Genomic DNA, 111869 nt, shown 5'->3' on the forward strand with positions numbered 1-111869 from the left:
GGCTTTTCTTCGCGCTGCCCTTTTCGCATTCCGAGGATCTGGCCGATCAGGAGGTCGCGCTGCGGCTCAACCGCCGGCTTGGCCAGCCCTGGCTGTCCCATGCCGAGGGCCATCACGAAATCATCCGCCGATTCGGACGCTTTCCGCACAGGAACCGGATCCTGCAACGTGAAACCCATCCCGATGAAGCGCGTTTTCTGAAGAATGGCGGCTTTCGCGGCTGAGGCACGGCTGTTGCAGCCCGCGCTGAAGTCATACCCCGTCCCCGGGGCCGGATCGGGACGAACCTCGCCATAAGCCAGGAAAGCACGCCGGAATTGACCTGGTCCGGGAAAGCGTAAAACTCTGGCCTGGTGCCAGGACGAAGCGATGCCGAAGCAACCAATGGAATCCTCGGCACCGCATCCAGAATGTCGACCGGGCTATCGAGCATGTTGAACACGAGGATGAAGCTCACGACGACTGCGCCAGCCCGGCTCTGATAAAACTCCGATATGGTTTTGCAGCGTCTGGTCCAGGATCAGCTGACAGCTTTCTCTGCATCTGACGCTGGCAACCAGGTCCAAAATCAGCGGAATCCCGATAAACAGCGTCAGGAACTGACGAGGCGCTGGCTTTCAATCGGCCTCAGCCAGCGCCAGAAAAGGCGCAAGCCCCTGCCACGACCGAAGCGGCAAAAGCGTCGATCTGCGCCTTGCCAGTGCGTTCCACAGCTATCATACACCCGACAGTCCGCCCCGATCACTGCGCCGCTTGCCCTTTCAGGCATCTGGGCCGGGGTACTCGCGCGATCGCTGCTGATCGCCCATTGCCTCGTTACCTCTCGCCGAGGACGCGGCAATGGAAGATCGGTCGTTGAATACCATCCCCCTCCTGTCCATCTCCGGCCAGCCGCCGACCCTGTCCTGAGGTGCAAATACCGCCAGGGCCAGCAGCGCGGCCAGGGGCACTCTCGAGGTACATTTGCACCATCTGAGAGAGAATTGCTGAACCAGGGGCCTGCGGCGAAAAGGCCATGCCGGATCGGGTCGATTTTTAAACGACCTGTTTTATAGACATTAACGCCGCCGAAAGAGAGGATCTTCCCCGATCCCGGGAGGCTGTCCGATGAGCCGGCGCTTGCGCTTCAATGCCTTTGAGATGAATTGCGTGGCGCATCAGTCGCCCGGTCTCTGGACATTTCCGGGCGACCGGGCGCGGCAGTATAAGGATATCGGCTACTGGACCGATCTGGCGGTGATCCTCGAAAAAGGGCGTTTCGACGGCATTTTCATCGCGGATGTGATCGGGAGTTACGATGTCTATGGCGGCTCGAATGCGGGTGCGTTGCGCGAGGCCGCGCAGATCCCGGTCAATGACCCCTTGCAGCTTGCAGTGCCGATCTCGATGGTATCGGAGCATCTGGGGATCGGGATCACCGCCTCGACCAGTTACGAACATCCTTACCTTTTTGCCCGCCGCCTCTCGACCGCCGACCATCTGACAAAGGGTCGGATCGGCTGGAACATCGTGACCTCTTACCTTGAAAGCGGGACGCGCAACACCGGTGCGGCGCTCAAGGCGCATGATGACCGCTATGAAGTTGCGGCGGAATATCTCGAGGTGATCTACAAACTTCTGGAAGGCAGCTGGGAGGAGGATGCAGTCCAGGCCGACCCCGCGCGTCGCCTTTATGCAGACCCTGCGAAAGTGCATCCGATCCGCCACCGGGGCCGGTATTTCGACGTGCCCGGGCCGCATCTGTGCGAGCCTTCACCGCAGCGCAGCCCGGTGCTTTACCAGGCGGGCGCCAGCCGCGCCGGGATCGGGTTTGCCGCGCGAAATGCCGAATGCGTCTTCGTCTCGACCCCGACCCAAGCCGCACTCGCGCGCTATATCGCTGCCCTGACCGAGGCTGCCACCGCCGCCGGGCGCCGCCGTGAGGATTTCATCGTCTATACCCTTGCCACCGTCATCGTCGAAGAGAGTGATGCCAAAGCGCAGGCGCTCTATCGCCGCTATCTTGACCATGTCTCGGCCGAAGGCGCGCTGGTGTTGCTCTCTGGCTGGACCGGAACCGACCTGTCGCGCTACGCGCCCGACGATCTGCTGAGTAAGGTCACGACCTCTTCCGGCCTGTCGATGCTGGATCGGTTCTCGGATCAGCGCGACTGGAGCCTTGCCGATCTGGCGAAATGGGCGGGGATCGGCGGCGCGGGGCCGGTGATCGTCGGGGGCCCTGAAACCGTGGCCGATCAGCTGGAGGCCTGGCAGGAGGCGACAGGGGTGGATGGTTTCAACCTCGCCTATGTCACGGCGCATCAGACCTTTGAAAATGTCACCGGCTACCTTGTTCCCGAGCTGCAAAAGCGCGGCATCTATCCGCGTGACTATGCGCCGGGAACGCTGCGCCAAAAGCTCTTCGGGCGCGGTGACCGGCTTCGCGCCCCGCATCCGGGTGCCGGGTTTCGCACCCTTGCCTCCACCTTTCCCGACCCGCCGCTGGTTCCCCCCTTCCTCTGACCCCACATACCGGAGCAACTGATGACCCTGACCTCTCTTCGCGGCGCATTTCTGGCGCTGGCCGCCAGTACGGCGCTGACCGGTGTAGCTCTCGCCGAGGACGCAAAGCCGCTGGCCGGCAAGACAATCGGCATCACCACGATCCGGGCCGACAATCAGGCCGACCGGCTGTTCTACCAAAGCGCTGTGGCCGAGGTCGAAGCGCTGGGCGGCACCGTGATCGGGCTGGATGCGCAGTCCAATGACCAGACCCAGATCGCCCATATCCAGACGCTGATCGCGCAAAAGCCAGATGCGGTGATAGAGATCCTCGGAAATCTCGAGGTGCTGGAGCCCTGGCTTGCGAAAGTGACCGAGGCCGGCATCCCGCTTTTCACCATCGACACCACATCGAAAGCGGCGGTGAATGTGGTGGCCTCGGACAATTACGGGCTGGGCTCGGCGCTGGCGCTGCAACTGGTGAATGACATCGGGGCCAAGGGGAATGTGTTGGTGTTCAACGGCTTCAACTCTGTGCCGCCCTGCCGCATCCGTTATGATCAGTTCCGCTATGTTCTCAAGGACTTCCCCGAGATCAATGTGATCTAGCCTGAGCTGCGCGACGTGATCCCGAATACCGCGCAGCGTGCGTTTTCGGATGTGTCCGATATGCTGACCAAATACCCCAATGACGGTGATATCAGCGCGATCTGGTCGTGCTGGGATGTGCCGCTGATCGGTGCCACCCAGGCGATCGACGCCGCGGGCCGCGCGGGCATCTATACTTACGGCGTCGATGGCAGCCCGGATTTCCTTGACCAGGTCGCCGACCCTGAAAGCGCCGGCGGCGCCGTGGTGGTGCAGCAGCTGGTCGAGATGGGAAAGGTCTCGGCCCGCAATGTCTCGGCCTATCTGAACGGGGAAACCGTGTCGCCGGTGACCTTCGTGCCCGGCATCATCGTCACCAAGAAAAACGCCGCCGAAGTCATCCCGACCCTGCCTTCGACCGACTGAAGGGGCGTATCATGACCACAGCACCAGACCCGCGCCTGCCGACTGTCGAGCTTCGCGGCATCGTGAAAACCTACGGTGCCTCGCAGGCCCTGCGCGGCGCGGATCTGGTGCTGCACCCGGCGCAGATCCACGGCCTTGTCGGCCAGAACGGCGCCGGGAAATCGACGATCATCCGCATTCTTGCAGGTATCGAACAGGCTGATGCGGGCGAGGTGCGGGTGTTTGGACAGCCCGTCCGGCATCCCAGTCCGGAGGAGATGGAGCGGCGCGGCATCCATTTCATCCACCAGGACAGGCTTTTGGTGCCAACCGCCACCGTGGCCGAGGCCATCGCTCTGGGACAGGAGCCGAAATTCGGACCCTTCTACAATGCGCGCCGGGCCAGGCGGCAGGCCGAGGATCTGATCCGGCGTCATTTCGGCCTTGCAATCCCCGGCAACCGGCTGATCCGCGACCTTTCGGCGGCGGAACAGAAGATCGTCCAGATCAGCCGCGCTCTGGCCTCGGATGCGCGGGTGCTGGTGCTGGACGAGCCGACCGCCGCCCTGGTGCGCCGCGAAGCTGAGAGCCTTTTCAGCACCTTGCGCAGCCTTCGCGCGCGGGGGCTGAGCATCCTTTTCATCTCGCATTACATGGATGAGATCGCTGAGATCTGCGACCATGTCACTGTTTTCCGCGATGGCCGCCATGTCGCCTCGCATCCCGTGGCCACAACCTCGATCCCCGAAATCGTCTCTGAAATGGTCAATCGCGAGGTAGGCGAGCTTTACCCGCGCCGCCACCATGCGCCCGGCAAGGTCGTGCTGAAAGTCGATGGTCTGGGCCGGGATGGCGTTTTCTCGGATGTCAGTTTCGATCTGCGCGCGGGCGAGGTGCTTGGGATTTCCGGCCTGCTCGGATCGGGTGCGAAAGAGATCCTTGCCACGCTTTTCGGCCTGACCCCCGCCGATCATGGCCGTGTTGACCTCGACGGCCAGGCCTATGCGCCGGGCTCGGCGCGCGCCGCTGTCCGGCAGGGCGTGGTGCTGGTTCCCGAAGATCGTCGTCGCCAGGGGGTCTCGGTCTCGCATTCGATCCGCGAGAATATCACGCTTGGCAATCTCGGGCTTCTGAGCCGTCTGGGCCTTGTCAACCGCCGCGCTGAACAGGGCCTTGCCGCGAAGGGCATTCAGGATCTGTCGATCCGCACCACCGGGCCTGCGCAAAAGGTCGCGGCGCTGTCGGGGGGCAATCAGCAAAAGGTCGTGCTGTCGAAATGGCTGTCTGCCAAAGCGCGGGTCTATCTGCTGGATGAGCCGACCGTGGCCGTCGATGTCGGCGCCAAGGTCGAGATCTACAATGTGCTGAACCGGCTCGCGGCTGAAGGGGCTGCTGTGATCGTGCTGTCTTCCGACCTTCTCGAACTCGCGGGGCTCTGTGATCGCGCGCTGATCATCCATCGTGGTCGGGTCGCGGGCCGTTTCCAGGGCGAGACCCTGACGCCCGAGCGCCTGCTGGCCGCGGCCAATGGCACCAGCGCGCGCAACCCCATTTCCGAAGGAGCCGCAGGATGACCCTGGCGCAGACCGAAATTCTTCCTGGCGCGGCGGGGAGGCGCTGGCTGAAATCCAGGGCCGGATCGCTTGCCGCCGGAGACCTCACGCGGCTGGTGGCGCTGGCCACGGTGGTGCTGGTCTTTGTGGCTTTCGCCCTGACGACACGCGGCTTTTTCACCGGCTGGAACATCCTGAACGTGGTCGAGCAAGCCGCGATCCCGGGGGTTCTGGCGCTGGCGATGGCGCTGGTGATCCTGACCGGCGGCTCCGATGTGCAGACCGGCGGCATCGACCTGTCTCTGGCGGCGAATATGGGCCTTTCGGCTGCGGTTTTCGCGGTCGCACTTCGTGCCGGGTGGAGCGAGCCTGCCGCGCTTGCCGTCACGCTGGGCACTGGTACCCTGGTCGGCGTGGTGAACGGGCTGGCGGTGGTGCGGCTTGGGATTCTACCGCTGCTGGCCACGCTTGCCATGAGCAATATCGTCGGCGGGCTGGAACTGGTGCTGACGGAAAACACCGTGATCCCGGCTGCGTCTGCGATCCTGAGCCTGCTTTCGGGCGGAAGTTTTCTTGGTCTTTCCAGCCTGACCTGGGTGCTGATCGTCGTGAGCCTTGTGGCGGCACTGATCCTCCATGGCAGCCCGCTTGGCCTGCGGCTTTACGCGACCGGCGGCCACCCGGAAGCCGCGCGCGCCGCCGGGGTTCCTGTCGCGCGCCTGCGGCTGGGCAGTTACGCGGTTGCGGGCTTTACCGCCGCTTTCGCCGCGATCCTCAGCGTTTCGCGGCTTTCGGCCTCTTCGACCGGCACCGGCGAGATGCTGCTGTCGATCCTTGCCGCGGCACTTTTGGGCACGGTGTTTTCACGACGCGGAGTGCCCACAGTTGCGGGCACCCTGATCGCGGTTCTGTTCATCGGATTCCTGTCGAACGGATTCCAGCTGAAAGGCCTGTCGAGCAACTGGGTCTCGGGCGTCCAGGGCGCGCTTATCCTCGCGGTGGTGGCGGCCACGGCCCTGAACCGCCGAAAGGGAGCCTGAACCATGAGTATCGCGCTGCCCCGCGCCGGGCTGATCGGCGAAAGACTGGCCGGCTCGGCGCTGCTGATCGCCTTTGCCTTCCTGTTTATGTTCTTCGCGCTCTCCGCCCCTGCCTTCCTGACTGCCGGTAACCTGCGAAATATCCTCGTCAATAACGTGGCCATCCTCGGCATCGTCGCCATCGGCATGACATTCGTCGTGAAATCCGGTGGCATCGATCTTTCGACCGGGGTGGCTGTGGACGCGGCAAGCTTTGGCTTTGCCTTTGCGCTTTCAGCCGCAGTCGCGGCCCCTTTTGCGATCAGTCTCGGCCTGGCGGCTGCTGTGCTGGTCGGCATTGCGAATGTGCTCCTGATCGCGAAGCTGCGGCTGAACCCGTTTCTTGCAACCCTTGCGCTGTTGTTCATCGGCCAGTCGGCGCAGCGGCTGCTGACCGGCGGCGGCAGCCCGATCTATCTGGGCAACAGGTCTTACGCCGAAACTCTGGGGGCGATTGGCCGCTCGGATGTGCTGGGCATTCCGACCCCTGTGATCGTTCTGGTGCTGGTGGCGGCCGGGGCCTGGGTCATCCTGCATCGCGGGCGGCTGGGGCGTGAGATCTCTGCCATCGGGGCCGCACCCGATGCCGCGCATTATTCCGGGATCAGCACGGCTTTCGTACTGGCCCGGGTCTGGCTGATCGCCGCGCTGCTGAGCGGAATAGCCGGTATCCTCCTGACCGCGACGGTGCGATCCTACATCCCGATATCGGGAAATGGCTATCTGCTCGACGCCATCGGCGCGGCCTTTATCGGCACCACCTTGCGAAGGGACGGCCGGCCTTCGGTTCATGGCACGCTGATCGGGGTCTTGCTTCTGGGCATGGTCCGTAATGGCCTTTTGCTGATCGGGTGGAATTTTTACTGGCAACAGGTCGGCATCGGCGCGCTTGTCTTCGCGGTGCTGGCGCTGAGCTATGGCTTGCGGCGAGAGGGGCTGCACAGATGAAGGCCGAGGTGAAAACCACCCGCGCGCTCGGGGAGGAGGCGCATTATGCCGCGCTGCGGCGCCGCTTTCAGCTGGTTTCTGACTGTATCTCTGAGGGGGCTGTCGCGCGCGAGAGACCGCGGCCGCATCCTGCCGCATGAGTCTGCCTCCCGGCCCGGCATCAGCCAAATGCGCGACTCTGTAAAGACGCCCAGCCCATGGCATCAATGTCATAGCTCGCGCCCAGGGCCGAATGCTTTGAGATTACATCTTTGATCCGGGCGGCGGTGCCATATCTGAACCCGACCTTGGCCCTGATATCGCGGCCGATCACGAGGTGGCGTCGGAACTGCCCTGTCGGCGCCGTCGCCAGAAATGACAGGCGCAGCGTGGTGCCGCTTTCGGGGCGCGGGGGGGCCACCGGCCAGGGGGCAAGGTCGGGCAGCAGATCGCGGATCCCGCCGAAAATCAGATGATCACTGCCGCATATGTGGGCGGTTGGGACGTGGGAAACCGGCAGAACCGCGCTCCACACCGCCTGTTCGCCGCCGATATTGCGAGATTGCGGCTGATTTTTGAACAGGGCGGTCGGGGCACGCCGAAAGGTCGCCTTCGGATCTCAGCTCTGAAACCAGAATGCGGCGAGCCCGCTCCCCCGACCGCAGGTTCTTGTAACTGGCCCGGACGCCGTTGTGGAGCAGGCGCGGCGGGTAACTCCCGGTCGCGAAACGCAGCTTCCGCCGATCAGGACCAGGTGACCGACGCCATCAATGATCCGGTGGCGCGCGCATTCCGTCCGCGTGCAGGTGCCGTTGTCACTGGTGGTGTTTTGCCAACAGACCCCGGCAAGGCGCGTAAGGCGCGGCGACAGCGCAATCTGGCTATGCGGCAGGACAGTCTCGCGAAATGGTGGTGGGAAAGGCGGCGGACATGAGCCGAACCTTGGCCTGAAGTGCCGGTCCCGCCAGCCGCATCCCGGCGAGCGCGCCTTGACTGACATTTGTGCGGGTAGAGGCACGGACCCGGGCCTGAATGCTGGGAGTGTGAAGCCTTATCCTCCGGTCCGCGAGCATGAGGCTGCCGGCGGCGAAACAGGTCCCCACGATATAGATGTAGGGGCGGGCACAGGTCTTACGGTCGGAACAAAGTGCCGTCCCCGCGGATTCCGACGAGAGGTGCGCCCGGACGGTTTGCACGCGGTGCTCAGGCGCCAAGACGCGGTCCATCATGATGGTTTTAGATCCCGATCAGCGCATGTCTTTGGTGGCCTCCATACGGCGCTTCAGATGGCCTCCGTCTGCCTCCGCCCGCGTAAATCTCCACGAAAAATGCAATCGCGGGCGGCGCCTTCAGGCTGTGTGATGCAGCGCCCGGGCGCGATAATCTGATCGCTGCGACCAGCGCAGCGATCAACCCGATCCCGCGCGGCGATGTCCCGGACAGGTAACGCGCAGAAATCGCCAGTCATCCGCTGCCCGCAATCATGCATGAGATCATCGTGATCGCTGATATGCCGGCGCCTGGCAAGATCGGCCGCGACTGCGCCCGGTCAACCGGTGATCAGCGCGAAGAGATGCGCCGGCGCATGGGCTGCCTGCATCCGCGCCAGCGCCTCTTCGCCCTCGGCCAGCCGGTTCAGCGCCCTGAGGCACATCAGATATTCGAAATCCATCCAGAAGGCGTAGATGTCGAACCAGAGAAACAGCCGCGTCCGTGCCGGCAGCGGGATCTTCAGCCCTTCGCGCGCGAGGATCAGCGCCATCTCCGGGCGCGCTTCGGCCCGCAGCAGCTGCACCAGATGGAACAGGCATTCGGCGCGGTCGGAACAGACTTCATGCCCCTTCATAAAGGCCTGGATCGCGCCTTCTGTATCGCCCGTCTTGCGCAGTTCGATTCCGAGCCCCATCCAGGACAGGTAAAGTTCATCCTTCCAGCCGCCGAGGTCGATGCGGCGGCGATACCAGTGGATCGCCTCATGCGAGGCGCCGGCATCGCGCCAGGAATTGGCACAATAAAACGCGTAGCGTGGCAGCAGGTCGCGGTCGGCGTCAGGCAGCGTCGCCACCGCTTTCGCCAGCATCGCGGCATCGCGCAGGAAGGTGACCGGATCGCGCGAGCGCGCCCCCGCTGACCGGCTGATCACCGCGTAATCGCCTGGCAGATGCACGACCTTTTCCGGCCCGCTGATGGGCGCACGGTCAGGCGCGCCCTGGAAATACAGCCCCTCATGCACCACGCCGCGCCAGCGGTAACGGCCATCATTGCGCAAGATCAGCTTGGTCGGATAGGTGATCGCCCCGCGCTTCATGTTCAGCGTCAGCGAGTCACAATCCTGCGGCATCCCGGGCAGGGTTCCTTCAAACCCGTCATCGGCGTCGAAAATCAACGCGAATTCGGCGCGGCCCTCGGCATCCTTCAGCGCATATTGCCGGTTGGCGCCGAAATTCTCCCAGTCGCGGAAGGCCAGCAGCCCGGGAATGCCGCGCGTCTCGAAGAAATCGCGGATGATCTGCGGCGTTGCATCGCGTGAGCCGGTATCATGGATCACCCAGGTCGAGATTTCGATATGGTCGAGGATATTTGCCAGCGTTTCCGCAATGATCGACGCCTCGTCGCGCACGATCATATTGAGACAGAGATCCATCCTCACCCCCATAACACCTGCGCTTTCTATAGCGCGGAACGGCTGCGGGGCGAAGGGGGCTCAGGTGGTGCGAGCCTTATGGGCGGTGATCTCGGTGCGGATGCGGGCGCGCTTGTACGCGTCGAAAATCGCCATGGCCCAGACGAAGAACCCGCCGGCATAGCGGCCAACAAAGGAAATTTCCGGCCCGGCGGTGATCAGGGTGAAACCGCCCAGCAGGAAGATGAAGAACAGGAATATCAGCCCGCGCAGCGGCTCGCCGTTCCAGACCTGGCCGGAGCCCGGGAGCACAATGGCAGACCCCAGCACGAGATAGGGGTTCGGGGGCGTTTTCATGCGGATTTCCTTGCGTCTTTGTCAGCGGCCCCGGCGAAGATATCGGCGCGCAGATCGGCCAGCGCCCCGAGAAGGGGCGCGAGGGTTTCTGGCTCCAGCGCATCGCGGCCCATCTCGGCCTCGCGGAAAATCAGATAGCGGCCGCGTTCGGCCTCATCAGCGAAAAAGGTCAGGCGCAGCCCCTCGGGGGCGATGATCAGCTCTTTGATGCGGGGGTTTTGCAGCAGATGCTGATGGCGTTGAAGCAGGGCGGCCTCGGCGGGAGAAAGCGGGCTCTCGCTGCGCAGGCAGGCGTCAAAGGGAAAATCCTGCGGCAGGATGGTCTGATGCGGCAGGGTGTCAAAGGTCGAGAAAGGCTCGATCCCGCGCGGGCGCACCATGAGGTCGATGCGCTGCGAGACCGGCAGCGCGCCGGGCTGCGTGACCAGAAGCCAGAGCACCGGCAGTTTCCGCCAGGTCAGCGTGTCGGGGATCAGTTGCAGATCGGTCAGCTGGCCGCCGATCTGGCCCGAGATGCGGGCGAAACCCGTGGGCATCACCGCGCGTCTGAGGCCGGTCATATGCGGAGCGATCAGGTCGAAATATCCTTCGCGCGCGGTGCGGCGGGCGCGGGTCGCGCGCGAAAGACGGAGGGCCAGAATGACCAGCCCCCGCCGAGAATAAGGGCGAGAATGCCCGCTTCCATTTCAGTAACCACGCGGTTTCGGCCAGGGCATGGTGAACTGCGCGCCCCGGTTGACGAAGCGGTAGCGCCAGAAGTGGAACCACAGCGAGACGACGATATAGAAGGCAATCATCGCCACAAGCTGGGTGCCATAACCGAGGAACACCGCGAAGAAGGTGGTGCCACACAGCGCAAGCAGCACGAAAGCCGGCACCGGATGGAACGGATGCTCATAGCCGCGCTTGATCGAATCGAGCGGCCATTTGCGGCGGAACAGGATGATGTTCAGCGGCATGAAAGTATAGCCGAGCAATCCTGAAAGGATCGAGAAGGTGATCACCTGATCGATCGGTGCACCAAGGGCGAAGATCAGCGCGATCGGCACCAGGAAGATGATCGCGCGATACGGGGTGCGATAGCGCGGATGCACCGCCCCGAACCAGCCGGGCAGATAGCGGTCGCGCCCCATCGCGAACCAGGCGCGGCTCGCGTCATTGATACAGCCATTGGCCGAGGCCAGCGTCGCGAACAGCGTGCCGATGCCCAACAGCACCATCAGGAAGGTCGATCCCGACAGCCGCGCGGCGTCAAACAGCGGCACCCCGGCCTGGCCAAGATACTCCCAGGGCATCAGGCCGGAGCAGACATACCAGGTCAGCGTGGCCGCAATCGCCAGGGTCATCACCCCGGCAAGCGTGCCGAAGGGCAGCGACCGCGCCGGTGAACGCACTTCTTCAGCGGCCTGGGTGGTGCCCTCGATCCCGAGGTAATACCAAAGCCCGAAATGCATCGCCGCCAGGATGCCAAGCCAGCCATAGGGCAGGGAGGCGGGGCCGCTCATCAGTTCCGCATGTTGCAACGGGCTGGTGGTGAAGATGCCCGAAGTCGCGAGGAACAGGATGATCACTGCCGAGAAGGCGATGGCGGTGATGACAAGGTTGAAGGTCAGCGTTGCCAGCACGCCGCGATAGTTCAGCCAGGCGAGGAACATGATCGCCAGGATGATGAACGGCCGCTGATCCAGCACGCCGGAATGGCCTGACATCGTGGCCACCGTATCGACGAGGAAGCCCACCGTGATCGCATTCGCCGCCTCAAGCATCGTATAGGCGAAGACGAGATAAAGGCCCACATTGAAGGCCATCAGCGGGCCGACGATATGCTTGGCCTGGGTATATTGGCCGCCGGCAGCCGCGACCGTCGAGGTGACCTCGGAATCGATCATCGCAACGCAGCTGTAGAGAATGCCTGCGAACCAGCAGGCGATCAGCGCCGCATAGGCACCGCCCTTTCCGACCGCGAAATTCCAGCCCATATATTCGCCCACCAGCACGATGCCGACCCCGAGCGCCCAGACATGGGCGGGGCCAAGAACGCGGGCAAGGCCGACATGTTCGGTTTGTTGTTCCTGTGCCATTCCCTCACCCCCGATGATGCTGTTCTTCGGTGAGCGCTTCCAGCTCGCCTTCGCGCGACGAGGTCAGAAACTCTTCACTGTATTGGCTGTCGGTCTTGATCCAGTCGATCACGATGAACACGCCAAACAGCGCCGATGCGGCCCAGGCCGCATATTCAAGATAGTTCCAGAGATCCATGTGCTGCCCTTACTCGCCGAATTTTTCAGCGATAACATCGCAGTATTCTTTTTCAGAAAACCGCAGCAGAATTGCGTAATAGCCCACGATGACCACGATCATCACGATCAGCGACGAGATCGAGAAGGAATAGTCGAAGCGCGCGGTGATCAGCTCGGCGGCGGCGGCCGGGTCGCTGAAGCCAAGCTTCTCCCATTGGCCGACCATGGCCGGGTTCTGGCCAAGTGCTTCCCAGGTGGGGTTCTCGACGGTGACGGGTTCCTTTGAAGAGCCGGCCATGCCCATCCACAAGGGGATGTAGAGCGCGCCGATGGCCATGATCAGAAGGACGATCACGTCAATGATCTGGCCGATCTTGCTTTGCACGGGGGCGGTATATTTAGCCATGTTTCCGCCTCCGCTTCGCGTCGCGGGCTTCATCAAGGAACTGGATATCCAGCCCATACATGAAGTCGCGGTCTTCGCGGTAATGGCGCAGCATCGCGAGAATTGCTGCGGTGTTGAACAGGAGCACAACGGCGCCGCCGGTCAGCAGCACCGCGCGCGTCGTGCCCGAAGGCGCGAGCGACCAGGTGCCGATGGCGACAAAGATGATCGCAAACCACAAGCCCAGAACGAAGGCCCATGCCACGGCGACATCGCGCCGGTGCATGGTCTCGATCCGTTTCGTCAGATCTGACACTTTGCATCCCTCCCTGAGGCCCTGATGATGGATATTTCCGCGCCGGGCCCTGGCGTTTGTTTTCTGTGTTTGAAAACTTTTTCCCCACAGTGAGCGCGTGCTGCGACATTCTGTCAAGTTTCTTGTGCAGGAAATTCAGGCTTTCTGCGCAGAAAACGGGCAGAATAAAAACGCTGAAATTTACGTCCGGGACGGCAGGATATTCCCGGGGATGGGCGTGATATTCTTGAATTTCCCTTTTGTTTCCGTTCTGTATTCCTTCGCCGCATCGCGGCATGCCGGTGCCCGCAAAACTCAGTCTCCTGCGCAGTGCGACCTGGGGCTTGTGACCGAAGATGAGTGCCCCGGTGCTGCGATCTGGCCCCCGATCTGGCGCATGGCCAGAGTCCGGGCCCGGCTCGTTCCCGATCTCGCTCGTTCTGGCAGGCAGAGAGGTGGGATGGCCCCGTCGTCGGGTCTGCAGCGCGCGCCCTTGTTTCCTTTGGTGCGCGGGTCGCAGCCGCGCAATGGGTCGATCAGACCGTCGGGCGTCGCACAGGCGCCGGATTGGGAGTGCCTGCTCAGCTTGAGCTGTGCGGAGCGCATTGCGGCCAAATCTGGGGTATCGCGCGCCCGATCAGCTCCGCCCCGGGGGCGCGATGCGCGCAGGACTCCCAATCGGGGCGCGCAGCTGTGAAGTGCCGGCAACCACCGTCCTGGCACGGCTTCGGGCGGATAATGGTCGCGGCAAGAACGTAAGGCTCAGGCCCGTTGCACCATGACCCGGTTCCGGCCCCGGCTTTGGCGCGGTAGAGCAACTGATCCGCCAGTGCCAGCGAATCGCGGGATTGCGCCAGCGCAACCGCAGGGACCACAACGCCGCCCCCGCTGACCGTCAGCCAGTCCGAGGTCTCTGAGCGTTCATGGGGGATCCTGGCATCTGCAACGCTCTGGCGGAAGCTGTTCATCACCTCCTCCAGGTCAGAGCAGCCCGGGAGCAGCAAGACAAACTCTTCGCCACCGTATCGGGCCGCCAGCTCACCGGCGCGCCGGGCGAATCTGGTCAGAGTGACCGCCACAGTGCGCAAGGCCTGATCCCCGGCGCCATGGCCGTAGTGATCATTATATTGCTTGAAATGGTCGACATCGAACAGGGCGATGCCGAAAACATCACTGCTTCGCGTGGTCTGGCGAGCCACGCGATCCATGGTTGCGTCAAAGCAACGCCGATTGGCGATGCCGGTCAGGCCATCCAGCGAGGCGAGCGCCTCCATCTCGTTGCGTTGACGGGCCAGTCGCAGATGCGTCATGACCCTGGCGCGAACAATGGCCGGGCGAATGGGCTTATGCACGAAATCGGCGGCGCCCAGCAGCAGCCCGCGCTCTTCATCCGTGGCATCTGACCTGCCGGTGATGAAGATCACCGGAAGATTGCTGGTATGTTCCGCTGCGCGAATGGCGCGCAACACATCATAGCCGTCCATCCCGGGCATAGAGACATCCAGCAAGACGAGGTTCACCGCCTCACGCGTCAGGATCTCGAGCCCTGATGGTCCGTCCCGGGCCATCAGCACCCGGAAATCTGGCTGCAACAGCTCTGCCAGCGCGACGCGGTTCAGCCGGTCGTCATCGACGACCAGAACCGTCGCGGGCTGAGAACCTGCCGGGGCGGTCGACGCTTTCATGCATCTGTCCTCCGCATCGTGGTGGCGAGTGCATCGCTGACCCCGCGCAGTGTGACGATCGCCGGTCCCAGCTCCAGATCCTCGAATTGTTCCAGCCCGAACCTTACCTGCTTTCGCAGATGTGTATCCGTCAGCCCCTCGGCCAGGGCATGCAGATTGGCACGTGCCGCAAAGTCACCGGCCGCGACCAGCGGCAGGGTGATTTCCAGCTGTTCCCAGGCCTCCTGGGCCGACAGACCTGCCGCACCCGCTTGCACCGGCTCAGCCTGCATCTCTGCGGCCAGCTGACGCAGCCCGGCCACGCATTCCGCCATCAACTGCCGGAAATGTTCCGAAACAGCCTGAACGCCGCCGATATCGCCCTGACGTGCGGCCGTCTCGACCGTGCCCGACATAGCGAAGAGGCTCTCTGCCTCGACATAGCCGACCACCCCCTTCACCCGATGGGAGAATTCCGCGATCCTGGTGATATCCGTCTCGACATTCATCTCTGCGAACCGTTCAGCCATATCTCCGAAGTCACGCAGAAAGCCGTTGATAAATCGCAAAAGCCGGTCACGCGAGCCGCCGAAACGACGCAGGAGTTTAGACAAATCGGCGCGGTATTCGGGTAGAGCGGGCGCAGGCGCAGCAGAGGGGTGGGAGCCCGGCGAGGGAGCCGATTCTTCCCCCGCATCCGTCGCGGTGATCAGATCACAAAGCATGCGGAACAGGGCCTGTTCATCAAGCGGTTTGGTGAGATGCGCGCTCATGCCGGCTGCGATACTTTCACGCTCGTCCTCGACCCTGGCCTGGGCCGTCAATGCGACAACCGGAAGGTTTGACCATTCCGGGCTGCGGCGGATCTCGCGGATCGCTTCAAGCCCGTTCATCACCGGCATATGCACATCCATCAGGACCGCGTCAAACCGGTGCTCTTTCATCCTCGCGATGGCTTCGCTCCCGTTTTCCGCCGTCGTGACCACCACCCCGACGAGGTCGAGGAATTCTCCAACGACCTCGCGGTTCAGGGCATTGTCATCGACGACGAGGATCTTGCGTCCCCCGAGAATCCGTTTCAGATCAGTGTTCTCCGTTATCTTTGGTTCCGGGGCGCGGTTGAAGCCATCGACCGGAGCGACCGACAGCACCTCCATGAACGTGTTGAGGATCATCGAACGCGTCACCGGCTTGAGCAGCACGCCCTGCAGGCCGATCCGGGTCGCCTCTGCCATCACGAGCTGGTGGCCATAGGCCGTCACCATCAGCACGGCGGGCATGTTCACCAGCTGCGCGTCGCTGCGGATGGCGCGGGCCAGTTCCAGCCCGTCCATCCCTGGCATACGCCAGTCTGAAAGCACGATATCGAAGGGCTCGTCTCCGGTCTGAGTGCGGTGCAGCAAACGCAATGCCGCCTCACCACTGTCGACCGCGACCGAATCCATGCCGAAACTGTCAACGATCTCAGAAAGCGCCACCCGCGCAGTTTCGTTATCATCGACGATCAGCACGCGCCTTGTGCCGAGGCTTGCGGAAATCTGCATCAGAGACCCGGGGACAATCTCGGGTGCGGCAGGTTCTAGTTCGACCGTAAAGCAGAAGGTGCTGCCATGGCCCGGCCGGCTTTCCACCCAGATCGTACCGCCCATCAGTTCGACGATGCGCCGGCTGATCGCAAGACCAAGCCCGGTGCCGCCGAATTTGCGGGCGGTATCGCTGTCCCCCTGGGAGAAGGGGCGAAAGAGCCCGCCGATCTGATCCTGACTGAGGCCGATCCCGGTATCTCTGACGGTGAAGAACAACTGATGCACCCCCGCAGGCGCCTCGGGAAGCGCGCAGATCGAGACGACCACATCGCCGTCAGAGGTGAATTTCACCGCATTGCTGACGAGGTTGGTAAGAACCTGGGCCAGCCGCAGGGAATCGCCGCGCCAGTATTGCGCCGTGCCGGGGGCCACCACGAAAGTGAATTCCAGCGCCTTTTCCTCGGCCTTGAGTGCGGTGACCGATGCGACCGATTCCAGCACGGATTCCAGCCGGAACACCGATTTCTCCAACACCATGCCACCCGCCTCGATCTTGGAAAAGTCGAGGATATCATTGATTATTCCCATCAGGACATTGGCGGAATCATTGATCTTGCCAAGATAGGCGCGCTGTTTGGGATCAAGCTGCGTCTGCAGCGCGAGCCGGGTCATCCCGATCACCGAATTCATCGGCGTGCGGATCTCATGGCTCATCGTGGCGAGGAAATCGCTCTTGGCATGTTCGGCGGCCTCGGCGTCTTCCTTGGCCCGGCGCAGCGCCTCTGCGGCCTTATGGGCCGGGGTGACGTCGAGGATGATCCCGTCCCAGATCCGCCCCGCCTCGGAAGCGCGCGGCGCCGAGCGGACCTGGATCCAGATGACCTCGCCATCAGGGCGAATCAGGCGGAATTCGCATTCGAAATTCGTGCCCGAAGCGGTCGCGAGACGCGAGGTTTCAAGATAGCGGGCGCGGTCCTCGGGATGTACGGCTTCGATAAAGAGCGAGGGGTCCCGGATCAGAGCGTCGTGAGGGATGCCGATCAGCGCATCGATGCCGGCGCTGACATAGGAGAAACGCATTTCCTTGCGCGTTACCGTCTCGCCTGTCAGACCAAGCTCGGGGGTCAGGAAATCGAGCCGGTAGATTGCCCCATTGGGCAGGCTGTCGGCGATGGCGGTCATCTGGGCGCGGGACGCCTCGCGCTCGCTGACATCCTGGACGGTGCCGCTGAGACCAGAGATGGCACCGGCCTCGTCGTGCAGCACGCCGCCGCGGATCTCAGCCGCGAAAGTGCCGCCACCGGATGTGTAATGCTGCACATCCACGGTATAGGACTCGCCGGTTTCAAGGCAGCGGGCAATGGCATCGCTTACCCGGTTGAAATCCGCTTCGGGCATCATCCGTTTCAGATCTTCCACCGTGACCAGGTCTTTGGTGGACCGGCCGTTCATTTCGGCCATCATTTCCGAAAAGCGGAATCTGCCGCTGGCAAGATCCAGCGTCCAGGAGCCGATCCTTGCAAGTCGCTCCGCCCGCTCCATCGCGTCGAGATTGGCGCGCGAGGCTGCCTCTGCGGCGCGGCTTTCTGCAAGCCGCCCGCGCATTTTACGGTCGGCCAGTTCAAGGCTGCGCCGCAGCGTTTCGAATTCACGGATACGGGCAGGTGGGATGCTGACGGAGGCCTCATCCGAGGTACCGCCGACGCGCGCGATCTTATCGGATCGCTGCGCAAGATCGTGAATCGGCTGCAGCAGACCACGCACCAGCACCAGTGCCAGCAGCAGTGCCACTGCGATCGTTCCCACCGACATAAGGATCATCGAGCGGATCGGGTGTTCCCAGCGGGCATCGAATGTGACCAGCGGCTCGCCGACCACGGCAACCCATCCCGGGGTATTCGGGATCTTCTGGAACGAGAACATGATGGCGCGACCCTCCATCGTGGTCGCCCGGAAGCTGCCGCTTTCGGCGCCCATGGCCGTCAGCTGTTCCCAGTCGGGCACTTTGCGCCCCAGCATACGGTCGCCATCGACCGAGCGCGCCAGCAGCCGCCCGGTGCCATCGGTGATCGCCAGCACGGCATTGCTCTCTCCCATGCTGTCATCAGTCAACGAGTGGAGCAGGCTGGACGGGTGGTCGGTGACCGCGACAACATGGATCAGCTGCCCGCCATCCGCCATCGCGCCTTCGGGAGCGGCTTCAGGATAAGCGATTGCCACCCGGGGCTGGTCGTCGTCAAACCGTGGAGGCAGCAGGTTTGAGACCTGCATTCTGCCGCTCTCGGCGGCCTGCAATACCAGTCGGGCGACCTCGGCTTCGCTGAACTCTGGTGCGATGATCTTGCCGGTGGCATCACGCCGCAGGGTGAAAAGCTTATAGGTGCCCTCTTCTTCGCGGTTGGGCAGGATCGAGACGCCCGGCGCTACCTCGTTGCCGTTCTGGCCCTGTCCGCTGCGGATCGCATGCAGCAGCCGCCCGGTGACGCTGATCTCGCTTTCAGTCGTGCGCGCGAGAATATGCGCGGTTTCCAGCAGCCGTTGCTCTGACAGGGTCCGGAAGGATTGTCCGACATTCAGCAAGGCCATTGCAACGACGCCCAGGGTCGGCAGGAGCACGACCAACAGGATTGCGATGATCGACATTCTGAGTGTCGGTTGGGTGATCCAGCCTGGCAGACGAACTCTCATGTTATCGGGATCCGGTAACCAAAGTAGGTGACTGTATCTTCTTTATGATACAACCCTTTCTGATAAGTGAAGCATTTAATACAACCAGAAATAGATGATCTGCCCGTTTTCGCGGGGGCAGGGGCGGTGTTTCTGTGCGATCGCTACGGGTCAGCGCTTCAGGCCGGCCGAAATCACGCAGAGAAGTTCGAAGAGAATTGTTGCACCGGTCAGCGCTGTCAGCCCGCCGATATCGAAAGGCGGAGATACCTCGACCACATCCGCGCCCCTGATGTTCAGGCCGGCAAGGCCGCGCACCATGGTCTGAGCCTCGCGGGTGGTGAAGCCGCCGATCTCGGGCGTGCCGGTGCCGGGCGCCATCGAGGGGTCGATCCCGTCAATGTCAAAGGTGACATAGCAGGGCGTGTCGCCCAGGATGCGATGCACTTCATCCACCACACCTTGTGGGCCAAGCCGGTCGGCCTCCTCGATATAGATGATGCGGATGCCATGGTCTTTCGCCCACTGATGTTCATCAGCGGCATAGACCGAGCCGCGAATGCCGATCTGCACGATCTTCTGCGGGTCGAGGATCCCCTCTTCGATGGCACGGCGGAAAGGGGTGCCATGGGTGTAGAGATTGTCGCCGAAATAGCGGTCATTGGTGTCGGAATGGGCATCGAACTGCACAAGGCCCAGCGGCCCTTCCCCCCGCGCCTTATGGATCGCACGCAGGACCGGCAGCGTCGTCAGATGGTCGCCCCCGACCGACAAGGGCAGCGCCCCCGCCGCACAGATCGCGGCAATCCCCGCCTCGATCTGCGCGAGCGCCGCCATCAGGTCGATGGGCTGCACTTCGATATCGCCGACATCCGCCACCGAGACCAGCTCATAGGGGATCACGCCCGAGACATGATGGCCGCGCCGCATCAGGCTTGACTGGTTGCGGACCTCGCGCGGGCCATGGCGGGCGCCGGCGCGGTTGGTGGTGCCGCCATCCCAGGGGATGCCGACCAGCGCGATATCAAGGCCCTCGGGTGTGTCCGGGGTGGGCAACCGCATAAAGCTCGGCCGACCTGCGAAACGCGGCACCCGGGAGGCATCGACGGGTTCATGGAGGATGCGGGTCATGTGATGGGCTCCTTACAGCGCGCGCGTCATATAAAGCGAATTCGGGTCATGGCTGTAATCGCCAAAGGCCTCGCATTCGGTGAACCCGGCCTTTTCATAAAGCCGCCTTGCCGGGGTGAAAATCTCTTCGCGCCCGGTTTCCAGCGAGAGCCGCCCGTAGCCATCCCCCTGCGCCGCCGCGATCAGATGCGCGAGCATCTGTGAGGACAGCCCACGCCCGCGCGCCTCGGAAAGCACATGCATGGATTTGATCTCGGCATGATCCGGCGTGATCCGTTTCAGTGCGCCCATCGCCAGGGGCGTCCCGGCCTCGCGCAGCACGAAAAACCGCGCATCTGCCGCCGCCAGCGCCGATTTATCCATCATATAGATGCTCTCGGGCGGGGTCTGAGCGTGCATATCAGCGGTATGGCGGTCAAACAGCAGCGCCAGATCGGGCGTGAGCGGGTGTTCTTCGGAAATGGTCGCGGTCATGGCGGATACCCCTTTGCACCGGGTAATGACTATCCAGGTCCCGGCGCGGGTCAAGAGCGCATGGCCGGGCGGGGGCAGAATGGAAAAGACCCCCCGATATGCCGGAGGGCCTTTGCGTTTCGGGGAGCGTCCGGTTCAGCCGGGCCGCTTATTCGGCGGGAACCTTATCCGCCAGCGCGGTCAGCGGATGCGCCAGATGCGGCAGCATCTCTTTCGGGCAGACCTGAAGGAAATTGCCGCGCTCGCTTTCCCATTCGGCAAGGATCCTTTCGGCCTTGCGCGAGCCGGTCTCGGCACGGTGACGTTCCACCAGCTCTTTCAGCTGGGCCTCCCAATGCGGGTGGCTAAGGCTGTTGGTCAGAAGCCCTTCCGGGTTGACCAGATCCGCAGCCCGGCCTTCTGGGTCGTAAATATAGGCCATGCCGCCGGTCATGCCCGCGCCGAAATTCGCGCCGACCGGCCCGAGGATCACCGCAACGCCGCCGGTCATATATTCGCAGCCATTCGAGCCGCAGCCCTCGATCACCACGCTTGCGCCCGAATTCCTGACCGCAAAGCGCTCGCCCGCGCGGCCCGAGGCAAAGAGGAAGCCATCGGTCGCACCGTAAAGCACGGTATTGCCGATGATGGTGTTGTCTTCGGCCTTAAGCGGCGAGGCCATTTGCGGCCGCACAACGATCACACCACCCGACAGCCCCTTGCCGACATAGTCATTCGCATCGCCCTGGACCTCGATCTTGATCCCGTTCACCGCGAAAGCGCCAAGGCTCTGCCCGGCATTGCCGGTCAGTTTCACCGTCAGATGGTCATGCTGCAGGCTGTTCTTCATTCCGAACTTGCGCACGATATGCGACGAGGCCCGGGTACCGATGGTCCGCGAGGTGTTTCTGACCGCATAGGACAGCTGCATCTTTTCGCCATCCTCAAAGAAGCGGTGGCCATCCTTGATGATCTCGGCATCCAGCGTATCGGGCACCGCATTGCGCGGCTTCGAGCGGTCATAGGTGATCTTCTGCGTGCCATCGACCGTGATCAGAAGCGGGTTCAGGTCAAGGTCATCAAGGCTTGCGGCACCGCGCGAGACCTGGACCAGCAAATCCGGCCGCCCGATGATCTCATCCATTGACCGCGCCCCGATGGAGGCGAGGATTTCCCGCACTTCCTGCGCGTAGAAGGTGATCAGGTTCACGACCTTATCGGCATTGCCGGTGAACTTGTCGCGCAAAGCCTTGTCTTGTGTGCAGACGCCGACCGGGCAGGTATTCGACTGGCACTGACGCACCATGATACAGCCCATCGCGATCAGTGCGGCGGTGCCGATGCCGAACTCTTCCGCGCCCATCATCGCCGCCATGACCACATCGCGCCCGGTCCGCAGGCCACCGTCGGTGCGAAGCGTCACCCGCTCGCGCAGGTTGTTCATGGAAAGCACCTGATGCGCCTCGGTCAGACCCATTTCCCAGGGCAGGCCGGCATATTTGATCGAGGTGCCGGGCGAGGCCCCGGTGCCGCCATTATGACCGGACACGAGGATCACATCGGCTTTCGCCTTGGCGACACCGGCGGCAATCGTGCCGACGCCGGAGGCCGAGACCAGCTTCACCGTCACCTTGCAGCGCGGGTTGATCTGTTTCAGGTCATAGATCAGCTGCGCCAGATCTTCGATCGAATAGATATCGTGATGAGGTGGCGGGCTGATCAGCGTCACGCCCTTGGTGGAATGCCTGAGCCGCGCGATCAGATCGGTGACCTTCATCCCCGGAAGCTGGCCACCCTCGCCGGGTTTCGCGCCCTGGGCGACCTTGATCTCCAGCTCTTCGCAGGCGTTCAGATATTCCGCCGTGACGCCAAAGCGTCCCGAGGCCACCTGCTTGATCTTGGCGCAGGGGTTGTCGCCATTCGGGAACGGGTGCTGATGTGCCGGGTCTTCGCCGCCCTCGCCGCTATCCGACTTGGCGCCGATCCGGTTCATCGCGATATTCAGCGTCATATGCGCCTCGGGCGACAGCGCGCCCAAAGACATGCCCGGGGTCACGAACCGTTTGCGGATCGAGGTGATGCTTTCCACCTCTTCAATCGGCACCGGTTTCCCCAGCGTCTTGATGTCCAAAAGGTCGCGCAGATGGATCGGCGGGTTCGACCGCATCGCGGCGGAATAGGTCTTCCACAGATCATAGCTTGCGCGGTCGCAGGCCGCTTGCAGCATATGCATGGTCTGGGCTTCCCAGCCATGTTTCTCGCCCGAGCGCCGCGCCTTGTAGAAGCCGCCAATTGGGAGCACATCCGCGCCGCCGAGCCAGCCACGGGCATGGACCTCTTCCAGCTTCTGCTCGACGCCGTGCAGACCGATCCCCGATATGCGGGAATGCATGCCGGGGAAATACTCGGCGACCATCGCGCGTGACAGGCCCACGGCTTCGAAGTTCAGACCACCACGGTAAGACGAGATCACTGAGATCCCCATCTTTGCCATGATCTTCAAGAGCCCGGCGTCAATCGCATCGCGGTAGCGGCGCATCGCCTCGACAAGGCTGCCTTCCAGGAGGCCCCGGTCGATCCGGTCAGCGATGCTGTCCTGCGCAAGATAGGGGTTCACCGTGGTCGCACCACAGCCGATCAGCACCGCGAAATAATGCGGGTCGATACATTCCGCCGAGCGCACATTGATCGAACAGAAGGTCCTGAGCCCTTTGCGCGTCAGCCAGCTGTGCACGGCTGACGTCGCGAGGATCATCGGCATGCCGACCTTCTCTACGCCCTGATGCTCATCGGTCAGGATCAGCTGGCCTGCGCCAGACCGCACCGCGTCTTCGGCCTCGGCCCGGATCCGTTCCAGCGCATTTTGCAGGTCGTTCAGGGTGGGGCCGACCGGGAAGGTGCAGTCGATAAAGGCGACATGCTCGCCGAACTGCTTCACCATCGCGTCGAATTCGGCATTCGCGACGAAGGGGCTTTCCAGCACCAGGATCTCGGTCTGGCTGGAGTTTTCATCCAGCACGTTGCGCAGGTTGCCGAAGCGGGTCTTCAGCGACATCACCCGGCCTTCGCGAAGGCTGTCGATGGGTGGGTTCGTCACCTGGCTGAAATTCTGGCGGAAGTAATGCGACAGCGGCCGGTAGATTTTCGACAGCACCGCCGGCGGCGTGTCATCGCCCATCGAGGCGATCATTTCCTTGCCGTCTTCCGCCATCGGCGCGAGCACCTGCTCCAGATCCTCGACCGAATAGCCGGCGGCGATCTGACGCTTGCGCAGTTCCGACCCGGCATAAAGCGCATGTTCCGGCAGCGCGTCGAGATCGGGCGACAGATGGGTGATCTTGCCGACCCATTCGCTATAGGGCTGGGCGGAAGCGAGTTTGTCCTTCATCGCGGTGTCGTGGTAGAGCTTGCCCTCGACCATATCGACCGCGATCATCTGGCCCGGCCCAAGCGCGCCTTTTTCGCGGATGGTCAGCTCATCCACCGGCACCATCCCGGCCTCGGACCCCGCAATCAGCAGCCCGTCGCCGGTGATCACATAGCGCATGGGCCTGAGCCCGTTGCGGTCCAGCCCACCGCAAACCCAGCGGCCATCGGTCATGGCGAGCGCCGCCGGGCCATCCCAGGGCTCGATCACCGAGTTGCAATAGGAATACATATCCGCCCAGGCCTGGGGCATGGTGTCGGTCTGTTTCGACCAGGCTTCCGGCACCAGCATGGTCTTGGCCATCGGCGCCGAACGGCCCGAGCGCACCATCACCTCAAACACCGCATCCAGCGCACCCGAATCCGAAGTGCCGCCCGGGATGATCGGCTTGATGTCTTCTGCCATCTCGCAGAAAGCGCTCGATGCCATGCGGATCTCGTGCGATTTCATCCAGTTGACATTGCCCTTCAGCGTGTTGATCTCGCCGTTATGGGCAAGCATCCGGAAGGGCTGCGCCAGCCACCATTGCGGGAAGGTATTGGTCGAATAGCGCTGGTGGTAGATCGCGAAGGCCGAGACGAAACGCTCGTCCTGCAGATCGGGGTAGAAGACCGATACCTGTTCCGCGAGCATCATGCCCTTGTAGATCACCGAGCGGCAGGACAGCGAACACAGATAGCAGCCATAGATCCCCGAAGCGGTGACCGCTTTCTCGATCCGGCGGCGGATGATGTAGAGCTCGCGCTCGAACTGCTCGCGGTCGATTTCCTTTTCACAACGGATCAGGATCTGTTCGATCTCGGGGCGGGTCGCGTTGGCTTTCTCGCCCAGCACCGAGATATCGACCGGTACATGGCGCCAGCCATAGATATAATGGCCCATGCGCAGGACTTCGGTTTCCACGATGGTCCGGCAGCGTTCCTGCGCCGCGAAATCGGTGCGCGGCAGGAAGACCTGGCCAACCGCGATCCATTTCTGCGGATCGGGCTCGTGGCCGGTGCGGCGCACCACGTCATAGAAGAAATCGACCGGGATCTGGACATGGATCCCGGCGCCATCGCCGGTTTTCCCGTCGGCATCGATCGCGCCGCGGTGCCAGATCGCTTTCAGCGCGTCGATCCCCGCCTGCACGACCTTGCGCGAGGGCTTGCCCGAGACCGCTACGACGAGACCCACGCCGCAGGAGGAATGTTCATCCTCATCGCGGTAAAGGCTGTGCTCGCCCATGAAAGCACGTTTGGCTTCTTCGGCTTTCGCCCAGGCCTCATCATAGATCGTCATGGCTCACTCCTCTTGGGCTGGCGGCGGAAGCATCGCCATAAACTCTGCTTCCGTTATCTGTCTGGCCGGACCGGCAAAGGCGAAAGCCTGGGGCCGGTGATCGACATAGATTTCATTGGCAAGGGTCACGCCGGACAACTGGTCCATCAGACCCGCCGCCAGGTAATAATCCGCAGGGGCCCCGGGTGCGGTCAGCCGATACCAGAGCGAAGAGCCGCATGTGCCGCAAAATGAGCGTTCGGCCCAGTCTGACGAGGCAAAGCTGCGCACCGCCTCCTGCCCTTCAATGCGGATATCGGCCTCGGGAACGTCGAGGGTGACCAGCGCCACCCCCGTCCAGCGCCTGCACATGCTGCAATGGCAGGCATTCACCTCATGCGGGGCATTCGAGACGGTGACCCGCACCGCACCGCACAGGCATTGTCCGCGTGCCTCAGTCGCCATAGCGTGCCCTCCAGAGCCGCTCCAGCGCCGGATCGGCAGGAGCCTCGGTCATCAGCGGATCGCAGTCATAAAGCGGGCGGGGGGAGGCGAAGCCGGGCTCTCCGGGGAAGATGAAGTCGATCGGGCTGCCGTCGATCGGCAGCCATTGGCCATCGCCCAGATCGCTCTGGCCGGGGCCGGAAAAGAACAGCCGCATCTCGCGCGAAACATATTCATTGCCGCGCGAGCGCCGGACCTGGGCGCCATCGGCATCAATCTCGGAGGCCTCGAATTCGGTCTCTTCCAGCACGACGCCGTCAATGGTCACGCTGCGACCGGTCAGCCGGTCAAAGCCGGTTACAGTGGTGTCAAAGCCGGTATTGCGGGTCAGCGAGAATTCAAACGTGTCGATCCCGGTTGCAATCAGCTCCGAGAATGAGGCCGGATCGGCGGCGTTCGGCGCCAGCATCTGCACCGTTCCGGCGCCTTCGCCTTCGCTGATGCTCTCGACCCATTCGGTTTCGGCATTGATCCGCGACCGGAAGAAAAGCCCCTCCTGATCGAAATCGGCGCGCCACTGATCGCCTTTCTGATCGGCAGTGCAGGTATAGTAATTCGACACCCGGCAGCCCTTGGCCTGCACGGTCATAAAGATCTCGCAGCTTTCCGGAGCAGACCAGGTCCGCGCCCCGGCAAAGCCCGCCAGCAGCGGCAGCAGCGCGGAAGACAGGGTGACGGTGAAAAAGCGGTTCATGTCGGCGAGACCTCGTAATCAGGGAGCATTGCCCCCGACTGTACCTTGCTTCTGAGAGTATCGGTATTCACTTCCAGGCCATCTTCGCCGGAGAGGATCAGTGCGAGGGGTGCGGATGACGGACCTGCCTCGCGTCTTCACGGCCCATGCTGCACGGCCCGCTCGGGGTCGTGAGGGAGGCCGCGTGAAAGGGCCTGGCTGCGGACGGGGCAGGGGATACCGCCGCGGCGCAGAGCAGAGCAAGGCAACGGATCATGTCTCTTCTCCCGAAAAGGGTCACTCGGCCGCGACAGCGGCATGACCAAGGGAGTCGATGATCGCATCTGCCGCCTCGCGGCCGTCACGGATCGCCCAGACGACAAGGCTCGCACCGCGCACGATATCACCCACGGCATAGACACCCGGGATCGAGGTCGCATGCCTGCGGAAATCGGCCTTGATCGTGCCCCAGCGGGTGACGGTCAGTTCGTCCACGCCCCAAAGCTTCGGCAAGGCTTCGGGTTCGAAGCCAAGCGCCTGCACGACCAGATCGGCGGGTTCGACATAATCGGCGCCCTCGATCACCTCCGGTGACTGACGGCCCGAGGCATCAGGCGCGCCAAGTCGCATCTTTTGCACCATCACGCCTTCGACCTCTGTGCCGCCCGAAAACCCCTTCGGTGCCGCGAGCCAGACGAAGTCTACGCCTTCCTCTTCGGCATTCTGCACCTCGCGCTGGCTTCCGGGCATATTGGCCCGGTCGCGGCGATAAAGGCATTTCACCGAAGTTGCGCCCTGGCGGATCGCGGTGCGCACACAATCCATCGCGGTATCGCCACCGCCGATGACCACAACGCGCTTGCCGGCAGCGTTCAGGCTGCCATCCTCATATTCCGGCACAGAGTCGCCGAAGGACAGCCGGTTCGACACCGTCAGATAGTCGAGCGCTTTCACAATGCCGCGCGCGCCCGAGCCGGGGGCCTCGATCTCGCGGATCTTATAGACGCCGGTGGCGATCAGCAGGGCGGTGTGGCGTGAGCGGATTTCCTCGAACGAGAGGTCAACGCCGACCGTGCAGTTCAGGACAAACGTGACGCCCGAGGCTTCCAGCTGTTCGACCCGGCGCATGACGACCGGCTTTTCCAGCTTAAATCCCGGGATGCCATAGGTCAGCAGCCCGCCGGCGCGGTCATAGCGGTCATAGACGGTGACCTGCACGCCGGCGCGGCGCAGCCGTTCCGCCGCCGCGAGCCCGCCTGGGCCTGCGCCTATGATGCCGACCGATTCCGTGCGTTCGCTATGGGGGATGACCGGCTGCACCCAGCCTTCTTCCCAGGCGGTATCGGTGATGTATTTCTCGACCGAGCCGATGGTGACCGTGCCATGGCCGGATTGTTCGATGACGCAATTGCCTTCGCAAAGGCGATCCTGCGGGCAGATGCGGCCGCAGATCTCGGGGAAGGAATTGGTTGCCTGGCTGATCTCCCAGGCCTCTTTCAGCCGGCCCTCGGCAGTGAGGCGGAGCCAGTCGGGGATATTGTTGTGCAGCGGGCAATGCGACTGGCAATAAGGCACGCCGCATTGGGAGCAGCGGCTGGCCTGTTCGGCCGCCTTTTCTGCGGCGAATTCGCGATAGATCTCGTCGAAATCCTGATTGCGGTCAGAGGCTTTGCGTTTCTCGGGCATCTCTTTGCCCAGGGAAACAAATTTAAGCATCTTTTGCGTGGCCATGGCTGCGCTTCCCTCAAAGCAGGTTCCGGGTGCGCCTTCCTACATCTGAGGGGATTTGAATAAAAGTCAGCACGGCTGACCTATATGTTGATTTGGCAGGAGCGTGATCAAAAATCCTCTAAGAAGTCACGAAAATAGGTCAGCATGAGTTCCGAATCTACCTATTTGCCCGCCATAAGCGCGATCAGCGCTGCCGTTCCCACGATGATTCGCCACCAGCCAAAGATCGCATAGCCATGGCGGCTGACATAAGAGAGCACCCATTTCACCACGAGAACCGCTGCAAGGAAGGCCACGGCGAAGCCGACCGCGATATCCCAGACCGCGCTGAAATCGAGATCATGGCGGCTTTTGAACAGATCATAGGAGACTGCGGCGATCATGGTCGGCAGGCTCAGCAGGAAGGAAAACTCGGCCGCAGCGCGCTTTTCGACGCCCATCAGCAGGGCGCCGACAATCGTGGCGCCAGAGCGCGAGACCCCGGGGATCATCGCGATACACTGGCAAAACCCAATGGCGAGTGACTTGCCCAGTGGCAGTTCCAGCGCGTCGAAATGCTTCGGCTTCGGCGCGATACGGTCCACCACCAGCAGGATGACGCCGCCGATGATCAGCATGATCGAAATCAGCTTCGGCGATTCAAACAGCACGCTTTTGATATAGCCATGCGCCAGCAACCCGATCACCACAGCGGGCAGAAAGGCCAGGGCCACTGACACAATAGCGCGCCGCGCCGCCATATCATGGCGTGCATCCATGAAAAGCCGCCCGACCTTGACCGCAAATACCGAGGTCAGCGCCAGGATCGCGCCCAGCTGGATCACCACCTCGAAGGTCCGGCTGTCCGAGGTGAAGCCAAGGAAATGCCCCGCCAGCAGCAGATGTCCTGTCGATGAGACCGGAATAAACTCAGTGAGCCCTTCCAGGAGACCCAGAAAGGCGGCGATCAGCGTGTTGTCCAATATCTCAGACCTTCTTCAGGTTTTTTGCCGAGTTCTTGATGGCGGCATATTGCCCGGAGGGACGGAAGCGCCACAGGTAATCCGGAATCACCGCTTCAAAAGCGGAGGCGGTCACGCCCAGATCGGCGAAGCCGCGCGCGCCGTCAGTGACCACATTATCGGCCTTCAGCATCTTCAGCTGATCGCGGGTGAGGATCCTGTTGACGATAAGGCCACCGGTCAGCACTTCGGCCATGTCAAAGCCGAAGGCCGGCAGTGACATCAGCCCGCCTGGCAGGTTGAGGATCAGGCGACGACGCTGGATCACCGGCAGCATGCGCTGCAAAAGATCCTGGAGCGGCATCGCTTCGGGCCCGCCCAGCTCGTAAATCCCGGCAGCGGCATCAGAGGTGACGATATTGACCGCGGCCAGGGCCACATCATCGACCCAGACCGGCTGGAAGCGGGTCTGGCCACCGGCAATCGGCAAGACCGGCGCGAATTGCGCCATGCCGGCGAATTTGTTGAAGAAACTGTCTTCCGTGCCGAAAATCACCGAGGGGCGCAGGATGACCGCACCTGGGAATTCCGCTGCGATTGCGGCCTCGCCGGCGGCCTTGCTGCGGCCATAAAGCGAGGCGCTGCCGGCATCGGCCCCAAGCGCCGAGATATGGACCAGCTTTGCGACACCGGCCTCGCGCGCGGCGCGGGCGATGATCGTGGCGCCGTCGACATGAACGGCCTGGAAGTTGTTCCGGCCGCCGCGGCGGAAGGTGCCGACACAATTGACAACCGCATCCGCGCCAAGGGCTGCGCGTTTCACACTGGCTTCGTTGCGGATATTGCACAGGATCGGTTCGACCTGGCCCGGAGCGCCATAGGGTTTGACGAAGATCGCTTCATTCGGGCGGCGTACCGCGACGCGGACCCGCCAGCCAAGACCGGCAAAGCGCCTCGCGATATAGCGGCCGACAAAGCCCGACCCGCCGTAAATGGTGACCAGCTTGCTCATGCGGAAATCTCCCCTGCGGGCGTCGCGTCCATTCCCCGTTCCATAGCCCCCGGACGTCGGGCCAGCAAGCCCAAAGCCCAATGTGAGGCCCGTGCCAGCCGGCCTTTCGCACGAGTGTCAAAAATCTTGCGATTTCAGTGCGAGCCCGTGTTGACAACCCTTTGCCCCAGGGCTACATCGCCCTCACTGAAGCGTGCCCAGATGGCGGAATTGGTAGACGCACTGGTTTCAGGTACCAGCGCTGCAAGGCGTGGAGGTTCGAGTCCTCTTCTGGGCACCATATCTCTCTCTAAGAGATTGATTTTGCTGAAAAAGCCCCCGCTCTCGGGGCTTTTCCCGTTCTAATACCCGCCAAAACGAAAATGACTAATCACCACCATTAGCAACCAACATTGAAGCAGATTCGCCCCCGACCGAAGCCGGGGGCTGGGCACTATTTCACCCTTTGAGCGTTCGGATATCGCTCAGGCTTCGGCTGAAACGGTGAGCCGCCTCCTGAAACCGTTGGCCGCCATCTCGAAGCGAAACAGCCTCCCGCCGTACCGATGATCTGGCCGGACGCTTAGCCCGATCAGCGATGACCGGTCCTGGCGAATCTACGTGAATGGCGACCACCCCGGGCGGTATGATCTGGACGGGGCAGCGCACCGGTACGCCATAGCGGGCGGCGACCTCGGCCCGGACCTTGTCGGAATAGCTCATGGGCTGGCCTCCGCATTTTTGGCGCCATGAAGCATGTCGATCCCGGCATTGAGCCGGATCAGCGCGGCCTCACACCCTGAGGCCAGCGCCTTCCTGTCGTCGTCGGGCTGGTGGCGAGTGGTCATTTCCAGAAGCTGGACCAGATCGCGGGCGCGGGTAAGTTCATCGAGAGCGTCGAGGATCTGGGTCATTCCGACACCCCAACCAACGCGCGGGCCTCGGCCCAGAAGGGATTGCGGTCATAATCGAGGCAGGTGAAATCGCCGTGGCAGTGAGATACCAGCGCCTTCGCGGCCATGTCCTGCGCCGATTGGCACGGCAGGGCGAACAGCTGATCCTCAACCTCATCCCGTTCATTGAAGAACAGGCGGTCAAGGGCTTCGTCCTCACCGTCGCCATCCTTCGGGTCATGAGTATAGGCACGAGCTGATGCGCTGATTTCTACGTACCTGCGATACAGGGCCATGATCGGCGTCTCGGACAGGGACAGGGTGCAAGCGCCAGCCGGGATTGTGCAGCCCAGCACCACGGCAGGCGCGAGGGAAAGAATGTCGCGCCGCTTCATACCTCACCCCTCCTGCGCTGCTCATTGACTACCGCGCTTCGGATGGTGCTGTGATCCCGGCCAAGAGCCATACCGATCCTGGGGTAGCTCATGCCGTGGCGGCGGGCGATGTAGCAGACCAGGGCGCGCAGCCTGAAGTCCTTCTGCTTACGGCTGGGCCCGAAGATCACCGCGGGCTTCACCCCGGCCTCTTTTGCCACCTGGCGGGCGATCTCGCGCACAGTCACGCGCTCCATGCGCATTGATGCTTTGTCAGCCTCGGTGATCATGCCGGCACCCCCGATTTGATCAGGCGCAGGGCGTGGCGCAGATAGCTGGCGGCCTCGGCGATCTCGCGGGGGCCCGGCTGCGGCGCGGTGATCGCGTCCAGCGCAAGGGCAATGTCGTCGTGCAGCTGGTCACGGCGAACGGGCGGCAGATGGAACTGCCCCATATCGTGCTTGGTCATGGTTTTTTACTCGCTGGTTCGGGCTTCTCAAGGCCCTCACCCGAAACGGTCGGGCGGCCGGGGGAGAACCTTGAGAACCTGCCAGCGAGACAGGCCGAATGCTTTTATGGTTTCCCACTGGACAGCGCATCCGCCCCCGGCCTATAAAGACCGAGTTCGGATCGCCCGCCAAGGCACCCGTAATGTTCACCGCCCCATCCTCGCCAAAGGAAGGGCACCTCGCCAAAGGTGATGCGGTTATCGCTAGTCAGGGTTCTCAAGCCCACTGACCAGCATTCCATGCTACAAGCCGAAAAGCAAGCCTGCCCTTCGGGGCAGCGGCTTTGCTTGTCCATTGTGGACGCTGCCCGCGCCGATCCCCGCCGAGTGCGGCATCCCTGACATGGCACCCGGCCGGCGCCCGTGATAGCCCTGCCTCTCATGAAGAAGGCGAGCAGCACAGTGCCTCAGGACGAGCAGCATTTCACCGTGATTGACGACGACGATATCCGTTTCCTCAGCACACAGCTGCGCGGGGTAAAGCAGGCACGGGTACGCTTTCTGGGCGGCACAACAGAATTCCATCTGGAAGTGATCGAGGTGCTACTGGCTCTGGGAGTGTCTGCCACCACGGAACGCTTGGGAATGATCGCGCCCTACCCGAGGCGCCGGTTTGGTATCCGCTACAAGGGCGACAGCGCGATCCTGACCGTTGCGCAGGATGCTGCGCTTATGGGGTGAGTTCCCCTTCAAATCTCGAGCCAATCGCTCATCCACACTGGACAGCAATCGCTCCCGAAAACGGGGAGCAAACCCGGAATTGTGGGTTTGGGCCAGACCCCGAAATCGGGGTGTGAGGTCGGGACGCCGTTCGTACCAACTTCCCAGAGCGGGGATCTCCGCTTTGGGGGGGGGGCGGTCCAAGCCTGGTTTTACCCCGGGACTGGGCGAAATGGGTCTTCCCCCACTTCCGGGGATAACTCTCACCGATAGTGGAAGTTGCTTTGAGCCCTTAGCCGTCATTCATGTCTGGAGAGCGCATCGAGAGCCGACTGCTTTGCACGCTCCCGCTCACAGCGAAAAGTATCACTTTCTTCAGCACCACTCCAAAGAGCTTCTAGCTCAGTTTCCTGGGCTTCCAACCGTTCAAGCGCAAACAGGATTCGCCGTTTAAAGTTTGGTAATTTGAGCATTCGCTCCGCTTCGCGCTGGATGCCAGCCTTGCGACCTTCCAAGGAAGGGTGTGCGGGGGATCCTCCAGCAATCGCAACAACTTCGCACATTGCCAAAAAGGCCTGTTCTACATCGGCTGGAATGGACTTCTTTCGATCCGAATATTCCCCGATCTGAGAAAGTGGAACGGTAACGGCCATGAAGCCAAGCCTGTCGAACAGGCCGAGCCAATCACCTGCGGAATCGTTTTCAAAAATGCCTGCCCCCCACGTGCCCATGGCGAATCCTTCTTATTATCTTGTGGTGGAAGACAGTCATACTGAAAAGGCGAATGGCAGCAATGTCCCGCATAGCCGCCTGTCGCCGAAACGAAAAGAGCCGCCCACGGCATCCCGGGGCGGCTCTCTCAATGTGCCTGTGGGGCATATTCACCTCAGCGCGGCGATCTTCCCCGGCTGAGACACTCAGTCATGTCAGAGCTCGAAGAGAAATGTATCCTGAGCCCCGGCGCACTTACGAGATCGGTTCAACCTGGCACTCGTTTTGACGTCGCTCCCCCCCCATATACCTCACAGTCGCGGGAACATCCCGAGCGGCTCGATGGAGGACCCGACAATGGGTACCGACAGCACCAAGCCAAGCATCAATCTTGCCCGAGCCGAGGACGACAAGCTCCGTAACAAGTATCAGGCGGAGAAAGCTCAGGATGCCTCTGACGAGGCAGATCGTACCGCAAGGGAAATGGTCGATGTTGTAACCCCATCCGAACAGGAGCTGGGCCACAAGCCCGGAACAGGCAACTGAATATGACCATGTTCTCCCAGAGGAATCATTTCGACCTTTCTGAGTTCCTGAAAGTGCCAGCGAGCCCGGAAACGCGTCAACATATAAAACTACTGAAGCGCCGACATCTGTTGACATTGCAGTTGCCCGAAACGGATGCGGTGATCGCAGTCAGAAAACCCGTCGCGCGAAAACGCTGATTGATAAGCCCGCCCCTCAGGCGGGCTTCTTCATGCGCCCCGGGCAGAACTGCCCAGGCAATCACGCGCATAGACTCCACATGTAGAGCCAGCGCATAAGCTCATCATTCAACCAGTGAGTGTGTGATGGATCTGTATATGGTGGCCGCCCTTCTGGTGGTGGCGTGGTTCTGGTTGAAGGTATCAGCGTAAGAGTGAATGGCCCCACGTGGGGCCTTTTTCATGCGCTCACTCCGGTGGCCGACCCGAGACGCACCTTCCCGCAACTCATACCGATCCCACGCTGCCTTGACGACGAAGCTGTCAGAAGCTCCAGCTATTAGTCAGGAACCAGCAGCCGAGAATAGCCGCTGTCAGAAGAAGCATGTTTCCTTGTGATCTCATCCTCCGGGCCCTTCTCCGGGTTGCGGCGCTTTCGACAAGAAACGGAATCAGAGGTCGATATGTCATTGCTCTCATCTAGGAATCCACGATGACGGCGCCACGGCACAACCATGGCGAAACTGAGTCCGCGCGGGAGCGTACCGGCTCCGAACCGCGGTTCCGGCACACTCCCGCCTGTTCTTACTTGACGCCCCACCGGGCGAACACCGCGCCAGAAAGGCCCACAGCGCCTGCGACGGCCCCGATCAGCGCCGGCAGATCCAGCGACAGCACATGACTGGTCGCGTTATAGCTGACGCCCCAACCAGATATCAGCGCCACGGCGGCGGTTAGAATTGGGGACAGGATGTAAATCACCATCCGGACAATGATGTTGCTCATAGTTCAGGCTCCTTTTGCCATGGTGGAAATTGCGGCCCAGGTCATGGCTCCGCATATGCCGTCCGGCAGAAGCTGCCGGCGGGATTGGAAATCGATCAGGGCGGCGCGGGTGCGAGGCCCGAAGATCCCGTCTGCCACCACGCCGAGCGCAGCCTGCACCTCGCGCACGTCCGGGCCGGTCGCGCCCTGCCGCAGTATCGGGCGCGCTGATGGTGACGGCGGCGGCACAGGCTGCCCCAGCAGGGCGATCCCGACCTCGCGCCGCAGTTCATCCCCGATAGCGATAGGATCGCGCGGGCCGGTGCCGCGCAGTGGATAGTCGAAATCCCATTTGTTCTTCTGCTTGACGCCCAGGGTGATCTCGACCTCGGCATGGCTCAGCACCGTGCGCCGCGTGACCGGGATGCCGTATATCCGGCAGAGCCGGGCCATCTCTTGCACGAAGGCATCGACCTGCGCGGGCTTGACCGGATGAGTCCAGGAGGCGGGCTTGCCCCAATCGGCGTTTGCCATGGCGCAGATTGAGACGCCGATGCTGCCCGAATTGAGATTGAGACAGTGGGCCGCGTAGGTTCCTGCGGTCAGCGCGCGACCCGGCGCGTTGGCCGAAATCGGGTGCTTGCCGTCATGCGGCTGGCCGTCGCCGTCAATCAGCCGGTGATAGGCCACGAGGTCGGTCGCATTCGGGAAATAGGCGCCGCCGGTATGGTGACCGATGATGCGATTCATCATGGCGTTTCTCCATAGAAAAAGGCCCGCCGAGGCGAGCCGATGGGTGGGGATGTGAAAAAGCCCGGCGCTGCGGCCGGGCTGGAGGAAGACTGTTGGCGCCGTCACAGTGCCTCTTTCGTGACCGACTCCTTGCAATCCGAGGAGTGCTGAAACTAAGGAGGTGAAGGAAGCTCCGTCGAACGCTCCGGCGCGCGATCAGCCAGAAATTAGCGTCCTCGTGCAGAGATTTTTCAGATGATTGAAGTTATTGTCGCGTTTCTTGCACTCCCCACTGGGCTGAAGTTCATCCTGATCCTCGCGGCGATGCTCACAGTGAAGCGCTTCGAATGGGCAAACGGAGACGCAGAGCGAATCTGGAGATCTCGCCCCTTCAAAGTTATGGTGCTGGGTTTCTATTGCACTCTCGCCGCGGTAATGCTGATTGCGATAGTGTCGAAATTCGTGGGCTGGTCTCCGGCCACAGTGCTACTGGTGGCGGTGTCGTTGGCCCAGGCGACCATAGCATGGTTAGAGTGCCCCATCTCAGATCCGGTCTTCCTTGACGAAAACGGGGATAAGCTCGTGATGGCCTACCAGAGTGAGCGAGCGAAGGTTCACAGCATCAAGTATCCCCGGGCACCTCGAAAATGCTTCTATGTTTGGCTTGCTGAGGTTGCGACGCTACTCCTGATTTGGCTTATGCCAGACTTGTTGCGGCCCTTCTGAGCGACTTCCCCAAATAGTGGTTGATCAGTGACTATCCGCCAAAGGTCTCTGGTCTTTGAGCATCCCGTAGATCACCCCTCGCGCCCGGCGCTCACGGCCTAGGCTGCAACTTCTCCAACTGCGCCTCGATCCGGCTGATCCCGCTCTGGATGCTGCGCAGATCGGATTGCTGCCCGGCCAACGCCAGTTCTGCCGCCCGGATCCGTACTTCCCGGGCGCTGGCATCCGAGCGGATTGTCGAGAGATCAGAGGCCAATGTCGCCTCCATGCGCCGCTGATCGGCTTCAAGCCGCCAGATGCCTGCCTGCGTCCAGATCACTGCGGAGAGCGCGCCGGCAAACACAACCACCGCCTGCAGGATCGCCCCAGCATTGATCGTTCCGTCATATTTCAGGGCCATATATGCGCCTCCAGCGCTACGGGATTTCACGAATATCGGGAGAAGCTCAGAGCGGGCACACTGTGCATGTCGGCAGGGCTCAACCTGGTGCCGAAGCGCGGCCCCGAGGTTCCTGGCCGGTCGGGGCAACGCGAACAGGCGGGAGAGGCACCCTCATGCCCTCCCGCCGCCTCCTGCGCGTCAGATGATTGCGGCGATCACCATCGCCCATATAGCGGCCCCGCCGAGGATCGGCGGGACCAGCAATCAGCAGGGGGTCATGTCAGTACCGCATCAATCCAGCCGCAAGTCCTTACCAGTTTTCCGGCGACCGTTCCGTCGAGGGTCTGCATTGCTGGAATGAAATGCGTTCTGTCCGTGAATACCTGCCGAGGCAGTCGCCCTCGCTCCATATCTGAAAGATCGTCGACGGTTGGAGTCAGGCCAAGCTCGTGAATAGCAGTTTTGTACATCATCTTATGGAAGTCGATGTAGATGCCCGGCAAAGCCGTAGTCATAATTCCCATGTATTCATGGTGCGCATCAAAGGCGGCTTCATCTTCGGCAATAAGAACCGGATCTGACCCGGAATAAAATCGGCCCAGATACCTCCCTCGAAACAAGACGCGGCGCTGCTGTGAAATTTGATAATCAATAATTCGGAACACCGCATCTCGGGATGCGATACGAGCGATTGGGGTCGAGATGTCATTGTTTCGATCCGCCGGCATGATGGCGATTCGATTACGATTGACCTTAGTTCCGGGAAGGGCCGAAGTGCCGGATAGCGGCGCCAGCACAACGGGCGCGCCGATGACAGCAGATTTCGCCGCACCAGGTACCGAACGCGTAAAAGTCAGAACTGGAGAAGATCCTGCAGTGGTCGAGAGAACACCCGCGATACCGTCAATGGAGAGATTGGCAGTGCCAGCCATCGCTGACCCACCATTGAGCAGCGGATTGACCGACAGCTTAACCTCAACCCCTCCGGATGCCGGGATCGTTGCGGCCTCTGTTAGCGTGATGGGCATAAGCCCCAGGACTGAGGATATCTGGTCTGTGACATACCCGCCACGGTTCACCCTTGTGGTATTCAACCCCGTTTCGGCCTGAATAGCTGCCTGCATAAGGGGAGAGGCCATGCTGTCACCGGTCAGGAAAATTGCCTGATCAGGAAGAATGCTTTCGCTCTCTCCGCCGCCAGCAGCGTGTAGCCCATACCTTTCGACGACAATAGGGGCCTTGGTGTGTTGGCCGGTGATCCCGATCTTGACAGTGCCAGCAGGGATGGTCAGCAGATAGTCCACGAATATCTGATCTTCGGTAGTGCCTCTCGCTTCATTTGATATTCGCGCACCTGCAGCATTGTAGTAGACTGCCAGAGTAGCGGAGACCCCATTGAACGTTGAAGACACGCGCACCTGGTCGGTGTCGGACACATCGAGATATCCGCAGGAAAAGGTTGAGCTCGCGGCCTCGTTCCCCGTGGAATAGTGGATGTAGAAGCCCTGCTTAAGTCCGATGTCCTCAGCGCCCCAAGAGGAGAGCTTTGTGTAGACGTCATCAATTCGAGCAGCATTATCGCGAATGGCGACATCTTGCACCGACTGCGAGATAAGGTCCGGTGAAGAGACCTTCAGAACCGGCGGAACGGAAAGGCTGACAAGTGCCATGCGCGCTGCGCCGGGTGGCCGCGTGAGGGTCACGTCAGTAAAAGTCTGTTCGGCACCGGTGCCCCGGTATTCACGACCGAGGAAAGCGCCCGTAGCATCATAATAGACCACCCCTGCCATAGCTGTCGCCGAGGTGCGGAAGCTGGCGATCAGTGTCCCGCTCGCAGGAATTTCGAAAATCGGCGTGTATCTGAATGGCGTGCCGGTCGTGACCAGATTGCCATTACCTTGGTTGTAATACCCGCCGTTCGACGTGGTCAGTGGAAAATTGACAATGTCTCGCATCGCCCTATCTAAGGCATCAACCTCAGCCTGATCCGCTTTGCCCGCCAGCGGGCTTGCCCCGGTGTCGGCCCATGCGGTGCCGGTCCAGCGCCAGATACGGCCCGGGGCGGGCGCGATCTGATACACCCGCCAGTCGTCCGGCAGACCGGTCAGCGCCTGGCGCGCAGCTTCATCCGGGACGGACTGATCCCATCCCGCCGCGCCAAGGGCGGCATCGGCAGCGGCCTGCGCCTGTGCGGCTGATCCGGCGGCGGCGGTCTCGGAGGTGGCGGCAGAGGCGGCGCTCTGTGCGGCTTGAGCAATGGAAGCATCCAGTGCGGTGAGGTCGAGAACCTCAGTCAGGATGGAAGCCGGAACGCTTGGGATTTCGATAGCCATCAGACTACCTCCTGCATGATTACGAACATCTTGCCGTCCGGTGTGACCCAGGCAGCTCCAGACGTGGGGTTGATCAGGGCGACAGGGCGCAGCACGGGGACCGGCGGGCCGCTCCCCCGTATCGCAATCGTGGTCAGTGAGAGGCCAGGTCCCAGCATTACATTCCCCTTGACCCTGCTTGAATCAAAACATGATGGAATTGAGCTCGCACCTGACTGAGCTCATCCACCTCCAGAGGCGCAATATCCTCAAGGTCGCCAGCCGCCAGCCAAACTGGAGCATCATCGGGCCAGCCATAACGTAGAGGTGTATACTCGACCTCGCCAAAGTAAGCCGAGCTTGGTCTTTCGTTAACACCCGCAAGGTCATGGAAAATGTGTCGCTTGCCATCTATCTGTTCTGCATTGGGCTTTACCAGCCAATTGCCACCGCGCCGCAGCCTTACCGTCGCCTTGATCCACATGTCACATGCCCCTCACTGCGTTGATGATATTGCGCGCCATCAGCCCATGACCGGGGCGGTTGGGATGCAGCCCATCCGCGAGAAACTTGCCGGCATCCGCGCGCACGAAAGGCGCATAGTTGTCGATCAGGTCCAGTGTGTTATCCTGCGCCGTCTCCAGCAGCATCTGCCGGATATCCCCCATCGTGCATTTGAAATCGGGCGGGCCGTCCAGCGTCGGGCGGTTGGCGCACATCATGATCAGCTTGGCCGTGGGCGAGAGGGTTTTCACCGTGTCGATCAGCGCCTGCGCATGTCCGCGCGCCTCGGACAGCGTATAGGACAGGTCCGGGCGCTTGCCGCGGTCATTGGTCCCAAGCTGGATGAAGATAAACCCGTCCTCGGCATCAACCGCCAGACCATCGCCGAAGCCGCCCGAGGTCAGCATATTGTTGCGATAGGTCATAAAGGACGTGCCGTTGATCCCCTGATTGGAAATCACGATCTGGCGGCGGAACTCGATGGCATAGGTATAAAGCGACTGCGTCGCCCCGGCCCCGGCATTATTCACCGTGCGGATCTCGATATCCGCATCAACGGTATAGCCGGGTAAGGCGTGGTGGCGACGGGTGATCGCGGTATTACCATCCTCGCCCAGCGTGGTCGAATAGACGCCGCCAAGCTGCAACCCATTGACCCAGACCGTATAATCAAGACAGCCAGTCGAAAGCGCGGCAAAGCAGAAGGTGAACTCTTTGCCTGTCATCTTGAAGGCATATTTGCCAGAGCTTGTGCCGCCCGATCCGTCAGTAAACCGATGCTGCGCGCCGTAGGGATAGGCGGCGTTATAGAGCACCTGCTGCGTGAAGCTGCCCCCGGTGATCGTGACAGCGAACTTTGGCCCTGCCGGGAACACCCCATCGGTGCGCGAGAAGGTCGCGATACTCTCGCCCGATGGGCTGGCGGGCCAATTCGAGAGGACCGGCGCGGCCCCGTCCGCATACTGCTTGCCGATCCAGCGTTTAAGCTCATTGGCCCAGGAGGCCGTGTTGTAAAGGTTCCTGGCATCCGAACCAGTCGCATCGCGCGGCGTATCAGCGCCGTTCTCGGGCAGAGTTTGCCCCCAGGTTATGCTGTCGCCCAGAAGGCTGATTTTGAGGTATTGCCGGAAGGGGTCGCCAAGCGCGCGGGCCAGTTTGGCAATCTGGCCGCCAAAGCGCCAGACAGCCGCCGGGGCGTCGTCCAGCTCACCCAAAACCAGCGTGGACCGCCTCAGTCCTCCGACCGAAAAGAAGCCGTTGATGTATTTGTTGCCGGCGGGGATCGCGGTGACCACAGGGGCTGCGATTTCTCCCATGGCGCCAGGTTGAATGCCGGGCAGGTTTGCGATGTCTGAAAGGCCGCCCTTGATGAACGAATAGGCCTCGCCGATATCCTCACGCCACGAGGGCGGGGCGATGGTGAAACCGCCGCCCAGCACGTCAATAGGCAGCCCATTGAAGGGCCGAATATGCCGCCCCTCTCCATTGTGACGATACCAGAGCTTCGCCTTGCCGCTGGCGGTTCGGATGATGATCGAGGTGTCGCCGACCCACGTCTCGCGCCCCGTGGCGATGCGATGGCTGGCGGCGCCCATCACGCCGTTGAGGATGTTCTTCTTGCTGCCGTCCGGGGCGATGAATTGCACCGTGGTCACGCGCTGGCCGATGCGGCCCGGCACGATCAGCCAGGGGCCATCACCTTGCGGCATGGCGCGCGTCAGGGCCTCGCCAAGCGGGCCGTGCGGGAAGTGGCGCCAGGGAGCCTCATGGACCAGTCCCAGCTCTTCGGGGAAGCCCTTGCGCGCGAGGTATGGATGCTGCGCCTGCTGGCTGGTCTTAGCGATATCGGCACAGACGCGGGCGACAGCCTCGCGCTCTTCCCGCTCGCGGCGCTCTGCCCCTGGGTCGCGACGGCGAACCGCAGGCGTGTAAATGCCTTCCTCGCCAGCCCGGAAGGTGTGTTTTTCGCCGGTCGCCCAATTCCAGCAGACCCCACCCTTGCCATCATCAAAAACGAACACGCGGCCTGATTTATTCGTTCGAGCCTTGCCTGTGACCGGGCACTGAACCCACTTTCCAGGATGGGTATTGCGCGGAACTTCAATCCCTACCGCCTGGCAACCCGCATGTAGTGCGTCAGAGAATGACATATGGATCATGTCCGCCTCCGCTTGCTGCCTTTGCGGAAGCGCTGTTGCTCGCGCTCGATCAACGCATAGGCGCCCTGGTCAGCAACCTGAGGCGGCGCGGTGCCCCACGCTCTGGCAGGCCAGTCGTTCGGGTAAACACCGTGGAAGATACCCTTTGCCCATTTGAGCGCATGATCCGCGCCCCTGGTGCTGTGCCCGTGCGTGTAAGCCAGTGCAGCCAGCCAGACGGCCTTGGGGTCTTTCAGGCAATCGGCCCGCAGCCCTTTGCGCGCTGTGAGGCCCAGCGCCTCAGGATCAAACTCGCGCATCGACCCTTCGACGGCGACGATCTCAGAGCGGGCTGGTCGCTCATAGCCGCAGGCCAGACAGCTACCGGAGCGCAGGACACCTGAGCATTGCGGGCAAACCGCTTTCTCCCGCGTGGTCTCGTCGCGCTTGCGGGGGGTGCTGTCGCGCTTCTCGGCCTTCGATAGTTCGCCTGGCCCATTTTCCCAGACATCGAACATATCAACGGCAAAGCGCTCGATGTTGCCGGAGTGGTCAAGCCAGAGGGCTTTGTCTTTGCCTTCGTGCGAGCGCATGATGCGCCCGATCTCCTGTATGTGGCTGGAAAGGCTTTTGCGATACGGGCGGCAACTGATACCGCAAAGGATGTCGGGAACGTCGAAACCCTTGGTCAGCGCGGCGCAGGAAACCAGACCGTGAATGATGCTGTCGGGCCGCTTGAACTCGGCGATTTTCGCGGCTCGATCATCGTCAGATCCATCCTTGTAGCTCACCTGCTGGAAATTGAACCCGGCATCTGCAAACGCCCGGCAAAGCACCTGACCGTGATCGACCGTGGGTGAAAATACGATGGTCTTGACCGGCCCGCCGAAATGCTCGCGGGTCTTTTTGATCCATTCCTCGACCACATTGCCGATGATACGAATACCAGCTTCACCGGCGCTGGCGCCTGAGAATTCCCCCATGCTGATGCTCAGATCTGCATCGTCCGGGCTCTTGGCGACATAGATGGTCGGGCGAATGAGGTAGCCGCTTTCGATGAGGCGGTTGGTCGAAATGACATTCACCATTCCCTGCCACGTGTTCCCCATGCCGGAAGCAAAGGGGGTGGCGGTCAGGCCGATGGCTATAGCCTCAGGATGCCGGTCCATGAAAGCTAGCGTGTCCGCATACTGACAATGGCATTCGTCATAAATGAACAGGTTCGGGGATCGTGGGAGGGTGCGTTTCGCGAGCGTCTGCACAGAGCAAACCTGAACATTTTCACGCGGCGACCAGCGATCATTGATGCCCTGCACAACCCCGTGGCGGATGCCATACTTGTCCAGCGTCCTTGAGGTCTGGGTGACCAGCGTACGCTTTCTGGGCGGCACACCAGAATGCCATCTGCAGGTGATCGAGGTGCTGCTTGCGCTCGGCCTGTCCGCGACCTCGGAACGCATGGGGATGTGCGCAAAGCAACAGGCCGCGCCTGAGGCCGCAGAGGCATATGCGAGAACCCGAAAGGACATGCATGATGCGCCTGATCTCGGCAATGACCTGACGCTGCTCGCCGCTGGCTGCATGAACGGGACGCAAACCAGCGGTGAGGCGCTCTACGATGCTTCGCGGGCGGCGAGGGCTGATCATGCGGCGGTACCGGCGGTCTCGCTGGTTGACCGCGTGGTGGTGAGCGGGGCTAGGCTGATCGCGCTGATCGATGCGGGCTGCGCGCGATGATCATCCTCTGCGGCAAACCCCGCTACGTCAGTTCGATGCCACCAATCGCGCGCTGGATCAGGCCGGGATCCGGTATGGCGTGATCGACCTGACCGGGGAGGCCAAGGCTATGGACTATGTCCAGAGCCTTGGATACCGGCAGGTGCCTGTCGTGGTCATCGAAGAGTGCCGGCACCGGGCAGGGTCTCAGCCGGGAAAGATCGCCACGCTGAGGTGACAATGCCGGGAAGCCCGGCAATGAACTCGTGCAGGGGTTGCACAGGTCGTCACCTTTTAGACCAAATTTTCGAACAAAAAGTCTGCTGAGAGCCGCCCCGGGATGCCGTGGGCGGCCCTTCAGCAACGCCATCCCGATGTCTGCCATGCAGGCTCCCGTCGCTCCTGTTCGCTCGATCAATCCGCTCTTTGCCCGGAGACAGTCCGGCACGACAAACTATCAGGACTATCCCTGTTACGGGGGATCGTATATCCGGGTTCGCGAGGTATTCACTCCGCCCGCCGCACACCCGGCGCTGGCCGCCACAGCTGGAGCAGAAGGAACCTGAGACGATGAACGCCCCGGTCCTCACGTCTGCGCTGGCGCTTGGCGATGCCGCCCTGCCTGGCCTCGACGATCTTCCCCGCATCCGCCACGTCCCGGGCGAGCTGAGTTTCGAGGGCCACCGCATTGCCCTTCCTGCTGCGCGACTGGATGTGGCTGCGGCGATCGCGGCCGGGAAGCTCGACGAATGGGTTGCAGTCGCTCGCTGGATCTCAGACCGCCTGGGTCCAGACCGCGCGTTGATCATCTCGCATGGCAATCCTCTGCGCGACCTGGCACTGCTGGGCGCGGCCCAGGGGCTGTTTTCCTATGGCCTGACCTTCGCACAGGCCCTTCAGCGTGTTTTCGTCGGGGACTATGCCCTGATCGGGTCAGCTTCGCTGTGCATCTTTGCCGATGCCGACATAGAGGAACAGTTCCGCCGCGCCTATGTTCCCCATTACACCGGTGTCCTGGCTTCCGATGGTCCACAGGCCATCGTCCGCGCGCTGGAGCCCGTGCGCGCCACCCCGGTCAGCCTCCAACCATCCGGGAAGACCGGCTCGGGGAAGCTGAAGGTATTGCTGATCGCCTATTTCTCCGGCCCATCCAGAACGGTCGGGGTGCAGCGGATCAATTACTGGCACGCTCAGATGGAAGCCCTGTCGCAGGGAGAGGTGGAGATCACCCTCGCCACGGCGACACCATGGCCGAACCCTCCCGAGAATGTGCGGATCATCCCCGACCGGGGCCCTGCCGTGCTGATCAGGCCCGACGGCAAGCCTGAAAGCTGGGCCGTTCCCTTCCTCGACAGCGAGAAGCTGAATGCCAAGAGCGCCTCAACGCTTTCCTATTACTGGCGCATCGCACTGGAGCGGCATTTCGAGGCCGCAGACGATCAATACGACGTGGTGATTCTGTCAGGCAATCCCTTTGCGGTCTTCGACTTCACCACCTGGGCCAAACGCCGCTGGTATGCGCGGGTGATCCTCGATTACCGCGATCCCTTTGCCAACAATCCACGCATGGCTTTCACGCCGCAGGCGCGGGAAGCTGTCCGTTACCTCGAACAGGGCTATAACCTCCAGGCCGACCTGGTGACCGTCGTCAACGACGACTGCGTCGCCAAAGTTGAGTCGCTGGAAGATGTGCCGGTCAAAGTCATCCCGAACGGCTTTGACGAGCGCACCCTCGTACAAGCGCGGACACGCTGGCGGGAGGCGGATTCGTCTATCCACTTCGTCCATGCCGGGACGATCTTCCATGATCGCTCGCCCACGGCGCTGATCGGGGCGCTGGATCCCATGCGCCACCGGTTGCATCACATCGGTAACCTCGCAGGCATCGATCCCGCCGACCAGGAGGCGCCTCAGGTGGAGCTGCACGGCACGCTGCCCTACCCCGAAGTGCTGGGCCTGATCTCGCAGGCCGATTGTGGCATCGTCTTCGTCTCGGAAACCGGATTCGAAACGCCAACCAAGCTTTACGACTACCTGGCCTATAGTCTGGACATCCTGATCGTCACCCATGGCCCACTATATGGCGGCGCGGTTGCCGAGGTGCTGAAAGGGCTTGAGGGAATCTATTGGGCACAGAATACGCCTGAGGGACTTGCCTCCTTCATCGCTGATTATACGCCCGCGGTCAGGCGGCGCGACGTGTCATATAATGACCGGTTCACTCGCCGCGGCGGCACCCTCGAACTGCTTGAGCAGATCGGCCGGCTGACCGGGCATTCCTTCGCCCAGAAGAAGACGGGAATGGACGCATGACGAAATCAATCCTGACTGTGGTCGGCGCCAGGCCGCAATTCGTAAAGGCGGGAGCGGTCAGCCGGGCGCTGCGCGCCCACCCGGAACTAACCGAGTGGATCGTTCATACGGGCCAGCACCACGACGCCAATATGTCCGACATTTTTTTTACCGAAATGGATATTCCCGCCCCGCGCTGGAGTCTGGACATTCATGGCGGCCAGCACGGCGAGATGACGGGCCGGATGTTGGCGGCATTGGAAACGGTCATGGTTGAGAACCGCCCGGACCTCGTGCTTGTCTATGGGGATACCAACTCCACCCTGGCGGGTGCGCTTGCGGCGGCAAAGCTGGGCATTCCGATCGCCCATGTCGAGGCGGGGCTGCGCTCCTTCAACCGTGCCATGCCCGAGGAGATCAACCGCGTCCTGACCGACCACCTCAGCGCCCTGTTGTTCTGCCCCACTGGCCTCTCTGTGCGCAACCTGGCCGCCGAGGGAATCACCGGACCGCAGGTGCATGAGGTGGGCGATGTCATGTTCGACGCCACGCTGCATGCCCGCGGCCTGTCGGCCGCCCGCTCCGATATCCTCAGGGACCTCGGCCTGACGCCGAAGAGCTATTGCCTCGCCACCATCCACCGGGCGGAGAACACCTCCTCGCCCGAAAAGCTGGCACGGGTTATCGCCTATCTGCGCGAGGCCGCGGCGGCAGAGGGTGTTCCATTGGTGCTCCCCCTGCATCCGCGTACCCGGCAAGTGGCCGCGAGCCTGGATCTGGATGGGATCATGGTGATTGAGCCGCAGGGTTATTTTGACTTCCACCGACTTCTCGGTGATGCCCGGCTGATGCTTACTGACTCCGGAGGGGTGCAGAAGGAAGCCTATTTCCATTCCGTTCCCTGCGTAACGCTGCGTGACGAAACCGAATGGGTTGAGACGATCGAAGCCGGCTGGAACCGCCTCTGGACACAGAAAGGCCAGACCGGGCGACGGTCGATTCCCGATTACGGTACAGGCGACAGCGCCGGTGCCATCACCCGCATCCTTTCTGACTTCCTCTATCGGAGTCGCTGACCGGACTTCACCAAGTGTAGCTTTTGCCTCGTGCTGGTCATTGTTGCATAACTCTGGCTGTAAAGGATTCAAATTTTGAATCCAGGGGGTCAGACGGTCCACATTGGCAAACCATCACCGGCCCGCCTGACTGCCGAAATCCAGATCTGCATCGCACTGATCAACCGTAGCTCTAACCTCGGAACGGCAGGGACCGTCCGCGTGGGGTGATGACAGCCGGGAAAGGGGGGCATCATTTCTCCGGCGGGAATTGCGCAATAACGCCGAAGCGAGTTCACTCTCCAACACGGACGGGCTGATCGCCTCAGATGTGGGAGGATCTCAGCGATCCTGGGCCATCAGCAGCGTCCATAGTGGGCATGCCAAGCCGAACCCCGCAGGGTTGTGCCTGATTTCCGAACTGAGCGGGAGCATTGTTTCCGTGGGCGTCGAAACCCGGACTGAGATATACCCGACTGCCGATTTTTACGGCCCACCGTTGGCGCGGAGGCGTTGGGCGAGCGCATCCTTGGCGGGATGCAGGACGACAGCCTGGCGACCGTCCGTCGACCCATGGCTTATGTCGGGGAAGGCGCGCCATGCAATACCCTTTTGGGGCGAAAAGCGTCCCACCTGTCTTCAGCAGGTTTCGAACGTCCCGGCGCCAGGCTGTCGCTGGCAGAAGGCCATCGAAAGCCGGTTCTGACCGCGAGTACGAAAACCGTGACCAGGCTCGATATGGGGCAGTTCCATCTGCCGCCCGCTCGCCGTGACCCGTTGTACGACCAAGTTGCCCTTGCTCTGGACGCGATCACCGCGCCCGCGCCCGGCCCCGGCGAGATTGCCGAGGCCGTCAGCTATCTGCGCCACGCCCTGCGCCTGATCAAATCGGGGGTGACGGCATGATAACCGAGGGTGACAAGGCATCGCTCCGCATGGAGCGCGTGACTGTGCGCGAGATTGCCCGCCAGGTGGCGAAAGAGGCCGGGGTGAAGCCTGCGGTGATCTTCGGGCCAAGCCGCAAGCAGAAGGACTTCAGGCTGCGCGCCCTGGTCTGCTTCACCCCCCGCCGCCACGGCATGAGCTATCCCAGGATCGGCATGGCTCTTGGCCGGGATCACAGCACCATCCGAAGCGCGGTAGTCAATGAGCGGCGCAGGAGGGGTGAGGCATGAAGCGGCGCGACATTCTTTCGCTCGCGCCTGCCGCGGTGCTGGGCTGCACGATCCCGGTTGGCGCCTGCACCCTGACCCTGTCCGAAACGCCGATCATGGCCCTGCATCGCAGGTACGTGGACATAAATGATGCCGCTCGGGCATATGTTCACGACGAGATTTCCGGCGAGGGCGAAGGCGACGCAGTCGAGCGGCTTTTCTTCCGGGAGTGGGATCGTGTTGAGGATGCTATAACGGCGATCCCGCCCACCACCGCACAGGACATGACGGCGAAGACGCTGGTCGCGCACTGCCATGGCGATTTCACTTGCCTGAACTACGATACGTCGCCGTTCTGGGCCGAGGCCCGCGCGCTGGTGGGGGGAGACGAATGCGCAAAACCCTCGACGCTCTCGATGAACTGACCGGCGGGCGCGATCTGGTTCAGCTACTCGTAATGACCACCCGCCACCAGCCCGACGACGACCGGAAGGCCTTGGCCCTCAGGGTGTGAGGCCGCGCTGATCCGGCTCAATGCCGGGATCGCCATGCTTCACTGCGCCAAAAATGCGGAGGACGGCCCATGAGCTATTCCGACAAGGTCCGGGCCGAGGTTGCCGCCCGCTACGGTGTCCCGGTCCGCTGTCCGGTCCGGATCATCCCGCCCGGGGTGATTGCGGCTGACACCGATCCATGGACATCAGTTGGGGCTGTCCGGCGCGGGCGCCTGCTCACCGCCAAGGAGCGCTTGCAGATGGCTGAGCTGCGGGACGGCGGCGCGGGCTTCCGGGAGATCGGCCGGTATCTGAACCGCAGCTACAGTCACGCCTAGAGCGTTCTGGTCTGCTTCGCGTGACAGACGAATCATCCCTCGGTTGCGACGGAAGGTGATTTGTCGCGCTGACTTAATGCCGCCAATGGTTAGGATTGGTGGTCGTCAGTCGTTTTGATATTGGCGGGCAGGTAAGCGGATATCTCGGGAGAGATCCGAAATTTCCAGTTAAAACAAACATTTGTGCTTGAAAGTGGTGGCGAGGGAGGGACTCGAACCCTCGACCTTGCGATTATGAGTCGCACGCTCTAACCAGCTGAGCTACCTAGCCACTGGGCGGGGGATATGCGGGCCGGTCAGGAGCGTCAAGGGGGTATACGCGCTTTTTGCTTCAGTTTGCGGACTCAGCTTTGCCAGGACCATGGGCGATGCGGGGCCTGCCGGTTGCGGTGACGGTGACGGTGGCTTCGATAAACAGGATCTGTCCCTCGACTCCCGCCTCGGAAATCTCGCGTCTGGCGGTAAGGTGAAGGTCGACTGCCCCTGCCTCACGCGCGCGGGCGGCCGCCTCGGTGCGCAGCTCGGTTTCCAGTGCCTCCAGCGCCGCGTCGCGGTCGCCATAGGCTTTGGGGCCAGTGGTGAAATGCGCCACAAACCGCCCCTGGGCCGGTGATGTCACAAGGCCCGAGACGCGCTGGCTGACCTGACCTGCCACGGCCCCGATCGCATTCGCGACACCGGCATGTTCCGGCAGGATCATCTCACAGCCAAGACGCGCGCCCACCGCGCCATAGTAGGACGGCGCCGAGGCGCCAAGGCCGATCACCGGCAAGGCCAGTCGCGCTGACAGCGCCATGACGCCCTGGTGCTGGTCAAGCCCCGCCACCAGTAGCGGATGGCGCGCCAGTGCCGCCGCGTCTTCGTCACTGAATCGCGGGTCTTCGGCAAAGGCGGCCTCCAGCAGGCAGCCGGCGGTCTGGGCGGTGACCTGGTCAATGATCCGCCGCGCCATGTCTTCGGCGCCGGGTGCGAACCGTTCGCCCGCGCCAGTGCGGCGCAATGCCAGCAGACGCAGCGCTTTTTCGGCAGCCTCCCGGTCCCAGTCGCTCAGGCGACCCGCAACATGGCTTGCATCCGAGGGGGTCACGCCGGAAAGCATCACCAGCCCGCGCGCGACAAGGCGGTCCAGGGCCGCTGCTTCGAGCCGCGAGGTCAGCGCCTTCGCGACCGGCATCGGTGCGGTAATCCGCTCCAGCAGGGCGCGGTCACGCGGGCCAAGGCCACCGGTCTGTTCGACTCCCCGCATCGGCACGACGAAGCGGCCGTCATATTCGCCTGGCGCCGGGCCGGAAAGCCAGCGCTCCAGCGCCTCATGCACCATATCGCGCGCCGTCATCGCCAGCAGGGAAACCGGCAGCAACCGGCGCGGCCCGAGGCGCAGCCGCCCCGAGAGGCCGTCACTGACCAGATGCACTTCCGAATCGCCGCCAAGGCCGGTGGTGCGCATCGCCACGGCCTCGACCATGGTGCGGAACCCGCCGACGCGGGCGCCTTCGGGATCGATTTCGGGCAGGCCACCGCGCAGGATCGCCACATCGGTTGTGGTGCCCCCGATATCCGAGACCAGCGCGTCCTGCGCACCGGTCAGCCAGCGCGCGCCGACAATCGAGGCGGCGGGCCCGGAGAGGATCGTCTCAATGGGACGCTCGCGCACCATCGCGGCAGAGATCAGCGCGCCATCGCCGCGCACCACCATCAGGGGCGCATCAACGCCGATCCGGGCCAGATGGCGTTCGCAGGCGGCGACGAGACGGTCGATCATCCCGATCAGCCGCGCGTTCAGCACGGCAGTCAGCGCGCGTTTCGGGCCATTCAGCCGCGCCGACAGCTCATGCGAACAGGTGACCGGGCGGCCTGTCACCTGGCGGATCAGGTCGCGCGCCGCAAGCTCATGCGCGGGGTTGCGGGTGGCGAAACGGGCGGCGACGGCAAAGCCCATCACCTCGGGGCCAAGCGCGGTCACCTCGGCCCTGAGCCGTGCGAGATCAGGGGGGGACGCCTCTATTCCGGCATGGCTGTGGCCGCCGGCAATGCGGATCACCGGATCGCCCTTCAGCGCATCAGAAAGGCCCGCGCGCGCGAGGTCATCTTCATCAAAGCCCATGGTGATCAGCGCGACACGGCCGCCCTGGCCCTCGACCAGCGCATTGGTGGCCAGCGTCGTGGACAGCGAGACCAGCGCGATCTGCTGCGCCGATACGCCCGATTGCGCCAGCGCGCCATCGACGGCACCGCCGATGCCTTCGGCCAGATCATGCCGCGTGGTCAAGGACTTGGCTGTTCCCAGAATGCGGTTCTCCGCCTCGTCCAGGATGACCGCATCGGTATAGGTGCCGCCGGTATCGACCCCGAGGAAAAAGGCCATGACCCGTCCTTCACTGCTGTTCGTTGCGCGCCCCTTGCTACTGCGGCAGGCAAGGCGGGTCATCCCCGGAAGCGACGTTTTCCGCCCGCTTTCGCGTCGCGGATGACAGTTTCACCGCTTGTTTGCGCCGGGATGCCACCGGGATGCCCAGCTGCTCGCGGTATTTGGCGATGGTGCGCCGGGCCAGTGGTGCGCCGGCACCGGCCAAAGCTTCGGCCAGGGTTGCATCGGTCAGGGGCGCGGTCGGGTCTTCGGCTGCGATCATCTGCGCCAGCGCATCGCGCATCGCCGCCCCTGCCGGCCCACCCTTGCGCACGGCGGGCGAGAACATCGCGCGCAGCCAATAGACCCCGCTTCCGGTATCGACCGAGGTGCCCTGGACAAGCCGGCTCACCGTGCTCTGATGCAGGCCAAGACTTGCCGCCACCTCGCTCATGGTCATGGGGGAAAGCGCGCGCAGCCCCTGTTTCGCAACCAGCGGCTGGCGGCGCAGGATCTCGGTCCCGATGCGCAACAGCGAATTGTTGCGGCTTTCCACAAGGCGGATCACCTCGCGCGCGGCAGCGCGGTCGCCCGCTCCTGTTGCGGGCTGCAGCCGGATCGAAGGCAGCGCCGAATGGTTCAGGCTGAGTTCCGGCCCCGAAGATCCCTCGCGCAGCACAAGGTCCGGTTCGGCCACCGGTGCGGAGCCGGGCTGAAACCGCGCGCCGGGCTTCGGGTCATAGCTGCGCAACATGCGGATGCGGCGCGCGATTTCCTCGGCCGTTGCGCCGGTCTTTACCGCCAGCGCCTCCAGATTGCCGGCCGCGACCAGCGTCAGATTGGCCAGCACCGCCTGCATGACCGGGTCGAGCTCCCCTGTGTCGTGGGCCTGGAGGCTCAGGCATTCCGCAAGGTTGCGCGCAAAAAGCCCGGCGGGTTCCATCGCCTGGAGCTTAAGCAGCACCGCTTCAAGCGCCGCCGGTGTACTGCCGGTATCGCGGGCGATGCGGCTCAGCGGCGGCCCGAGCCAGCCGCTAGGTTCCAGCGCCGAACACAGCGCCAGCGCCAGCGGCATTTCGGCAGGCGCCAGCCGCATCAGTGCCACGCCCGCCGCGACATGGGCCTGCAACCCCGGCGCGGGGGCGGCCAGCGCCTCTGTCCCGCCACCCGCCCGCGATTGCCGCGACAGCGCATCATGCCAGCGCGGCGCCCAGATCACGGGCAGCGCCGGCGGAGGAACCAGCTGCAATTGCGGGTTTTGCGCGGCCATATCCTCGAGCCAGATGCCAAGCGAGCCCGCATCCGATTTCAGCATGGAAATCGCGCTGACCAGAGACAGGTTCAGCGACAGGCGCTGTTTCTGGGCGATGGTGATGCGGTTGCGCTGTTTCATGGCGCGACTTTGCCGGGGCGCGGGCGGCACTTCAATCGGCAAAGAAGGCCGCCTGGCCTGGGTCGCTTTGCGGCTTCTCTCTTGCCGCGCTTTGCGCCAGAATTGACCGGGCAATGCCCCTTTGCCTGCTGTGTCCCATGTTCCGCGCGTCTCTGTCCCTGATCCTTTTCTGTTCCTCCCCCGCGCTTGCTGAAGGCGAGGCGAAGGCTCCGGGTCCGGTGGCCACGCTGGCGCTCGCGCTCAGGCTTTATGACCAGGCCGAGGGGCAGGGCGATGCTTTGGGCATGGCGGTCGCAGCGCGCCTTGCGGCGACGATCCGCCAGCGCGAGGCGAGCCATTGGGAGCGGCAAAGTGGCAATTATGCCGGGCCGGTGCTGCATGGCCAAGGGGCGGCGGGCCTGCGGGCGACGCCTGATCTGCTGACCTCTGGCGCGGCCTGGTCGGGCGCGCTGTTGATGGCCGAAGAAGATGAGGCGCTCAGCGATCTGCTTTATGAACTGCCGCCGCCGGTGCTGCGTGGTGGGGTCAGCCAGATGGCGGCAGAGCTGAAGCCCGGGCGCGAGGATCGCTGGTCGCTGCCCTTTGCCGGACAAAGCCCCGCCGAGATCGCGGTCTTCGCCACCGGGACAGAAAGCGATGCACCCCAAAGCGATGCGGGCACAAACGATGCGGGCGTGAACGATACGGGCGCGGGGGGCACATTGCTCTGGGCGGTCGAAGATGGCGCGGGCGGCGTTCTTTGCCCGATACGGCCCGTTGCCGCCAATGTCTGTAGTTTCACCCCGGCCGAGAATGGCTTTTACGAGGTGGTGATCGCCAATGCTGCGGGCGACTCCGCAGCGCGGGCCGGGGCCTATCTGCTTGTCGCCAACTGACGGGCGCGGATGAGCGCATTTGTTACCGCTGCGTGACTTCCCAAACCCTTGCCTGGCTGCGACACTGCCTGAACGACCCCTGACGAGGAGCCGCCATGTCTTTCCCTGCCTGTTCCGCACCCCGTCGCCTTGCTGCGGGGCTGTTTGTTGCGGCGCTTTTCGCCGGTCAGGCCGTCGGCCCGCTGGCCGCCGAAGAGGCGAAAGGGCCGAATATCACCACAGGGGCAAGTGGCGCGGCGGGCGCAGTGGCGACGCTGGCGCTGGCGCAGGAGCTTTTCGGGCTTGGCCGTTCCCATGGCGATGCGCTGACCGTGCTCGCCGCCGCCCGCCTCGCCGCTTCGGCAGAGGTCTCGCCCGGCAAGGAGTTCAAACGCAGCACCAGCGGTGAGGGCGAGGCCGGCCCGGATGCGGCATCCGCCCCCGCAGATGCGGGTGCGATGTTCGACCTCGCGCTGACCCTCGCCGCGCAGGATGAGTTTCTGACCGATGTGATCCTTGAGGCGCAAACCGCCACGGCCAGGGGCCGGATCGGGGGCGCCTTTTCGCAACGCGCCAGCCTGGCGGCGGGGCGGACCGATAACTGGGAAATCCCCTTCACTGGCGGCGCCTATGCCGAACTCGCTGTACTTGGCAACGGGACATCCGATCTCGACATCATGGTCACCGATGAGACTGGCAATGTCATCTGCTATGAAGGCGGCCAGGAAGACAGGCTCTATTGCGATTTCGTGCCCTCCTGGGACGGGTTCTTCTTTGTCGCGGTCGAAAACAAGGGCGCCGCCGCTGCGGCCTATGACCTTGTGACCAACTGAGCCGCGCGGCTGCACCGAAACCAGAATCCCCCGGACGCCATGCCGGCTCCGGGTTTTTCCTGGTGCTGCGAGGATGCCTTCGGGCGCCGGACGGATCCGGTCAGGGATTGGCGGTGATGACCTCATTCAGCCAGGGCACAAAATGCGACACATCGGTATAGGCCGAAAACTGCGCCATTTCCGGGCAGCCATGGCCAGAGGCATCGCTCAGACCCCAGCTGACGATTCCGGCCTGGATGTATTTTCCATTGTCCAGCGGCACCACCAGCGGCCCGCCGCTGTCACCATTGCACGAGCTTTTGCCGCCCTCGAAAGTGCCCGAACAGATCATATTCTCGCTCATCGGCATCGGCGCCGCAGCCATGATCTCATCCCAGAGCGCATAGGCTTTGTCCTCTGGCACATCCATCAGATTGACGGCAAAGGCAAAGCCCTCGACGGCCTCTTCGGCGCGACCTTCCAGCAGGACCTGGTTGCACAATTCGCGGTCCAGCATCTGGATCTGCGCCTGCATCAGCTGTGACGAAGGCACTGCGCCCGCCTGAAGCCCCCATCCGGTGACAACCGTGGTGATCCCCGGCTCGCGCAGAAGATCGCCGTAAGTGGCATCCGGCACCTCGACCGTCTTATACGGGACCTGCGGTTTGCGCGCGAGTTTGACCAGCGCGATATCATAGTCGAAATCATTCACCGAATAGGACGGATAGGTGAAAACCGCCTCGACCGGCACCCGGTCGCCGCTGCCATCCAGCAGGTTGGTGCCGACAAGAATGTCGAAATCGCCGGGCTTCAGATCGGCCCCATTGCCGGCGTCATCCGCCATATGGACGCAATGGGCGGCGGTCAGCACCCAGCGATCCATCACCATGGACCCACCGCAGAACTGGCTGTCGGTGCTGATCGGCTGACCGCTGATCAGGAAAGCAACCTGCCAGGGCCAGGCGCCATCGGCTGCGGGCTGGCCGCCGACCACTTTCGCCCCCGATGGTTCGGCTTTCGCAGCTTTCTCGCCGCGTTCGGCCTTGGCGCCCGAGGCGGCAAAGCTGTAGGGCGAGCTTTCGGCGGCGCTGGTTTTTGCGCTGAAACCGGGGTGGGTGGGGCTTTCTGCCAGGGCAATGCCGGTGACACTGCACAAGAGCACCAGGGCGGAAAGCGGCCTGAGAACAGTGGCTGGCATGAAGCGCGAGGTCATCTCTTTGATCCTTCTGCGGAATTGGGCTGGGGCCGTGATGGCCATCTATTCGGAATTGGTCGGGTTCAGCCGCACTATCTGGCGGATCATCGTCAGATCGGCGGGTTTGGTGGAAAAGCCGCGCATCGAGGTCTCGTCTTGCGGTGAGATCTGGCTTTCCAGCCAAAGCGCGGTGTCGCTTCCACCCTCAGCCGTACCGCGCAGCGTCGCGCTGGCGAGCGAGGTCAGATCGGTGCGCAGCGCATGGCTCTCGTTCATCGGGACGGCCAGGATCCAGATCTCTTCGACCCCGGCATGGCTGACGGGGTCGATCTGTAACCCGACCCGCGCGGCCTCGCCCGGGGCGATGCGGTTCACGATATTCTGCGAAGGCCAGATCGGCAGCACCTCCATATCTGAGGAGAGATAGAGCACCGTGACATCCTGCGCCTTGCCCGAACGGTTGGTCAGCGTAAGCCAGAGCTGGTCGCAGCCATTCACCCCCTGCGCCGGGTCATGCGCCGCACCTGCCCCCGCCTTGCCGCTGCAGGAGGCGCCTTGCACCGGGTCGGTGATTTCGGTGCCGGGGCGGCGCTCGATTGCGACGGATATCACCTCGGTTTTCGTAAAACCGCGCCCTGCGGCCTGGGCCAGGACGTCGCGCAACCGCGTCGCATGGGCCATGGTAGAAAGCACGCGCTCCAGGGCATCCGCCTCGGTTTCGCCCTCCAGGACCAGGACGCGCGGTGATGTCCCGGGGCCGCCCGCGTCAAGCACCGCATCGGGGCCGGCAAGCGCGAGAAGCCCACCGGTCAGGACCGGCACCAGATCCGGCGCCGCACCCGGCTTCGGTTTTGGCGCGGCGGCGACCGCCGCTTCCCAGGTACCATAATCCAGCCCGTCGTCGGGATCGGCGCGCACCAGGCCCGCCAGCGTCAGCGGCACAGGATCGGGAAGCCTGCCGGGCGCGGCCCAGATCGTCGCGCCTTTCGCGACCTGCGGCAGCGGGCCGCTGATCTTCGCCTCGCGCGCGCCGACCTTGCCGAGCGTCACGGATCCGATGCTCTCGCCCCCGGCGCCGGAGGCGAAAAGCACGATCTCCCCCCCCTCGGCAAAGCCCTGCAAAAGGCCCGCCTGCAGCACGGATCCATTGATCCGGTACCGCGCGGCGCCGGCACCTTCGCCAAAGACCCGTTCCTGCAAAAGCGTGCCCTCGGCATCGGGGAGTTGCCGCGCCACGCCCTGGATCATCGCATCCGAGGTGGCAGCAAGCACCTGCTGCCAGGTCGCATCCTCTGCGCTGGCCAGAACCTGAGCGAGGCGCAAAGTGAATTCGCCATGCCAGATCCCGGTATCGCCCAGCGGATATTCAAATGATCGCTCATCAGATTGCGAGGAATAGAGAAAGACGAAATCTCCGGACAGCTCTGCCGCGCCGGTGAACGGGACCGGCGGCAGGTCATCGGGAATCCCAAGCGCCCCGGGGTTCAGCGAACGGGCAACGCCTGCCGCCGGATCGGGATCAATGGCGCGAAAGCCGGTGGCCGAATGACAGGCGTCGATAATGCCGACCAGCTTTACATCGCGCGACAGCAGGCCCTGGGCCCAGAGGTTCAGCTCATCATCAACGATAGCATTCTCCACCATGCCGATCTCGCCTCGCCAGTTCTTTGCATCCATCGGCAGGAAGATCTCGTCATAGCCGCCCCCCTCATCGCCGTTCAGATCGGGCGCCTGGGAGCCGTGGCCAGAGAAATAGAAGACCAGCGTATCGCCTGGCGCGGCATCGGCCGCCGCCTGGTCAAGCGCGGCGAATATCCCCGCGCGGGTTGGTGCGGCGATGGTGGCGCCCTCGGGAAGACTGGCCGGATCGGTGGTCAGGATGGTCATGGCCTCAGGCGCGATCCCGCGGCCGGCCAGCACTTCGGCCATCAGCCGCACGTCATTGGGCGGCCCTTTCAGATCGGCATCCAGATACTCATAATCGCCAACCCCGATCAGGACGGCCCGGGTGCCGGCATGAATCGTCGTGCCCCAGAACAGGAGGCTGGCGGTCAGGGCATATGTGAGCTGCGGTTTCATGCGCGAAAACATGCCTGGACTTCGCGGACCGGGCAAGGGGCCTGCGCGTGATGACAGTATTTGTCACCTCTGGTCTGTGGCGCGAGCCGGGGGGTTCACACCCCCGGACCCCCGTGGAGTATTTCAGTCAAGAGGAAGAGGCATTTCCTCTTGATCCAAATACTCCCTCCGGAGGCATCCGGCCTCAGCCAGGGGGAGGGGCTGCCATTCCAGGCGAAGCGTCAGGCCCTGGTCGGTTGCCGGAAGCGAGAGTTTTGCGCCGTGGCGCATGGCAATCGCGCGCACAAGCGCGAGGCCGAGGCCATGGCCCCTGATGCCCCGGTCACGGTCGGCGCGGGTGAAACGCTCGAAAATCTCGTCGCCCATGCCCCTGGGCAGGCCAGGGCCGCTATCGGCAATCTCGAGCAGATGCAGCGGGCCCGGGGAGAGGGTCAGGCCCAGCCGGTCGCCGGGGGCACAGTATTTGATCGCGTTATCAAGCAGATTGGCCAGCATCTGGGAGATCAGCGTGCGATCTCCCAGCACCATCAGGCCAGGGGCGATATCCGCCACCGGGATCAGGCCCTTTTCTTCGGCGGCCGCTTCGTAAAGCTCCCAGACCCCTTCCGCGAGGGAGGAGAGATCAACCGGCAGCAGTCCACCGCCGGAGCCCTGATCCGCCTCGGCGCGCGAGATATCGAGAAGCGCATCGAAGATCCGGATCGCGCCGCGCATTTCTTCGCGCAACTGGCTGACGGTATTTTCCTGGTCCTTGATGGCCGAGAGCCTCGTCGCCATCCGGTTCAAGGGTGTCCGCATCTCATGCGCGATGGTGTCCGAGAGCCGGTGCGTGGCGCGGTTCAGGCTTTCGATCCGGTCCAGCATATGATGCATATGGGTTTCCAGAAGGCCGAACTCATCCGGTTTGCGCGGGCCGGGCAGGCGGGCTTCGAGATCCCCGGCTGCGACCTGATCCGCGAGCCGGTTCAGCCGCCCGATCCGCCCCATCACCTGGCGCGCCGCGATCCAGCCCACCAGCGCCGCCGCCGCCAGCAGCGCGAGGGCCAGCCCGATCATCCCTTGCCTCAGCGCCGCCAGCGTTGCATCGACCGGCGCCAGCGGGCGTCCGGCCAGAAGGCCGAAGCCGCCAGGCAATTCACGCGCCACCACCATCCAGCGGTCTGTGCCCCGGGTGATCTCCTGCGGGGTGGAAAGGTCAAAACCCGCACCTTGCGGTGCCACATCGGCGGGCCAGCGGTCTTCGGTTCCGGCGAGGATCCGGCCATGGCGGTCGGTCAGCAGCAGGAGTTCCTGCCCGCCAGAGGCCGCACGATAGTCAATAGCCTGGCGCAGCGCGATGATGCGGCGCTGGTCGTAAAGCGCGCCAAGACCACTGAGATCGGCGGAGAGCAGATCTTTTTGCGCCTCGGTCAGCCTCGTCGCCACCAGCCGGTATTGCAGCGCCATCGCGCCCAGCGACAGCACCGCGACCGCCGCTGCCATCAGGCCTGCCAGTCGCAGCGTGGCGCGGGCCCGGAGCACGGGGCGCGCGGACACAAGGCGCGGCTCCGGATCAGCCGCCACCGGGCTCTCCGGCCATGGGTTGTGCAAACAGATAGCCTTCGCCCCGGACCGAGCGGATCACATGGGCGCCGGCCTCTTCCAGTTTGCGCCGCAGCCGCCCGACATGCACGTCGACGACATTGGTGCCTGGGTCGAAATGCAGGTTCCAGACGGTCTCCAGCAGCTGCATCCGGGTGACGACATGGCCGGCATTCTGCGCGAAAAAGGTGAGCAGCGCGAATTCGCGCGGCGAGACCGGCACATGGCTGCGCCGCACATGCACGGTGCGCGCCTTCAGCCGGATTTCCAGATCGCCAAAGGCCATAAGGTCATTATCCGCGACCTGGATCGTGCCGCGCCTGAGCAGGGCGCGCAGCCGGGCGCGGAGCTCCTCGGGCTCATAGGGTTTCGGCAGATAGTCATCGGCGCCCTTTTCGAGCCCCTCGACCCGCTCCGCCGCGCGGCCAAGCGCCGAAAGCACCAGGATCATCGCGCGCGACCCTCCGGCGCGGATCTGCGCTATGGCGTCAACCCCGTCGCCGCCGGGCAGCATCCGGTCGAGCACGATCACCCGGTAATCGCCGCTGGCGGATTCGGTGAGGCCGCCGGCCAGGGTGTCGTGATGGCTGGGCTCGCAGCCAAGCGCGCGCACCTCATTGGCCACGGCGGCGGCGATGTCGGGGTCGTCCTCGATGATCAGGATGCGGTCGGTCATGGCCATTGCAGATTCAGAACACCACAACCGCCGGGTCAAGCACATTCGCGCCGCCGATGGCACGCGGGCCGGTCGCCGTGCCCCAGGGGTCAAGCCAGAGATGCCGCGTGACCCCGTCCGGCGCCTCGACCAGCAAGAGCGTGGCGGCGGTGATTTCCAGCACTTCCAGCCCGGGCCCGTCCATCGCGGCGCCATTCACGGCGCGGATACGGTCGCCTTTGGCGAGGCCTGCGAGTGCGGCGGGGGAGTTGATTGTCAGATCCGAGACCCGGCCGTCTTCGCCCTGCACCACGCCAAGCGCCGCGAGACGATAGCTGCGGATACGCTCGGGGACGGGGGGCGCGCCTTCGGGGCCGCGCAATGTGAGGCCGATCAGGCCGGGCTCGGGCGCGGCGGCGCTGAAATCCAGGACCAGGGTCAGATCCTCGCTCGCGCGGGACAGGGTTATGCCGGCAGAGCCCGCTCCCAGCACGGCATCAAGCAGGAAGGCGAAATCGCCGGGATTTTGCACCTTTGTGTCATTGACTGACAGGATGATGTCGCCGGCAAGGATGCCCGCACCCGCAGCCAGCCCGCCAGGGTTTACCGCATCAACCAGCAGCCCTTCGGCAGCTACTCCCAGCGTATCGGCGAGCTTGCGATCCACGGGCCGCGCATTCAGGCCGAGCTTCGGGAAGGGCAGCAGGCTCTCATCGATCAGACCGTCGACGATGCGGCTCAGATCGCTGCCTGAAATCGCATAGGCGATACCGACAAACATGCGGCTGCCATCGGCGATGCGGCTGTTCATGCCCATAAGGCGCCCTGCTGCGTCGACCAGAGGCCCGCCCGATGATCCTGGATTCACCGCCGCATCATGCTGGAGGAACATCAGCGGCACCGCGAGATCGATCTGGCGTGCCATGGCCGAGACCATGCCCCGCGTCAGGGTGAATTCCGCGCCAAGCGGCGCGCCAAGAGCATAGACCTCAAGCCCCGGCAGGGGGGGAGCGTCCGAGACCTCGATGCCGGTCAGCGCGGCACCATCCGGGCCGGCAAGCCCTGGCTCCAGCTGCAGGATGGCGACATCGCGGGTGCTGTCGCGGCCGATCACGGTGGCGATCACCACATTGCCCTGCCGGTCGGTGACGCGCACCTCTTCCGCCGCGCCTACCACATGGGCATTGGTCACGGCGATATCCGCGACGCCTGCCCAGATAAAGGCCGAGCCGAGAAAGGCATCCTCGCGATCCGCGCTGCGCACCACCAGAACCTGATCCATCGCCAGATCGGTTGCGGCCCGGAGAGGCGCAGAGACGGGCGCAATGGTCTCGGCCCGCGCGGCAGTGGAAACCCCAACCATTTGCAGCGTCTGAACAGCGAGGATGGCGGCAAGCAGCGGGGCCGCAAAGCGGGGCCAGGCCCTGTTCCGGACCCTTTTATCGAGGTGCATTCTTACAGTCTCCGGCTCTTTCTCAACGCTGTCGGCAGGTTAGACCGCCGGGCCGCCCGGGGTCACATGACAAAGCCCGTCACATTGAGATTGTGCGTTTACAGCCCGCATCCATCGCCCCATCCTGCCGCAATCCGAAACAGCCCCGTGACCCGAGCAGATCCCATGACCCTTTCCGCCCGTATCGCCGCCCGGCTGGCCAGTTCTGTCATGATCGCCCTGCTGGCCCCTGCAGCAAAAGCCGAAGGGCCGGGCCCGCTGCGTCAGGCGGCGCTGTCGGCCGAGCTTTACGCCCGGGGGCTGGCGGAGCAGGATCCGCTCCTGATCCTCGCTGCCGCACAATTGCGCAAGTCGGTCGATATGCAACCGCTGGAACCGGACCCCCAGGGGGCTGCGCCCGCCTTCGCCCCGCTTGGATGGGAGGCGATGATCGCAAGCGCGGTCGCGCTGACCAGTGATGGCGATCCGCTCAGGGAACTGGCCGAGGATATCACCGCACAAAGCTGGAAGGGCGTCATTCATGGCCCGGTCTACCGGATCGGCGCGCTGGAGGGAGGCGCGGAGACCCGGTTGCCGGATCTCTCGTTCCGGGGCGGTGAGTATGCCGAAGTCTATGCCGAGGCCGAGCCGGGCCTCGATCTCAACATCACCATTCTCGATTCCGAAGGCCGTGAAGTCTGTTCCGACACGGATCCCACCCATGTCGCCTATTGTGGCTGGACTCCGGCGGCGGATGGCAGCTTTACCCTGGTCATTGTGAATTCAAGCGCGCGGGATGCCGGGTTCGCGCTTATGACCAACTGACTGAATATACGCCAGAAAGGGCAGGACATGATCCGCAGGTTTCTTCTGACCACGGCGCTTGGGCTACTGGCCTTCCCGGCGCTGGCGCGCGAGAATTACGCGTTGCTGATCGGAGCGAGCGATTATCAGAATATCGAAAAGCGCTGGTCCCTGAAGGGGCCGAAAAACGATATGGACCTGGTGGCGAATTACCTGCTGACCGAGGCGCCGGTGCCGTTTCAGGCGGAAAACGTCACGGTGCTGACCGATAAGGAGGGTGCCGAGCCGGCGACTTTGGGCAATATCCGCGCGGCTTTTGCCGATCTGACCGCAAAGGCGCGGCCGGGCGATTTCATCTATCTCCACCTTTCGGGTCATGGCACCCGCGCCCCGGCGCTGGATCCCGAATCTGAACCCGATGGCCTCGACGAGCTGTTCCTGCCGGTCGATATCGGCAGCTGGAACAACACGGTCGGCACGGTCGAAAATGCGCTGGTCGATGATGAGATCGGCCAGCTGCTCGACGGGTTGCGCGCGAAGGGCGCCGATGTGTGGATCGTGCTCGACAGCTGTCATTCCGGCACCGCCACCCGCGCCATCGAGACCGAAGACGATGTGGTGATGCGCCAGCTTGATCCCGCCGCGCTGGGGATCACGGATGAGATGATCGACGCGGCGGTCGACCGGGCGTCAGCTATGGCAGAGGTTGCGAACCGAGGTATCGGCAGCGGGGCTGCGGGCAATGGAACCGGGGGCGGGGTTTCCTTCCTGCTGAAGGAGGCAACCGTGGCGGCTGAAGGCGTGGAGCCCGGCGGTCTGGTGGCCTTTTACGCCGCGCAAAGCACCGAAATGACACCTGAGATGCGGCTGCCGCGCGGCGCCCCCGACCGCAAATCACAGGGCGTTTTCACCTTCACCCTGTTCGAGACGCTCGCGGAATATCCTGGTGCCACTTACGGCCAGGTCGCGCAGGAGGTCCTGCGCAAATATGCTTTGCGCGGAACCGCGAAATCGACGCCCTTGTTCGAGGGCGATCTGGACCGTGTGGTCTTTGGCGGCGAGGCGCGGGCGCGGGTCTCGCAATGGCCGGCGGTGGCGACGGATGCCGGTTTCACCCTGAATGCCGGCACGCTGCACGGGCTCGCCGTCGGGACCGAGCTGGCCGTTATGGCATCCGCTGCCGATGGCAGCGACAAGGCGCTCGGGCTGGTCCGGGTGACCTCGGCCGATACGTTCAGCGCGACGACCGGGACCTTCGCGGGCGAGCTGCCCGAAGGGGTCTGGCTGCGGCGCAAAGAGGCGGGGCTGGATTTTTCGCTGACCGTGGCGCTGCCGCCCGGGGACTCGGCCCCGGCGCTGGCCCTCGCAGCCGCGATGGAGGATCTGCGCGAGATCGCGGGCCCGCGCCTGACCTTTGTGAAGGCGGGATCCGAGGCTGATCTGGCGCTGGCGGTGCTCCCGGACAGCGCGACGCCGGACACGCTCTGGATCCTGCCCGGCACCGGGCTTGCGGAAAGCGGCATCCAGGCGCCGAAGGTGGAAACCGCTGGCGTGGCGCCGGGGGACCTTGCCGGCAATCTGCAGGAAAAACTGACCGCGATTGCCAAAGCGGTGAACCTGATGAAGCTTGGCGCGGCGCTTGGGCCAGCGAACGGGCCGGGGGCACTTGATGTTCAGGTCGAGCTTCTGACCCGCAATGCCGATCACCCGACTCTGCGCGGGTTGCCCCTGGTGCCAGTGCCGGAACTGGTGACCAATGATGAGGTGCATGTTCTGGCCAGGAACAATATGGACCAGCCGGTCGATGTGAATGTGCTTTATATCGGCGCCGATTACTCGATCACGCACTTTTATGCCGGGCGGCTGCATCCGGGCGAAGAGATCAGAAAGGGGCTTTTTGCGATCGGAGGCGAGAGCATGGGGCAAGAGCGGATGATCGTGGTGATGACCCCCGCGGCGCCCCATAGCAAGGTCGAGGATCTGAGCTGGCTTGCCCAGGACGCCGTGCGCAGCACGGGCCCCGGCGGTGGCTTTGCCGGCTCGCTCTATGAGGCGGGGTTTGGCCAGGGCACGCGGGGTGCGATTGCACTGAGCGATGACAGCGCGACGTCCGGCCCGGCGCCGGCGATCCTTCAGGTCGAGCTGCGCACCAGAGCGGATCAATCCGGGGCGGAGTGATCCGGGGCTTTGTGATCAGGCCCGGGGCGGCGCGCCTTTCGGCATCGGATTCTTCGCCTTGTTATAGGGTTTCCAGTCACTGATATCGGGGTAGAACTGTTTGCGCCAGGCGCGCACCCGGGGGTTCATCGCGCGTTTCCACAAGGGCGGGATCATCGCGAGACTGGTCATCACCGGATAGCCGAAGGGCAGCTGCGGCGCCTCGTCTTTCTCGTAATTCTGCAAGAGCGGGAAGCGCCGGTCGGGTTTATAATGGTGATCCGAATGGCGCTGGAGGTTGATCAGGAGCCAGTTCGTGGCCCTGTGTGCTGCATTCCAGGAATGGCGCGGCAGGGCATGTTCATAGCGCCCCTCGCCCAGATGACGGCGGGTGAGGCCGTAATGTTCAACATAATTCACCAGCTCCAGCTGCCATTGCGCGATCAGGGCCTGGGCCGCGAAGATCAGAAGGCCTTCCGGGCCGCCAAGCGCAACTGCGAGCGCGAGGAAGGCGGCCTGAAACGCCCAATAGCGCCAGAACGGGTTCGTCCGGTGCCACCAGGGCAGGTTCCTGCGCGCCAGCATTGCCGTTTCCGAGGCAAAGGCCGAGCGGCGCTGGCCGATCAGAACCCGGGGGAAAAAGCGGTGGAAGCCCTCGTTATAGCGGGCGGTGACCGTGTCGCGCGGCGTGCCGACATAGAGGTGATGTACGCGCATATGTTCAGAGCGGAAATGCGAATGCAGCACCGAGGCGAGGAGGAGATCTGCGGCCAGGCGCTCGATCTTCGGTTTCTGGTGGAGGAGCTCATGCGCATAATTCAGCCCGATGGTGCCGGCCATGACGCCCATGCCAAAGACCATGCCGGCTTTCTCCCAGCCGGTCATGGCGCTTTGCGGCAGATACCAGAGGGTGACGGCAAGGGTGGCAAGCTGGATCGGCACCCAGATCAGCGTCAGCAGCGTATAGACCCTGAGCTGGTCATCGGGGGTGTCGGGATCCGCATTGTCTTTGTTCAGGCCCAGAGCGGCATCGAGGGCGGGGAACAGGATCCAGCAATAGGCGGGGAGTGCCAGAACCCAGAGCCCGCCCCAGGTCAGGCCGGCGACCGCGATAGGCAGGGTGCCGAGGGAAAGCCAGAAGGGCAGGGCTTGCGCGGGGCTGGCCAGGGTGTCGGGTGAGAGCTGCGCCATGATCGTCCTCCGGTCGCGGCGGATGGTAACGCCGGAGCGGGCGCGGATCAACGCGACGAAATGTACGGCTGAGGCTGTGCGGAGCTCTCACGCAGAGGGCGGGGATTTTATGGCAGCCGGAGGAGAGATGGCAGAGATCGGGCCGGTGCCCGGCGCGACGTGAAGGCCATATGCTGCGAGCATAGTTTTTCCATACCCGACCTTGCGGGAGAGGATGCATTTTGCGCCGGCTCGTGAACCCGGGGCGGTCGTGACCGCTGTCACGGCGCCAGCAGGCTGTTCATGTCTGGTCTGTCTTTGCCATCAGTCCTTCCCGGCCAGGCTGGCGGCGCCGAGGTCGAAAGCCTTCCGAAAGACGGTCGGCAGGCTGTCGGGGTTGAAGTCATGGGCGGCAAAGAACTCGCCTCTGCGGGGATTGATATCGGAATGGGCGATCATGATGCGCAGGATGAGATGAAAATGGGTGAAGGTATGGCGGATTTCGCCAGCCTTCTGCCAGTCGGCATCGGCTGGCGCTGTGGTCGGGCAGGGTGTCCCGGGGGGGCAGGGGGGGCAGAGCCCCCCTGCCCCCCCCGGGACCGGGCGCGCCGGACTTTGTCCGGCGCGCCCGGCCTTCGGCCGGAAGAGCGTTGCGCGCGCCTTTAGCGAGGCGCTGGTCCCAGCCATCGCCGGGAAGGCCGATCATACCGCCCAGGAGGCCTGTTTCAGGGCGCCGTTCCAGCAACCATCCGTGCGGGCTGCGCAAGAGCCAGACCACACCTTCCCGCACGGGCTTTTCCGGCTTCGCGAGCTTGCGGGGCAGGTCGGCCTGATTTCCGGCGGCCCGGGCCGCGCAGGGCAGCATCAGAGGGCAGATCCCGCAGGCCGGGGATCTCGGGGTGCAGATGGTCGCGCCAAGGTCCATCACTGCCTGGGCATAATCTCCTGGCCGAATGGCCGGGGTCAGCCTCGCTGCCAGTTCCGTCAGCTCTGATTTCGCCGCGGGCAGCGGGGTTTCCACTTGGAACAGCCGCGACATTACCCGCTCGACATTGCCATCCACGACCACGGCGGGCTCGTCGAAAGCAATCGCCGCCACTGCCGCCGCCGTATAGGGTCCGATCCCGGGCAGCGTCAGCAGACCGTCACGGCTTTCGGGAAAGCCGCCCCGCGCCGCGACGGCACGGGCGCATTTCAGCAGGTTGCGCGCCCGCGCATAATAGCCGAGCCCCGCCCATTCCGCCATCACCGCCTCATCCGGCGCTGCCGCCAGCGCCGCGACATCCGGCCAGCGCGCGGTGAAGCGCAGGAAGTAGCCCCGCACCGCCGCCACCGTCGTCTGCTGCAACATCACCTCTGACAGCCAGACCCGGTAGGGATCAGGGCGCAGGCCCGCCGCCCGCGCGGCGGGGCCGACCCGCCAGGGCATCTCGCGCGCATGGCGGTCATACCAGGCCAGCAGCGCCACACTTATATCGGCCGTCTCCCCGCCAGGCATCCGGGCCGGCTGCTGATTTCTTACAGCGCTTTCACGCAAGATTTATGGCCTCCGTTGCCGCCGGTATTGCTTCCGGGCTTTCCGCCGCGCCTGCTTGCTCTAAGATAGGCTGCGAATTTGGCCGGGGAAACCGTCTGTGTGCGCTTTCATGGCGCGCTCATTTCCGGCCATACCGATCTGGCAAAGACAGGACCCCATGGCGCGCAAGCCCGCCAGCCTTCCGTCAAAAGAACACCGCCGGCGCGGGTTCGAACCGGCATTTTCGCTGGTCTCGAACCAGGTGCGCGGCGCGGGAGAGGCGCGGGGCTTTGCGGTGGCGCGTCTGGTGACCCATTGGGCCGAGACCGTGGGCGAAGATATCGCAAAGATCACCCGGCCGGTGAAGATCGGCTATGCGACCGCAGGCCCGGGCGGCAAAGGCTCGGGCATGGGTGCCACGCTCACGCTGCTTGTCCAGGGCGCACATGCGCCGATGATTGGAATGCAGCTTGACCGGATCCGCGAGCGCGTCAACGCCGTCTATGGCTATAACGCCATTTCGCGCGTTTATCTGACCCAGACCGCCAGCACCGGCTTTGCCGATGGCCAGGCGCAATTTACCCATGCCCCCGCAGTGCCACGCCCTGACCCGGAGGCCGAGGCAAAACTCACCGCCACCGCCGCGCGGCAGACCGAAGGCGTCGGCGATCCCGGCCTTCGCGCAGCGCTTGAGCGGCTCGCGCAGAACATATTATCCCGCCCAGACAGGAAATGAGGACGAGACAATGACCATGATCAACCGCCGGCTGCTGCTTTCGATGGCCGCAACGCTCGCCGCAGCGCCGGCCTGGGCGCAGGAGACCACCGCATCCGAAGGCGAAGCCGCCCCGGAAGCGGCCACCGATGCGCCTGCCTCAGCCGCTCTCACCCCGCGCGACTTCACCCTGGGCGATCCGGATGCGAAGGTGAAAATCGTTGAATATGCCAGCTTCACCTGCCCGCATTGCGCCAATTTCCATGACACGATCTACCCGAAGCTGAAGTCTGACTATATCGATACCGGCAAGGTGCATTTCACCCTGCGGGAGGTCTATTTCGACCGCTACGGCTTCTGGGCCGGGATGATCGCGCGCTGCGACGACAACAAGCGGTATGAAGGCATCTCGGATATCGTCTTTTCGACCCAGGCAAAATGGCTCGATTCCTCGGACCCGACCGTGGTGATGGACAAATTGCGCACCATCGGCCTGACCGCCGGCCTCACCAACGAGCAGCTGGATGCCTGCACCGCGAATGAGGCTTTCGGGGAAGAGATGCTGAAACAGTTCGAGGCGAATATGGCCGCTGACAAAGTGACCGGCACGCCAACCGTCATCCTGGACGGTGAAAAGGTCGACAACTGGGCCTGGGATAATCTCAAATCCCTGATTGACGCGAAACTGGCGGGCTGACCCCGATGTCCGCGCCGCTGGAAGGCATCCGCGTCGTCGAGCTGGCGCGGATTCTCGCTGGCCCCTGGGCGGGTCAGATCCTCGCCGATCTCGGCGCGGAAGTGATCAAGGTCGAGGCTCCGGAGGGCGATGATACCCGCCGCTGGGGCCCCCCCTTCATCACCCATGAGGGCGAGACTTCGGCCGCCTATTTCCATTGCTGCAATCGCGGCAAGAAAAGCGTGACCGCCGATTTCCGCGAGCCAGCCGATCAGGCGCGGGTGCGCGAGCTGATCCGGACCGCCGATGTGGTGATCGAGAATTTCAAGCTCGGCGGTCTGGCGAAATACGGGCTGGATTATGTCAGCCTGAAAGAGATCAATCCGGGGCTGATCTATTGCTCGATCACCGGTTTCGGCCAGACCGGGCCCTATGCGCATCGCGCGGGCTATGACTTCATCATCCAGGGCATGGCCGGGCTGATGTCGGTGACAGGCCCAGCCGATGGCCAGCCGCAAAAGGTCGGTGTGGCGGTGACGGATGTGTTTACCGGCATCTATGCCTCGAACGCGATCATGGCGGCGCTGATCCAGCGCGGCCGCACCGGGGCAGGTCAGCATATCGACATGGCGCTGATGGATGTGGCGACCGCGATCATGGCCAATCAGGCGATGAATTACCTCGCGACGGGCACCGCGCCGGTGAAGATGGGCAATGCCCATCCGAACCTCGCGCCCTATGCGGTGTTTGACTGTTCGGATGGCTGGCTGATCCTTGCGATCGGCAATGACGGCCAGTTCCGCAAGCTTTGCGGCCTGCTTGGCCTGAGCGACCTGGCTGATGATCCGGCCTTTGTGACCAATGCCGACCGCGTGACGCATCGCGCCGGGCTGACGGACAGACTGTCTGCTGCGACCCGCGCCATGACCAAAGCAGAGCTGCTGGCCGCCTGCGAGGCCAATGGCGTCCCTGCCGGCCCGATCAATGATATGGCCGAGGTCTTCTCGGACCCGCAGGTCATTGCCCGCGCCCTGCAGATCGCACCCGGCGGCGTGCCGGGGGTGCGCAGCCCGATGAGTTTCTCGGGGGCGGAGCTGTCGCTGGGCGCGCCCTCGCCGCGTCTGGGTCAGCATCAGGCCGAGATTTTTGGTTGAAGCGGAGAAGGCGGGGGGCCAGCCCCCCGGCGCCCTTTCAGGGCGCTCCCCCCGGGATATTTTCAGACAGATGAAGAGAGGCAGCCTATTCGGGATAGGCCGCCTTGCATTGCGTGATCACGGATTGCGCCTGGCGCGACAGATCGCGCTGTTTTACCTGCAGTTGCGAGAGCTTTTTTGCCTCGAGCGCGAGGTCGATTGAGCGCGGCCTGGTGCGGACCTCGGTGTCCCAGCTGCGGCAGGTGGTCGAGACCGGGCGCGGCGTCGGGTCTTCTTTGGTGCCGGGGATATAGCGGATACAGGGCCGCCAGTCCGGCACCGTGACCTCATAGCGTTCAATCGCATAGCCGCGCTGCAGATTGCCTTGCGATTCGCCGATCAGCTTTTCCACTGTCCGCAGATCGCGCGTATTGCGGCTGATACATTGTTCTTGCGGCGTGCCGCAGGCGGCGAGGGTGGTGAGGATAAGAAAGGCGGCAGTTTTTTTCATGATGCGACTCGCGAGGGTCTGGCGGGGAGCGGCTGGCGACCAGCATGGCATAGCCGGGACGGGGGCCAAACGGGTTGGAGGCTCTGGCTTGCGGTGATAGGCAAAGGCTGGCCGAGACGATGGATATGACAATGGGCAACGATCTGACCGAATACAAGATACGGGCTTCGGACTGGTTCCGTACACTGCGCGACCGGATTGTCGCGGCGTTCGAGGATCTGGAGGATCGCGCGCCCGGGGATCTTGCGCCCGGCCGGTTCGAGGTAACCCCCACCAGCCGCGAAAATGACGGCGGCGGTGGCATCATGAGCGTGATGCGCGGCGGCAGGGTATTTGAGAAGGTCGGCGTCAACTGGTCCGCGGTCCACGGGTCACTGGGCGCGCGGGCGCAAAAGGCGATGGCAGCGCGCGGTGTGCCCGGGATGGAGCAGGATCCGCGCTTCTGGGCCAGCGGCATCAGTCTCGTTGCCCATATGCAGAACCCGCATTGCCCGGCGGTGCATATGAACACCCGCATGTTCTGGACGCCGCATGCCTGGTGGTTTGGTGGCGGCGCCGATCTGAACCCCTGTCTGGAATATACTGAGGACACGGCGCATTTTCATGGCGTGTTGCAGGCCGCCTGCGATGCCCATGACCCGGGCTATTACGCGAAGTTCAAACCCTGGGCGGATGAGTATTTCTTCATCCCGCATCGCGGTCGCGCGCGCGGTGTCGGCGGTATCTTCTACGACGACCTCAATACCGGCGACTGGGAGGCCGATTTCGCCTTTACCCGCGCTGTGGGTGAGGCCTTCCTGCCCGCCTTCCTGCCAGTGACCGAACGCCATATCGGCGAGGCTTTCGCCGGACCCGAGCGCGAGGCACAGCTTGTCCATCGCGGCCTTTATGCCGAATATAACCTTGTCTATGACCGGGGCACGAAATTCGGCCTCGAAACCGGTCATGACGCTAATGCGGTTCTTATGTCCCTGCCACCTCTGGCAAAATGGATCTGAAACATGTCTGACATCATCGTCAAAGCCCTCTATGCCTCGGTTGTCGAGGATGAGGGCCAGCTGTTCATCGGCTTTGTCGAGGGCGAGGATGAGGAGGAGCCCTATGTCATGTTCCGCCGAGACGCCTTTGGCGGCCCGGTCTGGTTCGAGGTGTCCGATGAGAGCCTCGGGGCCGAAGAGGCGGTCGAAAGCGTGACCCGCACCGAGCGCGGGCTGTCGATTCTGATCGACCCTGCTAAAGCGTCGAAATTTGTCATGGCGCGTGAGATTGTGGTGAAGATCACTGCCGCGACCGAGAATGGCGAAGAGGCGATTGAAGCTCTCAGGGATCTGATGGGGGATCGGTTTCGGGGGTGAGGGGAGCCATTGGCGCATCATTTCTACGTGCCATGATACTCTTGATGCGGTCCAGGTGCGAATATCCCTCAATTGTGATGCTGGCTGAATAGCTTCCCGATTCTGGTGCTCCTTTTAATGCAACTTTCCGACTTCTGATCAGACTATCCAGGGCATCCTGCAATTCTATCCGTAACTGATGCGAATTTGGAGTGAGGGCCAGGTTCCCGCCGAGCATTGATGTAATCAGATCGTGTTCGGAAGTAATGGAAACCTGGCCACCTGCGGTTTCGAGTGCTTGTAGCAGTTTCGTGGCGCCCATGATTCGCGCTGTGGCGTTGGTTTCGGCTTCCACTGTATCAATACTGCTGCGCAACTGGGCTTCTTTTTCAATCAATAAATGCTCTTTGTCCGCAATCTTGTCCCGTTTCTCCAACGAGATACGTTTCGACAACAGAATGCTTGCATCGACCTCATCATCGGCATTGTGGCGTATTGAACGGATTTTTGCACTCCGCTGAGCCAGCACCGATTTGCGCCAAAGTTCGGTTCTGGAAATCAGAAAGCTGAGTACAGCATGTGTTGCAGAAAATGTAAGGCATACGACTATTGCGGTGCAGGCGGGGTAAAGAAAGGAACGGATTGGTCCCGTTACAGCGTCAATCTTTTCGAGCTTTTCAGCTGTCGTCAGATCACCGGCAAACAGGATCAGAACTACCCGCCAGTTCCACAACACAAGGCTGCTGAGGAAAAACAGCGTGAAATAGCCGCTGCCGGTTTTGTGGCGCCAGTCGGCGTAAAAGTCTTTGAAAAACGTGGTCAAATCAGGCTCAGCAATCAGGAAATGATCGCCAGGCTATGCCGGATCACAGGCGGAAGACAAGCGCCCTCAATCGGCCCAGGAAGGTGAGGGATCGCGGCTGAAGCGGTAGAAGAGGTTCGGCTCCGACACGATGTAAATGTCTCCCCGCGCATCAACCGCCAGCCCTTCTGCCTGCGGGACATCGTCTCGCAGCCCATGCCAGCCGGACCAGAGCGGCATCACGCTGACCGGGCTGCCATCCGGCGCATATTCGGCCAGCGCGCCGGTCATATCCGACAAAAGCAGCAGATTGCCGGTCGCATCATGGGCCGAAAGCGACGAGAGGTCGGTGGTGAAATGGCCGAAGCGGTCGCCGGGCGCCCATTCGGTCACGCTGATCGAAAAGCCCTTTCCGGCAATCGCGTCGGTCAGGCCCCCGACCCGCAGCACACGGATCGGCAGCATTTCCTGGGCGATGAACAGCTCGTCACGCGCACTGTCCCAGGACACGCCCTCAAAGCCCATGTTGTGGAAGGTTCCGTAGTTCAACACCAGTTCTGGTGAGCCTGCCAGATCGACCTCGCGGGTCTCCGGCCCGATCTCCACCCAGTTCAGGCTTTGCCGCGCCTCATCGGAAATGACAAAGACCGTGCCCTCCACATGGGAAATCCCCTCCGGATCCACCGCGCCGATCAGCGGGATCAGCCGCAATAGCGCTCCCTCTGTCGACAGTTCCGCAATTCCCGGCGGGCGGTTGATCACCGCAAAGAGCGTGTCGCTTTCGGGCGCCCAGGTCAGGCCGGAAAGGTTGCTCTCCACCCCCGCCACCGGCTGCGCCTCGATCTGCGCAGTGTAATAGGGCAGCCAGATGCCCTTTTCCTGCCAGTCGGCTGCGGTCTGGCGCATGTTCAGATATTGCAGCCCGAGCCCGAAAAGCCCCGAAGCCCAGAGCCAGAAGCCGCCGCCCGCCAGCACAAAGGCCGCCATGCCCCAAAAGAGGGGGCGCCGGCGCCGGGCAAGGGGCAGGGCTGTGCTGAGGCTCATCCCCCTTCCCGAACGGCGTCGATCATCCGCTGCACATTATCGGGATCCGCATCAGGGGTGATGCCATGGCCGAGATTGAAGATATGCGGGCCTTTCGAGAAGGCGCGCACCACATGGCGGGTCTCGCGGATCAGATCTTCGCCGCCGGTGACCAGATGATGCGGTGCCAGATTGCCCTGGACGCAGATCTCTTTCTGCACATGTTCCGCCGCCCATTCCGGGCTGACCGAATTGTCCACCGCGACGCAATCGGCGCCGGTCGCGCCTGCGAAACCGATATAGCCCGCGCCCGCTTCGCGCGGGAAGGCAATCACCGGCAGGCCGGGATGGCGGGCTTTCAGCGCGGCGATGATCTTCGCCGCCGGTTTCACGGCAAAATCCTGAACATCCTGACCTTTCAGGCTGCCGGCCCAGCTGTCGAACAGCTTGATCACCTCGGCCCCGGCCTCGACCTGGGCCGAGAGATATTCGATCGTCGCGCCGGTCAGCCGGTCGATCAGCGCTTCAAAGGTCGCGCGATCCTCGCGTTTCAGGCGATGCGCGCCCGCCTGTTCCTCTTTGCCGCGCCCCGCGATCATATAGGTCGCGACTGTCCAGGGGGCCCCGGCAAAGCCGATCAGCGTCGTTTCCGCCGGCAGCTCGCGCTTGAGGATCCTCAGCGTCTGATAGACCGGCGCCAGGGTCTCGTGAATCGCTTCATCCGGGCGCAGCCCCGCCACTTCGGCGGCCGAGGTCGTGGTCTCCATCCGCGGCCCTTCACCGGTCTCAAACCACAATTCCCGCCCGAGCGCCTGGGGCAAAAGCAGGATATCGGCAAACAGGATCGCCGCATCGAAGCCATAGCGCCGGATCGGCTGCAGCGTCACTTCCGCCGCAAGCTCGGAATTGTAGCACAGCCTGAGAAAGTCGCCCGCCTCGGCCCGGGTCGCGCGATATTCCGGCAGGTAACGGCCTGCCTGGCGCATCATCCAGACCGGCGGCACCGGCTGAACCTCTCCCCTCAGGGCGCGCAGGATCTTTTTCTCGCTCATGGCAACCTCCGGCTTATCCCAAGCGCCGTGCCCCGCCCGCGACCACAAGTCAAGCGACCATCCGCCCGCAAGGCCCCTTGGCGCGTCCATCTGCCGCGCGTTCCTCCTCAATTCCGCCTGTTACAGATACGCCCGCCGCCACCCGCCAAAGGGCCGCAGAGATTGTCATTTCGCACCGGATCAGCGATGGTGCCGCAGATTTCAGTCAAAGGTGCCCTATGTCTGCCGATCCCCTTGCCGCCCCGAAAAAGCGGGTCTCGACCAGTGTTTTGCTGCTGGTCTACCTCGCCTTCATGCTGTTCGGGATCGTGATCGTCGCGGTGATCTGGATGGTGGCAGACCAGTTCCTGACCAGCTCATCGCAAAACAGCGCGATGGGGGTGGTGGTCCCGATGATTGCTGCCATGTCGATGTCCTCCTTCTGGGCGAGGCGCGAGGGCCGACCCACCTCTGGCCGGCAATGGTGGATTGCGCTGCTGGCCACTTTGCTGACGCTTGCGCTGAACGGCGCGCTGATCTGGGCCATCGCCTCCAGCGGTGCATGGCCGGAACTTTCCTTCCGCAACGGCTTCAGCCGCGATGACCTGGTGTTCGGCAGTATCGTTGGCGCAGTGCTGCTGGTGCTTTTGACTCTGGTCGTCCGCTTCGGCTTCTGGCTGGGGCTCAATGGATGGGAAAAACAACAGGCCAAACTCGCCGCGCTGAAGACCCGGCGATGAGCGGCGATGATCTGTCGCATAAGGTAGATCAGGTTCTGGCGGAACCTCCGCGCCGGGTGACACGGCTGGTCTCGGAAGGGGGCCGGACCTGGTGGCTGAAACGGGTGGAGCACCTGTCGCTGAGGCTCAGGCTGCAAAAGGGTGACCCGTCCCGCGCTTTCGAGGCCGAACGCAATGGTCTGAAAACCCTGGCACAAAAGGGCATTCCGGTGCCTGAGATCGCCATGGAAGGGGCGGATTACTTCCTCCTCCCCGATGCGGGTCCGACGCTGCAGATCCTGGTGGAAGAGGCGACGGATGATCCTGGGACGCGCGCCGCTTTTGCCGCGGCCGGGCGGGCGCTCGGGTTGTTGCACTGGGCCGGGCTGTCGCATGGTCGCCCGGCGCCGCGCGATATCTGCTGGGACGGCACGACTGCGCGTTTCATTGATCTCGAACGCTTTTCCGCCGCGCATCGCAGTGGTTTCTGGCAGGCGCTGGACATCGTGATCTTCATCCAGAGCTGCTATGGGCGCTGGCCCGATGACCCACGTTTCCTTGAGGCCGCGCTGGAGGCCTACCGCGTCAACGCGCCCGCAGATGCGCTGGCGCGCGCGGGGCGGCTGGCCTTCTGGCTGGGCTGGCTGAGACCACTGGCGCGCCTTGTGACCACGTTCAAACCGCGCAGCCGCGAATTCCGCGCGATCCCACTGACGCTTGCACGGCTGGCGGGATTCCGGCAGGGCGGTTAACCGTCTTCGCGCAAGACCTGCGCCGGTTTGACCGCCAGCGTCCGCCCGGCAAAGACCAGCCCCGCCAGCAGAACCGCCGCCACGCCGCCGAGGATGATCAACGCGGCCGAGGCCGGCTCGAACCGCCAGCTGCTCTCCATCACGAAATACATCACGGCCCAGGACGAGATCGCGCCGGCGACGACCGCGACAAGTCCGGCCGCCAGCCCGAGAATCGCGGCGCGCAGCGTGAAGCTCGCGATGATCCGCGCCCGGGTGGCGCCGAGCACCTTGAGGATCGCAGCCTCGCGGGCGCGGCGCCGCTCGCCTGCCGCCGCCGTGCCGATCAGCACCGCAAAGCCGGTCAGGAGTGTTCCCGCCGCCGCCCAGGCCGTGGCGGTCGCGATGGCGGAAAGCGCCTCGGACACCCGGTCCACGGCCTCGCGGATGCGGATTGCGGTGATGTTCGGCCAGGCCTTGGTGACCTCGCGCAGGATGGTCGCTTCGGCCTCGGGCGGCGCGTAGAGCGTGGCAATATGGCTGTGCGGTGCGCCGCGCAAAGCGGCTTCGTTCATCACGATCACAAAGCCCATTCCCGCATTCGAGAAATCGACTTCGCGCAGCGAGGTGATGGTGCCGGTGATGTCGCGCCCCAGAATGTTGACCGTCATCTCATCGCCGATTTTCAGCCCGGTCTCTTCCGCGACCTGGGCCGAAAGGCTGATCTGCGGCGCGCCCTGATAGGCCTCGGGCCACCAGGAGCCGGCGGTGATCTTTGTACCCTCGGGCATCGCTGCGGCATAAGAGACGCCGCGGTCGCCGCGAATGATCCAATGCTCGCCGATCACTTCGCGCGCGGGGCGGCCATTGACCCCGTTGACCACGCCGCGCAGCATCGGCGCGGTTTCATACTGGCTGACGGCGGTATTGGCTTGAGCCATCTCGATGAAGGGGCCGATCTGGTCGGGCTGGATATCGACAAAGAAGAAGGCCGGCGCCCTTGTCGGCAGGTCGCGGTCAATGGCGGCGCGCAGATTGGCGTCGATCTGCCCGACTGCGGCCAGCACCGAAAGCCCGAGGCCCAGTGACAGGATCACCGGCAGGGCCTCGGATCCGGGGCCACCAATTGCGGCCAGGGCGGCGCGCAGGCCCGGGCGGCCTTGCGCGATGCGGCTGTGCGACAGGCGCCGAGCGATCCGTCTGAGACCCCAGGCGGCCAGCGCCAGCACCGCAAGCGCCGCCAGCACGCCGCCGGCCGTGCCAAGCGCCAGTTCGTGAATGCCCGAGGTGAAGACCGCCACCACGATCAGAAGCAGGATCAGCGCCGTCAGCACGATCAGCCAGCGTTTGCGCGGCCAGCCCGCAGCGCCGCCGCGATAAAGCGCTGCCGCCCGGATACGCTCGGCCCGGGCCAGCGGCAGAAGAGTGAAGATCAGCGCCGTCAGCGCGCCGTAAAACGCGGCCTCAGCAAGGGCTGCGGGTGCGATGCCGACCTTTGCCGGGAAGGGCAGCGAAGCCTCGATCCAGGGCGCTGCCATGAGTGGCACGCCCGCGCCGATGATCAGCCCCAGCACGATCCCGGCCAGCGTCAGCACCGCGACCTGGATCAGATAGGTCGAGAAGATCAGCCCCGAAGAGGCCCCGATCGTCTTCAGCGTCGCGATGGTCTTTTCCTTGCCCTGAAGCCAGGCCCGGACGGCGGCTGAAATACCGACGCCGCCCACCGCCAGACCCGCCAGCCCAACGAGGACAAGAAAAGACCCCATCCTGTCGATAAAACGCTCGATCCCCGGGGCGGGGCGGCGGCTGTCGGTCCAGCGCATGCCGGAATCGTTGAAAGCGTGTTTCGCGGTCTTTTCAAGCGTTTCGAGATCGGTCCCTGGCGCCAGCGCCAGGCGGTATTTCGTCTCGTAGAGCGTGCCGGGGGCGAGAAGCCCCGATGTCGCCAGCGCCGGTGTGGCGACGATGCTGCGTGGGCCAAGTGAGAAACTGTCGGCGCCGCTGTCGGGCTCATCCAGCAGCGCAGCCATGACCACAAAATTCTGGGTTCCAAGAGAGAACCTGCCGCCGATTTCCAGCCCGAGACGTTCGATCAGCAAAGGGTCGAGCACTGCGCCGGGGAGGCCATTTTGCCCTTCCAGCGCCTGGTCCAGCGGGATTGCAGGGTCAAGCGTGACCGTGCCGTAAAGCGGCCAGGCGGTGTCGATGGCCTTGACCTGGGTCAGCGCCTGGTCCTCCGGCGTGATCGCCATGGAACGAAAATCGACGATCTCCGACACGCGTTCGGCATGGCTGGCCATGAAGGCGCGCTCGGTGTCACTCGCGAAACGGTAGGTGAAGCGCATTTCGGCATCGCCGCCGAGGAGGACCGAGCCCTGGTCGGCCAGCCCGGCCTGGATCGAGGCCCGCAGCGTCGCCACCCCGGCAATCGCCGCCACGCCAAGCGCGAGGCAGATCAGGAAGACGCGCAGCCCCCGGAGCCCGCCCCGGAGCTCGCGGGCCGCGATACGGAAGGCGAGGCTCATGCGACCACCTGGCCGGTCGGGATCGGGCCATTCGGGATCGGGCCTGACGCGGTCTGGTCTGGCACGATCCGGCCATCGATCAGCCGCAGCACCCGGTCGCAGCGTTCAGCCAGCTCCGGCGCATGGGTGACCATGATCAGGGTCGATCCGTCCCGGTCCCTCAGCGCAAAGAGCAGATCCATGATCGCCTGGCCATTCACCCCGTCAAGATTGCCGGTCGGCTCATCGGCCAGCAGGATCGGCGGACGGGCGACGATGGCGCGGGCCAGCGCCACGCGCTGCTGTTCGCCCCCGGAAAGCTGCGCCGGGTAATGGTCGATACGGTGACCCAGACCCACAGCTTCCAGTTCAGATTTCGCACGGGCGAAGGCGTCTTTCTCGCCACCCAGCTCCAGCGGCAGGGCGGTGTTTTCCAGCGCGGTCATGTTCGGGATCAGGTGGAAGGACTGGAACACCACGCCCATATTGCCCCGCCGGAATTTCGCGAGCTGGTCTTCATCCATGCGACCGAGATCCTGGCCGAGCGCCTCGACCTGGCCGGATGTCGCGCGCTCCAGACCGCCCATCAGCATCAGAAGCGAGCTTTTGCCGGAGCCGGAGGGACCGGTCAGAGCCAGGGTTTCCCCCTGGTTGACCTTGAGCGAGATGCCCCGCAGGATCGGCACCGGCCCGGCATTGCCCTGAAGGGTGAGGCCAATATCGGTCAGTGAAAGGACGGTCCCGGTCATGCGCAACTTCCTGAAACGAATGGGTCAGATCGGATATGCCGCATCGCGGCGTGTTCGCAACCTCACGTTTGCGTTGGGTCTTGTGGTTTCTCCGGCAAGCGCTGCGGAGCCGGTGACGATCGTGGCGCTTGGTGACAGTCTGACGGCGGGCTACGGGCTGCCGGCTGGCGAGGGGTTTGTGCCGCAGCTGCAGACCTGGCTCGACCGTCAGGGGGCGGGGGCGATTGTGCTGAATGCCGGGGTGTCGGGCGATACCACGGCGGGGGGGCTGTCGCGGATTGACTGGGCGCTTGGGCCCGAGGCGGATGCGCTGATCGTGACGCTGGGCGGCAATGACATGCTGCGGGGCATTCCGGTGGCGGAAGTGCGGGCCAATATGACCGGCATCATGGAGGCCGCGAAAGCGCGGGACCTGCCGGTGCTGATCGTGGGGATGAAGGCGCCGCTGAACTGGGGGCCGGATTACAAGCGTGATTTCGATGCGATCTATCCGGAGCTGGCGGCGGAATATGGCGCGATGCTCGCGGATAATTTCTTTGCCGGGCTGATCGCGACCGGGGCGGATCCGTCGGACCCGGCTTCGCTGAATGCCTGGATGCAGCCTGACGGGATCCACCCGAATGCGGCCGGGGTAATCCTGATTGTCGAAGGGCTGGGGGCGGATGTGACGCGGCTGATTGCGGCGGCGCGGGGGGAAGAGCAGGCAGATTAAGAGCCTCCGGCGGGAGTATTTTCGTCAGGGGAAATGGCCTCGCCGGAAGCTTTTTCGGGGGGCTCTGAGGTCAGCCGACGCGCTGACCTGCGACCCAGGTGCCGCGGATGGCCCCGGCGGCACCGACGCGGTGGACGCGGATCAGGTCGGCGCGTTTGCCGATGGCGATTTCGCCGCGATCGGTGAGACGCGCGGCCTCTGCCGGGGCTTTGGTCACGCTGCGGATGGCGCGCGGCAGGTCGCCCCAGAGATCCCCCAGCATCAGCGCAGCCGACAAAAGCGACGAGGGCACGTAATCCGAGGACAGGATGTCAAGGAGGTCGGCCTGTGCCAGATCCGCCGCCGCGACATTGCCGGAATGTGAGCCGCCCCGGATCAGGTTCGGCGCCCCCATCATCACCAGGATGCCCTGGTCGCGGCAGGCGCGCGCAGCCTCGGCCGTGGTGGGGAATTCGGCAAAGCTCACGCCCTTTTCGCGGCTGGTCACCACCTGGTCTTCGGTCGTGTCGTCATGGCTTGCAATCACGGCGCCGTAGCGGCGGGCGGCCTGGACGGCGGCCGCCTCATGCGCGGCACTGACCCGGGCCGAGAGCGCCTGCTGGCTCGCGATATGGTCTGCGAACTGGGTCTCAGACATGCCGCGCTTGCCCATGACATAGTCGCGCAGTTTCGTGATGTCGCGGAACTGGCGCTGGCCCGGGGTGTGGTCCATCAGGCTGACAATGCCGATGCGGTCATCGGCGCCGAATTTGTCGAGTTCCTCGATAAGGGTTTCCGAACAGACTTCGGCGCGCAGATGCAGGCGGTGGCTGATCTTCAGCGCGCCCATCTCGCGCAGGGCCATGATTTCATGCGCCAGCGCCCTTGCATATTCGCCGTAACCGGCATTGTTCGACGAAAAAATCGACCCGACCCGCAGCGCGTCGAACACGGTTGTGATGCCCACCGAGGCCAGTTCGGCATCATGGGCAATGATCGCGCTGGCATGGGGCCAGTCGACGCGGGGGCGCGGCTGGAGATGGCGTTCCAGGTTGTCGGTATGCAGTTCCACAAGGCCCGGCATCACCAGATCGCCCTGCATCTCTTCGGCGCCTTGCGGGGCTGTGCCTGTGTCAATGTCGTCAATCAGCCCGTCCCGCATCACGATATTGCCGGTGACGATTTCATCGGCCAGAAGGATGCGGGCATTGGCGAGGATGGTCTGGGTCATGACTGGGCTTTCTCGGCAGGAGGCAGGGTCGGGCAGGCGGGAGAGCGCTGCAAATGGCACTGTGATGTCACATCCGTGTGACAGATGGCGGTTAGGGCGAAACTGGTTCCGAAGGATGATACGGGATCGGGCTGAGAGGACGGTGGCGATGAGCGATTTCACGAGATATGCGGTCTATTATGCGCCGCGCCCGGGGGCCTTTGCGACACGGGTGGCGGGCTGGCTCGGCTGGGATCCGGAAGCAGGCCTGCCGATCGCTTTCGCAGGGCCCGAAGGGTTGCCACGCCCCCAGGCCGAGCTGACGATGAGCCCGCGCAAATATGGCTTTCACGGCACGATCAAGGCGCCGTTTCGCCTGGCCGAGGGCCTCGGGCGCGCGGATCTTTCGGGGGCGCTCGCGGTCCTCGCGGGTCGGCTGGCGCCGGTCGGGATGCGGGGGCTGGAGCTGCGGCGGATCGGGGGATTCCTTGCGCTGGTGCCGCAGGGGGATGAGAGTGCGCTGCTGGCGCTGGGCGCCGGGGTGGTGATGGATCTCGACCCTTTGCGCGCCCCCCTCACCGAGGCCGAGATCGCGAAGCGCCGCCCCGACCGGCTGACCCAGCGCCAGCGCGAGTTGCTGTCGGCATGGGGCTATCCCTTTGTTATGGAAGAGTTCCGGTTCCACCTGACGCTCTCTGACAGCCTGCCCGAAACCGAGGCGGCGGATCTGGCGGCGCGGCTGGATCCCTGGCTCGCCCCCGACCTGCCGCGCCCCTTTGTCATCGAGGATCTGTGCCTCTTTGGTGAGGATGCGGCGGGGCGGTTTCATCTTCTGGAGCGTCATGCGCTGACCGGCTGAAGCGCTGTGAGAAAGCGGGCGATGCCGGTCTCGGGGCTGGCATCGTTCATCACCGTGATCACGCTGAGGCCAGCGGGGAGCCCCTCGGGCCAGGGCTGCGCGGCGCGGGCGACCCGCGCGGCAATGTCCTGAGCACTCTCGCGTCCACGCGCCATCAGCCGCGCTGTCAGCACCTGGGGCGGGGCGGTGACATGGATCACGCTCAGCCCCGGCCACAGCAGCGCGGCGCGTTCAAGTCCCTGGCGCGAGCCATTGAACAAAAGATCCGCGCCATTGGCCAACGGCGCCAGCGCGGCGGCCGGGATGCCGTAGCGCAGCCCATGTGCCTGCCAGTCCAGTGCGAATTCCCCCGCCGCCTGGCGCTCTGCGAATTCCGCCGCCGTTACGCCCTCGAAATCCTCGCCCCCGGCATCCGTGGGCCTTGTAATGACGCGCCGTACGACATGCAGATCCGGTCTCGCCGCCAGTGCGCCCTGAATCAGCGTGTCCTTCCCCGCCCCCGAGGGCCCGACAATGGCGAAAAGTCGTCCCGTCATGGCGCGAGCCTCCTCATGCTGCCAGACCCGGGGTGAAGCCGGTCACATCCAGCAGCCGGTCGCAGACCCGGGCGCGCGCCTCTTCGTCATGGAAGATCCCGAGGATCGCGGCGCCGCGCGCCTTGGCCTCGGCGATCAGACCCAGCACCACCTCGCGATTGGTGGCGTCAAGGCTGGCGGTCGGCTCGTCGAGCAGCATCGCCGGATAGGGATGGATGAAGCCGCGCGCAATATTCACCCGCTGCTGTTCGCCGCCCGAGAAGGTGGTGGGCGAGAGCGACCAGAGGCGTTCGGGCAGGTTCAGCCGCGCCAGCAGCGCTGCCGCCCGGTCGCGGGCCTCCTCTGCGGCGGTGCCAAGTGTCAGGAGCGGTTCCGCCACCACATCGATTGTCGGAACACGCGGCACGACGCGCAGGAACTGGCTGACATAGCCCAGCTCTTCGCGCCGCAGCGCCAGGATCTCGCGCGGGCTGGCTTTGGCCACATCAAGCCCGCCCACGAGGATCTCGCCCGAGGCGGCAAGGTAATTGCCGTGGATCATCCGCATCAGCGTCGATTTCCCGGACCCCGACCGCCCGGTCAGCGCCACGCATTCCCCGGGCGCGACCGTCAGGCTGACGCCTGCCATCACCGGAATGACCGCGCCGCCCTGGTTGTGCAGCGTAAAGGTCTTTGAAACGTCTTTGAGCATAATCATGGGATCAGACCTGCAAAACCGAGGAAACAAGAAGCTGGGTATAGCCATGTTGCGGATCATCAAGCACCTGATCGGTCAGGCCCTGTTCCACCACATGGCCTGATTTCATCACCATAAGCCGATGCGCCAGCAGCCGCACGACAGCAAGGTCATGGGTGACCAGCACCACCGACAGGCCGAGATCGCGCACGAGGCCCCGCAAGAGATCCAGAAGCCGCGCCTGGACCGAGACATCCAGACCCCCGGTCGGCTCGTCCATGAAAACGAGGCGCGGTGCTGTGACGAGGTTGCGCGCAATCTGCAACCGCTGCTGCATGCCGCCGGAAAAGGCCGAGGGCCGGTCGTCGATCCGCGCCCCGTCAATCTCGACCCGGCCAAGCCAGTCGAGCGCCGTCTCGCGGATCGCCCCGTAATTGCGCCCGCCCACGGCCATCAGTCGCTCGCCGATATTGCCGCCGGCGGAAACGCCCATCCTGAGCCCGTCGCGCGGGCTTTGATGCACAAAGGCCTGTTCACTCCGCGCGAGCCGACGCCGCTCCGGTTCCGCCATGGCGATCATGTCACGCCCGTCAAACAGGATCCGCCCCTCATCCGGCGCCTGATGTCCGGCGAGGCAGGAGAGCAGGGTCGATTTGCCCGATCCGCTCTCTCCGACGATCCCCAGAACCTCGCCGGGAAAGAGATCAAAGGACACATCGGCGCAGCCGATCCGGCTGCCGTAGAATTTCGACAGCCCCCTGACCGAGAGCAAAGGCCCGGCCTCTTTCACCTTTGCATAAATAGTCATCTCAGCCCCATCCATCAGCTGCGCTCCGTTTCCAGGGCCGCGCTGCGGCTGCCACAGAAGTCGGTGTCCGAACAGACGAACATCCGCCCGCCCTGATCATCGGTGATCACCTCGTCCAGATAGCTCTCGCGCGATCCACAGATCTCGCATTCATGATCCGCCTTTGACGCAACGAAAGGGTGATCCTCGAAATCGAGGCTGACCACTTTCGTATAAGGCGGCAGCGCATGGATCCGCGCCTCGCGCCCGGCCCCGAAAAGCTGCACGGCGGGGCTGTCCGAGAGCTTCGGATTGTCGAATTTCGGGATCGGCGAAGGCGTCATCACGTAGCGGTCATGCGCCATCACCGGCCAGGCATAGGAATTGGTGATCTCGCCATGCCGGGCAATATCCTCGTAAAGCTTCACATGCATCAGCCCATATTCCTCCAGCGCATGCATCCGCCGCGTCTCGGTCTCGCGCGGTTCCAGAAAGCGCAGGGGTTCGGGGATCGGCACCTGATAGACCAGGATCTGATCCTCGGTCAGCGGCGTTTCCGGGATGCGGTGGCGGGTCTGGATCAGGCTCGCCTCGGTGGTAGCTTCGGTCACCGCGACCCCGGCGGTGCGCTGAAAGAACTTGCGAATCGAGACCGCATTGGTCGTGTCATCCGCACCCTGGTCGATCACCTTCAGCCGGTCCTCCGGCACGAGGCAAGCGGCCGAGACCTGGACCCCGCCGGTGCCCCAGCCATAGGGCATCGGCATCTCGCGGCTGGCAAAGGGCACCTGATAGCCCGGTACCGCCAGCGCTTTCAGAATGGCCCGGCGCAACATGCGTTTGGTCTGTTCATCGAGATAAGCGAAATTGTAGCTTTCTGCCTCGACAGGCATGCTGGCGGTTGTCATTTTCGCGCCCCCAAAGGCCGGGCGCTGCCTGGGTTGCGGGCGCCGGCAAGGGTGATCAGCAGAGCGGCGGCGATCTGGACGGGCATCATTCTTTCTCCTGTGCGGAAAGGGCGGCGCTGCGCAACCGGCGGATCAGCTCCAGCTCGGACTGGAAGTCGACGTAATGCGGCAGCTTGATATGTTCGAGAAACCCGGTGGCCTGGATATTGTCGCAATGCGACAGCACGAATTCCTCATCGCGGGCCGGGGCCGGATTGTGGCTTTCGCCAAGCTCTTTCCAGCGCAGCGCCCGGTCGACAAGACTCATCGACAGCGATTTGCGCTCGCTCTGGCCAAAGACCAGACCATAGCCGCGGGTGAATTGCGGCGGCTCGGTTTTCGACCCGCCAAACTGGTTCACCGTCTCGCATTCCGACAGCTCAATCTCGCCAATTTCGACGGAAAACCCCAGCTCGGGGATTTCGGCCTCAATCACCACCTGGCCGATGCGCAGCTCGCCGACAAAGGCATGGGTATTGCCGTAGCCACGCTGCGTCGAATAGGCGAGCGACAAGAGGAACCCCTCATCGCCCCGCGCCAGCGCCTGCAGACGCAGCGCCCGGGTCGCGGGCAGTTCCAGCGCCTCGCGGGTCAGATCGGGGGGCGTGTCGGCGCCGGTGCCGGCCTCTTCGATCAGTCCCTCGCGGTTCAGAAAGCCCATCACATGCGGCACAGTATCCAGCCCTTCGGGGCTGGCGGTGGTCGCCTCGGGCAGATCAAGCCCTTCCGCGGCCAGCGCGAAATCCAGCAGGCGATGCGTGTAATCGAAGGTCGGCCCGAGGATCTGACCGCCCGGCACATCGCGGAACGTGGCCGAGACGCGCCGGATCACCGCCATTTTCGCGGTCTCGACCGGCAGCGTTGCACCAAAGCGCGGCAGCGTGGTGCGATAGGCGCGGATCAGGAAAATCGCCTCGATCAGATCGCCCCTCGCCTGTTTGATCGCCAGCGCCGCGAGGTCGGGATCATAGAGAGATCCCTCGGCCATCACGCGGTCGACCGAGAGTTTCAGCTGCGCGCGGATCTGTGCGACGGACAGTTCGGCGATTTCCGTGTCGCCCCGGCGCTCTTCGGCGAGCCAGGCATGGGCGTTGTCGATGGCGCGTTCCCCGCCTTTGACGGCAACATACATCAGATATCCTCCAGCCTTGTTGAGCGCGGCAGACCGGCGATCTGGTCCCCGGCGGTCAGGAAAGTGTCAAACCCCAGCGGGTACAGCGCGTGATTGGCCTGAAAGGCCGCCTTTTCCGGCAGGGAAAGCCGGGCGCTGTCCTGAATGCCCGGCCCGGTCAGGCGGGCGCCGCGCGCCTCAAGTGCCGGCATTTCGACGATCAGCGTGGCGGCGCGGTCGGGGTAATCTGGTGTGCCGGTGGCAAAGCGCGAGACCGGCGCCAGCGCCTCCCAGCTGCCGATCACGAAATGCGCGGCCTCAGCCGTGGTGAAGGGCGCGGCGGTGTGAAAGGTGAGCCAGGCGCGCAACGTGGCACTGTCATGCGAAGGGGCGAGCCAGACCGGCGTCGTCTGATCCATCAGCACCAGCGCCAGCGTCCCCGCCGCAACCGAGAGCGGCGCGGGTGGCAGCGCACCGGTGATCTGCTGAATGCGACCGGGGCGGGCCAGGGTCTGCATCGCGGCGCGGAAGGCGCGGGCGGCATCATGCGCCGGATGGGCGAAACCGCCGGCGAGCGAAGGCGTGACCGGGGCAGGCAGGACGGGCGCGTTCATTTGTCATCTCCGCGGACAAGGGTGAAGAATTCGACGCGGGTGGCGGCGGCTTTGGCGGCGCGACCCTGGCGGCGGGCGGCCTCGGCCTCGGTCAGGGGCGTGAGCACGGTCTCGCGGATGCGCTCTGCCGCATCGGTCTGCATCAGCGCATCGACCAGGGCGGCATGGCGGGCATGGGTACGGTCGCGCCCCTGAACCAGCGCATGGCCGGTGGTGCCATCCGCAAGATGCAGCGTGGCGCGGGTCACGGTGACCTCGCCCAACGAAAACGGAGCGCCGCTGCCGCCGATGCGGCCCTGGACCATCATCGTGCCGGTCTCTGGCGCGCGCAGGTCGTGATGGTCGGGCAGCGGCAGCGGCAAAAGCGCGGCAAGCGCCTCGGGCCGCGCGCGGGCGAGGGTGCCCATCCAGGCGCGGCGCGCCCCGGTGAGATCTTTGGCAGGGGAAGGTCCGGTGTGATTCATGGCAGACATCTTTTCTGACTTGTCTGTTGTACTAGACAACTATACAAGTAAGCGGCGGGCGACAGGTGACGTCAATGCGAATATTTTGCGAAACTTCGGTAACGGGGGCAGGGAATGGCGCGCACGGCTTTGTGGAAGGGGATTGCCGGGACGCTGGCGGCCGAGGTCGCTCGGGGCCATTTCCCCATCGGCGCGCGGTTGCCGAGCGAAGCGGAACTGTCGGTCCGGTTTGGCGTCAACCGCCATACCGTGCGCCATGCACTGGCGGATCTGGCGGAACGCGGCCTTGTTCATGCGCGGCGCGGCGCCGGGGTATTCGTGCTGGGGCGGCCCACGGATTACCCGCTCGGGCGGCGGGTGCGGTTCCATCAGGCGATGGAATCGGGCGGGCGCCTGCCATCGAAACAGCTGACACGGCGCGAGACGCGGCCCTCGGATGCGAAAGAGGCGCAGGCGCTTGGGCTGGTGACGGCAGAGCCGGTGCTGGTGGTCGAGGGGCTTTCCTCGGCCGACGGGCAACCGCTGGCGGTGTTTCGTTCGGTCTTTCCGGCGGCGCGCCTGCCCGGTCTTGCGGCGGCTTTTGAAGGCGAAAGTTCGATCACGCGCGCGTTAGCGGCGGTGGGGGTGGCAGATTATACCCGCGCCTCGACGCGGCTCTCGGCCAGGGCCGCCAGCACCATGGTGGCGCTGGCGCTGCAGATCCCCGAAGGCGCGCCGGTTCTGCGCACGACTTCTGTCAATGTGGACGGCGAAGGGGTGCCGGTCGAGTTCGGCACCACCTGGTTTGCCGGCGAGAGGGTGACGCTGACCGTGACACCGGAGGCGGGTTAGGCCTCGTATTTCTCAAGAAATGCCTCGGCCCGGAGGCTGCGGAAATCCGCGAGCACCGCGCGCAGGCGGCTGTGATCCCAATCCCACCAGGCCAGGGTGAGCAGCCGTTCGATCACGCTGTCGGAAAAGCGCATCCGGATCAGCCTGGCCGGGCTGCCGCCGACGATGGCGAAGGCGGGGACGTCTTTGGTGACCACTGCGCCAGAGGCGACGATGGCGCCGGTGCCGATCGTCACATCGGGTTTGATGATTGCGCCATGGCCGATCCAGCAATCGGGGCCAAGCACGGTGCGCCGCGCGGCGCGGGCCTGGAAAAAGGCGGGATCGTCTTCGGCATCGTCGAAATACCAGGAAGAGCGATAGAGGAAGTGATGTTGCGCGGCATGGGCGAAGGGGTGGTCGGTCGGCCCGATCCGCGTGAGGGCGGCAATATTGGCGAATTTGCCAACCGTGGTATTGGCGATGTCGGAGAGGCGTTCGGCATAGGCGTAATCGCCGAAGTTTGAGTTCAGCACGCGGGTGCCTTCGCCGACCTCGCAGTAAGCGCCGAAGGTAGAATTGGCGATATGGGTGTTGGGGTGGAGGAAGGGCGCAGTCGGCGAGAGGCGGGGCATTTTCCGGGGCTTTCAGGTCAAGGGTCCGCCGGGTGGCTGACATGGGAGCCTCGGGGATATTTAAGGACAGATGAAAGGGGCAGGGCGCGCGCTTTACGCCCCCTTGATCAGTTTGCGGCGGATCCAGCCCGAGAGGCTGTCGAGTGCCATGACCATGAGGACGATCAGGATCATGTAATAGGCGACATCCTCCCAGTCTTTCTGGGTGATGATGGCTTGCGTGAGCAGGAGGCCGATGCCGCCGCCGGTGATGGCACCGATGACGGTGGCGGAGCGGGTGTTCGACTCAAAAAGGTAGAGCACTTGCGACATCAGGACTGGCGTGACCTGCGGCAGCACACCGAAGCGGGCGCGTTGCAGGGTGGTGGCGCCGGTGGAGCGAACGCCCTCGACCTGCTTTTCGTCGATGTTTTCGAGGGCTTCGGAGTAAAGTTTGCCGAAAGTGCCGGTATCGGTGATCAGGATCGCCAATGCGCCGGTCATCGGGCCGGGGCCGAAGGCGCGGGCCAGCACGATGGTCCAGATCAGCGCATCGACGCCGCGGATGAAATCGAAAACCCGGCGCATCACAAAGCGCAGCGGCCCCAGCGGGTTGAAGTTCCGCGCCGCCATGAAGGCCAGCGGCAGGGCCACGAGTGCTGCGAGGAAGGTGCCGATGAAGGCCATAAGCAGGGTCTCGAACAGCGCCCAGGCGACCTCGCCATGGTGCCACATTTTGTTGGTCCAGAACTCGGACGCCATATAGCTGAGATTGGAGCGGGCAGGGTCGACACGCTCACCTGAAAAGGCGAGCGACGCGAGCTCCCAGGGGGATTTCTGGAAGAAGGGGCTGTCGGCGGTGAAGAAAAACAGGGCCCAGCCGGCCTGGTAGCGGAAGGTCTCGACCTTGGAGCGGGAATAGTTGAAGCGGCCTGCCGGGGTGGTGACGCTGATCAGCCGGTCTGAGGCGTTGATCCAGGAAGGCAGTGGCTCGGGCGCGTCGAGGATCAGGCTCTGGCCGTCATCCGAGGGCCTGATGTCGATGGTGCCGTAATCCGGGACGACGTAGCGCGCGCCGAGGCTGTCATAGGTGACGATATTACCGGAGCCGAGGTCGATTGTGGTGACGCCATCAGTGACGGTAACCCAGTCCGGCAGCAGGCCGGGCGGGTAGGCACCGCGGTTCTCGCCATCCTTCGAGATTGTCAGGGCGCCACTGCGATTGTCACGGGTCACATGGGTCTTATGCGCCCAGAAATCGGTCAGCAGCACGGCGGCATTGTCGGTCTTGGCCCGCGCGGCGATGCCCGGGATGTCGAAGGCAAAGAAGATCCAGGTCAGATAGGCGAGGATCACGCCTGGCACCAGGAAAGACATCCGGGCGCGTTTTCGGAAGCCCGCGATCAGGGCGTCGGCGGAGGGGGCGGTTCCGGGCGGGGCGTTCAGGCTCATGGTCATGGCTCAGGCCCTTGTCTTCTGGACCGCGCCCCGGACGAGGCGGGTGCGGTAAAAATCGGTGACCTGGTCGATCAGCACGATGGTGAGGAACAACAGAAGGAAAATCGCGACCACCTGGTCGTATTTGCCCGCGCCCCATTGCATGGCGAGTTTCAGGTCATAGCCGATGCCGCCCGAACCGACGAAGCCGAGGATCGCCGAGGCGCGGACATTGATCTCGAACCTGAGCATCAGGTAGGACAGCCAGTTCGGCGCAACCTGGGGGATAACGCCCAGCCACATCCGCTGCAGCCAGCCGGCGCCGACCGAGGTCAGGCCCTCGACCGGTTTTACGTCGGCGTTTTCAGCGACTTCGGAGAAGAGTTTTCCAAGCGCGCCCGCCGTATGCAGGCTGATCGCGATCATCGCCGGCACCGGGCCGCCGCCGAGGATGAAGATCAGCATCAGGGCGATCACGATCTCGGGGATGGAGCGCGTCAGGTCCATCATGCGGCGAAAGACCGGCGTCAGGCGCGGCCAGCGGGCAAGGCCGCGGGTTGCCAGAAGGGCCAGCAAAGCAGCCGTAACGCCGCCGATCAGCGTCGAGACGGCGGCGATATTCACCGTCTCCATCAAAGACGGCAGGAATTGCAGGAAGAGGCCGGGGATGTTTGCGCGTCTGTCCCAGGCCTCGGAAATCACTTCGGAGGGGAAAGCGAAGATCTGTGGCAGCCCGTTGATGAAACCGCCCGCATTGCGGCTTTCGGCAAGCCGGAAGCCCGCGATCATCAGCGCGACAAACAGCGCCAGGATGATGCCGCTATAGAGGCGGCGGCGGCGCACCATGTCGAGATAGGCCTCGCTGGTGCCAGGTGGCGTCGCAGGTGGCATGGCACCTGGTTTTCGGTCTGGTCCTGGTCCGTAAGCGATATCGACCATGATGCCCCCACATAAAAAGAGGCCGGGCCTTCGGATTGCGCGAAGGCCCGGCTTTGGGTCAGGTTAGATTACTGGCTGTCTTGCAGTTTGCGGGCCTCGACGATGCCGATATAGGCCTCATGGGTGACCGGCACGAAGTCTTTGGCCTCGCCGGCGGCGACGCCATAAGCGCATTCCTTATTGGTCTCATGCAGGTCGGCGGTCAGCTTGATGACCTTGTCCTTCACATCCTGCGGCAGCGCCTTGCGGAGGACCATCGGGCCTTCCGGGATCAGGGCCGAGCGCCAGATTTCCTGGATGTCGTTCATATTGACGAGGCCGGCATCAGCCGATTTGCGGAAGGCGCCCGAATTGTAGCCGTCTTCCCATTCGCCAAGGCCGTCCGCCCAGGCGACTGCTGCGTCGAAATCACCATTGGCGACGCCGACGATGGATTGCTCATGACCGCCCGAGAAACGGACTTCCGAGAAATACTGCTCCAGCGGGCCAAATTTCGCGACCATTTCAGCGCCGGGGACCAGGTAGCCCGAGGTCGAGTTCGGCTCGGCAAAGGCGAATTTCTTGCCCTTGGCGTCTTCGAGCGTCTTGATGCCGGAATCGGTGCGGGCAAAGGCGATCGAATAATAGCCGGTCGATCCGTCCATGTTTTGCTTGGTCAGAACGGCCTCAACCGATTCCGGGTCGGTGATATAGGCTTTGGCATAACCGCTCGCGCCCATCCAGGCGAGGTCGATGGTGCCGCCCAGCAGGCCCTGGATCACGCCGTCATAATCGGCGGGGGTGAAGACCTTGACCGGAACGCCAAGCGCTTCTTCGATGGCGGCGCGGTAGCACTCGTTCGAGGTCATGCGGTCCTGGGCGTTCTCGCCGCCGAGGATGCCGAGGTTGAACTGTTTGATTTCCTGTGCCTGCGCCATGCCGGTCAGGGCGGTGGTCACGGCCAGAGCCAGTGCGATCTTTTTCATGGTCTTCTCCATGGAGGGGGAAAGAAAAACCCCGGCACGCGGGCGCGTCCGGGGAATGGGTTACGACATCAGCGTATCGGCGTAAGAGCGGTCTGCGCCGGTGTCGGTCGGGATCGCGGTCGAGGTCGCAGCCTCGTTGAACGACTCATCGGCGCCGTAGATGTCACGCGCCACGCCGGTCGAAAGCTGGTCGGGCGTGCCGTCGAACACCACGCGGCCATCGCGCATCCCGATCACGCGGTCACAGTAACGGCGCGCGGTGTCGAGCGTGTGGAGATTGGCGATCACCATGCGGCCGTCTTCGACATTGATCGCCTTCAGCGTGTCCATCACGACCTGGGCGTTCATCGGGTCGAGCGAGGCGATGGGCTCGTCGGCGAGGATGATCTTCGGGTCCTGCATCAGCGCACGGGCGATCGCGACGCGCTGCTGCTGGCCGCCGGACAGCGCTTCGGCGCGTTTCGGGGCCTGTTCCTGGATCCCGAGCCGGTCGAGGATTTCCAGCGCTTTGAGGATGTCGCTGCGCGACCAGATGTTGAACAAGGTCTGCAAAGACGAGCGGCGGTTCAGAATGCCATGCAGCACATTCGAGGCCACATCCATGCGCGGCACCAGATTGAACTGCTGGAAAATCATCGCGCATTGGCTTTGCCAGGCGCGGGCGTCGCGACCCTTCAGCGCCAGCACATTGCGGCCATCGACCAGGATCTCGCCTGAAGACGCGTCCAGCAGGCGGTTCATCATCCTGAGGAAGGTGGATTTACCCGCCCCTGACCGCCCGATGATGCCCACAAAACCCGGGCCGTCGATGCGGAAACTGACATTGTCCACGGCCGCTTTCTGGCCAAACATCCGGGTAACGGATTTTACTTCCAGCATGAGGGTCCGCCTGTGATTTCCTCAGGCGGACCTATTGGGCTTTTGTGACATCGGGGTCTCTCCGATGTGAAACTTGCGTAACGGCGGCGGGCCCGGGCCCCCGTTTACCTCGCGGGAATGACCTTGCCGGGGTTCATCAGCCCTGAAGGGTCGAGTGCCGATTTCACCGCCCGCATCACATCCAGCGCCACCGGATCCTTTCTGCGCCGCATCGAGGCCAGTTTCGACAGACCGATACCATGTTCGGCCGAGAAAGAACCGCCAAGTTCTGCGACCATATCCTCGATGCAGTTCATCACCTGATCCTCATGGCCCTCTGTCGCCGGATAGACCGAGAAATGCAGATTGCCGTCGCCCAGGTGGCCGACAGTGATCGTTCCCGCGCCGGGCGAGATCGCTTCAAGCCGGGCAGAGATGCCGGTCAGGAACGTGTCCACCCGGTCGACCGGCAGGCAGATATCGGTATCCACAAACGGGTGGATGCCGTGACAGATTTCGGCGGCGGCCTCGCGCCGGGCCCAGATTGCCATGCGCTGTGCCTCGGACTGAGCAATGATGGCGTCTTCGATCAGCCCCTCTTCGAGCATTGCACCCAGGACAGATTCCAGCTTTGCGACCAGGGGCACCTGGCCATCCGGCCCAGGATCGGCCTCTTCGGCGGATGTCGTCGCGGCCTCGATCAGCAGCGTCACCGGCGGGATGGTTGCGAAGGGCTGGCCGAGATCTGGGCGTATTTTCTGCAACTGGCGCGAGTAATCTTCGGGCATCAGTTCAAAGGCCTCGACGCGACCGCCGGTCGCTTCCTGCATCCGGTTGAGCAGGCCAAGTGCCTTTGGCAGGCTGTCTGCCGCCACAACGGCGGTGGCATGGGCGCGGGGCGCAGGGACCAGCTTCATGACAGCGGCCGTGATGATGCCCAGAGTGCCCTCGGCGCCGATGAACAGCTGTTTCAGATCATAGCCGGAATTGTCTTTATGCAGCTCGCTCATCAGGTTCAGCACCCGGCCATCAGCCAGCACTACCTCAAGCCCGAGACAAAGCCCGCGCGTCGAGCCATAGCGCAGCACGTTCGAGCCGCCTGCATTGGTCGACAGCGCGCCGCCAAGCATCGCCGAGCCGCGCGCGCCGAACCAGAGCGGGAAGTAAAGCCCTTCGGCCTCGGCGGCTTCATGGATCTTTTGCAGGATAACGCCCGCCTCGGCGATCACGAGGCGCGCGCCCGCGCGCAGCTCTCGGATCCGGTTCATCCGGTCTAGGCTGATCATCACGCCGCCCACAGCCATCGTGCCGCCGACAAGGCCGGTATTGCCGCCGACCGGGACCACGCTGACCCCGGCCTCTGCCGCCGCGCGCAGGCAGGCCGCCACTTCGGCGGTCGAGCCAGGTCGCAGCACCGCGACCGGCGTGCCGTGGTAATGGCCCATCCAGTCATCGGCATATTTGCGCATGTCGTCGCCGGTCAGCACATAGGCCGCGCCGATCGCGGCCTGCAATTCCGTCAGCACCCTGTCCATCCGGCTTTCTCCTGATTTCCGTCAGGGGAGTATCTGCGCGCCGCCGCCACCGGGATCAAGCAAGATCAGAGGATCAGGAAGCCGATATGAGGCAGCGCCATCGGTAGTGCCGGCCAGGAAGGCCGCAGCGGCAGGGGGTTCGGTGGTCAAACTGTCGCGCGGCAGGTCGCCTGTTTCACGACGTTTAGCGCCACGTCGGTCTCACCGCCGGTGACGGGGCCTTCGTTCGGAAAATTTCTTTGCCTCCCGAAGGACGAAAGCCCCATTCAGCTACCGACCAAGCCGCCACCAGGCAACGCGTGAAGTCGGGGGCCGCTCTGATACCGCGTGTGGCCGGTTCCGGATCAGCAAGGAATCTCCGGTCGGGAGCCTGTAGCGGGCAGCCGATGTGATGCCGGTGGTTTTCAGGATAAGGGCCTGGCCGCGCGCCCTTTGCTGAGGCGGGTGTATGACGAAATGCGCTGAAAATGCAGAGTAATCGCCCGGATGATCCTCCTGGGCGTAAAGTCAGTCTATCTCATTTTCACCCCCCGCCCCTGGCGGTCGGCGGCGCGCAAAAGAAAACCGCTGACACCCGGATGGGGTGCCAGCGGTGTTTTCTGATGACGTCAGCGATCTCAGTCGATGATTGCGTTCAACGTCCTGGATGGGCGCATCACAGCGGCGGTTTTTGCGGCGTCACCATGATAATAGCCGCCAAGATCGACCGGCTTGCCACGATCAGCGCGCAGCTCGGCGGTGATGGTGGCCTCACCTTCCGACAGGGCTTTCGCGATGGGGGCGAATTCCGCAGCCAGTTCGGCGTCGGAATTCTGTTTCGCCAGCGCATCGGCCCAATAAAGCGCGAACCAGAAATGGCTGTCGCGATTGTCGGGCTGACCGGCCTTGCGGCCCGGGCTGCGGTCATGATCCAGGATGCCCTGGGTTGCCTGATCCACGGCTGCGCCAAGGACGCGCGCCTTCTCATTGCCGGTCGCTTCCGCAAGGAAGCTCAGGCTTTCGCCAAGCGCGCAGAATTCACCGAGGCTGTCCCAGCGGAGGTGGTTTTCCTCCATCAGCTGCTGGACATGTTTCGGGGCCGAGCCGCCGGCGCCGGTCTCGAACATGCCGCCGCCCTGCATCAGTTTCACGATGGACAGCATCTTGGCCGAGGTGCCCAGTTCCAGGATCGGGAAGAGGTCGGTCAGGTAGTCACGCAGCACATTGCCGGTGATCGCGATCGAATCCTTGCCCGCGCGGATGGTCTCGAACGAAAGCCGGGTCGCCTCGCGCGGGGCGAGGACCTGGAATTTCGCCTCGACGCCTTTATCCTTCAGGATCGGGCGAACGTAATTCAGCAGTTCCCGGTCATGGGCGCGGGCCTCATCCAGCCAGAAGATCGCCTGGCAGCCTTCGAGCCGCTGGCGGTCGATGGCCAGCTGCACCCAGTCGAGGATCGCAGCCTTGCGGGTCGAACACAGGCGCCAGATGTCGCCTTTTTCCACCTTATGCTCGTGCAGCACATCTCCATTCGCCGCGATGACGCGGACGGTGCCATCCTCGGGGATTTCGAAGGTGGTCGGGTGCGAGCCATATTCCTCGGCCTTTTGCGCCATCAGACCGATATTCTGCACCGTGCCTGCGGTCGCGGGATCCAGCGCGCCGGTTTCTATGAAATATTTCACGCTTTCATCATAGACGGGGGCGTAAGACGTATCCGGGATCACACAGACCGTATCTGCCTCTTTGCCATCCGGACCCCAGCCCTTGCCGCCCGCACGCAAAAGCGCCGGCATCGAAGCGTCGATGATCACATCCGAGGGCACATGCAGGTTGGTGATGCCCTTATCCGAATTCACCATGTAAAGCGGCGGGCGCGCCGCCATGGTCGCGTCGATATCGGCGAGGATTGCCTCGCCATCCGGCAGCGCCCTGATCTGGGCCAGCAGGCTGCCAAGCCCGCCATTCGCATCGAGATCGGCAAGGCCCGGGTGTTTCTCGTAAACCGGCTTCAGCCAGGCCTTCACCACATGGCCGAAGATAATCGGGTCCGAGACCTTCATCATCGTGGCCTTCAGATGGACCGAGAACAGGATGCCTTCGGCTTTGGTCTTTTCGATCTCATCCGCCAGAAACGCATCCAGCGCTTTCGCCGACATGAAAGTCGCGTCCACCACGGTGCCTTCGGGCAGGCTGACACCTTCTTTCAGCACCGTGACCTTGCCGGATGCGCCCGACAGTTCGATCTTCACGGGGCCGGCCTGTGCCGCGCTCAGGGTCACCGAAGTCTCGTTGGAGAAGAAATCGCCGCCCGTCATCGCCGCCACACGGGTTTTGCTGTCTGCCGCCCATTTGCCCATCGAATGCGGATGCGCTTTGGCGTAATTCTTCACCGCTTTCGCAGCACGGCGGTCGGAATTTCCTTCGCGCAATACCGGGTTCACGGCCGAGCCCTTGATCGAATCGTAGCGCGCGCGGATCTCTTTTTCCTCAGCCGTGGCAGGTTCCGCCGGGTAATCCGGCAGCGCGTAACCCTGGCCCTGCAGTTCCCTGATCGCCGCCACCAGCTGCGGGACTGACGCCGACACATTCGGGAGCTTGATCACATTGGCCTCGGGGGTCTTCACCCATTCGCCAAGACCCGCAAGATCATCCGCCTGTTTCTGCGCCGCGGTCAGACGTTCCGGGAAGGCCGAGATGATGCGGCCCGCCAGTGAAATGTCACGGGTCGCAACCGAGATCCCGGCCGCTTTCGCAAAACGCCGGACGATCGGCAGCAGCGAGTATGAGGCGAGTTCCGGTGCCTCATCCACTTTGGTGTAAACGATTGCGGGCATTCCCTTGTCGGCCATGGTCGGCTGATCCTCCGTTAGCGATTCACGTCATCCGCCCGGGGCTGAATGGGGCGGTCAATGCCGGGGCCCCGTGCCTTTGGTGCAGCCCTGACGACCCCGCGCCGGAGCTGCCCTGAGAGGGGCAATTCAACTCTGTGCCTCTTCTGGGCGACAGTTGCCGCCGGTGCAACTGTGCAACTGCAGCAAAGGCTGATTTTTCCGTATTTTCGTCGGTTTTGCGGGGCCAGTAAGGTCCCTCAGGGCCTGATTATCATAACAAGCCCGGGCCTTCCGGCAGAATGTGATCACAACTGGCGGCACAGCGGGGCTTGTGCAAATCCCGACGGGGCCGGAAAACGGGTGAAACACCTGTGAGGAGCCCGCCCGGATGCCCGATTCACATGATACCGCCCATTGGGTGATCACACCCCCGCCGCAGCCGGGCCTGCCGGTCCGGGGAACGGATGCGCGTTTTCCCGTGGGGCGCATTTTCTGCATCGGGCGCAATTATGCCGCCCATGCCGTCGAGATGGGCCATGATCCGGATCGTGAGCCGCCGTTCTTCTTCCTCAAAAGTGCGGACAGCATCCTGACCGGGGCTACGATGCCTTACCCGGCTGCAACCTGCGATCTGCATCACGAGGTCGAGCTGGTGGTGGCACTGTCCAAAGGGGGGCGGGATATACCTGAAAGCGCGGCGCCGGATCATGTCTGGGGCTATGGCATCGGCCTCGACATGACGCGCCGCGACCTCCAGTCCGAGGCGAAAAAGCTCGGCCGGCCCTGGGAGGTCGCGAAAAGCTTCGAAAACTCCGCGCCTTGCGGACCGCTGATGCCAGTGGCCCAGATCGGTCACCCGGTATCCGGCGCCATCACGCTTGATGTGAATGGCAAGCGCCGCCAGGAGGGCGATCTGAACCAGATGATCTGGAAAGTGCCGGAAATCATCGCGGTACTGTCGCGGTTCTTCACCCTTCGCTCCGGCGATATCATCATGACCGGCACCCCTGCGGGCGTCGGAGCGGTGGGGCGCGGTGACCTGCTGGTGGCCCATATCGATGGCATCGGGGATCTCACGCTGCATCTCGCCTGATCCGGCGCGAAGACCTGCACGGGCTTTTCTCTGTGGGCACACTGACCTATGCAGGGCGCATATTCATCAGGAGGCGCCCGTGATCCCCGATCTTGCAACCCTGTTGCCGCTGGTGGCGCTTTTGTTCGTGGTCGGCGCGCTTGCCGGGATCATTGCCGGGCTTCTGGGCGTTGGCGGCGGCATCGTGCTGGTGCCGGCCTTTTTCTATGTCTTCACCGCGCTTGGCTATGGCGGGCCGCAGGTGATGCAGGTCTGCCTCGCGACCTCGCTGGCAACGATCATCTTCACCTCGATCCGTTCCGTCATGGCGCATAACCGCAAGGGCGCCGTCGACTGGGAGGTGCTGAAGACCTGGGCGCCGGGGATTGTGATCGGCGCTATCCTTGGAATGCTGGCAGCAAGCCAGATGCGATCAGACGCGCTTCAGGCGATTTTCGGCGTGCTGGGAATGCTCGTGGGGCTTTACATGGCCTTTGGCAGGCAAAGCTGGCGCATCGCCGACACGATGCCGACCGGGCCGGTGCGGGCCGTGCAATCCTCGGTGCTGGGCTTTCTGTCCGTGCTGATGGGGATTGGCGGCGGATCTTTTGGCGTGCCGCTGATGACGCTTTACGGCGTGCCGATCCACCGCGCTGTGGCGACGGCGTCGGGCTTTGGCATCACCATCGCGGTGCCGTCGGTGATCGGGTTTCTGTTCATGCCGCTGGACCCGGCCACGCGCCCGCCGCTGACGCTCGGCGCGGTGAACCTGCCGGCCTTCGCCGTGGTGATCGGCATCACCATGGTCACCACCAGCTATGGGGTGAAACTGGCCCATGCGATGGACCCGAAGCCGCTGAAACGCATTTTCGCGGTCTTCCTGATCCTCGTCGCGGCCAATATGCTGCGCAAGGCGCTTGGCTGGTAAGGGCAGAAACCTTCCCCTTGGGGTAAGCTGCCGCATTGCCAGGCCCCTGCGGATCGGGCATCTTGCCGCCCGATGACTCGGAACCTTATCCAGAAGCTGACCGGGGCGATGATCGCCTGCCTCATGGTTCTTGCCATGACGGTAACGGCCTATGCGCATAAGGTGCCGGCGGGCAACGATCTTGCCATGCGCAATTTCATCATGGCGGGCGGCAATCTCAACGAGCTGTGCGGCGATGGGATCTTCGCGCCGGGTGATTGTCCGCTGTGCCGGCTGAGCGATACGGCCACCGTGCCCGAGCCGCCTGCGGGTCTGTCAGAAATCACCTATCGCTTTGTTCTGGCGCTGGAGCCGGTGCCTCCGGCCCCCATTCTCGCAGCATTTGCCTGGTCGATCCCCGAGGCGCGCGGCCCTCCTTCCATCTGAGAGCGGATGTCTTGCCACCGGCAGATGCCGGTTACACCTCTGATGGAAAACGGAACAGAACGATGAAAATTCTCAGCGCGGCTCTGGCTGCATTCATGATCTCGGGCGTGGTCTCGGGTGCGGCTTTCGCACATGGTTTTAAGGGCGGCGATCTTGAGATCGGCCATCCCTATATCCCGACCCCGCCCGCTGTGGCGAAAACTGCGGGGGGCTTTCTCAAGATCACCAATACCGGGACCGAACCCGACCGGCTGATCGGGATCGAAAGCGATCTGGCCGAAAAGTCCGAACTGCATGTGACAGAGCTGGATGCGAATGGCGTCACCACGATGAACCATGTGCCGGTGCTGGAAATCCCCGCCGGCGAGACCGTCGCGCTGGAGCGTGGCGGCTATCACATCATGTTCATGGGTCTGAAACAGAGCCTGAAAAAAGGCGAAATGGTTCCCGGCACCCTTGTCTTTGAACGGGCGGGCCGGATCGAGGTGGAATTCTCGATCGATGAACCGAAAGAGGCCGAGGATCATAGCGGTCACTGACCGGGATCCAGGCATCGGCCCGGGTAAAAGAGAAAGGGCGGGTGCCATGCACCCGCCCTTTGCTATTTCCGCGGCAGTGAGGGATCAGGCGTGGATCGCGCCAAGACCGCAGGCCAGCGCCGCTTCGCGCACTGCTTCGGAATAGGTCGGATGGGCGTGGCAGGTCAGCGCCAGATCCTGCGCCGAGGCGCCAAATTCCATCGCGACACAGACCTCATGGATCAGATCGCCCGCACCAGGCCCGATGATATGACAGCCGAGAATGCGGTCGGTATCTTTATCGGCCAGCAGCTTGACGAAACCATCCGCCTGGAACACCGCCTTGGCACGGGCATTGCCCATGAAGGGGAATTTGCCGACTTTATAAGCGCGGCCTTCCTCTTTCAGCTGCTCTTCGGTCTTGCCAACGCTGGCGACTTCGGGCGTCGAATAGACCACGCCGGGGATCACGCCGTAATTCACATGGCCCGCCTTGCCGGCGATAACCTCGGCGACCGCCATACCCTCATCCTCGGCCTTATGGGCGAGCATCGGGCCGGGAACCGCGTCCCCAATGGCATAGATGCCCGGGACCGAGGTCTGCCAGTGGTCATCGACCTTGATCTGGCCGCGCGGCAGGATCTCGACGCCGATGGCCTCGAGGCCCAGCCCGTCGGTAAAGGGTTTGCGCCCGGTGGCGACGAGGACGACATCGGCCTCGATTTCGCCCGCCGAATCGTCTTTTTTCAGCTTCCAGGCAACTTTCGCGCCTTTTTTCGTGCGCTCCACCACCTGGACAGCGGCGCCGAGCACGAATTTGAACCCTTGTTTCGTAAGGATCTTCTGGAAGCTCTTCGCCACCTCGGCATCCATGCCGGGGGTGATCGCGTCGAGATATTCCACAACGGTCACTTCGGCGCCGAGACGGGCATAGACCGAGCCCATTTCCAGCCCGATGACGCCGGCGCCGATCACGACCATGCTTTTCGGGATCTTCGGCAGCGCGAGCGCACCGGTCGAGGTGACAATGACCTGTTCGTCGATGGTGATGCCCGGCAGGACCGAAGGCACCGAGCCGGTGGCGATGATGATGTTTTTCGCGCTATGCACCTCGTCGCCGACCTTGACCTGACCGGCTGCAGGGATCGAGCCCCAGCCCTTCAGCCAGGTCACCTTGTTCTTTTTGAAGAGGAATTCGATCCCCTTCGTGTTCCCGGTCACCACGTCATCCTTGTAGCGCAGCATCCGTTCCCAGTCGACTTTGGGATTGGCGCCCATCAGGCCCATTTTCTCGAAGTTCTCATGAACCTCGTGCAGCTGGTGGGTGGCATTCAGCAGCGCTTTCGACGGAATGCAGCCGATATTCAGGCAGGTGCCGCCAAGGGTTTCACGCCCTTCGACACAGGCGGTTTTCAGGCCAAGTTGCGCGGCATGGATCGCGGCCACATAGCCGCCGGGGCCGCCGCCGATCACGATAACGTCGAAATCTGCCATGGGTGGTTTCCTTGTACTGGCGGAGAGCCGGGGGCTGCCTGCCCCAGGCGAACATCGGTTTTCCTGAACCGGTGGCGCGATTGATGCGCGCACCCCGGGGATATTTGTGGGCCGGAGAAAGTCAGGCCAGGATCTGGATCAGCAGGGCGATCAGCGAGACCGGGTCAGAGCTGCCGAAGAAAAAGAGGAACGGCGGGGAGGCGACTTCCTGCATGGATGCGCTTTCACAAAGGGCCTGGGCCGAACAGGGCGACCCCGGCGAGCGTAAGTGTGGCGATCAGGCCGGCCAGCCAGATGAGCGAGCGCCAGGGGGCAAGGCCAAGCCCGTAGGCCGGGATATAGAGCACGCGGGCCGCGACATAGATCCAGGCGGCGGTGGCGGTAAGGGACGAGGTCTTGCCCGCCAGCACCAGGATCAGCACCAGCGGCGCGAACATCGCCAGCCCTTCGAAGCCGTTTGTGACGGCGCGGCGCAACCGTCCCAGGCGCGGCGACATGTCTACCGTCTGATCGCGCGGGCCGGCATTGTAGCGCGGCCCGAGTTCACGGTTCATCTGCGCCCCGGCAATGCCGATGGCCACAACCTGCAGCAGCACGGCACATGTCAGGGCGCTGAGCTCGGGTGCCATCATGCTGTCCTGATGAATTCTGCCGAGGTGATATGCCCAAGCGCCTGTTGCGCCTTGAGCCATTCACGGGCGGCGGTGGGATCATTGACCGAAAACAGGAAAAGGCGGCCGCCATCGCTGCCGGCCCAGATCTGCAGCTGGGTCAGCCCGGTATCGCCGAAGGCAGGGTCATGCCCGGAAAAGCTTGCAAGGCCGGTGCGGACGAGGACTTGTTCCATTCTTGATCTCCATTCCCGAAAATGACGGCATTGTGCCGAACGTGCTCAGGTATAGCGGGCAGAGCCAGGATCGGTTCCGCCCGCCGCGAGAGGATTATGCGGTGCCTGGCCCGGATCAGAGATCCATAAGCAGACGGCGCGGGTCTTCCAGCGCCTCTTTGACGCGGACGAGGAAGGTCACGGCGCCTTTGCCGTCGACGATGCGGTGATCATAGGAAAGCGCCAGATACATCATCGGGCGGATCACGATCTGGCCGCCCACGACGACCGGGCGATCCTGGATCTTGTGCATGCCGAGGATCCCGGATTGCGGCGGGTTCAGGATCGGCGAGGACATCAGCGAGCCGTAGACACCGCCATTCGAGATGGTGAAAGAGCCGCCCTGCATTTCCGCCATGGTCAGCTTGCCGTCCCGGGCGCGCAGACCAAGCTCGGCGATCTTCTTCTCGATCGCGGCAAAGCCCATCTGATCGGCGTCACGCACCACCGGCACGACAAGGCCCGTCGGCGTCCCGACCGCCACGCCCATATGAACGTAGTTTTTATAGACGACATCGGTGCCGTCGATCTCGGCATTGACCTCGGGCACTTCTTTCAGGGCATGGGTGCAGGCCTTGACGAAGAAGGACATGAATCCGAGCTTGACGCCGTGCTTCTTCTCGAACTGGTCCTTATATTCGTTCCGCAGCTGCATGATCCCCGACATATCCACCTCATTATAGGTGGTCAGCATGGCGGCGGTGTTCTGTGCGTCTTTCAACCGGCGCGCGATGGTCTGGCGCAGGCGGGTCATCTTGACGCGCTCTTCGCGCGCGGCGTCATCGGCAGGCACAGGCGCGCGTGGGATCGCGGCGGGCGCAGGCGCAGGCGCGACAGCAGCGGCCGCAGCGCCCGGGGCACCGGCCACGGCACGCGCCACGTCTTCCTTCATCACCCGGCCATCCTTGCCGGAAGCCTGGACCTGGTCACGGGTGAGCCCGGCTTCGGCCATGGCTTTCTTGGCCGAGGGCGCGTCTTCGACATCCTTGCCTGCCGGGGCGGGCGCGGCTTTCGGGGCCTCGGCTTTGGCAGCGGGGGCTGCAGCTGCGGCGCCGGCGGCACCTTCGCTCACGATCGCGAGACGCGCATTGGCGGCGACGGTCTCGCCTTCCTGGGCGATGATCTCGACCAGAACGCCGGCGACGGGCGAGGGGACCTCGACCGAAACCTTGTCGGTTTCGAGTTCGCAAAGCATCTCGTCCTGGGCCACCGTGTCACCGACCTTTTTGAACCAGGTGGAAACGGTTGCCTCGGACACGGATTCGCCGAGTGCGGGGACCATTACGTCAGTCATCTTCTCAACTCCTTAGCCCCCTTGGTCTGGCGGGCATCAGTCAGATTTCGATTTCCCCGCGCGCGACCCGCGCGGGAGGAAATTCAGTCAGCAAGCGCCGCAGAAACCAGGGCGGTCTGTTCGGCTTTGTGGCGGGAAGCCAGGCCAGTCGCGGGCGAGGCCGAGGCCACGCGGCCCGCATAGGCCGGGCGGGTGGTGGTGCCGCGCACGCGGGTCAGCAGCTGCTCCAGCTCCGGCTCGATAAAGGACCAGGCGCCCTGGTTCTTCGGCTCTTCCTGGCACCAGACAAAATCGGCATGGGCGAAACGCGCCAGTTCGATCTGCAGGGCCACGGTCGGGACCGGGTAGATCTGTTCCAGGCGCAGCAGGTAGACGTCATCGAGACCGCGCGCATCGCGTTCCGCGAGCAGGTCGTAATAGACCTTGCCCGAAGAGATCACCACGCGGCGGATCTTGTCATCGGCCTGCAGTTTCGTTTCCGAATTGCCCTTCTGCGCATCATCCCAGAGGACGCGATGGAAGGTCGAGCCATCGGTGAAATCTTCAGCCTTCGAGATCGCCATCGGGTGGCGCAGCAAGGATTTCGGCGTCATCAGGATCAGCGGCTTGCGGAAATCGCGGTGCAGCTGGCGGCGCAGGATGTGGAAATAGTTCGCGGGCGTGGTGCAGTTCGCCACGATCCAGTTTTCCTCGGCCGAGAGCTGGAGGAAGCGTTCCAGGCGCGCGGAAGAGTGTTCCGGCCCCTGGCCCTCGAACCCATGTGGCAAGAGAACCACAAGACCCGACATCCGCAGCCATTTGCTCTCGCCCGAGTTCACGAACTGGTCGAACATGATCTGCGCGCCATTGGCGAAATCGCCGAATTGCGCTTCCCAGAGCGTCAGGGCGTTTGGCTCTGACAGCGAGTAGCCATATTCAAAGCCCAGGACCGCATATTCCGAGAGCATCGAATCGATGACCTCATAGCGGGCCTGGCCGGCGCGGATATGGTTCAGCGGATAGTACCGTTCCTCGGTCGACTGGTCGACGATGCCGGAATGGCGCTGCGAGAAGGTGCCGCGGGTGCAGTCCTGGCCCGAGAGACGGACCGGGAAGCCCTCGACCTGAAGCGAGCCGAAGGCCAGCGCCTCGGCGGTGGCCCAGTCAAAGCCCTCGCCGGTCTCGAACATCTTCTTCTTGGCCTCGAACAGCCGCGTGATCGTCTTATGGGCGTCAAAGCCCTCGGGCAGGCGCGTCAGCGCGGTGCCGATTTCCTGGAAGGTTTCGGGTTTGATCCATGTCTCGCCGCGCTGGTAATTGTCGGCGCCAGGCCGGCTCATGGATTTCCAGCGCCCGTCCAGCCAGTCGGCCTTGTTGGGTTTGTAATCCTTGCCGGCCTCGAATTCCTCATTCAGATGAGCCTGGAAGGCGGCTTTCATATCCTCGATCTCACCCTCAGGGATGAGGCCGTCTTTCACCAGACGCTCGGTATAAAGCTGCAGCGTGGTCTTTTGCTTGCGGATGTTTTTATACATCGCCGGGTTGGTGAACATCGGCTCGTCGCCTTCGTTGTGACCAAAGCGGCGGTAGCAGAAGATGTCCAGAACCACGTCTTTGTGGAACTTCTGGCGGAATTCGGTCGCGATGCGCGCGGCATGGACCACGGCCTCGGGGTCATCCCCGTTCACGTGGAAGATCGGCGCCTCGACCATCAGCGCGATATCGGTGGGATAGGGCGAGGTGCGCGAGAAATGCGGCGCGGTCGTAAACCCGATCTGGTTGTTCACGATGATATGGATACAGCCGCCGGTGCGGTGGCCCCGGATGCCCGAGAGTTGCAGACATTCCGCCACCACGCCCTGGCCGCGAAAGCCGCGTCGCCATGCAGGAGGATCGGCAGCACGGCCACACGTTCGGCCACGTCATTCAGCTGGTCCTGTTTCGCGCGGACCTTGCCGAGGACGACGGGGTTCACGGCCTCCAGGTGCGAGGGGTTCGCGGTCAGCGAGAGGTGGACGGTGTTGCCGTCAAACGTCCGGTCCGAGGAGGCACCGAGGTGATATTTCACATCGCCCGAGCCGTCGACATCTTCGGGCTTGAAGCTGCCGCCCTGGAATTCGTTGAAGATGGCGCGGTAGGGTTTCGCCAGCACATTGGCGAGAATGTTCAGACGTCCCCGATGCGGCATGCCGATGACGATGTCTTTCACACCCAGCTGACCACCGCGCTTGATGATCTGCTCCATCGCGGGGATCAGCGCCTCGCCGCCATCAAGGCCGAACCGCTTGGTCCCCATATATTTCACATGGAGGAATTTCTCATAGCCCTCGGCCTCGACCAGCTTATTGAGGATGGCGCGGCGGCCCTCGCGGGTGAAGGCGATTTCTTTGCCGTAACCCTCGATCCGCTCTTTCAGCCAGGCCGATTCCTCTGGGTTCGAGATATGCATGTATTGCAGCGCGAAAGTGCCACAATAGGTGCGTTTCAGGATGTCGGTGATCTGGCGCATCGAGGCATGGGTCAGCCCGAGCACATTGTCGAGGAAGATCGGGCGGTCGAGATCGGCCTCGGAGAACCCGTAAGAGGCAGGGTCAAGCTCGGGATGGTTGCTCTCATCGCGCATGTTCAGCGGGTCGAGATCGGCGGCGAGGTGGCCGCGGATCCGGTAGGCGCGGATGATCATCAGCGCGCGGATCGAGTCGATCACGGCGCGTTGCAGCTGGGCCTCGGTCAGATTGACGCCCTGATCCTGCGCCTTGGCCGCGATTTTTGATCCCGCAGCTTTCGCGTCTTTCGCCTGAGACGCCGGCCATTCGCCGGTCAGCGCGGCGGTCAGATCGTCCACCGGCTGTGGCGGCCAGTCGGCGCGCGCCCAGGACGGGCCGGCGGCGGCCTTTCTCGCATCGGCCTCGCTGTCACCAAGCGCGCGGAAGAATTCTGCCCAGGCGGCATCGACCGAATTCGGGTCAGCCGCATAACGCGCCTGAAGCTGGTCGATGTAATCGGCATTGGCCCCGTCCATGAAAGACGAGGCATTGAAAGCGGCGGTGGGGGACTGGTCGGTCATGACTGGACCTCGGAGGAGTTGGGACCGTAACGGTTGGGACCGGGCGAGGATGGCAGCGCCATATGCCCGAAGAGAGAGGCGCCGGCGAGAAGCCCGGTTGGCGGATGGATATCGGCGGGATTGGTATCGCTGTCGGCCAGTCTGCGGGCCGAGACGGCTGCAATCGGCAAAAGCGTCAATGCCGCAAGGCCCAGGCTTTGCGGCAGAGTGATATCGGGGACAGTGCCGTGCAGAAGCGCGAATGCAGTTACGGGCATTGCGAGGCCGGGCAACAGGAACACCCGCCATTCGGAGCGGGAAGCCCGCCCCGAAAACCGGAAAGACCGCAGGAAGCTGGTCTTTATGGCCTGCGCCAGTCGCATGATCAGCCCTTGATTGCTTTCAGCACAGCCTCGCCCAGCGTCGCGGGGCTGTCTGCCACCACGATGCCTGCGCTCAGCATGGCCTCGATTTTCGATTCCGCGTCACCTTTGCCGCCTGCGACGATCGCACCGGCATGACCCATGCGGCGCCCGGGAGGGGCGGTGCGGCCGGCGATGAAGCCAGCGGTCGGCTTCCAGCGGCCCTTTTTCTTCTCATCCGCCAGGAATTGCGCAGCTTCCTCTTCGGCGGAACCACCGATTTCGCCGATCATGATGATCGAATGGGTCTCAGGATCCGCGAGGAACATTTCCAAAACGTCAAGATGCTCGGTGCCCTTGATCGGGTCGCCGCCGATGCCGACAGCCGAAGACTGGCCGAGGCCGACATCGGTGGTCTGCTTCACCGCTTCATAGGTAAGCGTGCCCGAACGCGAAACAACACCCACTGAGCCGACCGAGAAGATATTGCCGGGCATGATGCCGATTTTGCATTGCGAGGGCGTCATGACGCCAGGGCAGTTCGGCCCGATCAGGCGCGATTTCGAGTTAATCAGCGCGCGCTTGACCTTCATCATGTCGAGAACCGGGATGCCCTCGGTGATCGCCACGATCAGCGGGATCTCGGCATCGATCGCTTCGAGGATCGAATCCGCTGCGAAGGGCGGCGGCACATAGATCACGGTCGCATCGGCGCCGGTCTTTTCGACCGCATCATGGACCGAGTCGAAAACCGGCAGACCGAGGTGGCTTGAACCACCTTTGCCCGGGGTCACACCGCCGACCATTTTCGTGCCATAGGCAATCGCCTGCTCGGTGTGGAAGGTGCCCTGCGAGCCGGTGATGCCCTGGCAGATGACCTTGGTGGTATTGTTGATCAGAACGGCCATCCGGGCCTCCTTGAAGGTAACTTTTTGCAGATGTCGGCCTGGACGGACCAGGATGACGCATGTTCTTCGCTTTTGCCCGGCCTGCCTCAGGCCGGGATTACTTTGCGGTGCCGACCGCGATCATGGCGGCATTACCCGCCTGATACATGTCGTATTTCGCATCATAGCTGTTGCGTGTGGCCGTGCGGCTGTCGCGGGTCGGGCAGGTGATGATGATCTCGCGCCCGTCGACACGGCCCGCCTTTGCCATCTCTGCCTGCTCCTGGCAGACAGTAATGGGGTCGTTCTCCGGCGTCGCGTAACCGCCGCTGCACGCCGCAAGGGCGGACAGAAGAACGAGAGCAGGCACGGTCAGTCTGATGCGCATCTGATTGCTTCCTTACTGTAAACTCATTCTGCGGGTCCTGACCCGGAGGGCCACTAATCGGTCTGGGCCCACATGAAACTCACGCCACTGGTGTCTGCGGACGTACAGGTGGGGTCATTGCCCGAAGAGGTGACTTCTGCCCGCAGGCCGTCATTCTGCAGGTCGAACGAGAGACAGCCGTCTTCGCCGGTCTCTTCCACCGACGTCTGTCCCCCCGCCGCGATGACCGCCGACAAAAGCGCCGCCGCCCGGTCAGAGCCGATGGTTTCCGATTGCACGAGGCAATAGCCGCCATCGCTCCAGGTCAGGGCGTAGATTTCCTCGGGGCCGGCGATTTCAGAGAAACCGGCCTCGTCATCGGTTTCGACATCCCAGCCTGCGGCCCGGAACGCTTCGGTCGCCTGATTGCCGGCGCCGCCAAGCGACAGACAGGTGGCATAGGCGGCCTGCAAAAGATCCTCGCCCTGCGCGGTCGCGAGCGCCGCAGCGGGTGCTGCGTTCCCGGCCAGTGCAGGCCGGGCCACCGGGGCGAAAAGCAGTGTGAAAGCCAGAAGACAGCGGATCATGGCGCGGCTCATTCCTCCAGGTCGATTATGGCTCTTGGTCCTGCCGTTCCCGGCCCGCCTTGTCGAAACCGGCGATCAGCATGGCCCCGGCGAAAGCCGGGGTTCTGGCGCAGGCTTCGGCGCAAAGGGCAAGGTTTCGGGCCATCGCGCGCATCGGGATCAGCCCTTGACCGCCTTGACGATCTTTTCTGCGGCATCCGACAGATCATCGGCAGCGATCACATTGAGACCGCTGTCATTGATGATCTTCTTGCCAAGATCGACATTGGTGCCTTCAAGACGAACCACCAGCGGCACCTTCAGCCCGACCTCTTTCACCGCCGCAATCACGCCCTCGGCGATGATGTCGCAGCGCATGATGCCGCCGAAGATGTTCACAAGGATGCCTTTGACGTTCGGGTCAGAGGTGATGATCTTGAAAGCCTCGGTCACTTTCTCTTTGGTGGCGCCGCCGCCGACATCAAGGAAGTTCGCCGGTTCCGCGCCGTAAAGCTTGATGATGTCCATCGTCGCCATGGCAAGGCCTGCGCCATTCACCATGCAGCCGATTTCCCCATCGAGCGCGATATAGTTCAGATCGAATTTCGACGCTTCGAGTTCCTTCGGATCTTCCTCGGATTCGTCGCGCAACGCGGCGATATCGGCATGGCGGTAGATCGCATTGCCGTCAAAGCCCATCTTGGCATCAAGCAACTTGAGATTGCCGTCGGTCATCACAACCAGCGGGTTGATCTCGAGCATGTCCATGTCTTTGTCGATGAAGAGCTTATAGAGGTTCTTCACGATGCCGACGGCCTGCTTGACCTGCGCGCCCTTCAGGCCAAGCGCGAAAGCGACGCGGCGGCCGTGAAAATCCTGCAGTCCGGTGGCCGGATCGACGGTGATGGTGTGGATTTTCTCGGGCGTCGAATGCGCGACCTCTTCGATATCCATGCCGCCTTCGGTCGAGGCCACGATCGAAATGCGCGAGGTCTGGCGGTCGATCAGCAGCGCAAGATACAGCTCGCGCTCGATGTCGGAACCGTCTTCGATATAGATGCGGTTGACCTGTTTGCCGGCCGGGCCGGTCTGAATCGTGACCAGCGTGCGTCCGAGCATCTGACGCGCGAATTCAGCGGCTTCTTCCACCGATTTCGCGAGGCGCACACCGCCCTTGTCACCGGCTTCCGGCTCCACGAATTTGCCCTTGCCGCGACCGCCGGCATGGATCTGCGACTTTACGACCCAGAGCGGCCCGTCCAGCTCGCCTGCGGCGGTCTTGGCGTCTTCCGCTTTCAGGACGACACGCCCATCGGAAACCGGGATGCCATAGGACCGGAGAAGCGCCTTGGCCTGATATTCGTGGATGTTCATGGGGCCGTATTCCCGTATTCGGTGATGATCTGGCGCAGTTCTGGCACGGATCATCCGGCCTGGCCAATCCTATCCGCCCGCATCCGGGATATAAGGCGAAAATCCGCGCTTTGTGATCACGAATTTTCTGGCTGTGATCACAGAATTTCAGCCGTGATCACATTTGTTGCAACTGTCGGGAATCAAGGGCGTGACAGAGTCGCAGGCCGCGTGATTCGTGTTAGCGGCATCAGTTGAACAGCACCGCGAAAAGTACGGCATCGCCCTGCATCAGCCGCTCAAAGTCCGACCAGGCCTGGCCCGACATCACCACGCCTTTCTCAGCATAGGGCAGCAGCGCTTCGCCCTGGATCATCCCGATCAGATCCACCTTCGGCGGCGCCTCGAACAGCTTTTTCAGGCTGATCCCGGCCTCGGCCCCATAGCGCCAATGCGGCATCAGGATCTCACCTTTCAGGAGCTTTTCGGCATCGGCCAGCACCGCCTGCCATTGTGCGGCGGTGCCCGGCGGCAGCTGCAGCCCAAGCGCCGAGAGCTGCTTCTCATTCGGGATCCATTCGCGGTCATTATCGGTCTCAGCCTCGACGAGAGTCCAGAAGCGGCGGTTCTCTTCAATCATCGCGAGGAAATGGCCATGGGCTTTGGCGGCAAGGGCGGCATCGGGCTCCTGGGCCAGGGCCTGAAGGATGATCGTGACCCGGTCGACCTGATTGCCGAACATCATATCCCAGGCATTGGGGGGCGGGGTGTCCCCCAAAGTGCATGCATGTCGCGGGTCGATTGCAGGATGCGATCGGTCGCCGGACCGGGGTCATAGGCCTGGAAGACCGTGGCCGTCCCGGAAATCAGATGCGTATAGGCCGTAAGCCAGGCGGAGTCGGATCCATCGAAACGGATGACGATCTGGCCGGCTTCGGGGGCCATGCCCCAGAGGCCGAGCGCTTCCACCGCGACATCCGCAATGGCTTCGCCCGGATCGCGCTGGCCATTCGCGTTGATGTCGAACCACAGATCGGCGAGGTCGATCTCGAGCCCGAAATCGCGGTTCCCGACCTGGTCAAGGGCTGCGCGGGCCTCGTCCATTCCCGTGGTGATACCAGCGATCAGTGTGGTGATGTCCTGGCCCCGGATCTCACGCGCCTCCGGGTTGGGCGGGATCGGGAGGCGCAGGATCGGAAGCTCGGACCAGTCCGCCTCCAGCCCCACCTGCCACCGAAGTTGCAGCGCCTGCTCGACGGCGCCGAGGAAGCGCAGCCCGGCCAGCGCAAAGGCCTCTTCCCCGGTCGGCGCGTTCAGCGCCGCAAGCCGGGATTGCGTGGCCTGGATCCCCTTGTCGCGGATCTCATGCGACAGATCGAGTGGCCCGGCAAAGGCGAGGCCAGGCATCAGCGAAAGCAGAGTGGCACAAAGAAAGCGGTGCATGGGGACCTCCGGTATTGCGGTGAAAAGGATGCGGAGGGGGGAGAGGGCGGTCAAGAGGCGCTGCAGGCCACCCGGGGTGCGGAATTCCCAACGTTCGAAAGAGAGGGGGCCTGCCCCCTCGCGGCTATGCCGCTCACCCCGGGGATATTTAAGGACAGATGAAAAGGCGAAGAGAGAGTGCCGATTTCATCTGTCCTTAAATATCCCCGCCGGAGGCTTCCTCAGATGTCAGGAGCCGCGGGGGTCGAGCACTGCGAGGGCCTGGCCGCGGGGCAACAGGTCTTCCCGCCAGCGGATCGAGAAACCAGCTGCCTCAGCATCTGCTGCGATATCGGCGCTGCTGCGATGCCAGGGCGGGCGGTTTGGATGGGTTACCACGCCGTCGCGCTGGCGGAACGGGCCGGTGTGATCTGCGGGGGCGAGGAAGACGGTCAGCATGAGCTTGCGCAGCGCGGGGAAGCGATGGCGCAGGTTTTTCAGCGCAGGCAGCAGGGGGGCGGCGGGCAGATGGGTAAAGACGCCCCAGCACAGCGCGAAGGTGATGGTTTCCGGCAGGCCCGGGAAGCGGAAGGAATTGTCCTCAATCAGCTGTTCTTCGGGCAGGCGCGATCGGGCTTCGGGCGTCAGCTCCTCCGCATAGCCGCGCAACATCAGCGCACGGGAGGCATCGGTGCCCCAGTAATGGCCGGGGTCGAGCCAGGGCACCAGCATATGGCCAAGCCTGAGGCAGCCGCAGCCGATATCGAGGAAATGATCCTGCCGCGTGAGCCCCTCATCAAGGATCACCTGCATCTGATGCAGCGCGGTTTCTTCCCAGCGGCCGCCGACGATGTCGCGGTGTTTGCCACGCGCCAGCGCATCCTCGTAGAAGCCAGGCTTCAGATAGGGCGAGGCGAGGGTCATGTGCCTGTGGCGGCGCGGGTGGCGATGCCCTGCATCAGGGCGACAGCCTGCGCCATGTCCTGGAGGCTGACCCATTCGCGCGGCCCGTGGATTTCCTGCATGCCGGTGAAAAGATTGGGGCAGGGCAGGCCAAGCTCGGTCAGCCTTGAGCCATCGGTGCCGCCCCGGATCGGGACCGAGACCGGATCAAGACCAAT

108 protein-coding genes, 2 tRNA genes and 2 pseudogenes (2 of these 112 cut by a window edge) are annotated in these 111869 nt (G+C 63.4%); 37 read left to right on the forward strand and 75 right to left on the reverse strand.

Going from position 1 to position 111869, the window contains the following annotated elements; translation table 11 throughout:
* From QNO18_RS04945 to QNO18_RS04970, 6 genes and pseudogenes are all read left to right on the forward strand, one after another.
* A protein-coding gene (locus QNO18_RS04945; RefSeq protein ID WP_283176782.1) for a DUF924 family protein crosses the window boundary here: on the forward strand, positions 1 to 224 show its end. It extends 328 nt beyond the left edge of the window; only the last 224 of its 552 coding nucleotides appear in the window; the start codon falls outside the window, past its left edge; the stop codon is at positions 222 to 224.
* Positions 225 to 1107: 883 nt separating this feature from the next.
* On the forward strand, positions 1108 to 2502 hold the full coding sequence (locus tag QNO18_RS04950) for an LLM class flavin-dependent oxidoreductase (protein WP_283176783.1): 1395 nt from the start codon (positions 1108 to 1110) through the stop codon (positions 2500 to 2502).
* A 21-nt stretch (positions 2503 to 2523) separates the two neighbouring features.
* A pseudogene (locus QNO18_RS04955) lies at positions 2524 to 3495 on the forward strand (sugar ABC transporter substrate-binding protein).
* Between the two features lie 11 nt (positions 3496 to 3506).
* Complete coding sequence (locus QNO18_RS04960) at positions 3507 to 5048, forward strand: sugar ABC transporter ATP-binding protein (protein WP_283176784.1); 1542 nt, start codon at positions 3507 to 3509, stop codon at positions 5046 to 5048.
* Positions 5045 to 6067: an ABC transporter permease gene (locus QNO18_RS04965; RefSeq protein WP_283176785.1), complete on the forward strand. Its 1023-nt coding sequence runs from the start codon at positions 5045 to 5047 to the stop codon at positions 6065 to 6067. The genes QNO18_RS04960 and QNO18_RS04965 overlap by 4 nt, the downstream gene beginning before the upstream one ends.
* A gap of 3 nt (positions 6068 to 6070) precedes the next feature.
* Positions 6071 to 7054, forward strand: coding sequence for an ABC transporter permease (locus QNO18_RS04970; RefSeq protein WP_283176786.1), 984 nt, complete (start codon positions 6071 to 6073; stop codon positions 7052 to 7054).
* 160 nt (positions 7055 to 7214) lie between these two features.
* Here QNO18_RS04970 and QNO18_RS04975 read toward each other — a convergent pair whose 3' ends face one another.
* Entirely contained in the window at positions 7215 to 7568 is a 354-nt protein-coding gene (locus tag QNO18_RS04975; RefSeq protein ID WP_283176787.1) for a hypothetical protein, read from the reverse strand.
* A 219-nt stretch (positions 7569 to 7787) separates the two neighbouring features.
* On the opposite strand from QNO18_RS04975, the gene QNO18_RS04980 reads away from it, so the two are divergent.
* A complete protein-coding gene (locus QNO18_RS04980) occupies positions 7788 to 7967 on the forward strand; it encodes a hypothetical protein (RefSeq protein WP_283176788.1) in 180 nt (59 codons plus the stop codon).
* 615 nt (positions 7968 to 8582) lie between these two features.
* On the opposite strand, the gene QNO18_RS04985 is transcribed toward QNO18_RS04980, so the two are convergent.
* From QNO18_RS04985 to QNO18_RS05065, 17 genes are all read right to left on the reverse strand, one after another.
* Positions 8583 to 9677, reverse strand: coding sequence for a glycosyltransferase (locus tag QNO18_RS04985; RefSeq protein WP_283176789.1), 1095 nt, complete (start codon positions 9675 to 9677; stop codon positions 8583 to 8585).
* 60 nt (positions 9678 to 9737) lie between these two features.
* Positions 9738 to 10013 (reverse strand): hypothetical protein, encoded by a 276-nt coding sequence (locus QNO18_RS04990; RefSeq protein ID WP_283176790.1) that lies wholly within the window; start codon positions 10011 to 10013, stop codon positions 9738 to 9740.
* On the reverse strand, positions 10010 to 10573 hold the full coding sequence (locus QNO18_RS04995; protein WP_283176791.1) for a hypothetical protein: 564 nt from the start codon (positions 10571 to 10573) through the stop codon (positions 10010 to 10012). The genes QNO18_RS04990 and QNO18_RS04995 overlap by 4 nt, the downstream gene beginning before the upstream one ends.
* A 126-nt stretch (positions 10574 to 10699) precedes the next feature.
* Positions 10700 to 12094 (reverse strand): amino acid permease, encoded by a 1395-nt coding sequence (locus tag QNO18_RS05000; protein ID WP_198837338.1) that lies wholly within the window; start codon positions 12092 to 12094, stop codon positions 10700 to 10702.
* A 4-nt stretch (positions 12095 to 12098) separates the two neighbouring features.
* Complete coding sequence (locus tag QNO18_RS05005) at positions 12099 to 12272, reverse strand: hypothetical protein (protein ID WP_092900846.1); 174 nt, start codon at positions 12270 to 12272, stop codon at positions 12099 to 12101.
* A gap of 9 nt (positions 12273 to 12281) precedes the next feature.
* Complete coding sequence (locus QNO18_RS05010; protein WP_283176792.1) at positions 12282 to 12659, reverse strand: hypothetical protein; 378 nt, start codon at positions 12657 to 12659, stop codon at positions 12282 to 12284.
* Positions 12652 to 12954 carry a hypothetical protein gene (locus QNO18_RS05015; protein ID WP_283176793.1) on the reverse strand — a complete coding sequence of 101 codons (303 nt, stop codon included), beginning with the start codon at positions 12952 to 12954 and terminating at the stop codon, positions 12652 to 12654. Before QNO18_RS05015 ends, QNO18_RS05010 begins: the two co-directional genes overlap by 8 nt.
* A gap of 560 nt (positions 12955 to 13514) precedes the next feature.
* Positions 13515 to 14618: a diguanylate cyclase gene (locus tag QNO18_RS05020; protein WP_283176794.1), complete on the reverse strand. Its 1104-nt coding sequence runs from the start codon at positions 14616 to 14618 to the stop codon at positions 13515 to 13517.
* Positions 14615 to 18811, reverse strand: a complete 4197-nt coding sequence (locus QNO18_RS05025; RefSeq protein ID WP_283176795.1) for a response regulator — start codon at positions 18809 to 18811, stop codon at positions 14615 to 14617. The genes QNO18_RS05020 and QNO18_RS05025 overlap by 4 nt, the downstream gene beginning before the upstream one ends.
* 150 nt (positions 18812 to 18961) lie before the next feature.
* Positions 18962 to 19921: an agmatinase gene (speB, locus tag QNO18_RS05030; protein WP_283176796.1), complete on the reverse strand. Its 960-nt coding sequence runs from the start codon at positions 19919 to 19921 to the stop codon at positions 18962 to 18964.
* 12 nt (positions 19922 to 19933) lie between these two features.
* On the reverse strand, positions 19934 to 20395 hold the full coding sequence (locus tag QNO18_RS05035) for a GNAT family N-acetyltransferase (RefSeq protein ID WP_283176797.1): 462 nt from the start codon (positions 20393 to 20395) through the stop codon (positions 19934 to 19936).
* Between the two features lie 148 nt (positions 20396 to 20543).
* Entirely contained in the window at positions 20544 to 25082 is a 4539-nt protein-coding gene (gene gltB, locus QNO18_RS05040) for a glutamate synthase large subunit (RefSeq protein ID WP_283176798.1), read from the reverse strand.
* A 3-nt stretch (positions 25083 to 25085) separates the two neighbouring features.
* Positions 25086 to 25526, reverse strand: coding sequence for a GFA family protein (locus QNO18_RS05045; protein ID WP_283176799.1), 441 nt, complete (start codon positions 25524 to 25526; stop codon positions 25086 to 25088).
* Entirely contained in the window at positions 25516 to 26259 is a 744-nt protein-coding gene (locus QNO18_RS05050; RefSeq protein ID WP_283176800.1) for a hypothetical protein, read from the reverse strand. Before QNO18_RS05050 ends, QNO18_RS05045 begins: the two co-directional genes overlap by 11 nt.
* Positions 26260 to 26535: 276 nt before the next feature.
* Positions 26536 to 27969, reverse strand: a complete 1434-nt coding sequence (locus QNO18_RS05055) for an NAD(P)-dependent oxidoreductase (RefSeq protein WP_283176801.1) — start codon at positions 27967 to 27969, stop codon at positions 26536 to 26538.
* A gap of 161 nt (positions 27970 to 28130) precedes the next feature.
* Positions 28131 to 28934: an undecaprenyl-diphosphate phosphatase gene (locus QNO18_RS05060; protein WP_283178748.1), complete on the reverse strand. Its 804-nt coding sequence runs from the start codon at positions 28932 to 28934 to the stop codon at positions 28131 to 28133.
* Between the two features lies 1 nt (position 28935).
* Entirely contained in the window at positions 28936 to 29922 is a 987-nt protein-coding gene (locus QNO18_RS05065; protein WP_283176802.1) for a complex I NDUFA9 subunit family protein, read from the reverse strand.
* Positions 29923 to 30117: 195 nt separating this feature from the next.
* On the opposite strand from QNO18_RS05065, the gene QNO18_RS05070 reads away from it, so the two are divergent.
* Positions 30118 to 30202, forward strand: a tRNA-Leu gene (locus QNO18_RS05070).
* Between the two features lie 158 nt (positions 30203 to 30360).
* On the opposite strand, the gene QNO18_RS05075 is transcribed toward QNO18_RS05070, so the two are convergent.
* Genes QNO18_RS05075 through QNO18_RS05095 form a run of 5 tightly spaced genes read right to left on the reverse strand, consistent with a single transcriptional unit; the run spans position 30361 to position 31637 of the window.
* Entirely contained in the window at positions 30361 to 30624 is a 264-nt protein-coding gene (locus tag QNO18_RS05075) for a hypothetical protein (RefSeq protein ID WP_283176803.1), read from the reverse strand.
* Positions 30621 to 30815: a hypothetical protein gene (locus QNO18_RS05080; protein WP_283176804.1), complete on the reverse strand. Its 195-nt coding sequence runs from the start codon at positions 30813 to 30815 to the stop codon at positions 30621 to 30623. Before QNO18_RS05080 ends, QNO18_RS05075 begins: the two co-directional genes overlap by 4 nt.
* On the reverse strand, positions 30812 to 31189 hold the full coding sequence (locus tag QNO18_RS05085) for a hypothetical protein (RefSeq protein ID WP_283176805.1): 378 nt from the start codon (positions 31187 to 31189) through the stop codon (positions 30812 to 30814). Before QNO18_RS05085 ends, QNO18_RS05080 begins: the two co-directional genes overlap by 4 nt.
* Positions 31186 to 31458, reverse strand: a complete 273-nt coding sequence (locus tag QNO18_RS05090; RefSeq protein ID WP_283176806.1) for a helix-turn-helix domain-containing protein — start codon at positions 31456 to 31458, stop codon at positions 31186 to 31188. The genes QNO18_RS05085 and QNO18_RS05090 overlap by 4 nt, the downstream gene beginning before the upstream one ends.
* Positions 31455 to 31637 carry a hypothetical protein gene (locus QNO18_RS05095; RefSeq protein WP_283176807.1) on the reverse strand — a complete coding sequence of 61 codons (183 nt, stop codon included), beginning with the start codon at positions 31635 to 31637 and terminating at the stop codon, positions 31455 to 31457. The genes QNO18_RS05090 and QNO18_RS05095 overlap by 4 nt, the downstream gene beginning before the upstream one ends.
* A 441-nt stretch (positions 31638 to 32078) precedes the next feature.
* Between QNO18_RS05095 and QNO18_RS05100 the strand changes: the two genes are divergently transcribed.
* Positions 32079 to 32357, forward strand: coding sequence for a hypothetical protein (locus QNO18_RS05100; protein ID WP_283176808.1), 279 nt, complete (start codon positions 32079 to 32081; stop codon positions 32355 to 32357).
* Positions 32358 to 32635: 278 nt separating this feature from the next.
* On the opposite strand, the gene QNO18_RS05105 is transcribed toward QNO18_RS05100, so the two are convergent.
* Positions 32636 to 33067 carry a DUF4259 domain-containing protein gene (locus QNO18_RS05105; RefSeq protein ID WP_283176809.1) on the reverse strand — a complete coding sequence of 144 codons (432 nt, stop codon included), beginning with the start codon at positions 33065 to 33067 and terminating at the stop codon, positions 32636 to 32638.
* Between the two features lie 337 nt (positions 33068 to 33404).
* Here QNO18_RS05105 and QNO18_RS05110 point away from each other — a divergent pair, with 337 nt between their 5' ends.
* Positions 33405 to 33593 carry a hypothetical protein gene (locus tag QNO18_RS05110; RefSeq protein WP_283176810.1) on the forward strand — a complete coding sequence of 63 codons (189 nt, stop codon included), beginning with the start codon at positions 33405 to 33407 and terminating at the stop codon, positions 33591 to 33593.
* A gap of 743 nt (positions 33594 to 34336) precedes the next feature.
* On the opposite strand, the gene QNO18_RS05115 is transcribed toward QNO18_RS05110, so the two are convergent.
* Both QNO18_RS05115 and QNO18_RS05120 read right to left on the reverse strand, forming a co-directional pair.
* Positions 34337 to 34537 (reverse strand): hypothetical protein, encoded by a 201-nt coding sequence (locus QNO18_RS05115; RefSeq protein WP_283176811.1) that lies wholly within the window; start codon positions 34535 to 34537, stop codon positions 34337 to 34339.
* A 3-nt stretch (positions 34538 to 34540) separates the two neighbouring features.
* Entirely contained in the window at positions 34541 to 35269 is a 729-nt protein-coding gene (locus tag QNO18_RS05120; RefSeq protein WP_283176812.1) for a peptidoglycan-binding domain-containing protein, read from the reverse strand.
* A 234-nt stretch (positions 35270 to 35503) separates the two neighbouring features.
* On the opposite strand from QNO18_RS05120, the gene QNO18_RS05125 reads away from it, so the two are divergent.
* The gene (locus tag QNO18_RS05125; protein ID WP_283176813.1) at positions 35504 to 35974 is read left to right on the forward strand and encodes a hypothetical protein; all 471 of its coding nucleotides are present in this window, start codon (positions 35504 to 35506) and stop codon (positions 35972 to 35974) included.
* Positions 35975 to 36065: 91 nt separating this feature from the next.
* Here QNO18_RS05125 and QNO18_RS05130 read toward each other — a convergent pair whose 3' ends face one another.
* The 5 genes from QNO18_RS05130 to QNO18_RS05150 form a co-directional block, all read right to left on the reverse strand.
* Positions 36066 to 36374, reverse strand: coding sequence for a hypothetical protein (locus QNO18_RS05130; protein WP_283176814.1), 309 nt, complete (start codon positions 36372 to 36374; stop codon positions 36066 to 36068).
* Positions 36375 to 36631: 257 nt separating this feature from the next.
* Positions 36632 to 38689 (reverse strand): hypothetical protein, encoded by a 2058-nt coding sequence (locus tag QNO18_RS05135; protein ID WP_283176815.1) that lies wholly within the window; start codon positions 38687 to 38689, stop codon positions 36632 to 36634.
* 157 nt (positions 38690 to 38846) lie between these two features.
* Positions 38847 to 39152 carry a hypothetical protein gene (locus tag QNO18_RS05140; protein WP_283176816.1) on the reverse strand — a complete coding sequence of 102 codons (306 nt, stop codon included), beginning with the start codon at positions 39150 to 39152 and terminating at the stop codon, positions 38847 to 38849.
* A 1-nt stretch (position 39153) separates the two neighbouring features.
* Entirely contained in the window at positions 39154 to 41193 is a 2040-nt protein-coding gene (locus tag QNO18_RS05145) for a GDSL-type esterase/lipase family protein (protein ID WP_283176817.1), read from the reverse strand.
* A 134-nt stretch (positions 41194 to 41327) separates the two neighbouring features.
* The gene (locus QNO18_RS05150) at positions 41328 to 42572 is read right to left on the reverse strand and encodes a helicase-related protein (protein WP_283176818.1); all 1245 of its coding nucleotides are present in this window, start codon (positions 42570 to 42572) and stop codon (positions 41328 to 41330) included.
* Between the two features lie 76 nt (positions 42573 to 42648).
* Between QNO18_RS05150 and QNO18_RS05155 the strand changes: the two genes are divergently transcribed.
* The 8 genes from QNO18_RS05155 (at position 42649) to QNO18_RS05190 (ending at position 48359) form a co-directional block, all read left to right on the forward strand.
* Positions 42649 to 43047: a hypothetical protein gene (locus QNO18_RS05155; RefSeq protein WP_283176819.1), complete on the forward strand. Its 399-nt coding sequence runs from the start codon at positions 42649 to 42651 to the stop codon at positions 43045 to 43047.
* Complete coding sequence (locus QNO18_RS05160; RefSeq protein ID WP_283176820.1) at positions 43028 to 43264, forward strand: glutaredoxin family protein; 237 nt, start codon at positions 43028 to 43030, stop codon at positions 43262 to 43264. The genes QNO18_RS05155 and QNO18_RS05160 overlap by 20 nt, the downstream gene beginning before the upstream one ends.
* Before the next feature lie 332 nt (positions 43265 to 43596).
* Positions 43597 to 45339, forward strand: a complete 1743-nt coding sequence (locus QNO18_RS05165) for a hypothetical protein (RefSeq protein ID WP_283176821.1) — start codon at positions 43597 to 43599, stop codon at positions 45337 to 45339.
* A complete protein-coding gene (gene wecB, locus QNO18_RS05170) occupies positions 45336 to 46394 on the forward strand; it encodes a UDP-N-acetylglucosamine 2-epimerase (non-hydrolyzing) (RefSeq protein ID WP_283176822.1) in 1059 nt (352 codons plus the stop codon). The genes QNO18_RS05165 and wecB overlap by 4 nt, the downstream gene beginning before the upstream one ends.
* A gap of 492 nt (positions 46395 to 46886) precedes the next feature.
* Entirely contained in the window at positions 46887 to 47279 is a 393-nt protein-coding gene (locus QNO18_RS05175) for a hypothetical protein (protein ID WP_283176823.1), read from the forward strand.
* On the forward strand, positions 47276 to 47548 hold the full coding sequence (locus tag QNO18_RS05180) for a helix-turn-helix domain-containing protein (RefSeq protein WP_283176824.1): 273 nt from the start codon (positions 47276 to 47278) through the stop codon (positions 47546 to 47548). The genes QNO18_RS05175 and QNO18_RS05180 overlap by 4 nt, the downstream gene beginning before the upstream one ends.
* Positions 47545 to 47952 carry a hypothetical protein gene (locus QNO18_RS05185; RefSeq protein WP_283176825.1) on the forward strand — a complete coding sequence of 136 codons (408 nt, stop codon included), beginning with the start codon at positions 47545 to 47547 and terminating at the stop codon, positions 47950 to 47952. Before QNO18_RS05180 ends, QNO18_RS05185 begins: the two co-directional genes overlap by 4 nt.
* Before the next feature lie 158 nt (positions 47953 to 48110).
* Positions 48111 to 48359 carry a helix-turn-helix domain-containing protein gene (locus QNO18_RS05190; protein WP_283176826.1) on the forward strand — a complete coding sequence of 83 codons (249 nt, stop codon included), beginning with the start codon at positions 48111 to 48113 and terminating at the stop codon, positions 48357 to 48359.
* Between the two features lie 194 nt (positions 48360 to 48553).
* On the opposite strand, the gene QNO18_RS05195 is transcribed toward QNO18_RS05190, so the two are convergent.
* The 3 genes from QNO18_RS05195 to QNO18_RS05205 all read right to left on the reverse strand — a co-directional run bounded on the left by QNO18_RS05195 (position 48554) and on the right by QNO18_RS05205 (position 52099).
* A tRNA-Met gene (locus tag QNO18_RS05195) sits at positions 48554 to 48630 on the reverse strand.
* A 60-nt stretch (positions 48631 to 48690) separates the two neighbouring features.
* Positions 48691 to 50724: a hydantoinase/oxoprolinase family protein gene (locus QNO18_RS05200; protein ID WP_283176827.1), complete on the reverse strand. Its 2034-nt coding sequence runs from the start codon at positions 50722 to 50724 to the stop codon at positions 48691 to 48693.
* A 37-nt stretch (positions 50725 to 50761) separates the two neighbouring features.
* Entirely contained in the window at positions 50762 to 52099 is a 1338-nt protein-coding gene (locus tag QNO18_RS05205; protein ID WP_283176828.1) for an RNA polymerase sigma-54 factor, read from the reverse strand.
* 137 nt (positions 52100 to 52236) lie between these two features.
* Here QNO18_RS05205 and QNO18_RS05210 point away from each other — a divergent pair, with 137 nt between their 5' ends.
* Positions 52237 to 52974, forward strand: coding sequence for a hypothetical protein (locus tag QNO18_RS05210; RefSeq protein WP_283176829.1), 738 nt, complete (start codon positions 52237 to 52239; stop codon positions 52972 to 52974).
* Positions 52975 to 53069: 95 nt separating this feature from the next.
* On the forward strand, positions 53070 to 53786 hold the full coding sequence (locus QNO18_RS05215; protein WP_283176830.1) for a hypothetical protein: 717 nt from the start codon (positions 53070 to 53072) through the stop codon (positions 53784 to 53786).
* A 100-nt stretch (positions 53787 to 53886) separates the two neighbouring features.
* On the opposite strand, the gene QNO18_RS05220 is transcribed toward QNO18_RS05215, so the two are convergent.
* From QNO18_RS05220 to QNO18_RS05240, 5 genes are all read right to left on the reverse strand, one after another.
* Entirely contained in the window at positions 53887 to 54978 is a 1092-nt protein-coding gene (locus tag QNO18_RS05220) for a serine protease (protein ID WP_283176831.1), read from the reverse strand.
* 45 nt (positions 54979 to 55023) lie between these two features.
* The gene (locus QNO18_RS05225) at positions 55024 to 57039 is read right to left on the reverse strand and encodes a caspase family protein (RefSeq protein WP_283176832.1); all 2016 of its coding nucleotides are present in this window, start codon (positions 57037 to 57039) and stop codon (positions 55024 to 55026) included.
* A 123-nt stretch (positions 57040 to 57162) separates the two neighbouring features.
* On the reverse strand, positions 57163 to 58602 hold the full coding sequence (locus QNO18_RS05230; RefSeq protein WP_283176833.1) for an ATP-binding protein: 1440 nt from the start codon (positions 58600 to 58602) through the stop codon (positions 57163 to 57165).
* Complete coding sequence (locus QNO18_RS05235) at positions 58592 to 59302, reverse strand: response regulator transcription factor (RefSeq protein WP_283176834.1); 711 nt, start codon at positions 59300 to 59302, stop codon at positions 58592 to 58594. Before QNO18_RS05235 ends, QNO18_RS05230 begins: the two co-directional genes overlap by 11 nt.
* 7 nt (positions 59303 to 59309) lie before the next feature.
* Entirely contained in the window at positions 59310 to 60728 is a 1419-nt protein-coding gene (locus QNO18_RS05240; RefSeq protein WP_283176835.1) for a trypsin-like peptidase domain-containing protein, read from the reverse strand.
* Between the two features lie 165 nt (positions 60729 to 60893).
* On the opposite strand from QNO18_RS05240, the gene QNO18_RS05245 reads away from it, so the two are divergent.
* Together QNO18_RS05245 and QNO18_RS05250 are read left to right on the forward strand one after the other, a co-directional pair.
* Complete coding sequence (locus QNO18_RS05245) at positions 60894 to 61532, forward strand: hypothetical protein (RefSeq protein ID WP_283176836.1); 639 nt, start codon at positions 60894 to 60896, stop codon at positions 61530 to 61532.
* Between the two features lie 27 nt (positions 61533 to 61559).
* Positions 61560 to 63689 (forward strand): caspase family protein, encoded by a 2130-nt coding sequence (locus QNO18_RS05250; RefSeq protein WP_283176837.1) that lies wholly within the window; start codon positions 61560 to 61562, stop codon positions 63687 to 63689.
* Between the two features lie 15 nt (positions 63690 to 63704).
* Here QNO18_RS05250 and QNO18_RS05255 read toward each other — a convergent pair whose 3' ends face one another.
* Positions 63705 to 64859, reverse strand: a complete 1155-nt coding sequence (locus tag QNO18_RS05255; protein ID WP_283176838.1) for an alkane 1-monooxygenase — start codon at positions 64857 to 64859, stop codon at positions 63705 to 63707.
* A gap of 382 nt (positions 64860 to 65241) precedes the next feature.
* Positions 65242 to 66336, reverse strand: coding sequence for an A/G-specific adenine glycosylase (locus QNO18_RS05260; RefSeq protein WP_283176839.1), 1095 nt, complete (start codon positions 66334 to 66336; stop codon positions 65242 to 65244).
* A 196-nt stretch (positions 66337 to 66532) separates the two neighbouring features.
* Here QNO18_RS05260 and QNO18_RS05265 point away from each other — a divergent pair, with 196 nt between their 5' ends.
* Genes QNO18_RS05265 through QNO18_RS05275 form a run of 3 tightly spaced genes read left to right on the forward strand, consistent with a single transcriptional unit; the run spans position 66533 to position 68899 of the window.
* The gene (locus QNO18_RS05265; RefSeq protein ID WP_283176840.1) at positions 66533 to 67090 is read left to right on the forward strand and encodes a DciA family protein; all 558 of its coding nucleotides are present in this window, start codon (positions 66533 to 66535) and stop codon (positions 67088 to 67090) included.
* A 10-nt stretch (positions 67091 to 67100) separates the two neighbouring features.
* Complete coding sequence (locus tag QNO18_RS05270) at positions 67101 to 67766, forward strand: DsbA family protein (protein ID WP_092900925.1); 666 nt, start codon at positions 67101 to 67103, stop codon at positions 67764 to 67766.
* 5 nt (positions 67767 to 67771) lie between these two features.
* Positions 67772 to 68899, forward strand: coding sequence for a CaiB/BaiF CoA-transferase family protein (locus QNO18_RS05275; RefSeq protein ID WP_283176841.1), 1128 nt, complete (start codon positions 67772 to 67774; stop codon positions 68897 to 68899).
* An 85-nt stretch (positions 68900 to 68984) separates the two neighbouring features.
* On the opposite strand, the gene QNO18_RS05280 is transcribed toward QNO18_RS05275, so the two are convergent.
* Complete coding sequence (locus tag QNO18_RS05280; RefSeq protein ID WP_283176842.1) at positions 68985 to 69389, reverse strand: hypothetical protein; 405 nt, start codon at positions 69387 to 69389, stop codon at positions 68985 to 68987.
* Between the two features lie 131 nt (positions 69390 to 69520).
* On the opposite strand from QNO18_RS05280, the gene hemF reads away from it, so the two are divergent.
* Positions 69521 to 70387 carry an oxygen-dependent coproporphyrinogen oxidase gene (hemF, locus tag QNO18_RS05285; RefSeq protein ID WP_283176843.1) on the forward strand — a complete coding sequence of 289 codons (867 nt, stop codon included), beginning with the start codon at positions 69521 to 69523 and terminating at the stop codon, positions 70385 to 70387.
* A 3-nt stretch (positions 70388 to 70390) separates the two neighbouring features.
* The gene (locus QNO18_RS05290; RefSeq protein WP_283176844.1) at positions 70391 to 70744 is read left to right on the forward strand and encodes a hypothetical protein; all 354 of its coding nucleotides are present in this window, start codon (positions 70391 to 70393) and stop codon (positions 70742 to 70744) included.
* Here QNO18_RS05290 and QNO18_RS05295 read toward each other — a convergent pair.
* From QNO18_RS05295 to hemE, 3 genes are all read right to left on the reverse strand, one after another.
* Complete coding sequence (locus QNO18_RS05295) at positions 70710 to 71546, reverse strand: hypothetical protein (protein ID WP_283176845.1); 837 nt, start codon at positions 71544 to 71546, stop codon at positions 70710 to 70712. The genes QNO18_RS05290 and QNO18_RS05295 overlap by 35 nt on opposite strands.
* A gap of 66 nt (positions 71547 to 71612) precedes the next feature.
* A complete protein-coding gene (locus tag QNO18_RS05300; RefSeq protein WP_283176846.1) occupies positions 71613 to 72569 on the reverse strand; it encodes an SdiA-regulated domain-containing protein in 957 nt (318 codons plus the stop codon).
* Positions 72566 to 73600, reverse strand: a complete 1035-nt coding sequence (hemE, locus tag QNO18_RS05305; protein WP_283176847.1) for a uroporphyrinogen decarboxylase — start codon at positions 73598 to 73600, stop codon at positions 72566 to 72568. Before hemE ends, QNO18_RS05300 begins: the two co-directional genes overlap by 4 nt.
* Before the next feature lie 218 nt (positions 73601 to 73818).
* Between hemE and QNO18_RS05310 the strand changes: the two genes are divergently transcribed.
* A complete protein-coding gene (locus QNO18_RS05310; protein ID WP_249496361.1) occupies positions 73819 to 74319 on the forward strand; it encodes an ABZJ_00895 family protein in 501 nt (166 codons plus the stop codon).
* Positions 74316 to 75050, forward strand: a complete 735-nt coding sequence (locus QNO18_RS05315; RefSeq protein WP_283176848.1) for a hypothetical protein — start codon at positions 74316 to 74318, stop codon at positions 75048 to 75050. The genes QNO18_RS05310 and QNO18_RS05315 overlap by 4 nt, the downstream gene beginning before the upstream one ends.
* On the opposite strand, the gene QNO18_RS05320 is transcribed toward QNO18_RS05315, so the two are convergent.
* Complete coding sequence (locus tag QNO18_RS05320) at positions 75047 to 77554, reverse strand: FtsX-like permease family protein (RefSeq protein WP_283176849.1); 2508 nt, start codon at positions 77552 to 77554, stop codon at positions 75047 to 75049. The genes QNO18_RS05315 and QNO18_RS05320 overlap by 4 nt on opposite strands.
* The gene (locus tag QNO18_RS05325; RefSeq protein WP_283176850.1) at positions 77551 to 78282 is read right to left on the reverse strand and encodes an ABC transporter ATP-binding protein; all 732 of its coding nucleotides are present in this window, start codon (positions 78280 to 78282) and stop codon (positions 77551 to 77553) included. The genes QNO18_RS05320 and QNO18_RS05325 overlap by 4 nt, the downstream gene beginning before the upstream one ends.
* Between QNO18_RS05325 and QNO18_RS05330 the strand changes: the two genes are divergently transcribed.
* Positions 78281 to 78994: an arylesterase gene (locus tag QNO18_RS05330; RefSeq protein WP_283176851.1), complete on the forward strand. Its 714-nt coding sequence runs from the start codon at positions 78281 to 78283 to the stop codon at positions 78992 to 78994. The two genes, QNO18_RS05325 and QNO18_RS05330, sit on opposite strands and share 2 nt — an antisense overlap.
* 70 nt (positions 78995 to 79064) lie before the next feature.
* Here the strand turns inward: QNO18_RS05330 and QNO18_RS05335 are convergent, their stop codons facing one another.
* A complete protein-coding gene (locus QNO18_RS05335; RefSeq protein ID WP_283176852.1) occupies positions 79065 to 80204 on the reverse strand; it encodes an alpha-D-ribose 1-methylphosphonate 5-triphosphate diphosphatase in 1140 nt (379 codons plus the stop codon).
* A gap of 148 nt (positions 80205 to 80352) precedes the next feature.
* Between QNO18_RS05335 and QNO18_RS05340 the strand changes: the two genes are divergently transcribed.
* Complete coding sequence (locus QNO18_RS05340) at positions 80353 to 81042, forward strand: DUF1045 domain-containing protein (RefSeq protein WP_283176853.1); 690 nt, start codon at positions 80353 to 80355, stop codon at positions 81040 to 81042.
* Here QNO18_RS05340 and phnN read toward each other — a convergent pair.
* The 7 genes from phnN to phnG all read right to left on the reverse strand — a co-directional run bounded on the left by phnN (position 81024) and on the right by phnG (position 86177).
* The gene (phnN, locus tag QNO18_RS05345) at positions 81024 to 81578 is read right to left on the reverse strand and encodes a phosphonate metabolism protein/1,5-bisphosphokinase (PRPP-forming) PhnN (RefSeq protein WP_283176854.1); all 555 of its coding nucleotides are present in this window, start codon (positions 81576 to 81578) and stop codon (positions 81024 to 81026) included. The two genes, QNO18_RS05340 and phnN, sit on opposite strands and share 19 nt — an antisense overlap.
* 13 nt (positions 81579 to 81591) lie before the next feature.
* Positions 81592 to 82275, reverse strand: coding sequence for a phosphonate C-P lyase system protein PhnL (gene phnL, locus QNO18_RS05350; RefSeq protein ID WP_283176855.1), 684 nt, complete (start codon positions 82273 to 82275; stop codon positions 81592 to 81594).
* 4 nt (positions 82276 to 82279) lie between these two features.
* Entirely contained in the window at positions 82280 to 83062 is a 783-nt protein-coding gene (phnK, locus tag QNO18_RS05355; protein ID WP_283176856.1) for a phosphonate C-P lyase system protein PhnK, read from the reverse strand.
* 14 nt (positions 83063 to 83076) lie between these two features.
* Entirely contained in the window at positions 83077 to 83949 is an 873-nt protein-coding gene (locus QNO18_RS05360) for an alpha-D-ribose 1-methylphosphonate 5-phosphate C-P-lyase PhnJ (RefSeq protein ID WP_283176857.1), read from the reverse strand.
* A gap of 85 nt (positions 83950 to 84034) precedes the next feature.
* Positions 84035 to 85120 (reverse strand): carbon-phosphorus lyase complex subunit PhnI, encoded by a 1086-nt coding sequence (locus tag QNO18_RS05365; protein ID WP_198836101.1) that lies wholly within the window; start codon positions 85118 to 85120, stop codon positions 84035 to 84037.
* Positions 85120 to 85713, reverse strand: a complete 594-nt coding sequence (gene phnH / locus QNO18_RS05370) for a phosphonate C-P lyase system protein PhnH (protein ID WP_283176858.1) — start codon at positions 85711 to 85713, stop codon at positions 85120 to 85122. Before phnH ends, QNO18_RS05365 begins: the two co-directional genes overlap by 1 nt.
* Complete coding sequence (gene phnG / locus QNO18_RS05375; RefSeq protein WP_283176859.1) at positions 85710 to 86177, reverse strand: phosphonate C-P lyase system protein PhnG; 468 nt, start codon at positions 86175 to 86177, stop codon at positions 85710 to 85712. Before phnG ends, phnH begins: the two co-directional genes overlap by 4 nt.
* A gap of 114 nt (positions 86178 to 86291) precedes the next feature.
* On the opposite strand from phnG, the gene phnF reads away from it, so the two are divergent.
* On the forward strand, positions 86292 to 87008 hold the full coding sequence (phnF, locus tag QNO18_RS05380) for a phosphonate metabolism transcriptional regulator PhnF (RefSeq protein WP_283176860.1): 717 nt from the start codon (positions 86292 to 86294) through the stop codon (positions 87006 to 87008).
* On the opposite strand, the gene QNO18_RS05385 is transcribed toward phnF, so the two are convergent.
* From QNO18_RS05385 to QNO18_RS05415, 7 genes are all read right to left on the reverse strand, one after another.
* The gene (locus tag QNO18_RS05385) at positions 87005 to 87622 is read right to left on the reverse strand and encodes a chloramphenicol acetyltransferase (protein WP_283176861.1); all 618 of its coding nucleotides are present in this window, start codon (positions 87620 to 87622) and stop codon (positions 87005 to 87007) included. The two genes, phnF and QNO18_RS05385, sit on opposite strands and share 4 nt — an antisense overlap.
* Positions 87623 to 87715: 93 nt before the next feature.
* Entirely contained in the window at positions 87716 to 89053 is a 1338-nt protein-coding gene (gene phnE / locus QNO18_RS05390; RefSeq protein WP_283176862.1) for a phosphonate ABC transporter, permease protein PhnE, read from the reverse strand.
* Between the two features lie 9 nt (positions 89054 to 89062).
* Positions 89063 to 89929 (reverse strand): phosphonate ABC transporter, permease protein PhnE, encoded by an 867-nt coding sequence (gene phnE, locus QNO18_RS05395; RefSeq protein ID WP_283176863.1) that lies wholly within the window; start codon positions 89927 to 89929, stop codon positions 89063 to 89065.
* A gap of 116 nt (positions 89930 to 90045) precedes the next feature.
* Entirely contained in the window at positions 90046 to 90942 is an 897-nt protein-coding gene (gene phnD, locus QNO18_RS05400) for a phosphonate ABC transporter substrate-binding protein (protein ID WP_198836094.1), read from the reverse strand.
* Between the two features lie 60 nt (positions 90943 to 91002).
* Positions 91003 to 91821, reverse strand: a complete 819-nt coding sequence (gene phnC, locus QNO18_RS05405; protein WP_283176864.1) for a phosphonate ABC transporter ATP-binding protein — start codon at positions 91819 to 91821, stop codon at positions 91003 to 91005.
* 104 nt (positions 91822 to 91925) lie between these two features.
* Positions 91926 to 93335: an FAD-binding oxidoreductase gene (locus tag QNO18_RS05410; protein ID WP_283176865.1), complete on the reverse strand. Its 1410-nt coding sequence runs from the start codon at positions 93333 to 93335 to the stop codon at positions 91926 to 91928.
* 617 nt (positions 93336 to 93952) lie between these two features.
* Positions 93953 to 96166, reverse strand: coding sequence for an NADP-dependent isocitrate dehydrogenase (locus QNO18_RS05415; RefSeq protein WP_283176866.1), 2214 nt, complete (start codon positions 96164 to 96166; stop codon positions 93953 to 93955).
* A 370-nt stretch (positions 96167 to 96536) separates the two neighbouring features.
* On the opposite strand from QNO18_RS05415, the gene QNO18_RS05420 reads away from it, so the two are divergent.
* The 4 genes from QNO18_RS05420 (at position 96537) to QNO18_RS05435 (ending at position 99113) form a co-directional block, all read left to right on the forward strand.
* A complete protein-coding gene (locus QNO18_RS05420) occupies positions 96537 to 97241 on the forward strand; it encodes a fumarylacetoacetate hydrolase family protein (RefSeq protein WP_283176867.1) in 705 nt (234 codons plus the stop codon).
* Between the two features lie 82 nt (positions 97242 to 97323).
* Positions 97324 to 98148: a sulfite exporter TauE/SafE family protein gene (locus QNO18_RS05425; RefSeq protein WP_283178749.1), complete on the forward strand. Its 825-nt coding sequence runs from the start codon at positions 97324 to 97326 to the stop codon at positions 98146 to 98148.
* Positions 98149 to 98220: 72 nt separating this feature from the next.
* On the forward strand, positions 98221 to 98574 hold the full coding sequence (locus QNO18_RS05430) for a hypothetical protein (RefSeq protein WP_283176868.1): 354 nt from the start codon (positions 98221 to 98223) through the stop codon (positions 98572 to 98574).
* 62 nt (positions 98575 to 98636) lie between these two features.
* The gene (locus QNO18_RS05435; RefSeq protein ID WP_283176869.1) at positions 98637 to 99113 is read left to right on the forward strand and encodes a copper chaperone PCu(A)C; all 477 of its coding nucleotides are present in this window, start codon (positions 98637 to 98639) and stop codon (positions 99111 to 99113) included.
* An 84-nt stretch (positions 99114 to 99197) separates the two neighbouring features.
* On the opposite strand, the gene lpdA is transcribed toward QNO18_RS05435, so the two are convergent.
* The 13 genes and pseudogenes from lpdA to pepT form a co-directional block, all read right to left on the reverse strand.
* A complete protein-coding gene (gene lpdA / locus QNO18_RS05440; protein ID WP_283176870.1) occupies positions 99198 to 100586 on the reverse strand; it encodes a dihydrolipoyl dehydrogenase in 1389 nt (462 codons plus the stop codon).
* A 224-nt stretch (positions 100587 to 100810) separates the two neighbouring features.
* On the reverse strand, positions 100811 to 101215 hold the full coding sequence (locus tag QNO18_RS05445; protein ID WP_283176871.1) for an MAPEG family protein: 405 nt from the start codon (positions 101213 to 101215) through the stop codon (positions 100811 to 100813).
* Complete coding sequence (locus QNO18_RS05450) at positions 101215 to 101433, reverse strand: hypothetical protein (RefSeq protein WP_283176872.1); 219 nt, start codon at positions 101431 to 101433, stop codon at positions 101215 to 101217. The genes QNO18_RS05445 and QNO18_RS05450 overlap by 1 nt, the downstream gene beginning before the upstream one ends.
* A gap of 115 nt (positions 101434 to 101548) precedes the next feature.
* Positions 101549 to 105812: pseudogene (locus QNO18_RS05455) on the reverse strand (2-oxoglutarate dehydrogenase E1 component).
* Complete coding sequence (locus tag QNO18_RS05460) at positions 105809 to 106174, reverse strand: DUF805 domain-containing protein (protein WP_283176873.1); 366 nt, start codon at positions 106172 to 106174, stop codon at positions 105809 to 105811. The pseudogene QNO18_RS05455 and the gene QNO18_RS05460 overlap by 4 nt, the downstream one beginning before the upstream one ends.
* Positions 106175 to 106176: 2 nt before the next feature.
* Positions 106177 to 107061, reverse strand: a complete 885-nt coding sequence (gene sucD / locus QNO18_RS05465; RefSeq protein ID WP_198836081.1) for a succinate--CoA ligase subunit alpha — start codon at positions 107059 to 107061, stop codon at positions 106177 to 106179.
* Between the two features lie 97 nt (positions 107062 to 107158).
* The gene (locus QNO18_RS05470) at positions 107159 to 107428 is read right to left on the reverse strand and encodes a hypothetical protein (RefSeq protein ID WP_283176874.1); all 270 of its coding nucleotides are present in this window, start codon (positions 107426 to 107428) and stop codon (positions 107159 to 107161) included.
* A gap of 53 nt (positions 107429 to 107481) precedes the next feature.
* Complete coding sequence (locus QNO18_RS05475) at positions 107482 to 107994, reverse strand: hypothetical protein (RefSeq protein WP_283176875.1); 513 nt, start codon at positions 107992 to 107994, stop codon at positions 107482 to 107484.
* Positions 107995 to 108153: 159 nt separating this feature from the next.
* Positions 108154 to 109347: an ADP-forming succinate--CoA ligase subunit beta gene (gene sucC / locus QNO18_RS05480; protein WP_092901045.1), complete on the reverse strand. Its 1194-nt coding sequence runs from the start codon at positions 109345 to 109347 to the stop codon at positions 108154 to 108156.
* Positions 109348 to 109576: 229 nt separating this feature from the next.
* The gene (locus tag QNO18_RS05485; protein WP_283176876.1) at positions 109577 to 110068 is read right to left on the reverse strand and encodes a hypothetical protein; all 492 of its coding nucleotides are present in this window, start codon (positions 110066 to 110068) and stop codon (positions 109577 to 109579) included.
* Positions 110068 to 110769, reverse strand: coding sequence for a hypothetical protein (locus QNO18_RS05490; protein WP_283176877.1), 702 nt, complete (start codon positions 110767 to 110769; stop codon positions 110068 to 110070). The genes QNO18_RS05485 and QNO18_RS05490 overlap by 1 nt, the downstream gene beginning before the upstream one ends.
* 228 nt (positions 110770 to 110997) lie before the next feature.
* Positions 110998 to 111672: a class I SAM-dependent methyltransferase gene (locus tag QNO18_RS05495; protein ID WP_283176878.1), complete on the reverse strand. Its 675-nt coding sequence runs from the start codon at positions 111670 to 111672 to the stop codon at positions 110998 to 111000.
* On the reverse strand, positions 111669 to 111869 hold the 3' end of the coding sequence (pepT, locus tag QNO18_RS05500; protein ID WP_283176879.1) for a peptidase T. Its footprint extends 1035 nt past the window's final position; 201 of the gene's 1236 nt are visible here — the last part of the coding sequence; its start codon lies beyond the right edge, outside the window; the stop codon is at positions 111669 to 111671. Before pepT ends, QNO18_RS05495 begins: the two co-directional genes overlap by 4 nt.

Source organism: Gemmobacter sp. 24YEA27 (assembly GCF_030052995.1).
Classification (GTDB): domain Bacteria; phylum Pseudomonadota; class Alphaproteobacteria; order Rhodobacterales; family Rhodobacteraceae; genus Pseudogemmobacter.

What these genes read in the sequence shown, in the direction of transcription:
- QNO18_RS05410 (WP_283176865.1), bottom strand. Translation starts at nt 93,335, where the DNA reads ATGGACAGGGTGCTGACGGAATTGCAGGCCGCGATCGGCGCGGCCTAT.
- phnE (WP_283176863.1), bottom strand. Translation starts at nt 89,929, where the DNA reads ATGCCACCTGCGACGCCACCTGGCACCAGCGAGGCCTATCTCGACATG.
- QNO18_RS05085 (WP_283176805.1), bottom strand. Translation starts at nt 31,189, where the DNA reads ATGAAGCGGCGCGACATTCTTTCCCTCGCGCCTGCCGTGGTGCTGGGC.
- QNO18_RS05325 (WP_283176850.1), bottom strand. Translation starts at nt 78,282, where the DNA reads ATGACCGGGACCGTCCTTTCACTGACCGATATTGGCCTCACCCTTCAG.
- QNO18_RS05010 (WP_283176792.1), bottom strand. Translation starts at nt 12,659, where the DNA reads ATGGCTAAATATACCGCCCCCGTGCAAAGCAAGATCGGCCAGATCATT.
- QNO18_RS05335 (WP_283176852.1), bottom strand. Translation starts at nt 80,204, where the DNA reads ATGACCCAGACCATCCTCGCCAATGCCCGCATCCTTCTGGCCGATGAA.
- QNO18_RS05445 (WP_283176871.1), bottom strand. Translation starts at nt 101,215, where the DNA reads ATGGCACCCGAGCTCAGCGCCCTGACATGTGCCGTGCTGCTGCAGGTT.
- QNO18_RS05320 (WP_283176849.1), bottom strand. Translation starts at nt 77,554, where the DNA reads ATGAGCCTCGCCTTCCGTATCGCGGCCCGCGAGCTCCGGGGCGGGCTC.
- QNO18_RS05265 (WP_283176840.1), top strand. Translation starts at nt 66,533, where the DNA reads ATGGCGCGCAAGCCCGCCAGCCTTCCGTCAAAAGAACACCGCCGGCGC.
- QNO18_RS04970 (WP_283176786.1), top strand. Translation starts at nt 6,071, where the DNA reads ATGAGTATCGCGCTGCCCCGCGCCGGGCTGATCGGCGAAAGACTGGCC.
- QNO18_RS05020 (WP_283176794.1), bottom strand. Translation starts at nt 14,618, where the DNA reads ATGAAAGCGTCGACCGCCCCGGCAGGTTCTCAGCCCGCGACGGTTCTG.
- QNO18_RS05075 (WP_283176803.1), bottom strand. Translation starts at nt 30,624, where the DNA reads ATGAGCTATTCCGACAAGGTCCGGGCCGAGGTCGCCGCCCGCTATGGC.
- QNO18_RS05365 (WP_198836101.1), bottom strand. Translation starts at nt 85,120, where the DNA reads ATGTATGTTGCCGTCAAAGGCGGGGAACGCGCCATCGACAACGCCCAT.
- QNO18_RS05275 (WP_283176841.1), top strand. Translation starts at nt 67,772, where the DNA reads ATGTCCGCGCCGCTGGAAGGCATCCGCGTCGTCGAGCTGGCGCGGATT.
- QNO18_RS04960 (WP_283176784.1), top strand. Translation starts at nt 3,507, where the DNA reads ATGACCACAGCACCAGACCCGCGCCTGCCGACTGTCGAGCTTCGCGGC.
- QNO18_RS05485 (WP_283176876.1), bottom strand. Translation starts at nt 110,068, where the DNA reads ATGTTCGGCAATCAGGTCGACCGGGTCACGATCATCCTTCAGGCCCTG.
- QNO18_RS05470 (WP_283176874.1), bottom strand. Translation starts at nt 107,428, where the DNA reads ATGCGCATCAGACTGACCGTGCCTGCTCTCGTTCTTCTGTCCGCCCTT.
- QNO18_RS05035 (WP_283176797.1), bottom strand. Translation starts at nt 20,395, where the DNA reads ATGACCGCGACCATTTCCGAAGAACACCCGCTCACGCCCGATCTGGCG.
- QNO18_RS05255 (WP_283176838.1), bottom strand. Translation starts at nt 64,859, where the DNA reads ATGGCGCAGCTCTCACCCGACACCCTGGCCAGCCCCGCGCAAGCCCTG.
- QNO18_RS05095 (WP_283176807.1), bottom strand. Translation starts at nt 31,637, where the DNA reads ATGACCAAGCACGATATGGGGCAGTTCCATCTGCCGCCCGTTCGCCGT.
- QNO18_RS05115 (WP_283176811.1), bottom strand. Translation starts at nt 34,537, where the DNA reads ATGAGCAACATCATTGTCCGGATGGTGATTTACATCCTGTCCCCAATT.
- phnN (WP_283176854.1), bottom strand. Translation starts at nt 81,578, where the DNA reads ATGACGGGACGACTTTTCGCCATTGTCGGGCCCTCGGGGGCGGGGAAG.
- speB (WP_283176796.1), bottom strand. Translation starts at nt 19,921, where the DNA reads ATGACCCGCATCCTCCATGAACCCGTCGATGCCTCCCGGGTGCCGCGT.
- QNO18_RS05215 (WP_283176830.1), top strand. Translation starts at nt 53,070, where the DNA reads ATGTCTTTCCCTGCCTGTTCCGCACCCCGTCGCCTTGCTGCGGGGCTG.
- sucC (WP_092901045.1), bottom strand. Translation starts at nt 109,347, where the DNA reads ATGAACATCCACGAATATCAGGCCAAGGCGCTTCTCCGGTCCTATGGC.
- QNO18_RS05165 (WP_283176821.1), top strand. Translation starts at nt 43,597, where the DNA reads ATGAACGCCCCGGTCCTCACGTCTGCGCTGGCGCTTGGCGATGCCGCC.
- QNO18_RS05185 (WP_283176825.1), top strand. Translation starts at nt 47,545, where the DNA reads ATGAAGCGGCGCGACATTCTTTCGCTCGCGCCTGCCGCGGTGCTGGGC.
- QNO18_RS04985 (WP_283176789.1), bottom strand. Translation starts at nt 9,677, where the DNA reads ATGGATCTCTGTCTCAATATGATCGTGCGCGACGAGGCGTCGATCATT.
- QNO18_RS05105 (WP_283176809.1), bottom strand. Translation starts at nt 33,067, where the DNA reads ATGGGCACGTGGGGGGCAGGCATTTTTGAAAACGATTCCGCAGGTGAT.
- QNO18_RS04995 (WP_283176791.1), bottom strand. Translation starts at nt 10,573, where the DNA reads ATGACCGGCCTCAGACGCGCGGTGATGCCCACGGGTTTCGCCCGCATC.
- QNO18_RS05050 (WP_283176800.1), bottom strand. Translation starts at nt 26,259, where the DNA reads ATGAACCGCTTTTTCACCGTCACCCTGTCTTCCGCGCTGCTGCCGCTG.
- QNO18_RS05190 (WP_283176826.1), top strand. Translation starts at nt 48,111, where the DNA reads ATGAGCTATTCCGACAAGGTCCGGGCCGAGGTTGCCGCCCGCTACGGT.
- QNO18_RS04965 (WP_283176785.1), top strand. Translation starts at nt 5,045, where the DNA reads ATGACCCTGGCGCAGACCGAAATTCTTCCTGGCGCGGCGGGGAGGCGC.
- QNO18_RS05415 (WP_283176866.1), bottom strand. Translation starts at nt 96,166, where the DNA reads ATGGCCGACAAGGGAATGCCCGCAATCGTTTACACCAAAGTGGATGAG.
- QNO18_RS05160 (WP_283176820.1), top strand. Translation starts at nt 43,028, where the DNA reads ATGCGGGCTGCGCGCGATGATCATCCTCTGCGGCAAACCCCGCTACGT.
- sucD (WP_198836081.1), bottom strand. Translation starts at nt 107,061, where the DNA reads ATGGCCGTTCTGATCAACAATACCACCAAGGTCATCTGCCAGGGCATC.
- gltB (WP_283176798.1), bottom strand. Translation starts at nt 25,082, where the DNA reads ATGACGATCTATGATGAGGCCTGGGCGAAAGCCGAAGAAGCCAAACGT.
- phnD (WP_198836094.1), bottom strand. Translation starts at nt 90,942, where the DNA reads ATGAAAAAGATCGCACTGGCTCTGGCCGTGACCACCGCCCTGACCGGC.
- QNO18_RS05495 (WP_283176878.1), bottom strand. Translation starts at nt 111,672, where the DNA reads ATGACCCTCGCCTCGCCCTATCTGAAGCCTGGCTTCTACGAGGATGCG.
- QNO18_RS05135 (WP_283176815.1), bottom strand. Translation starts at nt 38,689, where the DNA reads ATGGCTATCGAAATCCCAAGCGTTCCGGCTTCCATCCTGACTGAGGTT.
- QNO18_RS05435 (WP_283176869.1), top strand. Translation starts at nt 98,637, where the DNA reads ATGAAAATTCTCAGCGCGGCTCTGGCTGCATTCATGATCTCGGGCGTG.
- QNO18_RS05385 (WP_283176861.1), bottom strand. Translation starts at nt 87,622, where the DNA reads ATGCCCCGCCTCTCGCCGACTGCGCCCTTCCTCCACCCCAACACCCAT.
- QNO18_RS05260 (WP_283176839.1), bottom strand. Translation starts at nt 66,336, where the DNA reads ATGCCTGGCGGGGAGACGGCCGATATAAGTGTGGCGCTGCTGGCCTGG.
- QNO18_RS05245 (WP_283176836.1), top strand. Translation starts at nt 60,894, where the DNA reads ATGACCCTTTCCGCCCGTATCGCCGCCCGGCTGGCCAGTTCTGTCATG.
- wecB (WP_283176822.1), top strand. Translation starts at nt 45,336, where the DNA reads ATGACGAAATCAATCCTGACTGTGGTCGGCGCCAGGCCGCAATTCGTA.
- QNO18_RS05490 (WP_283176877.1), bottom strand. Translation starts at nt 110,769, where the DNA reads ATGCACCGCTTTCTTTGTGCCACTCTGCTTTCGCTGATGCCTGGCCTC.
- phnL (WP_283176855.1), bottom strand. Translation starts at nt 82,275, where the DNA reads ATGATTATGCTCAAAGACGTTTCAAAGACCTTTACGCTGCACAACCAG.
- phnE (WP_283176862.1), bottom strand. Translation starts at nt 89,053, where the DNA reads ATGAGCCTGAACGCCCCGCCCGGAACCGCCCCCTCCGCCGACGCCCTG.
- QNO18_RS05225 (WP_283176832.1), bottom strand. Translation starts at nt 57,039, where the DNA reads ATGAAACCGCAGCTCACATATGCCCTGACCGCCAGCCTCCTGTTCTGG.
- QNO18_RS05045 (WP_283176799.1), bottom strand. Translation starts at nt 25,526, where the DNA reads ATGGCGACTGAGGCACGCGGACAATGCCTGTGCGGTGCGGTGCGGGTC.
- QNO18_RS05220 (WP_283176831.1), bottom strand. Translation starts at nt 54,978, where the DNA reads ATGACCTCGCGCTTCATGCCAGCCACTGTTCTCAGGCCGCTTTCCGCC.
- QNO18_RS05025 (WP_283176795.1), bottom strand. Translation starts at nt 18,811, where the DNA reads ATGAGAGTTCGTCTGCCAGGCTGGATCACCCAACCGACACTCAGAATG.
- QNO18_RS05180 (WP_283176824.1), top strand. Translation starts at nt 47,276, where the DNA reads ATGATAACCGAGGGTGACAAGGCATCGCTCCGCATGGAGCGCGTGACT.
- QNO18_RS05315 (WP_283176848.1), top strand. Translation starts at nt 74,316, where the DNA reads ATGAGCGGCGATGATCTGTCGCATAAGGTAGATCAGGTTCTGGCGGAA.
- QNO18_RS05360 (WP_283176857.1), bottom strand. Translation starts at nt 83,949, where the DNA reads ATGACAACCGCCAGCATGCCTGTCGAGGCAGAAAGCTACAATTTCGCT.
- phnG (WP_283176859.1), bottom strand. Translation starts at nt 86,177, where the DNA reads ATGAATCACACCGGACCTTCCCCTGCCAAAGATCTCACCGGGGCGCGC.
- QNO18_RS04950 (WP_283176783.1), top strand. Translation starts at nt 1,108, where the DNA reads ATGAGCCGGCGCTTGCGCTTCAATGCCTTTGAGATGAATTGCGTGGCG.
- QNO18_RS05430 (WP_283176868.1), top strand. Translation starts at nt 98,221, where the DNA reads ATGACTCGGAACCTTATCCAGAAGCTGACCGGGGCGATGATCGCCTGC.
- QNO18_RS05120 (WP_283176812.1), bottom strand. Translation starts at nt 35,269, where the DNA reads ATGATGAATCGCATCATCGGTCACCATACCGGCGGCGCCTATTTCCCG.
- QNO18_RS05310 (WP_249496361.1), top strand. Translation starts at nt 73,819, where the DNA reads ATGTCTGCCGATCCCCTTGCCGCCCCGAAAAAGCGGGTCTCGACCAGT.
- QNO18_RS05240 (WP_283176835.1), bottom strand. Translation starts at nt 60,728, where the DNA reads ATGCACCTCGATAAAAGGGTCCGGAACAGGGCCTGGCCCCGCTTTGCG.
- phnC (WP_283176864.1), bottom strand. Translation starts at nt 91,821, where the DNA reads ATGCTGGAAGTAAAATCCGTTACCCGGATGTTTGGCCAGAAAGCGGCC.
- QNO18_RS05140 (WP_283176816.1), bottom strand. Translation starts at nt 39,152, where the DNA reads ATGTGGATCAAGGCGACGGTAAGGCTGCGGCGCGGTGGCAATTGGCTG.
- QNO18_RS05250 (WP_283176837.1), top strand. Translation starts at nt 61,560, where the DNA reads ATGATCCGCAGGTTTCTTCTGACCACGGCGCTTGGGCTACTGGCCTTC.
- QNO18_RS05110 (WP_283176810.1), top strand. Translation starts at nt 33,405, where the DNA reads ATGGGTACCGACAGCACCAAGCCAAGCATCAATCTTGCCCGAGCCGAG.
- QNO18_RS05290 (WP_283176844.1), top strand. Translation starts at nt 70,391, where the DNA reads ATGTCTGACATCATCGTCAAAGCCCTCTATGCCTCGGTTGTCGAGGAT.
- QNO18_RS05055 (WP_283176801.1), bottom strand. Translation starts at nt 27,969, where the DNA reads ATGGCCACGCAAAAGATGCTTAAATTTGTTTCCCTGGGCAAAGAGATG.
- QNO18_RS05420 (WP_283176867.1), top strand. Translation starts at nt 96,537, where the DNA reads ATGCCCGATTCACATGATACCGCCCATTGGGTGATCACACCCCCGCCG.
- QNO18_RS05000 (WP_198837338.1), bottom strand. Translation starts at nt 12,094, where the DNA reads ATGGCACAGGAACAACAAACCGAACATGTCGGCCTTGCCCGCGTTCTT.
- phnK (WP_283176856.1), bottom strand. Translation starts at nt 83,062, where the DNA reads ATGACTATTTATGCAAAGGTGAAAGAGGCCGGGCCTTTGCTCTCGGTC.
- QNO18_RS05005 (WP_092900846.1), bottom strand. Translation starts at nt 12,272, where the DNA reads ATGGATCTCTGGAACTATCTTGAATATGCGGCCTGGGCCGCATCGGCG.
- QNO18_RS05210 (WP_283176829.1), top strand. Translation starts at nt 52,237, where the DNA reads ATGTTCCGCGCGTCTCTGTCCCTGATCCTTTTCTGTTCCTCCCCCGCG.
- QNO18_RS05080 (WP_283176804.1), bottom strand. Translation starts at nt 30,815, where the DNA reads ATGACCCAGATCCTCGACGCTCTCGATGAACTTACCCGCGCCCGCGAT.
- QNO18_RS04990 (WP_283176790.1), bottom strand. Translation starts at nt 10,013, where the DNA reads ATGAAAACGCCCCCGAACCCCTATCTCGTGCTGGGGTCTGCCATTGTG.
- QNO18_RS05235 (WP_283176834.1), bottom strand. Translation starts at nt 59,302, where the DNA reads ATGGCCATGACCGACCGCATCCTGATCATCGAGGACGACCCCGACATC.
- hemE (WP_283176847.1), bottom strand. Translation starts at nt 73,600, where the DNA reads ATGAGCGAGAAAAAGATCCTGCGCGCCCTGAGGGGAGAGGTTCAGCCG.
- QNO18_RS05460 (WP_283176873.1), bottom strand. Translation starts at nt 106,174, where the DNA reads ATGCGACTGGCGCAGGCCATAAAGACCAGCTTCCTGCGGTCTTTCCGG.
- QNO18_RS05200 (WP_283176827.1), bottom strand. Translation starts at nt 50,724, where the DNA reads ATGGCCTTTTTCCTCGGGGTCGATACCGGCGGCACCTATACCGATGCG.
- QNO18_RS05125 (WP_283176813.1), top strand. Translation starts at nt 35,504, where the DNA reads ATGATTGAAGTTATTGTCGCGTTTCTTGCACTCCCCACTGGGCTGAAG.
- QNO18_RS05340 (WP_283176853.1), top strand. Translation starts at nt 80,353, where the DNA reads ATGAGCGATTTCACGAGATATGCGGTCTATTATGCGCCGCGCCCGGGG.
- QNO18_RS05205 (WP_283176828.1), bottom strand. Translation starts at nt 52,099, where the DNA reads ATGAAACAGCGCAACCGCATCACCATCGCCCAGAAACAGCGCCTGTCG.
- phnF (WP_283176860.1), top strand. Translation starts at nt 86,292, where the DNA reads ATGGCGCGCACGGCTTTGTGGAAGGGGATTGCCGGGACGCTGGCGGCC.
- phnH (WP_283176858.1), bottom strand. Translation starts at nt 85,713, where the DNA reads ATGAACGCGCCCGTCCTGCCTGCCCCGGTCACGCCTTCGCTCGCCGGC.
- hemF (WP_283176843.1), top strand. Translation starts at nt 69,521, where the DNA reads ATGGGCAACGATCTGACCGAATACAAGATACGGGCTTCGGACTGGTTC.
- QNO18_RS05090 (WP_283176806.1), bottom strand. Translation starts at nt 31,458, where the DNA reads ATGATCACCGAGGCTGACAAAGCATCAATGCGCATGGAGCGCGTGACT.
- QNO18_RS05130 (WP_283176814.1), bottom strand. Translation starts at nt 36,374, where the DNA reads ATGGCCCTGAAATATGACGGAACGATCAATGCTGGGGCGATCCTGCAG.
- QNO18_RS05330 (WP_283176851.1), top strand. Translation starts at nt 78,281, where the DNA reads ATGCGCAACTTCCTGAAACGAATGGGTCAGATCGGATATGCCGCATCG.
- QNO18_RS05270 (WP_092900925.1), top strand. Translation starts at nt 67,101, where the DNA reads ATGACCATGATCAACCGCCGGCTGCTGCTTTCGATGGCCGCAACGCTC.
- lpdA (WP_283176870.1), bottom strand. Translation starts at nt 100,586, where the DNA reads ATGGCAGATTTCGACGTTATCGTGATCGGCGGCGGCCCCGGCGGCTAT.
- QNO18_RS05065 (WP_283176802.1), bottom strand. Translation starts at nt 29,922, where the DNA reads ATGAGCAAGCTGGTCACCATTTACGGCGGGTCGGGCTTTGTCGGCCGC.
- QNO18_RS05300 (WP_283176846.1), bottom strand. Translation starts at nt 72,569, where the DNA reads ATGAGCCTCAGCACAGCCCTGCCCCTTGCCCGGCGCCGGCGCCCCCTC.
- QNO18_RS05475 (WP_283176875.1), bottom strand. Translation starts at nt 107,994, where the DNA reads ATGATCCGCTGTCTTCTGGCTTTCACACTGCTTTTCGCCCCGGTGGCC.
- QNO18_RS05450 (WP_283176872.1), bottom strand. Translation starts at nt 101,433, where the DNA reads ATGGAACAAGTCCTCGTCCGCACCGGCCTTGCAAGCTTTTCCGGGCAT.
- QNO18_RS05280 (WP_283176842.1), bottom strand. Translation starts at nt 69,389, where the DNA reads ATGAAAAAAACTGCCGCCTTTCTTATCCTCACCACCCTCGCCGCCTGC.